This window comes from Niabella digestorum, assembly GCF_036409055.1.
In the GTDB taxonomy this organism is placed as follows: Bacteria; Bacteroidota; Bacteroidia; order Chitinophagales; family Chitinophagaceae; genus Niabella; species Niabella composti.
Genome location: NZ_JAZGLY010000007.1, coordinates 1 through 115,343 on the forward strand (window position 1 = coordinate 1; position 115,343 = coordinate 115,343).

The following is a 115,343-nucleotide window of genomic DNA, read 5'->3' on the forward strand; positions in this document are numbered from 1 at the left end:
ATTAAAGAAAAAATGCTCAGAAAAGTGCATGCTGTAACAAAAAATGGCTTTCTGATTAAAGTCGCTTTATTTGTTATCGCATATACTTTTGAGAAATTAACATAACTGGCAACTTAAATTAATTAATTTTTCGTTTGAGGTTACGATTCTGAACTCAACTCGTCTAGATAGAGCATCATTTACAATCTTATTACTATCAAGATGTACATAATTCTTTTCATCATTTAAAGCTCGTGAGTATGAAAATCCAATTGATGTGAATAAGAAGTCCATTCTGCTTTTATCTTTATCACTTGCCTTTTTGTATACAGGTTGTTCTCTTAAATATTTTAATACAGAAGCAGCCCTTTTTGATGATAAATCCAAATTGTATAGATAACTATCTCCACCATTTATTGGCGGTTTTGTATCAGCATGCCCTTCAATTCTTATTTCTTTTATGTAGTCGAAATATGTTGTGTCTGAAGTCAAAACTTCCCAGTATTTAGGGATAAAATGTGCTAATATTTTTTTAAAGGCGGGAGTTAGTTTGTCATCATTCGTCTCAAACAAGTTGTCTGAGGTAAGTGAATTAAACCTTATTGTTCCATCAGGGCCAAGTTCAATCTCATGTCTTTTAATCTCATCATCAAATACTGCTTGAAGTTTATTGTAAATTTCATCTTGAACGAACGTATGTTCAATAACCTGCATAATATAGTTAATGGCAATAAACATAAATATTACCATTAAAGCAGACATCATATCTGAAATAGAAATCCAATTAGAGTCGTCAGTTTTTCTTCTAAGCATAATATTTTATTATATATTGTTTAGACGATTCTCTAAATCTTCAATATACTTTACAAATAAGGAATCAATGCTACTTAAAACTTGATTTACCTTATTAATTTCCAGACCTTGGAATGTTTCAACCTTTTCAACAATTACTCTTACAGAATCTTGCAAATCAGATATTGACTCATTCCATTCAGAAACTTTATCATATGTAACTTTTATTGAATCACCAATTTCGTTCATATTTGTAGTTAGATCTCTAAAGTTTTCTGTTATTCTCTTTAATTCGGAAATAGCTTTTTGAACATCTTTGAGAATTCGTGAAAGATTTCCATCCTCATTAAAAGCAGAATTAAATTCGTCTATAACTTTTTGGAGTTTACTTGATTGACCTGAAATTTCGTCAAGTTTTGAAACCCAAACTATAGTAGTATCAGCGAATTTTTGATGCTCTGAAACAAGACTTTTATAAGCAGTTTTTAATGCCTGAACATCTTCTTTATGTTCTCTTTGCCAATTTGATAGTTCATTAATTGTTCGTGTAAGTTCTTCAAAATTGCTTTGAACTAGGTCTTCAATAAATATCTGAAGCACTTCATTGAAATTGGTTATTACTTCACGAAATGCTTCACCAATAGCCTTATTCGAAATTGCATTCTTGAGCTCTTCAAAATTTTGATTCAGATTTCTCAGTTCAATAAGTTCTGGGCTTTCGGGTTCGGCTATGTATTTCCTGCTAATGAATCCCTTAATAATCTTCGAAAAGATAAGTGATAGGGATATTCCAACTATGGAGGTAAACATTGCCGACTTAAGACCATCGAGCAATAATTTAATGCTGCTTTTAATGTGATCGGGTGTGGTGTCGAAGTTTAAAAGTCCATAGGCTATTCCAGTAAAAGTTCCCAAAAGTCCTAGTGTAACGAAGACATTGGGGATAGACTCTATAATATAAAAATTGGAAATGTATTGTCGGATTGGTTTTATAAATACACTAAGGATTGCATAAATTGTCCAAAAGCCTATAAGCCACTAAGGTAGTTGCTTTAAAAAAATTCAATTGTTTCCGGTCTTATTATTTGTTCCATTTATTCTGTTTTTATCTCTTTTAACATTGGCTATAACGATTTCGGGCTATGTGTTCGGGCGGGTTTAGGAACGCAAAACTTTCAATACACCACAAATATTCATACGAAGTAGCATGTTTAATTAACAACTAAATCTATCCTTGTACCAAATATCTGGTTTGCTGTAGGCTTTTTATTTTTTCAAATGTGGTTTGTAATGTCAAGGTGTGCAAACTGAAACAAGCCGTTTAATTGTTTTTTCCCATGTTTCTTTTCGCATATCTTTAGTAATGTACTGATTTTACACGTTTGCCATAGTAAGTTAAGTATATGTCCAACATGTCCTTTTGATAATAACATATCGTTTTCGCGTCTAATATCTGATTTCAGGTTGACGTTTCTATAATAATCTCACTTTCTGTACGCTTTGCACTAACAATCTAGGCGATTAAATAACCAAATAGTTAATGTCACAAGCAGTAATAAAATCAGAAATTGAAAATCCATGATTTACTTATACTTTATAGCTACAGCTGTCATTCCGTACTCTTCAGTCACCACATAATTTAAAGTACCTATAGGAATTCCAACACCTAAAGTTCCTGCTTTACCCATTATAATAATTCCATCTGAGCCAATTTCACGCGCTTTTTTAGTTATCTGTTCTAAATTCCATTTATCATTTGTGACTCCGCAAGTTATTTGTGCAAATGCTACATATTCTTGTGTCGGTTTATTAGTCATATAGACGTCAATTTTCGCGTCTTCACTTTTTGATGGGTATGAGTCACCAAATAGAATAATATTCGCCTTTGCCATTAGAAAGCCTGTGCTGGCACAACCTGATATGACAGATATTAAAATCAACAAGTAAAATATGAATACACATCTTTTCATGTTTTATTGTCGAGGAGTTGATTGGGGCCTTCTGAGTGCCGTATTTTTAACTAACGCAAAATTTGATTATATAATAAGTTATATTCAAATATAAAATATTTTTTATAAAATTTCACCAAGTTAAATTACTTATACACAACCTTTTACACAGTAAATTCACATATGTGGTGGGTAGTACCATTCAGCTCGCCTATCGTCGTGAATGAAATACGCCAGCGAGGGAGAGCTTTTTGGGAGCAGCTAGGAGGGAGGTAGTTTTGGTATTATTTAGCTTAATTAAAGTGTTGGCGCTGGGGTATCATCCAGCTGCTCGGCCAAACCGATGAGAAGTCCCTCGACTCCCCGGATATAACAGAGCTTATAAATATTCTCGTAATTCACCACTTCCCCCACCAATTCAGCGCCTTGTTTTTGCAGTCGCTCTAGTAATTCGTCCAGATGGTCTACCCTAAACATGACACGGAGATAACCCAGGGCGTTTACCGGTGCTGTTCTATGGTCTTCGATGATTCCCGGAGTGTGAAATTGCGAGAGCTCCAGCCGACTGTGTCCATCCGGGGTCACCATCATGGCTACTTCTACCGATTGATCGCCCAGCCCGGTGACTTTTCCTGCCCAAGCACCCGATACCATTGCCCTGCCTTCGAGGGTAAGCCCCAATTCCGTGAAAAATGAAACGGCATTATCTAGGGATTGCACCACAATGCCCATATTGTTCATCTCTACTATTTTGCTTTTTGCCATGATTGTGTTTTTATGGTTTGCGTGTTTGATTGGATGTACTTCTGGCGCCTATTTACGAACCTCTTGTCTAATGCAAGGGTATTCAAGAAAGGATTTTGCCGATGAGATAGCATTGTGTAACGATCAAGCGCATTAGGAATAGGAGGCGTAGCATAATACCTAATAACCGCAATCGCACTGTTTTCCTTTCGGTAACACCCAGTTGAAGGTAGTTTTAATTTTTCAAATAGAGTGGGTGCCAATATATCCTATTTTCCTATCCTTCATACAGGTTTTACCGATATTGTATTTTTGGTACACTTATCTATTATGGACAATAGCATGAGTGGAATTATTAGATAACGCTATATAATGGAAGATGGAGTTTCGAAATCCTTTGTGCTAAAAAACGAAAACGAGGCTCTGTAGGTGAGTAGGGGGGCCTACTGGTACTATTTCCACTTGTTGCTTTATTGGGTTTTCAGCTTATCCTTAAAAGCCGCTCTAAATTTGTCTACCTTAGGCCTAATCACAATTTTGCAATAAGGGTTCTTGTCTTCGTTGTTATTGAAATAGGACTGATGGTAGTCTTCGGCGGGATAAAAATGCCTGAAAGCTTTGATTTCGGTAACGATGGGCTTGTCAAAAGCGCCGCTTTTATCCAAGGCTTCTTTATAATATTCAGCCTTTTTTCTTTGCTCTTCGTTGTGATAGTAAATACCACTACGGTACTGTGTTCCTACATCATTACCCTGACGGTTGAGTGTGGTGGGATCGTGTGTTTTCCAAAAAATTTCAAGCAGCTCGTCGTACGAGATTACGGTAGGATCATACACAATTTGCAAAGCTTCTGCAAAACCGGTAGTGCCGGTGCATACTTCTTCATAGGTGGGTTGTTTATCGATATGGCCATCGGTATAGCCGCTGGTCACTTTTTCTACACCTTTTACATCCTGAAATATAGCTTCTGTACACCAAAAACAACCATTGGCAAATGTGGCGATCTCCGTTTTCTTTTCCATTTTTGAATTTTTAGTTTGAGGCCCTGTAAATACAGGCATTGGTTTGGGGTGTTTTTGTTGCCCACAGGCCGTAAAAGTACACCACAATAATAACAATGCTGGAAACAGGAAGCGGTTCATACTGTCAATTTATAAAAAAAACAATCAGTATGAAAAAAATGTTCGATGGTCGGCGAAGATATTCAGGCCCTGGATTTGCTGCCATCCGCGTATTAAACTGTAATTTTGCCCGCTTTAGAAAGTGAGTATATGAAGTTATATCCCGAATCGGCTTCGGTACAATTGGAGTTTGATAAAGTGAAGGCTCTTTTGGTGGCCCATTGTCAATGTCAATATGCCATCGAAAAGGCGCAGCAGTTGCGTATTCATACCCATAAGAAGTTTGTGGATGCAGACTTAAGACAGAGCCATGAGTTCAAGCAGCTAATTCTAAACAGGATTTATTTTCCGAACGATTATGTTTTAAACCTCCATAAAGAGCTTAAATTATTATCCATCAGTGGCTCTGTACTCCAAGGGGAGGATTTGCTCAATATCCGCAAGTTGGCGGAAAGTATTGAAAAAATCTTCCGCTGGTTTAACGAAGAGCGCAGAGTGGCCTATTCCGGCCTATGGGAGATTGTGCAGGGAACTTATTATGAAAAAGCCATTATAGCACTGATTGATGAGGTGATTGATGAACAGGGGAATGTAAAAGATTCGGCTTCTGATGCGCTAAGAGACATTCGTCAGTCGCTGTACAAAAAGCGTAATGAGCTGCGTAAGATATTTGACCGCATTATTTCCAGGCTTTCCAAGCAGGGCTATCTGGCCGAAATTGAAGAAAGCTTTATGAACGGCCGTAGGGTAGTGGCCGTATTTTCGGAGTACAAGCGCGTGGTGAAAGGCATTTTTCATGGTGAGAGCGATAGTCGTAAAACCGCATTTATCGAGCCCGAAGAAACCATGCCGCTAAATAATGAAATCGGCGACCTGGAAAATCAGGAAAGAAAAGAAGTGTACCGTATTTTAAGGCAGCTTACTGCGCGGCTATCGCAATATGCGGCCTTACTGCATACCTATCATGCGATAGTGGGTGAATATGATTTCATCAGGGCTAAGGCTAAGTTTGCCATAGATATCAACGGTGAGTATCCCGTGGTGCACGATAAAGCGTTGGTGCATCTGGTACAGGCCTATCATCCTTTATTGTATCTGTACAATAAAAAGAGTGGTAAACCCACAGTCCCCGTTACGGTAACGTTGAAGGAAGACCAACGTATTTTGGTAATTAGTGGACCCAACGCCGGAGGAAAAACCGTAACCATGAAAACCATTGGGCTCTTGCAGATGATGCTGCAAAGCGGCTTATTAGTGCCGGTGCATCCCTCCAGCGAGTTTGGCATTTTCAAACAACTGATGATCCACATTGGGGATACGCAAAGTCTGGAATTTGAGCTGAGTACCTACAGCAGCCATCTGCTGCATATGAAATATTTTATGGAGCATGCCAATGGCAAAACTCTGTTCTTCATTGATGAGTTGGGAAGTGGTAGTGATCCGCATCTGGGTGGAGCTTTTGCCGAGGTGATCTTATTGGAGATGCTGAAGAAACACTCATTTGGTGTAGTAACCACTCACTACCTCAATCTGAAAGTAATGGCGGGTAAAACCGCAGGTATTATGAATGGTGCGATGGCTTTTGATGAGCAAAACCTGCAACCCATGTATCAGCTAATCATCGGAAAACCGGGAAGCTCCTATACCTTTTCCATAGCCGAGCGCATCGGCCTGGATAAGCGGCTGATTGATAAAGCCAGAGCGTTGGTAGATAAGGATCATTATAGGCTGGATAAGCTGCTCAACCGCACCGAGCAAGATTTGCGCGATATTGCACAGAAAGATAAGGAACTGCAGCGACTGATAAAGGAAAATGAACGGCTGCAGAAAGAAATGCAGCAAGTGATGGATAAAGAACGCCATCGTCAGCAACTGGCTGTTTTGCGCGAGCAAAATAAAATCACTCAGGAGCGCATCACCTATCTGAAAGATATGGAGCGTAAGCTTAAGCAGATTACCATCGAATGGAAAAAGGAAGAGGATAAAGAAAAAGTGATGAAACAGATGGCAGCCCTGCTATTCAACCGCAATACTACTAAGACGGTAACCAAAATGCAGAAGAAAATAGAAAGCAAGTACACCGAAGTAGGCGGAGAAATTAAGGTGGGTGATCTGGTAAAGATGCGGAAAAATCATCAGGTAGGTGAGGTGTTGGAAATAAAAAGTAAACGGGCTGTTGTAAAAATAGGATTGCTGCCAATGCAGGTAGAATTGCAAGACCTTGTAGTGGTGAAGGAAAATACACCCGCCAAAGCGGATTAACATTAAATCATTTGCATATGAAAAAGAACTCCAGAAGACAATTTATTAAAAGCGCTGCAATAGCAGCAATAGCGCCCTCTGTACTAACTGTCGATCAACCGAAGCAAATACTACATCAGGTATTCTTTTGGTTGAAGAATCCGGAATCTGAGGCCGATAAACAAGCCCTGCTTAAAGGTCTCAGAACTTTAAAAGCCATTCCTCAGATAAAAAAACTAATCATAGGCACACCGGCAGCCACAGAAAAAAGACCTGTTATAGATAGCAGTTATGATATTTGTCTGCTTGAATATCTTTCAAGTGTGGAGGATGAAAAAGCCTATCAGGTGCACCCCATACATAAGGCATTTGTAGAGCAATGCAGCCATCTGTGGAAAAAAGTACAGATATACGATGTGGAAGTAATGGAATAGTTTCTGTGCTCATTCCTCGCAGATAAATGATTAATGCCTGTCTGGCTTTTCGGCGTTACGGCGGTCGGTAACGATACAATATACCTCTCCGTCGATAATCTCCTCGTGCCATTCCCATTCGTCGAGATTCACCCTCATATCTCTTTCCGACGATAGATAAGTGATAGCGTTTCCCGTAAAGCACACCGGTATCTGCAGAAAAAGCTGAGGATGTGGTGGTTCTATGTTGTGTGTATTTTCTGGGTAGTGGCGTTTCATGGTAATCATGTTTTTAGTTTTAAAATAACTTCTTATCCTAATCGGTTAACAGGGCGGAGGTGGCAATAGGTCGTGTTATGAAGCGAGCGTACAGTGTTAGGATTTGATTCAGCTGGAGTAGTAGACCACCAGTATTAAATTTACATCAAAAACAAGGGGATTCCAAATTGTTTTTGTTAAAGCAGATGAAGCTTTTCTCCTTACAGGTATAAAGTGCTTTATGGCAATATCTTGTATGCATAAAAAAAACCGGAGTTGAAAACTCCGGTTTTTATGTTAAAGATGTTTTGTTACTTATTCTTAAGTGGTTTGTGCTTTAGGAGCATGGATATCTACCTGCGGTTTCGACTTTTTGATGCCACCTTTTAGGTCAATCAATACCGGAGCCGCAACGAAAACAGTTGAGTAGATACCGGTAAGCACACCAATCAACATCGCAAAAGCAAAACCTCTGGTAACCTCACCACCGAAAATAAACAGAATTAAAATAGTGAGGAATACAGTGAGTGTAGTCATGATAGTTCTGCTCAGTGTTTCATTGATGGCTTTGTTTATCAGCTGTTTCTGATCCATGGAAGGATACAACTTCATATCTTCACGAATACGATCGAAGACCACCACGGTATCGTTCATGGAGAAACCAAGTACAGTCAGGATAGCCGCAATAAAGTGCTGGTCGATTTCTAGCGGGAATGGTACAAATTTTCTCGCATAGGAGAAGACTATAAGTACCATTAACGCATCGTGTATCAAAGCGAAAATAGTTCCTAATGAGAATCTCCAATCGCGGAAACGTAAGAAGATGTATATAAAGATTACAAAGATTGCCAGCAGCGTTGCCTTAATCGCACCTTTCTTCAAGTCGTCAGAAATAGTAGGCAACACTTTCTTGGTTTCTCTTTTATAAATCTGATCGAACTGCTGATAAGTAGTATTTTCAGGCAGATATTTTTTCAGACCTTCGTAAAGTTTGTATTCCACCACAGAGTCAGCATATTGCGTTCTCGGGTCGCGAATCATGTAGGCGGTAGTGATATCCAGTGTGCTAGCATCACCTACAGTTTTGATAATCGGATTTTCATCTTCGAAGGTTGCTTTGAGATCTGCTCTTACAGCTTCTACATCTACTTTTTTACCAAAAGCAATTTTGTAGCTACGTCCACCATCGAATTCCACACCATAATCAAATCCATTGAAAATAGTACCGATAGCCAACAGGGCAATAATAGCTGATATGACATAAGCTTTTTTACGGAACTCAATGAATTTGAAGTTGGATTTCTTCTCAATGGCGGTACTGATTTTGGTAAAGTACTGCAGATGTCTATTCTTATTAGTAAACCAGTCGGTTACCCAGCGGCTTACCAGAATACCGCAGAATAATGAAAGGAACAGACCCAAAATTTGAGTAGTGGCAAAGCCTTTTACCGGACCTAATCCGAAGTAGTAAAGGATAAAGGCGGTAAGCATGGTGGTGATGTGGCCATCCAATACTGGAGCTAAAGAACGGTGATAACCTTGATTAATCGCCGGTATATAAGCTTTACCTTTTCTTAGTTCTTCCTTAATTCTTTCGTAGATAAGTACGTTGGTATCTACCGCCATACCTATAGTGAGTACCAAACCCGCAATACCGGGAGCAGTGAGGGTAGCACCCAGTCCGGCCAGTACACCTACGGTAAACAGCAGGTTTAGAATCAACGCAATATTAGCTACCCAACCACCTGTGTTATAGTAAATGATCATCAAAGTGAAGATCACGATAAATGAAATAATGAAGGAGGTCATACCACCCTTCAGTGCTGCAGCACCCAGGGTAGGACCCACGGTAGTATCGGAAACGATTTTTGCTGGAGCCGGTAGTTTTCCGATTTTAAGAATATTGGCCAGGTCGCTTGCTTCCTCTGTAGTAAAGCTTCCTGAAATGCTGGATCTACCGCCCTCGATAGGTTCATTTACGTTGGGTGCAGAATAAACAATGTTATCTACCACAATGGCGATGGGGCGTCCTACATTGGCGCGAGTCATATCAGCCCAAATTCTGGCACCTACCGGATTCATATCGAGTGTAACATGTGTTCTACCAGCCTGGTCAAAGTCGTAACGGGCATTGGTTACCATTTCTCCACCCAGACGAGCAGATTCACGGCCATAGGTTTTAATGGCATGTAACTGAACAAAAGGAGATTTTTTCTCCGGAATACCAAACATCCATACTAGGTCGGCAGGGAAATGATTTTTTACTACAGGCGATTCCAATATTGCGCGTACTTCGGCAGTATCTTTAATCATTACCAGACCCACTCCGTTAATTCTCCCTTGCGCTGCTGCCGAGAAATCAATCCAACCGCTCAAATACTTTTTAGCTTCTTCTTCCTGATTCGCTTCGGGCGTAGTGGAAGTGTTGCCTTGCTGAGCCAGTTGTTTTAATTGATCCTGCAAGTTGCCGCTATCGCTTGGAGCAGCTGCTGTACCGTCAGCAGGAGCTGCGGCTGTAGCAGTAGAATCATTTTGCTGGGATGTAGCAGGTTTATTTTCATTGTTATATGCAAAGAAAGCATCGTTAGCGCTGCTGATGCTAGCTGCAATTTCGTTTAGGGTATATACTTCCCAGAACTGCAAGTTGGCACTTGCCTGCAGATTTTTACGCACTCGCTCTTTATCCTGAACACCCGGCAACTCTACAGAAATGATTTGCTTGTCCGGATCAGGGTTAATGCTGGGCTGTGCTACACCAAACTTATCAATACGTGTGGTAATCAAACGGGCTGTATTGTCAAACGCTACCTTAGCTTGCTCATTCAAGAAGCTGATTACCTTGCTGTCGCTGTCGGTAACTTTTATCTCACTATTGTTAGCGTTGGCAAACAATTCGGCAAGGCGTGCGTTAGGAACTAATTTCTTGTATTCTTCTACAAACAGGGTTACGAAATTAGCATCGCTATTACCTTTACGAGCTTCAGCATTAGAAAGGGCTTTTAGGAAATTGGGATCTTTGCTGTTGTTGGCAAGCGTCTTCAGCACTCCGCTCATTTCCACTTCCATGGTAATGCTCATACCTCCCTGCAAATCCAGCCCTAGGTTTAACTCTTCGCTTTTAGCCTTTTGATAGCTGATAGGGCCTGTAAAACCGTAAGTAAGCGTTACATCTTTGGTACTGTCTTTCAGACGGGCTAATCTAGCCTCATAAGCCTGACTAAGAAACTCACGGTAAATTTCTTGGGAATCCCTATTGTTAGGATATTTTGCCTCAGGGGTAGGGAAGTTTTTGTCTACAAATGTACGTGCTTGTTTCTCAAGTTTTTTCTCGTGATTGCGCACCAGCCAGGTAAATGACAACTGGTACAACGAATAAATGATAAGCAGAATCGTAAAAAAACGAACCAGGCCTTTAAGTTGCATATGAGTTTACTGTTTTATTTTTCGCTTAGTTTCGTAAAAGTACTTTGGCAAGTTATCCGCCAAAAACCTTATCCTGTTTTTTCAAAGGCTGCAAAGATAAGGTTTCGCATCAATTAAAATTTATAAGTTAATAAAATAAGATTATTAAAAAAATAAGGGAAAATATAAAATCCTTTTCAACATTTTATCATTTAAATTATCTTTTATCTCGATCAACCATTACCTTTGCGTGATTTTTTATAATTAGTAAAGAAAATATATTCTAACAATGCAATTATCATCTCTTTTACAACGCTTTTCCGAGCCTGAAACATTGAAGATGGCTAAGCTGGGCCGTGAATTAAGGGCCAAAGGCATAGATGTAATCGATCTGAGTTTGGGTGAACCCGATTTTGACACCCCCGATCACATTAAACAGGCCGCTATTCAAGCGATTAACGACAACTGGAGCCACTATACCCCCGTTGCCGGATTTCTGGACCTGCGCGAAGCCGTATGTACTAAGTTAAAGAGAGATAACCAATTGGATTATAAACCTGAACAAATTATCGTTTCTACCGGTGCCAAACAAAGCCTGGCAAACGCAATTTTGGCTTTGGTAGATGAGGGCGACGAGGTGATTATTCCTACTCCTTACTGGGTAACCTACTCCGAATTGGTAAAAATTGCCCGCGGAAAAGTGGTGGAAATCAGAACCTCTTTGGAAAAAGGCTTTAAAACAACCGCAGAAGAGGTAGAAGCCGCTATTACCCCTAGGACGAAAATGTTCCTGTTTTCATCGCCTTGTAATCCTTCGGGTGCCGTTTACACCAAAGAGGAGCTGGCGACGTTGGTAGAAGTATTTAAAAAACATCCTAATATTATCATCGTGTCGGATGAGATTTACGAATACATTAATTATGTAGGTCCGCACGAAAGCATTGCTCAGTTTGAAGAAATCAAAGATCGTGTGGTAATAGTAAACGGACTGAGTAAAGGATTTGCCATGACTGGATGGCGTATCGGCTACACCGCTTCTACAGTGGAGATTGCCAAAGCGATGGAGAAAATTCAGGGACAGATTACAAGCGGTACTTGCTCTATTGCCCAAAAAGCTGGTGTGGTGGCGCTGACAGCCGATTTAAAGCCTACCCAAGAAATGACAGCCGAATTCACCCGCAGAAAAAATCGCGTACTGGAGCTGATTAGCGAAATCCCGGGAGTGAAATGTTCTAATCCCGACGGAGCGTTCTATATTTTCCCCGATATGAGTGCCTTCTACGGCAAATCTGATGGTGAAACATTGATTTCTGATTCGGCAGATTTGTGCATGTATTTGCTGAACACCGCTCATGTATCATCTGTAATGGGTGCTGCTTTCGGTGAGCCCAAATGTGTGCGCTTCTCCTTTGCAAATAGCCTAGCCAATATAGAGAAAGGATGGAGCCGCATCAAAGAAGCTTTAAGTAAGCTGAAATAATATTATTTATAAAGATATAGTTCATTAAAGCCCTGGCAACAGGGCTTTTTTATTGAGAACTGCTGCAAATTGATTAAAGTCAAGAGAATTTGAATATATTTGTGCAGAGGCTGTCGGGTACGCAGCTCTTAAAAAAATCAAAATATATCAATGAGGTATTCATTTTTGTCTAAGTTATTACCTCTATTCCTTTTGCTCTCAATTTGTTTGTCAGGCTTCTCTTTTGCGCAGAAGGCACCTAACTATCCGGTATTGTCCATGCCTGATAGTAAGGAAAAGGTCGATTCCATATTGAACATTGTAGAGAACAATAGATACGATGTCAATCGTCAGATACTTTATAACGAAGCCTTTCGACTAGTAGAAAAGTTCAATTACAAAAGTGCAGAGCCTTTGCTCTATAATTCGTACGGCGTTTTCAAAAGAGATATGTCGCAGTACGACGATGCTATCCATTATCACAAAATAGCACTGGATCTTGCCAAATCTCATAACAACGTCAAGGAAGAAATTAAAGCCTATAACAATTTGGGAGTAGCCTATCGTCGTGTGGACGATTATAATATGGCACTCGATTATCTCACCAAAGCCTGGATGCTGGCCGAGAAAATGGGCGATAATTATAGCGTGACGATTGCGCTGAACAGTATTGGAAATATCCATGTGGTTCGGGAAGATTATCGCGCAGCCATTTACTATTTCAAACTGTGCATGCCCATTGCCGCCCGTGAAAACAATAAGCGCGGCCTGGCTATTAATTTGCAAAATATGGGTGAGTGTTATGAGCGGATGGGGATGATGGACTCCGCCAAGATTTATTATAAAAGGGCATTGGGATTTAATATCATTCGCAATGATGATAAGGGTATTGCTATTTGCTATAATAGTCTGGGTAATATTCTGATTCGGGAAGGGCAGATTGATAGAGGCTTAAAACTACTGAAAAAAGCACTCGACATCAATATCAAACTAGGTGATCAACTTTTTATTGCCAATAGCTATTCTAATCTGGGCAAAGCGTACTTTCTGAAAAAAGATTATCAAATGGCCCAGCAAATGTTCGATACCAGCCTGAACATTGCCAATACCATCCGCTCTGTAGTGGAAGCTAAGAACGCGTATGAGGGGCTTACTAAAACTGCTGCTGCAAGAGAAGACTGGAAAGCTGCATTTGAATACGGCTCCTTGTTTAAAGAGTTGTCCGATAGCATACTCTTAAAAAACAATCAATCGTTGCGCAATAAAGAATTTGCTTACCACCAGGAAAAAGTGGAAATGGCTCAAAAAGTGGATAGGAATAAGAATATTATCATGGTAGGTAGTCTTATTCTGTTCCTGTTGCTATTAATTACCGGGGTCTTATATTATTTGCGCCTCCGACTATTGGAAAGAAACCGCTCGCTGCAAAGAGAGCTGGAAATACGTGCGCAGATAGCATCCGACCTGCACGATGATATGGGCTCATCACTCAGTAGTATTCATATCTTCAGTGAATTGTTGCGTAAAAGCGGAGCGGGTTCGCACGACCTACTATCAAAAATTGAAGCTAATGCAAAAGACACACTCGAAGCTTTGGACGATATCATCTGGCTGGTAAAACCGAGTAATGACAAGTTCAGCAATTTGAGCACGCATATTAGCGAGTTTGCCATCCCATTGTTTGAATCGAAGAATATCAATTTCGAAATAGAATTTCCGGAGAATATTGCAGACATTCCTATTCCAATGGAAACCCGCCGAAATATTTTCCTAATCATTAAAGAATCGGTAAACAACCTGGTGAAGTATTCAGAATGCACAGAGGCTTCTATTAAAGCTTGGATCGATAATAATATACTTCGTTTTGTGGTGAAGGATAATGGCAAAGGCTTCAATCCCAATCAAGAAACTAACCGCAACGGCATCAAAAACCTAAGAGCACGTGCTAAACAAATTAATGCAGATATTGATATCAACTCAACACCAGGAAGAGGTACTGAGATTATACTTACCATTAATGCCAAAGATTTTATAAATGTCAATGCAGCATCCTAATCTTTCTACACAATAATAATATCAGGATGAATACTTTTGAGATGTTCAACAAATTCTTTTTGCAGCTTGGGAGAGATGATAACGCAGCCATCATCTCCATATTCAATTATCAACCTATCTACGGAAAATCCCGGCCCGCTTAAAAGGTTACTTCTTTTTCGTGTTATTCTTTTGATACTCTCAATATCTATCTCCTCATAAAACAAAAACCCACTTTTGATAATCAGGCGATGTTCAAAAACCGTATAATGAGTGGTGCGAAATATATACAATACTACTGCGGTAAACACTAGAGTAATAATAACCAATGCCACACTTTTTTCGAGAGCGGCAAATACCAGTAAACAAATCAGCACTACGGTAAACAGCAGTTTGATAATTAGACTGGTTTTTGTTTTATAAACTATCATAGCGTATCATTTATTTAAAAATCGCTTAGCGTTTCTCTTACAGCATGCACATAATGTCCCCCAAATAAGATGGCATGCACCAGTAGAGGATATAATTGGGTATAGGCTACTCTTTTTCGCCAGTTAGGTTCTAGCGGATAATACTCATGATAAGCCTCATAAAATGCTCGCGGAAATCCGCCAAAGAGCAGCGTCATTCCCAAATCCATTTCTCTGTGGCCATAATACACGGCGGGATCATAAATAGCGGCGTACCCATCAGCAGTCACACAATAATTACCACTCCACAAATCTCCATGCAATAGCGCAGGGGCCTCTTCGGGGAAGATCTCGGATAAACGTTCACAAAATCGTTCGGCCTTTTTTACATCAGCCCCGGAAAAAGCCTCCTGATCTGCTAGTATTTTTACCAGTGGCAAAATTCGACATTGCGCATAAAAAGTATTCCATGAAGCCTGCTGCGTATTTACTTGTGGTAAACTACCGATATAATTATCGGTTTCAAAGCCGAAATAAGGCTGTTGTAGTTGGTGCATGGCTGCCAGATTACGGCCAAAATGCAGGGCAAAATCTTTCCTAGGCTGACCCTGTTCTATCCACTCCAGAATCAAATACTGATCGGCATCCGACACCCCGTGTGCAATAACCCGGGGTACGGTAAATTGACTGTTATTTCTAAGTGCTTGCAATCCTTGAGCTTCCTTTGCAAACATTTCAGGGTATTTACGCGCATGGTTTATTTTCATAAAGTATTTGCCTGTTTGCGTATATACACAATAGGCATCGTTAATATCGCCTCCATGCACAGATTGCAGCTGCGATACGTCCAATTTTTGAGTTTCAAAAATCTTCCTAAAATTGTCTGATAATGTTGTTTTACCGAAAACCATATACCGTTTACCGTTTTTATAACTTTCTTTAAGCAAAAATGCGACCGTTTCGCCTATCTTGGAGGTTACAATACGCACATATGTGTATTAAAAGTAGAACTCAAAAGTACTTTGGATCATATATTTATGTAACTTAAGGAGGAATGGAAAACGCAAATATCAACGGATATATTTTAAAATACAAGCTGGGCGAGGGAGGAATGGCCGAAGTATGGTATGCCGAAAACATATTACAGAAGCCTGCAGCTGTAAAGGTGTTGTTGAAAAAATTTTGTGAAGAAAAGGAGATCGTTGCGCGTTTTGAGAATGAGGCCAAGCTGATGGTGAGATTGGACCATCCCCATATCCGGACGATAATGGATTATGGTATTCTCGGAGAAAGACCTTGTATGGTAATGGAATACCTGGAGGGTAAGGACGTAGCGCAACGACTCAAAGATGGAGAACGATTTTCCAATCAGCAATTGATAGAGTGGTGGAACGATTTGGTAGATGCTCTGCAATATACGCACCGCAAACATGTGATTCACCGGGATATTAAGCCTTCGAATTTATTTGTTACAGAAGAAGGAAAAATCAAATTGCTCGATTTCGGTGTGGCTAAAATCAAAGATAACATCACGGTAACACAAACGGGGTCGAGAATGGGTACCCTCATGTACATGAGCCCTGAACAGGTGTATGATGTTAAAAATCTAACCCCTAAAACCGATATTTATTCTTTAGCTGTTAGCTTTTATCAAATGGTGACTGGCCGGCCACCTTATCCGCATGAGAATGTTTCCGATTTTGAGATTCAGGAAAGTATTGTCAGAAAAAATATAGATACGGCCGTTTTGCCAGAGCCTTGGCGTAGTTTATTACCGGATTATTTTCACAAAAATCCAGAAGAAAGAAAAGAGCTTCGAAAAATTGGTAATGTAGCTGGTGGGGATGAGACTATTGTAATCAATCCATCACATAATAAGGAGCAATATGTAGTACCGCCTGTAGCGCCGTCTCCATATACCTATATTAGGCGCAAGAAAAGAAGATCTTCTATAGTAACATTTTTGCTGGTTACGTTTATTGTGGCACTGGTAATCTTTGCATTGAATAAACTGGTAATCTTTGCATTGAATAAAGATATAATTACCGCCTATTTCAATGCGTTCAACTCACAGGCTAAAAATGAAACTCAAATAGAAACCGATAAGAAAAAGAATATTCCTAAAACTCCAGTCATTATTCCCGAAGAACAGCCTGTCGATACCTACAATGATTTAAACGACACGATTATTTCTCAGGAAGAAGATGGTAGGGTAGATGAGATTATTATCAGTGTAGATCCTATTCAGAAAGAACAGGCTATTAAAAACATGATTGAAAATTATTACCGCAGTAGGAGTGATTGTGACAATTTATCTCGCTTTTTCGACACTGAGGTAAAACAGTATTATAGTAAATCCAATGTTTCTATTAGCGAAATACAAAAAGAATGCGCCTCCTATCACGGCAAATGGCGGTTTACAGAAGCCGTGATTGATGATGCATCCTATGTATTCACGCATCACCCTCAACAGCAAAAAGTGTATGTAGATTTTAATATGTTGTATCGCATTAAGCAACGAGAAGAAGATGAGTGGATATTGTATAATATCGATGTATCCTTGGTGGTGGGGGAGAACAATAAAATAGAAAGAATTGTAGAACGTCGCATTGAGAAACTTTCATAAAGCAAGTACTATATGCTTAACAAGATTAAAAAATGGCTTTTTCCTGATGACGAAGAGTCTGAAATAAGGCTTACCAATCAGGCGCTGGTAGATCAGGTTGTAGCTTCTTTTAAGGAAACCATAGAACGAGAGTCTTTTAATAGGCGCATGATGTACGACTGTAGTTATTTGATTTTGATGCGCCCTGAGGATTATCGTCATGCAGAACTGCGTCTAGCAGGCATTACCGAAGGCATACTGGATGAGTTTTATGCATACATCAATCAAATGAAAAGTCAGTATCCTCGTTGCGAACCTTTGGCCAACTACTGGGATTTTCAGTACTGTCCGGCCGAAAAGGGTATTGATAACACTGAAATAGAACCGGGCACCGTACAGGTGATTAGTGCGCCTACTGCTGAAAAGTCCTGGACAGAGCTTTCTGCCGAGCAGATTAAAGTATCGGTAAGTACTAAACACTCCAAATACTCTAAATACGATCTTAATCCGAATACGTTTGCCAACATCGATATTCTCGCCAAAGGACATTTCAGAGTTAAGTTCAACAGAGAATTAATTTCTGCAGAACCGGCACCTACTATCAGCAATAATACTTCTCAATCCCTTAAAAAAGAGCGGTTGGCCACCATACAGTTTGTGCTTAATAAGCAGCGTTATAGTTTCCCCATGCGGGAGAAAATATTAAAAGTTACAAAAGCTATTGAGGGACTTACCACAACACCTACGTTGCTTTGTATTAACGAACCAACGGGTAGCTTACAGAAGGAACATTTTATGATTAAATACGAAGAAAGCGCTAGGCTATTTTATATTGCGCTTTTTGCAGATGCTTTTGTGAATGAGCAAAAGTTAGAATTAAGCCGTATCGGCGAAAACCCCGTATGGCATCCTTTAAAAAGCGAATCCTCTATTGTGTGTGGTATTTTTCAGCTAGATTTTAAAGCTGAGGTATAAAAGGTGATTGTTTGAAACGCTATCTATAAAAATATGATTTCATTATTGTTGATAGCATTTATTGTTTTAGTTTTTTATCTGCAAACAAAAAATAGAAAATGAGCAGCACTATTGTTTCGCATCTACAAACGGATATCGGCCGCAGACGTGAGCAGAACGAAGACAACTTTGTATGGCTAAGACATCTGTGGGGAAAGCCCTCTACCTTGTTAATAGGCGTAATTGATGGTGTGGGTGGATATGAAGGTGGAGAAGTAGCCGCTGCCATTGCGAAAAATACTATCGAGAGTTATCTGCAGCAACTTAGTTTCGGGGCACCGCTTCAGTTATTGAAAGAAGCCGTAATCAATGCAAATAATAATATCTATCAGAAACGCCAGTCAGGCGAATTGCCGCGTATGAGTTGTGTACTTACCGTGGCTATTCTGGATGCAGAAAAGGAAATGATGTATGTAGCACATGTAGGTGATACACGCGGTTATATCTTCCGCAAAGGCGAGCTCATCAAATTCACAAAGGATCATTCTATCGTTGGATTCAAAGAAGACAATGGCTATATCACGGAAGAAGAGGCTATGCAGCATCCACAACGTAATGAAATCAGCAAAATGCTAGGGGAGCAACTGCTGGATGCCAATGATAGTGAGGGTTATCTGGATGTATTTGAACATAGCTTTTTTCCCAACGATATTGTACTCTTATGCAGTGATGGTCTTACGGACCTAGTAACCCGAAAAGGCATTAGTGATATATTATCCGCTAACGCTGCAGATCTAGTGCACTGCGCTCAATTGCTGATTGACAAAGCGAATGAGTTGGGCGGCAAGGATAATATTACCGTAGGACTAGCTACTTACGAGGTAAAAGCTACTGGCAAAAAGAAAACATATAAAAGAACGATCGAGGTTCCAATATCAACAGAAGATATAGAACCTACTGTTACCGATGTTCAACCTAAGCGTAAAAAAAAAGAGTGGTGGTGGTTACTCCCGGTAGTATTCCTAGTGGGATTCCTGGCAAACTGGACAGGAACAAGAAACCTGCTGTTCCCCGGCGCAAACGTAAAGCATGATACGATTTACGTAAAAGACACATTATCTACAGCAGATAGTTTACTTTTCAATGATACACTCATACAGGCCACAGATACTATATTTCGAGAGCGTTCTTCACAAAATTTATTAGATAACTAAGATGCCTAGCAAAAAGCATACAGCGTTTTATTCAAGAAGCACCGAGCGCTTATTACTGGGAGTCGTTACCCTGATTCTCTCGGTAATGGCACTTTCCTATTATTCCAACATCAAAGGTGCATTGAAAGAAGCTACTGATGGATATGCAGATGGTTCTGTAATTCATTTATCTTACCCGATAAATGAAGAGAAGCTTAAAAAAGCATTACTCAAGGGAGGATATTTTTCGGATGAACGTTATGTGAATTTTATCAACAAACAATTAAAACATAAAATAGACGAGCGAGGAGCTCTCCCCAACTTGGGTGCATTAAATAAAAATCCTTATCTGGTATCGGCGATAGCTTTTGCTCAAACCGGAACCGAGGAAGGAAAATTACGGTTCCTTAATTCCATCGCTCATCTGGGAGTGGATTCGGCTTTGTATTATAGCGAACTAAATAACCCTACACCATACCCTACAGAAGTAGCCATTAGCAATGAACAGGGAGTAAGTATTTCCGGCCATGTGTCACTTACTGGTGTTGATACAGTAAGCCATAAAGGTATTTTAGTAAAGCTGGAGCGTATTTATCCTCAAGTATATTTCGACACGTTGTCCTATCAGTCCCCCATACAAACAGTGTTTTATGCCCGTACGGATGAAAAAGGAAATTATAAATTTACGCATTTAGATCCCACCGGCAACTATAGTGTAATAGCCATAAAACCCGGATTTGAGTTTGGACCATCACAAGGAACCGCATCCATTAAAAAAGACCGTATTTATAATTTCACTGGCAAGCATCATACAATGCGGCTACTGGATCGTGTAGCATACAAGCAGATTAAGGAAGACAAAATCTTTACTGTACGTACCCCTGAGACATTTAAAAAACAATTCTTCAGCTATTTGGCTTTATTCGTAGCAGCTTTTTGGGTGTTGCATGTAGTACTATACTTGCGTAAATATCGTAGCGATGAGTTTATATTACCTTTAATAAAATTTATATTAGGAATTGGCATTATTGTACTGTACAGCATTCAGGATCCATTAAGAGACGAGATGCACGGCTCTGGAATGGCTGCCTGTGCAGCAGCGGTGCTGTTGTTTTTTGCGGTGCTAGCTATTTTTATAAAAAACAACCCCTTCAATCGTTTTTATCATTCCCGCTGGTTCGACCCCTTGCATTATCTATATGCTTCGTTAGGCAAAGAATATGCGACTTTAAAAGCTCCGCGTGGGTATACTTGGCTATTTGCTGCCATCGGACTCATGCTGCTCTTACTTATATTCGGAACCGGACCTGAAGGAAGTGGTGTAAAAGTAAACTTGTTTGGACTTCAGGTGACTGAGCTTTCGAAGTATTTAATGGTGATCTTTTTTGCGGCTTACTTTACAGCGAACGAAGGCTATTTCAAAAACATCCCCGACAATCGATGGCTGACAAAGCATAACCTACTCATGTTTGCCTTGTTCCTTTTCCTGCTCCTTATTTATGCGGTATTAGGAGATCTGGGACCGGCCATTGTACTTTGTCTTACCTTTTTGTTTTTTTACGCATTTGCCAAAGGAGAATTTGCGTACCTCATCGCTGCAGTTTGTGGCTTCGGAATAGTATTATGGATAGCGGCAAGATTCTTTAATACAGATAACATTAATGTATTGCCTTGGATTGCACTGGCAGCATGCGTCGGAACCTTTTTATATGCCTATCGTAAGAAAAAGCATGAGTCTATTTTCTTCGTTACGTTAATCATGGCTTCGTTTATACTACTGGCCACACTACCATTTCATTTTACACAGCGGCTGGCAGACCGTAATAGCATGTTTGCTAATATTTGGGAAAATGAACTGGTAGGGGGCGATCAGGTAGCACACGGTGTTTGGGCGTTAAACTCTGGTGGATTTTTAGGGCAGGGATTGGGTAAAGGTTTTTCCAATGTAATGCCTGCCTATCATACCGACATGATTCTGCAGAGCATAGGAGAGGAGTTGGGTATTGTAGCGCTTATAGCTATTTTTATTGCGTTCGGATTATTGGTATACCGTTGTATCCTTGCTGCACGTCGAACAGGTAAACCCTTTATGTTTTATGTAATGGCTGGAATAGCCATTGCAACTATGTTACAATTGATCATCATCACAGCAGGCACGTTGGGGCTACTACCACTTACGGGAATATCTGTACCTTTCCTAAGTAAAGGCAATGCGGGGCTGATGGTTACTCTAATTGCTTTTTTGGGTGTGCTCATCATGTCGCACGAAAGAGGGGATAAGCTGGAAATGGAGTACGTTAAGAAGCATTTTGATAATGTAAATGCTTACGCCGTGCTCACCTTCTTCACTACCATGCTGATTTTCATCGGAACACTAATTTGGTATCAAATCAAGTCCGATACCTATATCACCAAACCCGCGCTGGTGCTTAACAAGCAGGGTAGTTGGCAGTTTAGCTACAATCCCCGCATCGGCATTATGTTACGCGAAATTAAGCCCGGTAATATTTATGATAAAAACGGTGTACTGTTAGCAACATCCGACAAAGAACAGCTTCGAAAGCATAAGCAAAAATTATTCATCGCAGGAGCTGATCCTACATGGTATCAGCAACAATTGAACCGTAATCAAAAAAGGTATTATCCTTTCGGTGCAGACTTACTATTTTGGTTGGGCGATTATAACAAAGAAATTGCACGTGAGGAAAGCGCGGGTTATGCAGCTGAGTTTCGTCATTTTACAGCTTTACGCGGATTTGAGGTAACCTATACTACAATAAAGAAAACATCGTATCGCTATAAGGAGAACAAGTTCTTGGAACCTACAGTGAAGGAAAGTGAGCTGGCATTGTATGATTATCGGGCGCTAGCCTCATTTATCAAAGCTGGTAAAAACAGCAAATTGGTAGATATCCAAAATAAAAAAGAAAAAGACATATGGTTATCATTAGACGTAACCCTTAATCACGCGATTAATCAAATTATTCAAAGTCAGGCCCCTTTCAAAAATTTCAGAACATCTGTTATAGCATTGAACGCAAAAACAGGCGACGTACTGGCTTCGGCCATAAATCCAGCGCCTTCTTACAAGGATTTGAAGTTAATCGGGGCCATTGATGCAGAAGATTATAGAAATATTTATAAACAGATTTTTAATGACCGTAAAGTTGTTCCACAGGACTTAGGAATTACGTATACATCCCGTCCCGGCTCGGTGGTGAAAATTATTGACGCCTATGCAGCCATCAATCAATATGGATTAAATGCTGTAAACTTCAGCTTTTTTGTGTATCCTTCTGAAGTCATCCGCTCCAATGAGCCTTCTAATGAAAACGTAGACATGCGTAAGGCCATCGTGAAGTCGAGCAATGTTTATTTTATTAAATTAATTAATGAAAAAAAACTGGAAGCCTCTTTGTTTAATATGTATGATTTGCTGGGTATGAATATTCATAATCGGGGAGGATTTAATTTCAAACGTCCCGCAGATTATGACAGCGAAAAATATTTTAAAGAATGGAATGCTTTTACAAGCATTGGTAAGAATATTTATAATACCCAAAACAAGCATCTAATCAATACCCGAAAAAGGCTGCACTCTCATTACTCAGACCTAGCATGGGGGCAAGGAGAGTTGATGGCTACCCCATTGCATATCGCAAAGATGACTGCAGCCATAGCAAATAAAGATTCGTTACAACCTGCGCGTTTTCTTTATAAGGCCTGGAATCAACCCATGACTAAAGACCCCGCTATTAGTATTACAAAGCATAAAGGGGCTTATACTTATATTTCATCATTTATGAAAGAGCAATCAGCGGCAACAGCTAGTCTAACGGGTTTGGATGTTAGGGGTAAGACAGGTAGTCCGGAGCGAGATAAAATTATTAATCAAAATGGCAAAACCGTGCGAAAGCGGGTAACCGATGCATGGTACACCTTCTATGTACCGTCTCCGAAGCTAGGAGCACCTATTGCTTTTGCAATACGAATTGAAGAAATAGGTAATTCGGAACACGCCAAAGAGCTGGCCGTGCATATTTTGAAAAGATTAAAAAATGCAGGATACCTTTAATAGGATGCATTAATTCTTAAATTCTAGAACAATGACCAATTGGTTTAAAAAGAAATTTCAGCAATTATCTAATATGCTCAATGGCAATGATGATTTTGTCGATAGTGGGGAAGGGGCACCACCTCATGAAGCTCCTTTGGAGAACATCGAAGAGCTTAAAGAAATTGCTATGGGCGCCATCGTAAACAGCATAAAAATGCTGGGGCATAGCAATGTAAAAATATCTAGTATTATCTTTCATTCAGCCTTTGCCGATAATGCTATTGAAAACATAAGCCTTCAGGCTTTAATTCAAGATGCTGAATTCACCAATCATATTAAGCGTGCTTTTAAGGCTAGAGGTATACAATACGCAGAAGACCTACATATAAAATTAATTGCTCAATCGGCTCATGTCAATCAGGTAACAAAAATCACCAAGGGACTAGGCGTAGAAGTATTGACACCTACCGAGGTGATGAAGCATATCAAAGCTCGGATTGTGGCCACAGAAGGTATCACTTGGGAGCCCGAATACATTCTCGAGCCAACGGGAAAAACTTACCTGATCGGTAGATGTAAAGATCCGAAAATAGAGAATGGCCCCAAAATCCACAATGATATTGCCTTTATCGGTATTGAAGAAGTAGATGAAGAAAAGTATAAAATCAATAGTTATGTAAGTCGCTCACACGCCAGTATCACTTTTGATCAAGAAGAAGGGGCGTACAAGCTGTATCGCTCACGTTTTTTGAACAACCCTTCTCATAAAATTAAAGTATACAACACTTCTTTGAATGATTTTTCAGGAGTGAGTGTGAACCATCCTGCTGTACCTCATGTACTGCGGGACGGTGATTCGATTTGTTTCAATGATAAGGTAGTACTGGAATTTCATTTAATCAATCAGTAAGGATTATGCGTGAACTGGTTTCTTCATACGATATACTTAAGGTATTGGGCCATGGCGGTTTTTCAGCCGTATTTAAAGCCCGTAGAAAGACCGATCAAAAGATTGTGGCATTAAAACAATTGGATATTACCATAGAAAACGAATCTCAGAAAGAGTATAAAGATTTTAAGGAGGAAGTGGATATCCTGAAAAAGTTGGATCATCCCAACATTGTGAAGGTATATGGTGAGTACATCCTCGATCATAAGCCTTCACTGGAGATGGAATATATCGAAGGGGAAACACTTGAAACACTTTTAAAACAAGAAAAATATTTCTCTATCGATGAAACGCTGAGCATTATTGAGCAGATTGCCGATGCATTAAACTATTGCCATCATTATTATCTGCGGGGTGATGCAAAGCATACGGACTCTGTTATTCTCAAGCGAAATGTTGTTATCCATAACGACATCAATCCTAAAAATATTCTTCGCACCACTAACGCTGATGGAAGCTATCGCTATGTACTCATCGATTTTGGGCTTTCATTTACCGACCCGGACGCTGTACGACATAGTAAAAAAGAGGAAGGAATGGCCGAATATAAGGCTCCTGAAAAATGGACAGGAGCTATCGTAGATACACCTTCCGATATCTACAGCTTTGGAATTGTTATTTATGAATTGCTGACAGGATCTGTTCCTTTTCCGGTAAAGGATTACAAGCAATATCGGGATATGCTATTACTGGAGGAAAAGCATAAAACAGCCGCCATCCCCGATATCTGTGAACAACGCATGCACGCGATTCGCGAAAAAGAAGGAATGGATGCTGATACAACCGTAGAGTGTGATATTCCCGAATGGCTCGAGTTATTGGTACAAAAATGTTTGGAAAAAAATCCACAAAACCGCTTTAAAACGGGACGCGAGTTAAGTAAGTTTTATTACGATGCTTTGGAAGGCAATATAGAGATTCCAAAGACACCTAAATCGATTGAACCGGTTATTGATATAGACCCCGACGCGCCGAGTCCTACGCCACTATCTCAGGCTTATCTGGAAGTAGTGCCCAATTTTCTCACAGGCGCACAACATTATTTTATTGAAAAAGAGTTAACCACTATCGGTCGCTGGCACGATAGTGCTGTCACACCCCTTGCTGATTTCGCCATTAAAACAGCTGATAAGTTTATTTCAAAAAATCATTGTCAAATTATACGCGAGCGCAATAATGCATCGGGAACTGATATTTACTATCTAACAGATACAGTGCCCAGCAAGAACGGAACATTTTATAATACCGATAAAAATACCAGTAGACTGGAACCTCATAACCGGGTAGTACTAAAGGAAGGTGATTTTTTCTGGATTGGCAATACGCAAATAATTTTTCACACAGGAAGAGAATAGTTGGCAATATTATTTGTTCTTATTATAAATAGGGAGCGCTATTAAGCTGAGGGCACCGAAAATCAGCACCGCACCGGTTTGTAAAAACCACAAAATCCAACCTAAGGCTAGTCCCATACCGTTATTCAGTTGATAAAGCAACATGGTTTTTTGTACCAAAAAAGCATACGCACCTATACCTCCAGGCGTAGCAATCATACCCAGACTCCCCGCACATAAGACGGTGATAGCTTCTTTCCATCCAAACCCACTGGTTTCCTGAAGCATCAAAAAGCCTGTATATACACAAAGTGTATATAACGACCACAACGCAATGGTTAACAATACAAAGGTCCAAGGCCTTTTTAGATTTTTAATAGTGATAAATCCCTGCCAGACGTGCAGTCCTATCTTCTTCGTAGCATTTAATAAATCCTTGAGGCTCCTTTTGGTCATCCGCATCCAAATGCCTCCCACTATCAGTAGCACAATCAGTCCACCTATAAAATACCATAATATACTACCGGATTCCTGTTTTTCGGCCGACCCGGCAAAAAATGTCTGTATGATACTATCATAAAGATGTGGTTGAGATATCATTGCTAAACCTAACAAAATCAGAAGGCTGATAGCATCAACCATGCGTTCTAAAATTACAGTGCCCAATAATTTATCAAACGGGATTTTTTCATAGCGGGTGAGGGTGCTGCATCGTAGTACTTCACCCAGTCGGGGTACGGCTTGATTGGCTAAATATCCCACCATCACCGCAAAGAACGTATTGGCTCGAGAAGGGGTATATCCCATAGGCTCCATCAGCAGTCGCCAACGCAAGGCTCGAACCCAGTGGCTAAGTATAAGCACAGTGAGGCCAGGAAAGATGTACCCATAATTACCTTTCTGTAGAGATTGGGTAATTTCTTGTCTATCAGAGGCAGTCAAATCTTTTAATGACCACCATATCAAAAAAATACCTAACCCGAGAAAAAGACAGTATTGCAGAATAGTCTTAAGTCGCTTCGTCATTAATGATGGGGTTATAATCGGTTACCGGGCTTGGGAAAAATGACTGTGGGCTTATGCTTTTTGGCTTCTTCGAAATCCATCATCGCATAGGAAATGATCACCACAATATCGCCGACCATACCTTTTCGGGCAGCAGGTCCATTTAGGCAAATAGCGCCACTGCCACGTTTCCCTTTAATCACATAGGTTTCGAGGCGCTCACCATTATTGATATTAACCACTTGTACTTTCTCATTTTCAATAATACCAGCAGCATCCATCAAATCCTCGTCGATGGTGATACTCCCCATATAATCCAAGTTAGCTTCAGTAAGGGTAACGCGATGAATCTTGGATTTTAAAACTTCTATTTGCATAGCTGCGCAAAGGTAATTATTTGAGTTATTAACTAGTCTATTATAACGATTCTTGAAGCAAATTGTTTTAACGAGCTGTTAGGAACTAGTATTTCTCTACATGAAAGTTTGTCGTAAATTCGCATAGCATCTAGCAAGATTTGTTTACAAGTTTTTAATTATGAAGAAGTATCTATTGTCGGTAGGGTTTGTTTTGGTATCGATGTTGGCGATAGCCCAGAGCGGAAAACTAGTGGCTGAAAAATCGGGTAAAGGGGCCGTAATTATTCATGAAGTACAACCTAAAGAGGGGCTTTATTCCTTAAGTCGCATCTACGGCGTAAAAGTATCGGAAATTGCCGCAGCCAATGGTTTTGATGTAAATAAAAGCTTGGCAATAGGTCAAAAGGTGAAAATTCCGCTTACTGCGAATAATCTTTCTCAGAAAAAAGGGAAAACCCCGGTTTATTATACCATTTCAGATGGAGAAAATTTAACTAGTATTAGCAATCGTTTTAATAAAGTTCCTATCAAAGAGTTAAAAAGCTGGAACAAACTGAGAAGTGATGTGGCGCCTAAAGGCAAAGAAATTATTGTAGGATATTTTACAGGAAATGTTCCTGCAGGAGGTAAGCAGCAAAGTGATACAGAAACCGCTAAATCATCTAAATCCAATCCTACACAGGTGGCTGTGATAACCGGTACTAATATTAACATCCGTAAAGGGCCTTCTACCGATCAGCCGGTTGTGGGTACTGCACAGAAAGATGATAGAGTAACCGTTCTCAAAAGAGTGAATGATGAATGGACTTCCATTCGTACGGGTGATGGCGTGGAAGGATATATCGCTTCACAATTTTTGCAGCTCGAAAACGACAAAGAAACGGCTAAAACCACTGTTCAGAAAACAGCCGCTATCAAAACAGCCAAAATTGTAGGTTCTAGTGTAAATGTGCGAAAAGGACCTGCAAGAGATCAGGAAGTATTGACCGTGGCTAATGAAGGAGAATCCGTGGAAATACTTAAAGAAATTGATAAAGACTGGACCTGGATACGTACCAAGGATGGTGTAGAAGGATTTATGGCTTCTCAGTTTCTGAAACCTGAAGCCGCTCCTAAAGGAGCTATTGCCAAGACCGAGACGAAAAAATCCGCCCCAGTTAAAACAGGGAAAGTTTACGGTACCAATGTAAATATTCGTAAGGGCCCCTCAACCAGTCAGGAAGTAGTGGCTATCGCACAAGAAAATGATGAGATTGAAATCCTTAAAGAGGTTAATAAAGAATGGACCTCCATTCGCACTAAAGATGGCATAGAAGGATATATCGCCTCACAATTCTTGAAGCCCAGAGAAACTCAGCCCGAACCTCAGAAAGTAGAGCAAAAGGCCAAAGCTTATGCTACCAATATCAATGTACGTAAAGGGCCATCCACTAGCCAAGATGTTATTGGCCTAGTGAGAGCAGATGAAGAGGTTGTTTACGTACGTAAGGTGGATGATGAATGGTCAGAAATCAGAATGACCGACGGTACTCATGGATTTGTGGCAACTCGTTTTCTTTCTTTCGATGGTCAACCTTCTGCAGCTGCCATAGAAGCGGAAGAATTGGCTAAAGCTCAGGAAGCACAGGAGAGAGCATTGGCGGCAGCGCAAACCAAAGAAGAGGTGAAAGAAAGCGTGCAGGAAGTAGCGGCTAGCGCTTTACGGGTTGTAGATGAGACCGGTTATTTCAAGGAAGATTTTGAAAAATACAAAAATCCAAATTTGATATCGGAACAATTAGTTGCCTCCGGAATTTTTAAAACCGACAGAGGCTGGAGCGATGGTAAATATTATCTGCTCATGGATAATGCGGCTCCCGGTACTGTGGTGAAGCTCATCAATCCGGAGAATAATAAGTTTGTATATGCAAAAGTGCTGGGGAAGATGAAGGGAGTACAATACAGCGAAGGATATGATATTCGGATTAGTGAAGCGGCAGCTAGTAAATTAGGAACGGGAAATATGGATAAATTCAATGTTAGAGTAGCTTATTAGAGTGTTATAACAAGCACACGACGCTGAATTATAAAACATATTAAATTTCAATTAGGGGCTATATAATAGCCCCTAATTTATTTATTAAAACGATATCCTCTCAGAAAATCTTCTACCTTCATTCTTTTCTTACCTTCTAGCTGTATTTCCAACAATTCTAGGAATCCATCGGCACATATCAAGTGTAGATAATTTTTGCCATCGGTATGAAAAGTGCCGGGCTCCTTATCATGTGGTGCGACTTGCTTGGCACATTTATACACTTTTAATTTTTTATTATCCAATAGGGTAAATGCTCCGGGATAAGGTGATAATCCTCGCACAAGATTATATACTTCTGTTACGGTTTTTCGAGCATCAATCACGCAGGTTTCGGTAAAAATTTTAGGAGCATGGTGCAATAGAGTTCCTTGAGGGACATCCTGAGGTTTTTCTTCCAAAATGCCATCTGCCAGCCCTTTCACGGTTTTCACCAACAATGCTGCACCTATATGCATCATTCTGTCATGAACGGTACCGGCGGTATCTTCTTCGCTAATAGGGAAACGCTCCTGCAATAGAATATTTCCGGTATCAATTTCATGCTTTAATTTAAAAGTAGTAACACCGGTTTCTTTTTCTCCGTTGATAATAGCCCAGTTTATAGGAGCGGCTCCCCGATATTGCGGTAGTAAAGAACCATGAAGGTTAATCGTACCCATAGGGGGCATATTCCATACTACTTCGGGAAGCATTCTGAAGGCCACACAAATCTGTAAATCAGCCTGCAGGCTCTTTAATGTATCTAAAAACTCAGGAGCTTTCAGTTTTTCAGGCTGTAAAACTGTTAAATTATTTTGTAACGCATATTTTTTTACGGCACTTTGCTGCAATTCCATGCCTCTGCCGGCAGGCTTATCCGGTGCGGTAACAACCGCTACAATATTGCATCCCTCTTTAACCAAGGCATCCAGACTTGCTACAGCAAACTCCGGCGTACCCATAAATACAATTCTAAGCTTTGTTAAATTACTACTGCTCATGGGTGCGAATATCGCATGGTTTTTTGATAATAACGCATAAAAACACTTACCTTCGATATATAAAACAAGCACACTGTGAGCATTTCTCATTGCTCATACGTTGATAGCTATGGTTTGCGGCCTTGTAAGCACAGTGCAGCAATCCTCCATATCAGTAAACTATAAACAGAATATAATGCAACAAGTTAAAAAAGGTGATAGAGTTCGCGTTCACTATCACGGAAAATTAGCAACAGGAGAAACATTTGACAGTTCACATGGCCGCGACCCACTGGAATTTGAAGTAGGTAGTGGAATGGTGATTAAAGGTTTTGATGATGGTGTTACCGGAATGACCGTAGGAGAGAAGAAAACTATAAATATACCCGTAGAAGATGCATATGGCCACAGAAATGATCAAATGATCATTGACATGCCTATAGACCGTTTCCCAGAAGACATGCAATTAGAAGTAGGCATGCCCTTAATCATGAGCGATTCTACCGGACAGCAATTTCAAGTTGTAGTGACCGAAATTAAAGAAGAATCAGTAACTATCGATGCCAATCATCCGCTCGCAGGAAAGGATTTGATATTTGATATTGAATTGGTAGAGATCGTCGGTGGCAATCCGTTGATTATTACTCCTTAATTAGTTTTAAATATTATTTTACACAACCCCGGATTATCGTAAGACATTCGGGGTTTTCGTGTTATTTGTGATAGTGAAGTACTAGTTTTGCAGCTAGCACAATAAAATTGTACTAGAATGATTAGTGATTATGTATTTACCGTAGCCGATCGCTTTTTGAAGTATGTAACTATTGATACCCAAAGCGACCCTAATTCGGATACCTTTCCGTCTACAGAAAAACAAAAAGATTTGGGTCGTCTGCTTGTGGAAGAATTGCAGCAGATGGGAGTCGCCGACGCACATTTGGATGCATACGGATATGTGTATGCCACCATCCCTGCTAATACAGAGAAGAAAGTACCGGTACTTTGTTTCTGCAGTCATATGGACACATCATCAGACTGCTCGGGTACAGGCGTAAAACCTATTGTACATCGGCATTATGATGGCAGCGATATTGTATTGCCCGATGATCCCACCCAGGTTATCTCTATCAAACAACATCCCTACCTAAAAGAAAAAATTGGAGAAGATATTATTACAGCATCGGGAACTACTTTATTAGGTGCCGATGACAAAGCCGGCGTGGCTATTATAATGGATTTAGCCCACTTTCTTATGACACATCCTGATGTGAAACATGGTGCCATTAAAATCTTGTTTACTCCAGATGAAGAAATCGGAAGGGGCGTGGATAAAGTAGATATGAAAAAACTCGGTGCCGATTTCGGCTACACACTAGACGGCGGCACCCGCGGTAGTTATACCGATGAAACGTTTAGCGCTAATGCTGTGATCGTTACTTTTCACGGAATAAGTGCCCACCCAGGATTAGCTAAAGGTAAAATGGTCAATTCTATGAAGGTGGCCGGAACTTTTCTGGATCTGCTGCCCAAAGACAGCTTTAGTCCGGAAACTACGGAAGACCGTGAAGGATTTGTGCATCCCGTACAAATTGAAGGAACCGTAGAAAAAACGACCGTGCAATTTATTATCCGTGATTTTGAAACAGAGCAGCTCAAAATGCATGAAAAGCGTTTGGAAGAATTTGCTAAACAAGCTGTAGGCAGATACGAAGGCGCATCATACACTTTCGAAAGTAGAGAGCAATATCGTAATATGAAGGATGTTCTAAAAAACTATCCACAGGTTACGGAATATGTAAAAGAGGCCATGAAGCGAAGCGATGTCACCTTTCACCAAGAAAGTGCACGCGGAGGCACGGATGGCTCTCGTCTTTCCTATATGGGATTACCTTGTCCCGATATTTTCACTGGTGAGATGGCATTTCATAGTAAGCAAGAGTATGTGAGCATTCAAGACATGCAGAAATCCGTAGAAGTGCTGGTAAATCTGGTACAGATATGGGAAGAGAATAGTTAAATTTGATTTACGTACCCATAGTATTTCGATTTTAGGATGCAAGTACATGCAATTGTACCAATAGCATTTGATTATTGGCGGTTCGTTTTTATTGCTTAAATTTATAAAAACTGATGTCATATGGATCTTCTTAATTATTGGTGGCTCGTTGTATTGCTCATTATTATATTTAGTGGTTTATACACCGTAAATCAGGGATATATTGCAGTAATTACCATGTTCGGGCGTTACCAACGTATTGCCCGTCCGGGACTCCGTTTTAAAATCCCGTTTATTGAGCAGGTATTTAAAAAAGTTTCGATACAAAACCGATCAGTAGAGCTGGAGTTTCAGGCGGTAACACAAGACCAAGCTAACGTGTATTTTAAAACCATGCTGCTCTTTGCGGTACAGGATGAGATGGAGGAAACTATTAAGCGCGTGGCTTTTAAATTTATTAGCGACAGAGACTTGATGCAGGCTCTTATCAAAACCATCGAAGGTAATGTACGTGCCTTTGTAGCTACTAAAAAACAGGCAGAAGTACTTGGCTTACGTCGCGAAATAGTGCAATATGTAAAAGATGAAATTGACCACACATTGGGTGACTGGGGCTTTCATTTGCAAGATCTGCAGATCAACGATATTACATTTGATAAAATGATCCTCGACTCGATGAGTAAAGTAGTGGCTAGTAATAACCTCAAGGCTGCTGCAGAAAATGAAGGCCAGGCATTATTAATCACTAAAACAAAAGCTGCAGAAGCCGAAGGTAACGCCATTAAAATTAGTGCAGAGGCCGAACGTGAAGCAGCACGATTGCGCGGCCAGGGTATTGCTTTATTTAGAGAAGAAGTGGCAAAAGGTATGTCCTCTGCTGCTGAAGAATTGAGACAGGCTAATCTGGATACCAATTTTATTCTTTTCAGTATGTGGATTGAGGCCATTAAAAACTTTGCAGAGTATGGTAATGGCAATGTGATTTTCCTTGATGGTAGTACTGACGGCATGGAAAAAACCCTGAAACAATTTCAAGGAATGATGATGCGCGGGGCAGGAGGGGACAGCGATGCCAAAGCGCCTAAACATTCATAAGTACTCTCTACAAGACTAAACTTATAAAAAGCGTAACTATTATGTTACGCTTTTTTACTGCCTACAGTTATTTTCGAGAATTGCGCATGGCTTTTAATTTTTTAATATCCTTATTTTTTAAAAATTGCTGATATTCTTTCGATTCCACCGGATACAACGCTATCCTGCCTTTTTCATCGCAATGTATACCAAAGCCATATCGCTTGGTGAGGGGCGAGGCTCTTAAACAAGCCTGACCTTTTGAGAAAAATATTTCCCGCGCTTTCTTCCATTCCGATTGAGGGATATCGTTTTTCGTAACATATACTTGAAAAAGCACATCATCCGAAGTATACTTGTAAGGATGTTTGGTGATGAGCTCATATTGTAACAGTGCAACAGTTTTTTGTTCGCCTTTCTGCTTAGGTACCTCAGCAATCAACGCCGGACAATCTTCCGCTACTTCAATGAAAGTATTAATATAGTTTGTGGTATGCTGTTTCATACGAAAATCTTTAGGGTGTGTCCATCTAGGCTGCGCTCAACAAATTTATTTAAAAGTATAATGAACATTTATACGTGGACCTACTCAGATAAGTAGTATCGTAATCATGCCCATACACTATTCATTAAAGTTTTGGTAAATAGCCCTTTCCAATCTCTGATTACGCTTGAAAAACAGTACCTTCAATAAACAATCAATATTGTTAATCAAATAAAATAATACCTATGAGCACCGAAAATTTAAACAATCAGGAAGCTATAAATAAGATACAAGAAATAATAGATAAAACCGACATTGGAATGATGTGTACCTTTGGAGAGGGGAAGGATTATCCGCATGTCGTGCCTATGAGTAGACAGGAGATCGATGAAGCAGGCAATATTTGGTTTCTTTTTTCTTCAGAAAGTGAAACACACCAAAATCTACAACAGAATGACAAAATCAGTTTGCTATATGCACATGTGGGTGATTATGCGTTTTTAAGTATGAATGGCAACGCAGTTATTTCAAGGGATCAGGCAAGAATTGATAAATACTGGAATAAGATGATGGAGAGCTGGTTTGAGAAAGGTAAAGAGGATCCCCGTATTCGTGTACTACAGGTAATTCCTGCTGAAGCACATTACTGGGATACACAATCGAATAAACTGGTCACTATTTTCAAAATGGCGGCTTCTGCGATTTCCGGAAAGCCAATGGATATTGGCAGGGAAGGAGCATTGAATTTGTAACTTATTTTTCTCACATGGACTTAAAATCATATGAGCCGTTCTGGCTTATCAAAAACGGACTACCTGCTTCATACCCTTCATTAAAGCATAACGCAACATGCGACGTGCTAGTCGTGGGCGGAGGTATTACGGGTAGCCTTATAGCACATCAGTGTATACAGGATGGTTACGATACTATCCTGATTGATAAAAGAGAAATTGCGAATGGAAGTTCTTCGGCTACTACTTCTATGCTGCAATACGAAATTGATACCCCTTTGTATAAACTTATCGATATGATAGGGGAGAAAGGCGCTGTAGCCAGTTATGAAGCCTGTTACCGCGCCATCGATCAGCTGCATGATATTACACACCGAATTAAATCTCAGGCAGGGTTCCGCAAAAAAGATTCTCTATACTTTGCATCCTATAAAAAAGATGTATCATGGCTGCAAAAAGAATTAGAAGCTCGCAGGAAAGCCGGTTTTGATGTGCAATGGCTGGATGCGAATAGTATCTTAAAAGAGTTTGACTTACACCATACACACGGTGGTATTCTTTCTGCACAAGGCGCCAGTGTGGATGCCTTTATGCTGGTACACGAACTGCTCCAATATAATGTCAAAAAAGGCTTAACGGTGTATGATAAAACTCAATTGCAATCTGTTAATTATGGTAAACGTACGCATGAAGCAAGGTTGCATACCGGCGCTATTATAAAATGTAAGCGTATAATCTACTGCGTGGGGTATGAGAGTGCTCATATGATTCGAGAAAAGTTTGTCAACCTTATCAGCACTTTTGCTATTGTATCGGAAGTGGTCCCTGATGAAACGAGAGATTATAAAGACATCCTTATCTGGAATACCTCTAAGCCCTATGCTTACATCCGTACCACAGATGACAGACGGTTTTTAATAGGGGGAGAAGATGAACAATTTAGAAATCCTGATAAAAGAGATGCACTTATTAATGCTAAAGAGAAAAAGCTATTACGCACTTTTGAGAAACTTTTTCCCAACATTCCGTTTGACGTAGATTTTGCCTGGGCGGGAACCTTTGGCGAGACTAAAGATGGATTACCCTATATCGGCACACATAAGAATTTTAAAGACTCTTATTTCGTATTAGGATTTGGCGGTAACGGTATTACATTTTCCTTAACCGGTATGGAAATGGTATCCGCATGGTTAAAAGGGAAAAAACATGAGCTAACGCCTTACTTCGCATTTGGTCGCTAAGCTGTTATTCAATGCGTGGATAACTGGTAAAGGCATGCTTAGGTTCAAAATGATTCCATATAATGTGGGCGAGTTTGCGGGTTAGCGTTTCCGCTTCATTATCGTACGTCCAGCTTTGGTCTTTATTATTTTTTGTCAGAATACAGAAAACAAAATCTCCGCTAGGGGCGTTTACTAACACCACTTCGCCACGTGCAGCATTCACCGAACCTGTTTTAGAAATAGTATTCACAGTAGGGGGGAACTGTGATAAAGAGCGCTCGTTGTAATACTGGTTTTTAAGATATCGATACATTTTATCCGAATACTGAGGACTAATGACTTTCCCCTGACGAATTAACGTAAACAGCTTCGACATCTCGCGGGGTGTAGTTTGCCCCCATCCATACACCTTCCATATTGCTTCACGACCTGGCGTACGGGAATTCACTTTTGTATTAGGTAAATTCAATTTATCCATTAAAGCATTAATCGTTGCACCACCGCCGGCTAGTTCCTGTAGCCAGATAGAAGTAACATTATCACTATAGGTCAGCATCAGCGAGATCATGGTAGATAAATCGGTTTTCGCACTGTCTTTATAAAACTGCATCAGACCGGAGCCGCCATAGGCACGCTTGGCATCATAAATATATTCCTGCGAAAGCTTTAACTCGTTCTGAGCGATCTTTTGAAATACTCCTACCAGAATGGGTACTTTTACAATACTGGCAGTAGGGAAGATTGTATCTGCATTAACTGTAACGTATTTATTTTTCTTGAGATGTTGTATGTAAATACCAATATCACCCTGAAATCCGCTGATGGCAGTTTCAATAAGGGCTTTAAGCTTTTTATCTTCTTTCTGAGCTTGTCCTATAGTATACAGACAGCAAAAGGCAATTAGTAGGAAGGATTTTTTCATAGTAAAAATTTGAGACAAAATTAACCGATTGCCCATAAGCTCCCTTAGAAAAATTAAATTGCTCTCTGGCTTTAGTTAATAATCTTACCTTCCATTTTAGCCAATCTTTCCTTCCATTTTGTAATCTCCTCCAAAGGCAGACGTGGCCAGTCTTTCACCTCGCCTACGATTTTCAGCGGGTGTGCACTACGATAAGAACGAGTAGGATTGCCGGGAAATTTTTTATCAGTTACATTGGGGTCGTTTTCAAAACTTCCTGTAGGCTCTACAATATATACGCGCTCAGGCGTATCGCCTTTTGCCAACGCGGCAGCTAATCCCGCGCCCGGGATCAGTGCCGTAAAATAAATGTGGTTCATCACCAGATCATCCTGATAATTAGATACTCCTCCTGGTACCAATAAATCACCGAGTTGTAAATCGGCTCTAGTGCCATGATAAAAGGGCCCCTTATCCGGAATGTTTTTTCCGGCAAGTTCAGCTTGCTGTCGGTATTGGATTTCTTTTTCGGCATCATCCAATTTGCCATAGCAATCAGCTATCATTGTATAGAGAGAGGGCAATGCACTTTGCACCGACAGATTGTTTACTTTTAATCCATGCTCAAGTGAAAGCCTTAGCCACTGCAATGCAGAGGAAGGGGAGGGTTGTACTTTTCCCATAAAGAATGCAGCAATGAATTTTTCGAAGTCATGACTGGCTTCGTCCCAGGCACGTTTATAAATTTCTGTGGCTTCTAAAATATTTCCTAGCTCTAGCTTATCGGTTCCGGCTGTACAGAGGCGAATAATAGGGTTATGCGGGTTAAATTCCATAGGTCTTATTTTTATTTTTCGTTTAGAGATTCGATCTTTCGGTTCATGATGGCTAGGGATTTCGTAAAATAAGTTTGTAACCATGCTCGCTGCTGCTCATCAAGGCTCATAAACAATCGATCTGTTTCTTTTCTGAAGTCTTCATAAAGCGGGAGTATGAGTGCCTTGATTTTTTCAATGTCCGGGACGATAATTACTTTACGTCGATCCAACGGATCGTTTTGTCTTTTTACCAGTTTTTTTCTTTCAAAACGATCGATAACATTGGTGACAGCACCCGTGGTGAGTCCCGTAAGGGAAGCAAATTCTCCTGCCGTCATAGCGCCTTTTTGTAGTAAAAATCCCAAATACTTATGTTCTGTTCCAGACATACCTGCCTTTCGCCCGATAGCTTCGTGCATTTGTAACAAAGTGTAGGAATACTGTTGGTGTAGTTTACGGAGGGAGGTAATTTCTTTATTGCTCATTATTATCTTTATAATTAAGAATATTAATTGTAAAGATAAATAATATATGCAATTTCTAATAAATTTTATAGTATCACTTTCGAAATAACTATAGAGAAATGCTGATTACGATGTTCAAGCATTTTGCCTATTGACGGTTCAATAAATACGCACCAATTGTTATCAAATTCATCACTTTTAAAACCTCTAACAGTACATACCACATATGTAAGTTTGATTGGGGAATATCTAGGTTTTGTAAGTGCAAATCGATGCGTGCATTCAGTTCTGGTAGTAGATAGAAAGTTTGAACTATTAAAATGGATAATAAAATTACACTACAGTAAGATAGCTTAGCTTTTAGTAGCTGCTTATCCCGTAACCAACAAACGCTAATGACAAAAGCCAATGTCCATTCCACTTTATTCAAGGCTCTAAATACAAGCTGTCCAATACTTAATCCTATAGGTAATGTCACCCCCTGTGCACGAAATTTTAGCCAGGCTTCCATAAAACTTATAGCACATACAAACCCCATCCAGATAAAGATACATGCTATTATTACAGATCGAGCGTAGGTATGTTTCCTATTCATATCAATGGTCTTGCAGCACTATTATTGTTGTAGTACTCAATTTTTGTAATAAACATGGCAGCCATTTTATCAGCGCGCCATTTGGCCTCATTTGCTTTTTCACCGTTAAAAAGCTCATTGACGGTTTCGTGCCATAGGTTTAACCAAATAGCGAAATGGGTGCGGTCGATAGGCAGCTGTGCATGAGGAGGGAAAGGACTGCCAAAATAAGTATGCTCTCCCAGCAATACAGTTTGCCAGAAGCGATACATTTTTTGCAAATGCTCTGGCCAGCGACCCTCAATCACCTGATTGAATATAGGGCCAATGGTAGCATCATTTCTTACTTTTCCGTAAAAAGTATCTACGAGCGACCGAATATCTTCTATTGAACGAATATCATTTTTCATTATTGCGAATTTTATTGTTTCAAAAAGGCCTGATTGTTTTCTAATGCATGTACAAATGTGCTAACTGTAGCCGATTCTAGCATTTTTGTAAGCTTGTTGCGTACTTGTTTAAACTCATTATGCAGAGGGCAGGGGTGGCTTTCGGAACATTGTCTTAAACCCAAAGCACAACCGTGAAATAATTTTTCGCCATCAATGGCTTTTACAATATCGGCAAGTGAATGGTGAAGCGCATTATCGTCGAGGTAAAAACCTCCATTAGGCCCTTTTGCAGATTGTATCAGTCCTTTACGCACCAATTCTTGCAAAATTTTAGCTATAAAATGCTCGGGAGCATCTATGTTGATGGCAATTTCCTTTACACCGGTTTTGGTTCCCGCATAAGTTTGCTGCGCAATAAAAATCACCGCACGAATGGCATATTCACAGGATTTGGTAAACATGAATCAGTATTATTAGTGCAAAGATAGCCAAATAATTAAATAAAGGATATTTTTGTCCTTTATTTTAAAATTGCATTGCAAGTATTTTTTGCATGGTCTAAAGCCCACGATGGCTTTGCCAGGTTTAAGCAATACACGCGCATTTAGTATCACATTTAATAAGGCTACTTATGGAAGTAACACTTTTTAAACCATCTGTAATATTCAATGAAATGTCACCATCCTTATTAATTATCGTGAAAATTGATCTAAGCGAATTGAAAATTTTTATTCTGTCATTCCTTATTATAGCTGCTATTATATTTTTAATAAGGCAAGTCATCAGAAAAATGGTATGATAGAACTGAAAATTGAATTACCAAGAATTAATAAGTAGCAATGCCCAACAGACTTACGCAACTATTTCCAGTTTTTCATATAATTTATATTATGTTAAATAGATGTTTGTAAAATAAAACCACCCTTTTGTGGGTGGCTTATATTGCAATAAGATGCTTATTTCAATTTGCTGAACAGATCATCCCATTTCTTCTCCTGTGCGGCAAATTTATCGCGATCGGCACCCTTGGCATCTTCTATTTTATAAGAATAATATTCTGCCAAATTACCGGCAATAACACGATAGCTACGTTTTTGATTGGCATCCAATTGAGGCATTTTTCCATATAATTCAGCTGCCTTTTCATAACTATCTTTTGCTAAGTCGTATACTTCGTTGTACGCTTTTTTAGCATCTGCATATTTTTGCTTATCCTGAGCAGTTGCTTTGGAGCCTTTCTTAGTTACTTCAGTCTCTGCAGCAATCATTGCTTCTCTGAATTTTTCAGATTTGAGCAGATAGTGATCTCCCATCAACAGATAAGGTTGTACTTCCTCAGGCTTCAAGCTAGCTGCTTTTTTCAAGGCATTAATCATTTTAGTTTCCAGCTCGTCATAGTTGTCCGGGCGCACGGCTCCTTCTTTACGAGAGTCGATGGTATCGTATATAATTTCAGCGAGCGCTAGATTTGCTCTATAATCATCCGGATTGGATGCTATATGCTTTTCGAGACTGGCGAGACGCTCGTTGAAATCGGAAGAGCTACCTAATGCAAAGTCAAGCATGGAGTAAGTAAAGAACTCGCTATCAGGATATAACTCCTTACCTAAAGCTTTATATTTTTCAAAATTCTCACTGTCATTTTTGCTAGCATAATATCTCATCAATCCCTGGTATACGCTTTCATAGCTGGTACCATTGTATTCTTTAATTTTAGCTTCAGAAAGACGCAGATAATATTTTGCAGCATCTTCCGGGCGCTTGATATTTTCTGCCAATAAGCCGGCGTAATACAGCGCTGCTGTATCCATTTTCTTATCTATAATTTTTTTGCTTATCAGCAAATCTGAATACTCTACGGTATTTTTTAGTTTATCGTAAGCATCTTCGTACTTCTTATCATTAATGTCGGCTACTCCAGCATTGAAATAAGCTGCATACAAATTATAAGGCGTATTGCGATATATTGGATCTTCCAACAATTTCATTTCAGCATCCAGCTCCTTATACTTTTTCAGAGCCTCGTCCGCTGCATTTCTGTTAGTTACAGATTCAGCTGCTTTGCTTTCATCTACTGCCAGTGCTGAGAAAATCGCGGCTTTGATTAGGTATCCTTCGGGTTTGGTAAAGAACTTTTCATTAGCAGAATTTTTGTCATATAGTTCTTTTGCTTTAGCATATTGCCCCAAAGCAAGCATGCCTTTAATATCATCATATTTCTGTGCAAACACGCCCACCGTTGAGCAAGCTGCAAATGCTAATAGGATAATTTTTTTCATTTTATTCCTTTTTATTTTCTAAAGCATAATTATATTATAAATTATATCTATTCTGTAGTATTGTTCGGTGCATTTTCTTCGGGATCTGCCGATAATTCTGAATTATCAGATACTCCGTTTTCCGATGTGGGAGTTGTTTCGGCATTTTCCTCGTTATGCTCCTCTTCATCAATACCGCCTTCATCTATTTTCGTGATAGCTGCAATTTCATCTCCTTCATCCACTCTTATGAGTTTTACTCCTTGGGTGGCGCGACCGAGTTCGCTAATATCCTGCACCGGCATTCTAATGGTTATACCACTTTTACATGTAATAAAGAGATCTTCGTTTTCAGTCACATCTAATAGTCCCACCAATGCACCTGTTTTCTCTGTAATATTAAGCGTTTTTACGCCCTTGCCTCCACGATTAGTAAAGCGATATTCGTCAATGGCGGTACGTTTTCCATATCCCTTTTCGCTAACAACCAGTACGGTAGTATTTTTTTCTTCGTTTTTACTTACACAAATCATGCCTATTACTTCATCATGCTCGTCATCTACTTCAATACCCATCACTCCTATGGCTCCCCTACCGGTAGCCCGTACTTTTTCTTCAGAGAAACGAATAGCCCTACCGCTTTTAACGGCCATCATCACATCGCAATTACCATCTGTAAGTTTAGCTTCCAGCAATTGATCGCCCTCCACAATAGTGATGGCATTTACGCCTGTTTGGCGCGGACGGCTAAAGTCTGAAAGACTGGTTTTCTTTACAATACCCTTCTTTGTACAAAGTAAAATGTTATGTGATTTTACAAAGTCTTGGTCTTTCAAGTCCTTGACATCGATAATAGCTCGAATTTTATCATCCGGAGGTAGCTGCATCAAATTTTGAATGGCACGGCCCCTTCCAGCCTTTTCACCCTCTGGAATTTCATATACATTGAGCCAGTAGCATCTACCTTTTTCGGTAAAGAATAATAAGGTATGGTGAGTAGATGCAATGAATAGATGTTCGATGTAATCTTCTTCCCTGATAGTTCCTCCTCTTACGCCACGACCACCTCGGCGTTGTGCACGATACTCATCGGCAGGTGTTCTTTTAATGTATCCCAGATGAGATATTGTTATTACAACATCTTCATTTTTAATCAAATCTTTAATACTAACTTCATCATTAAGATAGGTAATCTCTGTACGACGCTCATCTCCATATTTTTCTTTTATTTCTAAAAGTTCCTTCTTGATAATATCATAGCGCATACCCTCGTTAGAAAGCACTTCATTGAGATGGGCAATTAATTTTACCAAATCGTCGTACTCTGCTTTGATCTTATCGCGCTCCATTCCGGTAAGACGTTGTAAGCGCAATTCCAGAATGGCTTTTGCCTGAACTTCATCGATACCCCAACCCGCATTTATCAGATTCTCTTTTGCTATTTCAGGGGTTGCAGAATTTCGTATCAGCTGGATAACTTCATCGAGATGATCTAATGCAATCAAATAACCTTGTAAAATGTGGGCACGTTTTTCGGCTTCGCGAAGCTCGAACTTAGTACGACGTACCACTACTTCGTGCCTGAACTCGATGAATTCAGCAATCATTTCCTTAAGGTTTAACACCTTAGGACGACCTTTTACAATAGCTACGTTGTTGATACCGAAAGAAGTCTGTAGTTCGGTATTTTTATACAACTGATTGATAACCACGTTAGCAATTGCATCGCGTTTGAGGTCGATAACGATACGGGTACCTTCTTTATTATTCGATTCGTTATTAACATGAGCAATACCCTCGATAATCTTGTTATTGACAAGCTCCCCGATGCGATTGGTAAGCGAATCGCGATTAACCTGATAGGGTACCTCGGAAATAATGATTTGTTCCCTACCACTGGGCTTTGTTTCTACACGCACGCGGCCTCTTACCACCACTCTTCCCCTACCGGTATGCATGGCAGCCCTCACTCCTTCCATACCGTAGATAATGCCACCAGTAGGAAAGTCGGGCGCCTTCACGTGCTGCATGAGTTCGTCAACCGTAATATCTTTATTATCAACATATGCCACACATCCATCTATAACTTCACTTAAGTTGTGAGGCATAATATTGGTAGCCATACCCACGGCAATACCACTAGCCCCATTGATTAAGAGCTGCGGTATTCTGGTAGGCAGTATGGTGGGCTCCTTTTCCGAATCGTCGAAATTGAGCTGGAAATCAACAGTATCTTTTTCGATATCGTCGAGCATATGCTCGGCCAATTTTTCCAGTCGGGCCTCCGTATAACGCATCGCCGCTGGTCCATCACCGTCTTGGTTACCGAAGTTACCCTGTCCGTCGACAAGCGTATAACGCATACTCCAGTCCTGCGCCATACGAACCATAGCATCGTATACAGACGAGTCGCCATGTGGATGGTATTTACCCAGCACTTCCCCTACCACACGTGCAGATTTCTTATAGGCCTTGTTATGTTGCAGGCCTAATTCGTTCATGGCGTATAATATGCGGCGATGTACAGGTTTTAAACCATCTCGGGCATCGGGTAAGGCACGACCTACAATTACGCTCATCGAATAATCGATGTAGGCCGATTTCATTTGCTCTTCTATATTAACGGGTATAATACGGCTGGTTTCTTGTTCCTGTGGCTCCTGATTCTCTTCCATCTAAGATATTCTTTTCTGATAGTTTAAAGATGATTATACTGTTTGTAAACGATCGTTGTGATCTTCGCAAATTTAATCTTTTATGACTGAATTGTGCTATATAAAAGCCCGATTTTTGGCCCTTTTTATACACCAGAAATCAACGAGCAAAAAGCTTGTTTTTTATAGCCCAAAGGCGTCTTTTTAAAACAAAAATACCTGCCGTTGCGGGCAGGTATTTGTAGTTTCGATCAGAGACCGACACGGTCAATAAAAGGCGTTTATTTCAAATTGAAGGCTTTTTTTACTTTACTCACATAGTCTAGTTTCTCCCAGGTAAACAATTCTACTTTTTTGATGACTTTTTTGCCATCGGGAGACACAAAGGTTTTTTCCACTACTTCATTTTTACGTCCCATATGACCATAAGCTGCAGTTTCGCTATAAATAGGATTGCGCAGCTTCAGTCTTTTTTCGATGAAGTATGGGCGCATATCAAAAAGGGTCTCTACAATTCTACTGATTTGACCATCGGTAAGAGCTACTTTAGCCGTACCATAAGTGTTTACGTTAATGCTGGTGGGCTTCGCTACTCCAATGGCATAAGATACCTGAACAAGTACTTCATCGCACAATCCGGCTGCCACTAGGTTTTTAGCGATATGACGTGTAGCATAAGCAGCACTTCTGTCAACCTTGCTAGGATCTTTACCACTAAAAGCACCACCTCCGTGGGCGCCTTTACCGCCATAGGTATCTACGATGATTTTACGACCTGTTAAGCCGGTATCGCCATGAGGTCCGCCAATTACAAACTTACCGGTAGGATTGATATAATACTTGATCTGATCATTGAATAACTTACGATATTTTGGATATTTTTTGATTACCCGAGGAATAAGAATTGTTTTCATATCCTCGCTAATCTTAGCCAGCATCTTCGCTTCGGTATCGAATTCATCGTGCTGTGTCGAGATTACGATAGTATCAATTCTGATCGGTCTATTGTTATCATCGTATTCTAACGTCACCTGACTTTTTGAATCGGGACGCAGATACTTAATTTGTTTATTCTCTCTGCGCAAAGCAGCCAGCTCAATGAGTAATGTATGTGCCAAATCCAAGGCAAGAGGCATGTAGTTCTCTGTTTCATTGGTGGCATAACCGAACATCATCCCTTGATCCCCGGCTCCTTGTTCTTCTTTATTTTTTCTATCAACCCCTTGATTAATATCGGGCGATTGTTCATGAATAGCCGATAAAACACCGCAAGAGTTGGCATCGAACATATACTCGCTCTTCGTATAGCCGATTTTGCTGATCACTCTACGAGCAATGTCCTGCACATCCAAGTAAGCTTTGGACTTTACTTCGCCGGCAAGTACTACCTGTCCGGTAGTTACCAACGTTTCGCAAGCCACTTTAGACTGTGGGTCAAACGCCAGAAAATTATCTATCAGTGCGTCTGATATTTGATCGGCCACTTTATCCGGATGGCCTTCAGAAACACTCTCCGAGGTAAATAAGTAAGGCATTGAATATTGAATTAATGAAGTCTAGTAAATTAATCGGGTGCAAATATAACATCTGCACCCGTGTGTATGAAATTTGTTCTGAGAATTATAATTTGGAGTAGACGATTCGCATCTTCATTTTCTGAGTGGGGTGATTGCCTCCGCCCAAACGTACACGACCTTTTGCAGGGGCATCAGTGGTTTGTACAATCACCTTGGTATCTCCACCATCGGGATTTCCGTTCTTTACCACTAGGTCGTAAGTAGTGTACAGACGCAAATCGCTGGGTTGAATTATACCTTTTACTACGTTTTGAACATAACGAGTGAGATTAAACCTCCACTGTCTTACTCGGGTGCTTAATGGATCGAGCGTATAGAAAGGATAAGCACCTAGGGATATATAACCAGCTGTACCAATAGTAAAGTAGGTACCTACCATATCCGCTACAGATAGGTAGACGTTCTCTACCGAGTAAGGAATAGTCTTATATTTTATAGCGGAGGTATCATAGGTGTCCATAAACAACATCGGCGGTGGCGAAAACATAGTATCACTCACATCATATATCTGCTCCATCTGTAACTCAGCCAAGTGTACTATGCGATTGCTAAGTGAAGGAAGTGCGGGTATCTTCACTACCGCATAGGTTCCGGGAGTGTTCTGAATATACACAATAGGGTCGGGTACATTATCATTAGCCACCGGTAATAACTCGCTGGAGCTGTAATCTCTAGCGATATAATTAGCCGTTGCAAGTCGTTTGGATGATGTGAATATAAAATATCCTACAGCAGTATCAATATCTCCGGGAGTGCTGGGATTTTCATAGCGATAATACACTGTTACACGTGTAGCAGTGTCGTCTAGATAAAATCCCATTAATCCGTTGCCGGAGGTTCCTACTGCCGGCTTCAGTGCTAGCCCCGCTACTTTGGTGAGAAATGCCGAATCTGTAGAAAATGCATCGTTTACACCCGTTGTATCATAATCCAGTAATCGCTGTCCAAACTCATCATTAAGTCTAATACGCAACTGATTGGCTACAATAACGGTGTCCTTACCGTTACGGATATCTAGAATAGAGTCATTCAAGGTTTGTGGTACAATCTGCCTACTACCCAAAAAACCTGCAGTCGATACAGGCTGTTCTCGTATTGAATATGCAGAGTCTCTATTCAGACCACTATATTTAAAATTATCAGTTCCCGAAATTTCAAAAACATTTATGGTTTGTGGAATGGTAGTATCGCCGTATGTTTCAATATATCGCACAGATAAGACGATAGAGTCAATATAACGTTTTCCCATAACACCTTTTAAAGTACTCTTACCACTTGCGGGTGCAATCTGGAAAAACATCTGAGCTTCGGTTTTACCGAAAATGGGATCATTCATCACGCCGAGAAACTGCTCATCAGTAAGAATGGATCGGGCCGAATCATCGGCGAAAGTGAAAATTTTATTATAGGTCTCGACCTCAATGGTAGTATCAAAAGTATGTATATTGTCAACCGGAGGAATAAGATCCAATCCCAATTCCGTTGGGAGGTTGATTTTATTACAAGAGAGCAAAGTGGCGATCAATGTTCCACAAAAAATTCCCAGTACCGGAAGAAAATACCTTTTCACTTGCAAATATTTGAAGCTAAGATAGGGTTAGTAATTTAAATATTATTCAGCAAGATCGTGATACAGTTGTAAATACTCTGTTAAATCGGAATCTTCCTTAAACTGGAGGGTTTTTTTGCCTCTTACTTTTGTAAACTCGGCCAACAACTTTTTATCCACATTGGCAGCTCCAAAAGTAATCGCATCGGCATAGGTAGCTCCTCCCCTCATCAATGCTACATTTGTACCATCCTTAAAGGGCTCTAGATCTTTTTCTTTTATAGAAGAATGAATAAGCGCTTTGGGGATAAAGCCTTTACCCAGTTTTTCTTTAAAAGTAGTTTCGCCAATAGTGTAAACAATTTTACTATGTGCAAAAACCGGTTCCTTTTTATAAGCTGTTTTTAAATATGCAGGAATCAAACCTGTCATCCATCCGCTACAGTGAATTACATCGGGGCTCCATCCGAATTTTTTCACCGTTTCCAGTGCACCCTTACAGTAGAACACTACCCTCAAATCGTTATCGGAAAACCATTTGTCATTTTCATCATGGAAAAGCGTTTTCCTTTTAAACAACTCCTCATTTTCCAAAAAATACACTTGCAAACGGGCGCTCGGTAATGAAGCCACTTTTATTTGAAGCGGTAAATCATCATTATCTACCGTAACATTTATACCAGACAAACGCACTACTTCATGCAAACGATGCCGGCGCTCGTTAATAACTCCAAATCGAGGCATAATGCAACGCACTTCAAATCCGTTATCATTAGCCTTTATCGCGAGCTTATTAACGATTTCAGAGAATTCTGTCAACTCTAAATATGGCGACATTTCATTGGCTATAAATAAAATTCTTTTCTTTGTTGACATCGTTTATGTAATTTTTAAAGTTTGCAAAGTTACTGATTTATGAGCAAATTGCCTTAAATAAGATTATGCATTAAAAAATATTATAATGAAAGTATGTCATAAAGTAGCTGACATTCAGAAATATATATCGTATAGCAGGAAGGAAGGGAAAAGCATCGGATTTGTTCCAACTATGGGCGCTTTGCATGAAGGACACCTCTCTTTATTAAGAGCATGTAATACTCATTCAGATATAAGTGTAGTAAGCATATTCGTAAATCCTACACAATTTAATGATAAGAATGATCTGGAAAAATATCCTAAAACAATAGAGAATGATCTATTGGCATTGCTGAATGAACAATGTGCTGTATTGTTTTACCCGGATGTGGAAGAGATATATCCATCAGGGACACAGCTACAACAAACTTATGATTTGGGCGTATTAGAAACACTGTTTGAAGGCCATTACCGTCCCGGACATTTTCAGGGGGTATGTCAGGTTGTTGATAGACTTTTTTCGATTATACACCCTAATAAAGTCTTTTTCGGACAAAAAGATTATCAGCAATGCATGGTGATAAAAAAGCTTATAGCCCTTCAGCCAGCATTCAGCAATATCGAGATGCATATAGTTCCTACCGTACGGGAGCAGAGCGGGCTGGCAATGAGTAGTCGTAATTTGAGACTTTCAGAAGACGAAAAAGCGTTGGCTACAACAATTTATCAATCCTTATTGTTTATAAAGCAAAGTATAAAGCCAGGAGGCACCGATATACTCACATCACGTGCTAAAGAACAACTGGAACAAAAAGGATTTAAGGTAGATTACGTAGCCGTGGCACATGCGATCACACTTGAACCTGTACATCACTGGGATGGCAAGATTCCTCTAGTAGCACTGATTGCAGCTTATTTAGGTAATGTAAGGCTCATTGATAACATGATATTATCCTAATTTTATCTTTTTAAATAGACAATGGTCGCATTAGGAAAGCTGGTATAATTAAAATATTTTTGAGTCCCAAAATATAAATCGATGAATACGGTTAAATTAAAAAGAGTTAATGGCGAATACGGGTTTGATATCATAAATGAGAATGGCACGGTGGTAAAAACCGATACCAATCCTCAGATGGGGGGACAGGAATATGGAGCACGCCCCATGCATCTTTTACTAAATGCGCTGGCCGCATGTGCTAGTATTGATGTTATTAGTATTTTAAAAAAACAAAGACAAACCATCACCAATTATGAAGTAACTGTAAACGGTGAGCGCGAACCTAATGTAGAGCCTTCTTTATGGAAGAACATTGAAATGATATTTGAGATAACCGGTGATGTTGATGAAGATAAAGCAAAACGCGCGGTGGAAATATCGCTTAACAAATACTGTTCTGTAGCGATTACCTTAACCAAAGCCGGCGCCGATATCAAGACACAAGTTATCGTACACAAAGCGTAGTATTGCTACAACACGCTTAGGTATGTTGTGGTATTTATTGTGGATTCTTAAAACTTACAATCACGTTGGACAATACGAGAAAACTCCATCCGTCTACAATTGCTGTACGTACGCAGACGGAGCGTACTAACCAAATGGAACACTCTACACCCGTTTTTTTAACCAGTAGTTTTGCATTTGAATCAGCCGAAGCCATGCGCGCGGCCTTTGCGGACGAGACGGATGATAATATCTATAGCCGCTACAGTAATCCCACAGTAGATGAATTTGCACATAAAATTGCTTTACTGGAAAAATGCGAAGCTGGTTTTGCCACTGCAAGCGGTATGGCGGCCATATTTAGTTCCTTCATGGCTTTGCTGAAGACGGGTGATCATCTTTTATGCTGCCGATCGATGTTTGGTGGTACCAATACAGTAGTAACCAAATTTTTACCTCGCTTTGGAATTGAATATACCCTGGTAGGCGCTGCCGATATCGACAATTGGGAAGCGCATATTAAGCCTAACACCAAAATGTTGTTTTTGGAAACGCCTACCAACCCTCAATTAGAGATCATAGATCTTAAAAAAGCGGGAGCCATTGCCCAAAAGCATGGACTTATTTTTAATGTAGATAATTGTTTTGCTACTCCATTTTTGCAAACTCCTGCAGATTTCGGTGCTGATCTGGTAATACACTCTGCTACTAAATGGATTGACGGACAAGGACGTGTATTAGGAGGTGCAGTAGCAGGTCGCAAGGAATTGGTACATGACATTTATCTGTTTTGTCGTAATTCGGGGCCGGCACTATCCCCATTTAATGCATGGGTATTATCAAAAAGTCTGGAGACTTTAGGCGTAAGAATTCAGCGGCATTCGGAGAATGCCCTAACCGTCGCCAAGCACTTTGAAAACCACCCAAGGCTGGAATGGCTGAAATATCCATTCCTCCCCTCCCACCCCCAGTACGACATTGCCCAAAAACAAATGCTGGCGGGAGGAGGTATTGTATGTTTTGAAATAAAAGGAGGTTTGGAAAGTGGCCGTCGTTTTATGGACAATCTTCAAATCTTATCTTTGACTCCTAATTTGGGAGATAGTCGCAGTATAGCATCACATCCGGCAAGCACCACACACTCCAAGCTTTCGGAAGAAGAAAGGCAGAAAGTAGGTATCACTCCCGGACTAATACGTATTTCAGTAGGGCTGGAACATGTGGATGATATCATCTATGACATTGAGCAAGCATTGGAGAAAGCATAAATAATGTAATTGCAATTTTCAATAAAGAGGCTGCCCTCAAAGCGGCCTTTTTTATTTCTACCCAATCAAGACATTTGCCTTATCCAAAGCGCATCGGAATAAATAAGGCTAGGGATATACTATGAAAATAAAATGCTCTACTTTAAAAAATTTAAAGCCTACACCTCTGGGTACAACTCATTTCGATAGGGAATGGATGATTGTGCACCCCATCGAGTGACGGATATTGCCGCCGCCTGACAGGCAAAGGCTACTGCAGTCGGTAGGTCTTTTTGTTCTGACAATGCTACTGCTAATGCGCCGTTAAAAACATCTCCTGCAGCTGTAGTATCTACAGCCTTTACCTTCGCTACAGGCATTTCAGTAAAAAGATGATTAGAGTCTAAGATTAAAGCCCCTTGCTCGCCCATTGTAATAACAATATTTTTCACACCCTTCTTTTGTATTATCAAAGCGGCCTCTCTGGCCGTAGTCATATCCTTTACTTCAATACCTGATAAATGTGTAGCTTCTGTTGCATTAGGTGTAATTATATCCACATACTTTAATATTGTACTACTTAATGTTCTCGCAGGAGCAGGATTCAGTATTACTATAATATTTTTTTCTGATGCCTTTTGAACCGCATGTTGTACGGTATCAAGTGGAATCTCTAGTTGCAACAACATTATTCCGATATTCAAATCTTCAAAAATCACATCAGCTATATCCTCCGGTTTCAGATGAGCGTTAGCTCCTGATGCTACAACAATGCTGTTTTCGCCTTTTTCATCCACTGTAATCAATGCGACTCCGGAAGAATGGTGATTATCTGATAGCATGTATGCTGTATAAATACCTTCCTTTTGAAACAATTCCAGAGATTGTTTTCCGAAAATATCATTCCCTATCTTAGATACAAAAACTGCATTTCCACCTAAACGAGCTACCGTAACAGCCTGATTAGCTCCCTTACCTCCGGAATTCATAAAAAAGGTACCTCCTAGTATAGTTTCACCGGGTACAGGGATTCGGGGGGCTTTAATAACCATGTCGATATTGGTAGAACCGATAATAATAATGCTTTGCTTTTTCATAAATATTCAGCACACGCGCAATAGAAAGGTATTTGTAGCTTTGTATTGCGATGTTGTTTTTCAAATTTAATAATAGTCACCTGAGTTTTGTACACTGATACCCCTACAAGAGATAGTTAAGATAATGAAGAGAAGCATTACTTTGCACTAATAATCATCTTTATTTAAGTTCAATTGCCATGGATCAAAGATTTACGCTTAATAAAAATGAATCTTTCTTGAAAATGATCATACAGTGTCAGCAAGAGCAGCAGCCCGCATCCATTCTGTATGATGATAAGGGGATTACCAGAGCACAAGGATATGTTACGGATGTTTTTATGGATAGAAATCCGATTGCATTCCGGTTGGATAACGAATTAGAAATTGAACTCCATACTGTGGTTGCTTTAAATGGAGTTTTTGCTGATAATTATACAGAGTGTTAGCGCATACAAGCAAAAAGAAGATATACTTATAACATGAAAATCGCACTTTGGTCTGTAGGAAAAGCGCACGAGGCTTATGTAAAAGCAGGTATAGAAGATTTTTCAAAAAGAATCAATAACTATTTTAAAACCGAATGGGAGATCATTGCGCCTCCTAAAAATGCGGCTAAGCTGGCAGCAGATGTACTTAAGAAAAGCGAAAGTGAGCTAATACTCTCCAAATTGCAAAAAGAGGATTTCCTTGTAGCGCTGGATGAAAGAGGCACGCAGCTTACTTCGGAAGGACTTGCAACACAAATACAGCGCTGCGCTAACATGGCAAGTAAAAGGATGGTTTTTTTGATAGGTGGGGCATATGGTTTGGATGAATCTGTATTGCAGCGTGCCAATTTTCAATGGAGCTTATCCAAGCTCGTTTTCCCACATCAACTCGTAAGGCTGATTCTCGCTGAGCAGATTTATAGGGCATGCACTATCCTAAACCATGAAAAATACCATCACCAGTAAAAAGACAGTTGACTTAATTTATCGATATAGTTTAGTTTAAAATATTCCACTCTTTAGGTGCTTTGAAGGTATTTCTTCCGGCATCATATGGTGGAACTTTTACCGCACTCACAATATCGTCATACACCTTTACCGCATTTAATAGTTGCTGATACTTTTCGGGATGCTGAGCACGTATATTATTTTTTTCCAGAGGATCCTTTACAATATTGAATAGCACATCTTCGCTATTTTTCATTTTATTATTACCGGCATTGGCTTTGACTAACTTCCAGTCATCTACAATAATACTTCCATGCCCCAGATAGAACTCTCTGGATATTTTCTTTTTCTGAGTTAACGCAGGTAGTATATTCACTCCATCCAGAGGCTTTACAGTTTTTTCCTTGACACCCGCCACTGCACACAATGTAGGCAAAATATCCACATACCCACAAAGTTGATCACTTACCCATCCACCTTTCAATCCTTGGGGCCATTTAATAACGGCGGGGACACGTACACCTCCTTCCCATTCCTGAAATTTCTTTCCTTTTAAGGGGCCACTACTACCACCCAAGTTGGTTTCCGGCCCATTATCACTATGAAAAATGACTAGAGTATTGTTCTCTATTCCTTCTTCCTTTAACGTTTTAAGTATCTGCCCTATTCCTCTATCCATACAGGTAACCATTGCCGCATAGGTTTGCCAGCGGGTATTACCCCTTCCCTGCTCTTTTTTACCATTAGCCTCTCCAAATGTAGGTTTATTAGGATCATAGCCGTATAAACGCAAATCTTCTTCTTTAGCCTGCAGTGGTCCATGCGGTGCGTTGTAAGCAACGTAAAGAAAGAAAGGACCATCCTTTTTATATTGCTTTATACATTTTGCGGCTTCCTCACTGATAAGGTCTGTAGAGTATCCTTTATCATAACTGGTGTTCCAATCGTTATGCCAATCTAGCTCCCCCTCCCGCTCATGCGTAAAATAATCTATTGCTCCATTATAATGTCCGTAGAAATGTGTAAAACCTCTGTTTAAGGGCAAGTATTTTCGTTCATAGTGCCCTAAATGCCATTTCCCTATTGCGGCTCTGTTTTTATATCCTGCGGTAGCGAGTAACTGCGGTAAAAACTGCTCAGAGGTATCTATGCCAAACTGAATCCAGGGAGCAATTACATTATCTCGCAGTCCATATCTATCTGGATATCGGCCCGTCATTAATCCTGCACGTGTGGGCGAACAAATAGGGCTTACATAAAATCTGTCTAAAACGATCCCATCCTTTGCCAGTTGATCGATGTTGGGTGTTTGTATTTTACTACCATGAAAACCCACATCGCCCCAGCCCATATCATCTGCTATAATTAAAATTATATTAGGCTTTGATGTATTTTGAGAAAATAGCAATACACTTTTAAATAGCAAGCAATAAATTAGTATATATATACTATTCATTTAAGTAGAATTGAAAGTTAATCAGTTGCAAATAACTCACTCACTTGTTCTGCATGGCCGTTTTTATACTTTTCAAGGAACTCACTAGGAGTTAATTTAAACTGCTGTATAAAGCAGCGAGAGAAATAGGATGGGGAATTAAACCCTGTTCTATATCCTACTTCAGAAATATTATACTCACCGGAGATCAAAAGCTTTGCCGCTGTTCTTAAGCGAAGAAGTCTTATAAACTCATTAGGGACATGACCGGTTATTGCCTTAAGCTTTTTGTGCAATGTGGAGCGGCTCATGGCCAATTCGCGACTCAGTTCCTCCACAGAAAGTCGATAATCATCAATTCGCGACTCAACAATTTGAGTAATAGATTCGATGAATTTCTTGTCGTGGGTATTGGTTGCAATAGTACCAATATCTACCAATGGCTGCTGGTTAAATTTCTCTTTCAATTTGTTTCGTATTTCCAATTGATTTTTAACAAGAGCTGTAAGGTGTTTCCATTTGAAAGGTTTTACGACATATGCATCAGCGCCACTTTCTATTCCTTCTAACTCTGCGTCGCTATTACCTTTTGCCGTTAGCAGAATTACTGGTATATGACTGTAATCAATATTATTTTTAATCTTCCTACAGAGCTCAATACCATCCATCTCAGGCATCATTACATCAGAGACAATAAGTTCTACTGGTTGTGACTCTAAAATTTTTAATGCCTCTTTACCATTTATAGCACACAAAGCGTTATACCCTTCTCCGCGAATATTAGTAGAAATAAAATCCAACATATTCACATCATCTTCCACAATCAAAATTCTTGGTAAGCTGCTTTCCACTTCAGCTTCCTCGTGATCCTGATTATTAATTGGCGCCACTACAGGCTTTTGTTCAAAAGGTATAGTAACCGTAAATACTGTGGGGCCGCCTTGGCGGCTGCTAACATTGATCGCGCCTTGATGTTTTTCAACGAGCGCTTTAGCAAGCGATAATCCGATACCGGCTCCGCCTATATTTTTAATCTTATGATCGGGAGATGATACTTTGAAGAATGGCGTAAATACCTGACTCAAATCACCTTCCGGAATTCCTACCCCATCGTCTTTAACAGATATAGCCACTACTTTTACTGAATTTTCATCAACCTCGGGCAAACTGATTCTGATTTCTACATTGGACTGAGCAAACTTGAATGCATTAATAAACAGATTGCTGAAAATCTTTTGCAGTGCTTCGGTATCTGCGTCCATATAAAGCTGATTCACTTCTGTAGACATATGAAATTTCAATCCCTTCTGCTGGGCAGTAGGAGAAAATCTCGAATACAGAGAATGTATATAAGAAACCAGCTCAATGCGCTCCTTTTTTATAGTATAGATATCGCTTTCAATCCGCCTAAAGTCTAGCAGTTGATTCACCAATGTAAGCAGTCTGTCCGTATTCTGTTCCATTACCGTCAACTGCTTGAGTGTTTCTGGATTATTTTCCGTAGTCAATAATTTTTCCAATGGCGCCATGATAAGTGAAAGCGGGGTTCGAATTTCATGTGCCATGGTAGTAAAGAAATCTATTTTTTGTTGGTAAAACTCATGCTCCTTTTGAGCTTTCATACGCTCCAACTTAATCGCATTCTTAGCCTGCTCTCTCCGTCTATAATAATTCTTCAATAACCAAATACTGCTAGCGATTAGAATTACATAAAGTATATATGCAAATGTTGTTCGATAAAAAGGTGGCTTAATAACAATCTTCACATCAGCGGTCGACTTACTCCAGTTTCCGTACACATCGGTAGCTTTCACTTTAAAAGTATAAGATCCTGGAGGAAGATTAGTGTACGTGGCAATGCGTTGCGTACCTACTTCATTCCAGTTCGCATCAAATCCTTCCATCTTATAAGCGTACTTAATGCGATCGGGATCTTTATAGCTTAAGGCGGCATAACCAAAACTCAATACAGATTGCTTATAATTAAGTTTTATGGTAGTTGCATAACTGGGTGCTACATTTAGTGGAGCATTCTCTTTATTAAAAGCAACTTCTTCATTAAAAAGCCTAAAACTGGTAAGAACGGGAACAATATCGTTTTGGTCTGGAAACAGTGTGATTTGCTCGGGGTAAAAAGTAGTGAGACCATTGATACTGCCCATCAGCATTTTACCATTAGAAGCCTTATAGTAAGCATTGTAATTGTATAAGCGATTATTAAAATTAATAGCATTAGTGAAAGACAGTACAACAAAAGGATTTTCTGAAAATTTTAGAATCCCATCATTAGTGGATAACCAAATATTACCTGCATTATCGTTTAAAATACCGAATACAATTGTTGGTATTCCGTTGCGACCCAAAAAGCTGGTAACTTTCTGGGTAAATATGTTCAGTTTGTTCAGTCCACCTCCATCAGTTCCTATCCAAATATTTCCTCTTCCATCGTCATGTAGTGCAATCACACGATTAGAACTAAGTCCCGAGTTGTGTGTCGCATATTGTACCCACTCATCAGTACCGGCCTTTCTGCAAATAACACCGCTTTCAAAAGTGGCGATCCACAAATTACCTAATGCATCTTCATAAATTTTATAAATACAGTTGTTGGGTAGATCCATGGCCGTCACCCTGATAAACGCGTCCCTTTCCTTATCATAAATATTTACACCTTTAACAGTTCCAATCCATATATTTCCTTTTCTATCTTCAGTAATACTGTATACACTATTACTGCTCAAGGATGTGGGATCGGAGGCATTGTGCAGATAATGTTTGATCTTACCGGTTTTGAGGTTGATAACATTTAGTCCCCCACTAAAAGTGCCCACCCAAAGATTTCCTTCTTTATCTTTATATAAAGCGTGAATGTTGTTATATGACAGCTTTTCGTGTTGAGGAGAGAATGGATATTTTTTGAATTTACCGGTATGCGAATCAAAATAATTTAACCCCCCGTTTTCGGTTCCTACCCAAAAATACCCGGGCATATCTTCTAAAAAGCAGCTTACCGCTTTTCCTGATAAAGCGTCGGATGCTCCGGTATGATAATAGTAATTAAAACCCGGACTGTCTTTGGCAAAATAGTTCACCCCTCCAAAGTAAGTACCTACCCATATACCTCCATCTTTGTCAGGATATATATAATAAATCGCATTATCACTAATACTATAGGGGTCATTGATATTATTAGTATAAGCTGTAAATTTCTGCTGTTCTAGATCTAGTACATTCAAGCCTTTTTCGGTACCTATATACAATTTATTTTTATCGGGTTGATAAATAGCCCGGATAATATTGTCACTTATAGCATCTGCACCGCCACTTTTGTATATTTTAAATTTGTTTTCCTTTTTTGACCAACAATTCAGTCCTCCGGAGAGGGTGCCAATCCACATATTCCCTTCCAGATCTTTATAAAGGGTAAGAATAAAATTGCTGCTGATTTGCTGATCCGAATTTCCAGCTTTGATATGACGGATAGTTCCTGTAACTGGATTTAGTACATCCACCCCTTCTCCAAAAGTACCAATCCAAATATTTCCATCATCATCCAGTTCCAATTTGCGAATTTGATTATGGGAGATGGAGGGCTCCCTGTCGCGCTTGCGATAATTATAGAAACGATTTTTCGCAATATCATACTTATATAATCCTGTGCTTCGAGTACCAATCCATACATATCCCCTATCATCTTTAAGTATCGAAAAAACCAGATCACTGCCCAATGCTTTTACTTTGGTAAAACTTTCCTTTACCAAATCCATAATATACAAGCCATCTGCCGTACCTACCCAAAAACGTGTACTATCATATTTGCAAATAGCATGAATGAAACTATTACCTGAGGGAGTGGAGAGGTCTGCGTGCGCTTGATATATCTTGAATGTATGCCCGTCAAACCGGTTTAAACCGTTCTTAGTACCAAACCACATATATCCCTGATCATCCTGTATAATGTTCCATACCGTATTTGAGGACATTCCATTGTTTACAGTATAGTTTCTAAACAATACCTGCTGGGCAACAACAATATTACATGCTGCCATGAAAAACATGGCAAACGATATAGCTACATTTCTTGATATATTCAACAGTCCTTTCAATGCTAATGCTAGGTTTTTTTGCGGTTATTTTTACGCACAGCGTGTATATTCGGCTCTTCTGCATTAACCTCTTGTTTCCACTTTTCCATAGTAGACAAAAGTTCTTGTACTATTTGCGGATGAGAATCTGCAATATTATTTTCTTCTGATGGATCCTTGGCTATGTTATAAAGCTCCACACGCTTGCTTGCATAAAAATACAGCAATTTATAATTCCCCTTTCTCACGGCAGTACACATGCGGGGCACCCAATTTCCGGTTTCTGAAACATAATGCCAGAAGAGAGGTGTATCTCTTTCCCATTTTTTGCCTTTGAATACGTCTAATATACTTCTTCCATCGAGAATATTTCCTTCTTTATTCTTCTGACCAGCCATTTCCAGAAAAGTAGGATAGAAATCAATACCACAAACAACAGCGTCGGAAACACTGTTTTTCTTAATTACAGAAGGCCATCTGGTAATAAGGCTTTCTCTAATACCCCCTTCATAAAGCCATGATTTACCCAAACGTAAACCGGCGTTGTTTGCAAAGCTCGGTACGCCACCATTGTCGGAAAAGAAAACAACCAATGTATTCTCATCCAGTCCCAATCTTTTTAATGCTGCTAAAACTTTACCAACCCCAGTATCAATACTTTCTATCATTGCAGCCAGATAAGGATTGTCCTTATGCTGTCCCTCATGACGTGTGTTCTCAGGATCATCATAAATTTTAGCCGCAGCTCCCGCACCATATTTGGCATCAAATTTCTTCCTATACTTTTTTACTAAATGATCTGGTGCATCGAGTACGGTATGTACCGCATATAAAGAAACATATAAAAAGAAAGGCACTGATTTATTTCGTTCGATGAAATTCACAGCATCACTAAACTGCCGGTCTGTTAAATACTCTCCTTCGGCTCCCGTGGTATAAGTACTGATTTTATCATAAGGATAGAAATAATCGCCATCAGCAATGTACTTGGTTTCAGAACCAATAACTTCGTCAAAACCATGTTGCTTCGCATTGCCGATAGGATTACTGAATTTTGTATCTAAATGCCATTTTCCTATAATTCCTGTACGATATCCGGCATCTGATAGGGCTTCATTAAGTGTATAGTATTTTGCAGGGTCTAGATAGCGAGGCGCTTCATTACCCAAAAAATCTGTAATACGCACCCGTGCGGGATATTGACCTGTAATGAAACCCGCTCTTGCCGGAGAACAAATTGGGGCTGCAGAATAAGCTTGAGTAAAACGCATACCTTCTTTAGCCATCCTGTCTAGGTTAGGTGTTTCATTAAAAGTATTTCCGTAGCATCCAAGCTCGCCATATCCCAAATCATCAGCTAGAATAAATATTATATTGGGTTTTTTCTGAGCTGTCGTAAAAAGAACGCTTAATAATCCTAACGTCAATAAACAGAATCGCAAAAATTTCATCTATATCAGGTTTTATGTAATTAGAAAATTTAAACTTCAATACAAAACATATCCTCCGACAAATCGCTTATTTTTTGAAAAGACCATTTTTAAGACTTGGATCTATTTTCTTAAAATTCAACCCGAGGATATCACTGATAACAGAAGATATATTTACAAGATGTATCTCTTCAATTGAAGTACGATTTTTGAATGATGGGCCAAAACCGATAAATCCAGTACGCAGTTCCTTCATGCGTGGATCGTGACCATGTGAGCCAGTTACATTCTTTTTTACTTTTATAAAATCACCTTCAGTGTTACCATTAAAAGCAGAAGTGTTATTGGCACTTACAGCCAGGGCTACTTCAGGATTCACTCCCATACTATCCAATTCTTTACGATCGATAATACGGAAGTATGCCTTTTCAGAAGCAGGTACACTATTGAGAAGTTCTTTAACCTTTTGTACCGTTTCCTGATCATTAGGGTCTTTCAGATATAAAAATGCAGAACCGCCGGTACTATGAAAACGTGCTTTCCAGTCTTTGTTTGTGATAATGCCGGCTTTATACAAAAGTGTATTAGGAGCAATAGTATTACGTGCCGAAACAAATCCATGATCACCTGTAATAATAATATCTGTTTTCTCCTTAATACCGGCTTGTTCATAAGCCAATAGCACCATATTCAACATACTGTCGATGATGCTTAGTGCCTGTTGAACCTTCGGATTATTTCTACCATTTTGATGCTGTGCATGATCCAGACCCACAAAATGCACTGCCATCAAATTGGGTTTATATTGTTTTACAATATAAGCGCTCATCTTACCTATTGTAAAATCAATACTATCCTGCGAAAAGCTTTTGGCTGATAATAAACCTGTTGAAGCCTGTATATTGTCAAGCAGGTTTTTAGGTGTAACAAGAGGACGGGTAATTGTTAACTGATCCGTTTTCTCATCATTATCAGCTCTGCGCACGGGGAAGTTATAATTAATAGGAGCACCCACAGTTACCGGCCACATTACCGCCCCGGATGTTAAGCCTGCAGCCTTAACCGCATCCCATAGAGTTTCAACTTTTATATAAGATTCATTCCAATACCAAGCTCCTTTTTTACCCTGATAAGGGGCATTATAATAAATACCATGCTGAGCTGGATGTACACCTGTAATAATGGAAGTATGCGAAGGATAAGTGACAGAAGGGAAAACGGTCACGGCTCCTTTGGCGTGCACCCCACTTGCTTTCAACTTCTTTAATGTGGGAGCATTCCACTTTTCTTGCAAATAGAAATCCGGACGAAACCCGTCAATACTTACCAGCAACACATGCCTGTCCTTTTGTGCAACACTCACAAGAGATGTAAATAATAAAAACAATAATAATCTATAACGCATAGCTTTCTATTTAGTAATGGGAATGAGTTCTATATCATCTATCCAAATCTTAGAACCTGATTGAGTGTTTCCGAAATAAAAGGCAAGACGATAATTACCTTCCTTATCAGCAGCAGCAGACTTAAAAGAATGAGTATTTATTTTCTTCTCTGTATTAATTTCGGCATCGATAATTCTATCCCTACCATCCGCAACATTTTCTAAGCGCACCAAAAATGAGGCATCCTTCTCTGCTACAGTTTTAAATTTTATCGCAAAGCGTTCTCCTTTTTTAACAGGGAATGGCCAGGCCAACATGATAGCTGCAGGACGAGGACCGGGCTTATCTACATTTATTAAAGCGGATTTTCCTGATATTTTACCACTTTCATCGATATTGATTGTCGCCTTCGCTTCATTAGCCACCCTTACCGTCCATCCTCCTAAGTTATCATCGAAATTCCCGTTAATGAAACGCCTATATGCACGCATTCTGACATTATACTCTCTCGTATCAAGCGGAAATGCGCCTATACTTTCTGCCCATCGTCTCCAATCAGTATACATTTCCTTTACACGATCAGGATAACGGGAACTTAAATCGTTCATTTCGATAGGATCCCTTTCCATATCATACAGTTGTAGAGCAGTCTCATTAAATGTATTACCCTCTTCGGTTTTGGCTACAAGTTTCCATTTTCCATCTCTAACCGCAATATTGGCTTCATGTTCCCAATATATTCTACCTCGATGATTAGAACTTCCCGAAAAATGCGGCACCAAGCTTTTACCTTGCAAGGGGACAATTCTATTGCCTTTATAGGTTGTGGGATATGTGGCCTTAGCTACATCAATACAGGTAGCCATAATATCTGTAATATGGCCGTACTCTTTAACATAGCTATTTTTCAATTCAGCTTTAATACCTTTAGGCCAGTGAACAATTAATGGGGTAGCAATACCGCCTTCGTGTGTAAAATGTTTATACTCTTTATAGGGAGTACTGCTCACATTTGCCCAGTTGATACGATAACTCTCAAATGTTTCCGCTGTGCCATCAACAGCTTTACTCTTACCACTGCTAATATACTCAGCACATGCACCATTATCACTTAGAAATAGAATCAGTGTATTATCGAGTTGATTATGCTCTTTTAAAGTTTTGACAATACGCCCTACTCCCTGGTCCATGATATCTACTTGTGCTGCATAGATGGCCATACGCATACTCATCTCTTTTTTCTCTTCCTCACTAAGGGTATTCCAAGCGGGGATGCGTTCATCTCGAGGGCTTAACTTAGCATTAGCATCAAATAATCCCATTTGCTTTTGTCGTGCAAATCGTTCTTCTCTAATAACATCCCAGCCTTTCATGTAAATGTTCTTATACTTCTCAATAATAGATGCAGGAGCATGCAAAGGCCAATGTGGAGCAGTATAGGCTACATACATAAAAAACGGCTTATCCGGCTGAGCAGCGAAATGTTCCTCAATATATTTTACACTGGTATCACTGATAGCATCGGTAAGGTAAAAATTATCAGGAGCATTGTAGCGGGTATTGTTGCTATAGATAACAGGAGTGTAATAATTAGCACCTCCGGGTACTATTCCAAAATATCTTTCAAATCCACGTTGGATAGGCCAATTATCAATAATATAACCATCAATCTTTCTTTCATTAGTAAGGTGCCACTTGCCTGACATATAAGTATTATAGCCAGCTGGCCTCAACACTTCTGCAATAGTAACGCATTCGTTATTGAGATTGCCCTGATATGCCGGAGTTGTTTTTAAATCCGCAGCTGCCATCCATCCCATGCCAGCCTGATGCGGATACAATCCTGTCATTAGAGACGCCCTTGTAGGACAACAACGGGCTCCGTTGTAAAACTGCTTATACCGCAATCCTTCTTTAGCTAACTGATCAACATTGGGGGTTTGTATTTCCCCTCCATAACACCCAATATCCGAGAAGCCCATATCATCCACCAAAATCAGAATAATATTGGGTTTTTGCTGCGCCAGCGTTACAGAAAACGAGGTTAAAAAAATCAGCAGTATAAGAAGTTTGTTATACATATCTTGTTAGAGTATTTAGTATCCTTAAGGTTTAACTGGATGGAAAATTTTATTTTTATCTACTCAAAGACGAGTACACATCACAACTAAATAGGGATGTATCTAACCTTTCTTGCTTTTAAGTTTTTCTCATAATGCAGAAAGGCAGAACATCCCTATTACATACACTTATTAATTATTTATCAATTACGCGATTCTCAATCCCAGACTATCGAGTAATGAAATGGTGAATTACCATATCGATAAAGCCTTTTGACCTTTCGCAAACGCATCAGTAAAGCGATAACTAATATACACCTCGTTAGCACCCATACGCTTGTTATTGATTTTTTCTGAATGCAACTCACGTGTATAACCCAGCGCCAGCTTTTTGATACGCACACCTGCATTCAATAAAGTTCCAATATCTTGTCTGTAGCCACCTCCTATCCAAAAAGTATTTAGAAAAACAGTTTTCAGATGGCCTTCAGCAATACCCTTGCGAACATTATCATAGAGATAGTTGGCGTTAGCCACAAGACCGAATTTATCGGAAAAAGCATAACGATATCCGCCATGAATAGAATGACGCAGTGCATAGTAATCTTCGTAATAAGACGTATTACCACTTTCAGATTTTACTAAATCACTGGCAGAATACCCCACGTAGAAATTCTCCGAAGACAATCCCACACCTAAGTTTAACCCATATTTGGTAAGTTTATTATTCCTTTTTAAAGCATCAAATGCAGGGTCGTTAGGATCACCCGGTAATAAATCTGATATATCCGTTTTCAGATTATCATAGCTAATTCCCAAACCCGCTTTAAGATTTAATGTAGACGTGATAGCAGCTGATGCACTATAGGAAAGGTTCACACCTATATTTTGGGTATTCCCGTAATCGTCTTTAAGCGCAGCCAATCCGATGCTGTGTTGAACTTTGCTATCTGCAGAAGCCCCCAAATCTACTAAGCGCACATCTCCTGATAAAAAGAAAGTCTGAGGAGCTTTATCAAATGTAGTGATCTGATTTCTATAAAAAGCCTGCACCGAACTTCCATCATTTCCGGTTAAAGCGGGATTCAAATATTGCTTGAACTGCGGAAAATTTGCAATAGTTATTCTATTTTGAGCTTTGCCTACAAAAGCAGTAGTTATTATAAGAATAAGCAAAGAATATTTTTTCATTCGTTTATCTTTTAAATTTTAAAGGATTGAGGAAAGTAGCTTATTGTAAAAAATAAGCTACTTGATAACAGTTACTGTACCTCTCTCTTCCAATAACAGATCAGGAACTTTAATGATGTAGAAATAAGAACCCGGAATTACTTTACCGTCTTTATTCTTGCCATCCCATCCTACTGTAGGATCGGTAGAATAGAACAATCTGCGACCATCTCTATCCAGCACTTCTACAGAACTACGAGTATAGCACTGCAAATCAGGAATAAGCCAGGTATCATTAATACCATCACCATTAGGCGAGAATGTATTTATGATATTGATATTTTCGCGAAGCTTCACTTTTGTAGTAGTAAAAAGAAACTCCGAATTAACAGTACCACTACCGGCGATAAGATCTCCTCTTACTTCATACTCACCCAAACGATATTGATTATACTTGGTTATCTCTGACCAACGAACTTCTGCCATTTGTTTTTCTCCATCCTCAAGTGTAACCTCTACAGTCTTAGGTAGAGGCAATAATCTGAAAATGGTTTTAATAGGAGCAGATACTTCTGGTACAGGGGTTATGGCAGTAATCTTCCTCAGAGGGATAACAGGCTCTTCGGCTATAAGTATATTGTCAATATCAATTGTACCCACAAAATTAGCATTGTTGGAAATTTTAAACTGGCGGAGTCCGGCCAATTCTGGTGTTAAAGCTGGTACGTCATCCAGCATAAGCTTAGCATTACCTTCCTGGTCAACAACCCACACATCGGCAGCATCATCCAGAACGGAGCCTATGGTTTCTCCATCTGGTGCTAAATAACCTGCAGGTCTTCCGCTATTATTAATAAACCATATAATTTTATGCTTACCCTCAAGTGGATCACTGCTAATATTCCCTGAAGGGGCACGCCCTCTGATGACAAATGCACCGGTTGTAGCTACCGGACTGATGTATATAGCCGAGTGTACAGTTGTATTACCTGGATCTGCCGGAGCTGTACCACTCATACCCATTCCTACTGAGAAAAGGAATCCGTTCGAAACGTTTGTCCCCGGTGTATTATCGGATATCTCGATATCCATTTCAAATCTAAGGAAACCGCCCACTCCAGTGGGGTTAAATGGTGTGGTTGTTTTTGAGGCTGAAGCTCTGTTTGTACCTGAGCCACCCACTTTTACAATTTGCAGGGTATTATTCAGTGTATTGAGCGTAGCGTTTCCATTAAAACTAAGTCCGTCAAATTGATTAGTACCAGTTCCTATATAGTCCCGATAATCTGTAGACGAGTTAAAATCCTGCTGGAAATATATTTGAGCGGAATTGGTAGGTGTAGGACCTGTATCTGATTTTTTGCCCGGTGCGGGGACATCTATATCAGCAGCCTCTTTTATATCGGCTGTACATGCGGAAAACGCCGCTATAAATATGAGTATTGCAGATTTCAAATAATATTTTGCTGTCATAAAATTCAGTTTTTTGGTTCTTTAAACAAATTCTATTAATTACCCCATCCCGTATTTTGACTTCCAAAATTTTTATTCAATATCAACTCACTTGTAGGAATCGGGAATAACAAGAATTTAGGAACACTCACATTTAAAGCATACACGTGTACACCGTGTCTTGGAGTCCATGTTTTAGTGGTGTTATTATAAGATGGATAATTGCTGGTAAATGTAGAATATGTCGGATATCCTGACAACTTATTATTTAATCTGTGCAGAAATTGATATTCATACATTGTTACGTTATTGCCCAAAGGACTCGGCATACGCACTAAGTCGAACCAGCGTTGGCCCTCTCCTACCAGTTCCAAACCACGATCATCAAAAATCTTCATCCTGAAGTTTTCCTTAGTTCCTGCTGTTGCAGGGGTCAAATCTGCTGGCACGCTTCTAGGAGTTCCGTTAGCTGTTCTCGCACGCTGCCTTACTCTGTTAAATGCAGCTAATGCTTCACTTGTAGGACCGTACAATTCATTTAAAGCTTCAGCTTTAATATAATACACTTCTGCTAATCTGATGATGAAAAAGTCATTACCATGGTTACGTTGATCCTTACCGGTTGGATCTATATACTTGCGACATAAAGGAGTAGCAATTGTATAGTTTCCAGCACCAGCCGGTACTACTGCGGGATAAATGTAATAGGTTCTACTTTGAGGACCCGTTGCCTGTACCCATAGACCACTTTCGTATCGATAATCAAATTCTACACTATCTGCATCTACATAATCTCCGGAGCGATAATAATCGGCAAACCAGTGCATAATTCTATAAGTACCATCCCCGTTCTGGTTATTGCCGTTTGCAGAAACAAAATGCGTATTAGGTGCATTAAAGCGGAGCGCATATTCAGATCCTGCAGCCGGCTGTGCACGGTTGGTGGGGTCTGTCTGGAAACGAATACCAAAGATTACCTCATTGTAAGCCAGGGTTTCTTTTCCTATATCAAAGAGGTCGGCATAATTATCCAACAATACATATTCGTTGCTATTAATTACAGAATCCGCATAAACCACTGCATTTGTAAAATATTCGGTAGCATCTTGTCCTTTTTGCAATAACTGATCACCGTATGTAAGGTAAGCCTGTGCCAACATCGCTTGTGCAGCCCCCTTGCTGGCGCGTCCTAATTCTGCAATAGGAATAGCACTTTTTACCGGAAGCAATTCCGAGGCTTTTTTGAAATCACTAAATATCTGCTCATAAGTTTGCGCGAGGGAGGCTCTTGGCAGATAAAAATCACTATCTACTCTTGTAGGAGTAATTCTCAATGGTACTCCACCGTACAAGCGCACCAAATAATAATAACAGAATGCCCGGATAAAGTAAGCTTCTCCATAAGCTCTATTTCTAAAGCTTTCGCTCAACTTAGGCATGTTATCTAATACATCTATCAGCTCATTGGCATTAACAATAGTTAGATACAAACCATTCCACATGGAAGCCGTGTTGGCGGGTGTGAACAGCCTTTGCGCATATGGTCCATACTCTGATCCAGAGTTTGAGAAAAAGTCATCAGCGCATGCTGTAAGCATAATATGCCCTTGAAATTTAAACATTCCAGGATCGTTAAATCGAGCATACATACCTACAATTAATGCGGTAATGTCACCCTCTGTGGTGATAGTACCTGGAGTGGGTCTATCATATATAGTTTCATCCAAACTACAAGACTGTATAAACAACGTTATCAGTATCGGAGATAAGTATTTTAAGAATCTTTTTTTCATCTGTATAATTTTTTATAGAGATCAGATGGATTAAATCAGTTTTTTGTATTTACCTTTTTCGCTTATCAATCGTTAGAAAATCAATTTCAACGATGCGGAGAAAGAACGAGGTTGTCCTAATGTTCCTAAATCTATACCGTTATTAATCGAGCTAAATCCAAACGAGTTGATATTAGGATCGTAACCGGTGTATTTAGTGATTGTAAACAGGTTGGTTCCTGTAACAGACACTTTCAAATCTCCCAGTTTCAATCTTTGAGGTAAAGAGAAGGTGTAACCCAAACTTACAGTTTGTAATCTCAGGAAAGATGCATCTTCTACCATCCAATCTGGGAAGCGTTGTTGCAAACGAACCGAATTTGCAGTAAGAGCAGGATATTTATTGCTGGTACCCTCTCCATACCAACGACCTTCATATGCATCACGCATCATATTATGGGTAGTATTACCATGACCGGAACCCACCATCCATCTATTCAAATTGAGTAACTGAGCACCATGGCTTCCGAAGAAAACAACAGCTGCAGAAAATTTTCCGATGCTTAAATCACTAGTCAAACCGTAAGTAAAGTCGGGCATGGCATCACCTATCACTGTTTTATCAGCATCTGTAATCTGGCCATCACCATTAATGTCAACATATTTCACCATACCAGGCTTTATGCTTGATTTAGCGTTATCGTTAGCCAGTGCTGGGTCATTATCAATTTCAGCCTGGTTCTGATAAATACCATTAGTTTTATATCCATAGAAGGAAGAAAGTGCATATCCCGGAATAGCAGCCGTTACTGGTTGACCTAATACGAGACTACCTGCAGCAAAGAATGTTCTTCCGTAGATAATATTTGATTCTCCCATATGGATAATCTTACTCTTTATAGGCGAAATGTTACCGCTTATATTGAGAGATTTTTTAGCCTTAGAGAAAACGTTATAACTTACTTCCACATCCAAGCCCTTGTTAGACACTTTACCTACATTGGTGTAATAGCTAGAGATACCGGAAGAAATAGGTACGCCAAGATCAATCAACAGACCTGTAGTTATTTTGCTATATGCGTCTACTGTAATATTCAGACGGTCTTTAAGCAGCCCTAAATCAAATCCCGCATTATACTGAACTGTTTTCTCCCAGCTTAGATCAGGGTTGTTAAATCGAGAAAATACGTAGCCGGTTTCAATGTTAGTTCCTATCGGATAGAAGTTCAGACCGTATGATGCCTGTGAACCACCAATAGCAATATTGTCGTTACCCGAAACACCAACACTTCCCCGTAATTTGAAGGATGAAACAGGGGAATGCCCTTTAATATGTGTTTTAAAGAACTTCTCATTGGTAGCATTCCAGGCCACACCCAGAGATGGATATAAAATCCATTTATGTCCGGGAGCTAATCTACTGGAACCATCATAACGTCCTGTAGCCATGATAGAATATCTTCTATCATATGTATAGTTTACACGACCGATAAACGAAGCCAAGGCCCTGGTACGGTAAGTATTAGAAAATCTACCAGGATAACCGGCCGCCCCCATGTTCCAGTAATGAAGTGTGTTGGACGGGAAATCCATATTAATCACACTTGAGGATCTATTATACCATTGCTGCCAAGAAAAACCTCCCACAGCATTAATGGAGTGCTTACGCTTAATTACCTGTCTATAAGTAAGAAGATGATCTAACACATAATTATAGTTGCTATTATCACCCTCTGAAGCATACCCATCCGGTGCTGTATCTCCTAACCATGTGCCGGTAGGATAATATATGTGACGACGGGTAGTTACTTCATTCACACCAGCTCTAAACTGGTAAGTAAGGAAAGGCGTAATCTTATACTCAGCAGTAAAGTTTGATATGAAGGTTCTTATATTGGAATGATCCTTTGCATAAGTAATAAGGCTTAAAGGATTGTTTTGGATAGATACGTCTACGTCGGCTGTACCATCTTCTTCATTAATGGTGTATGGTACTTGCAATGGGTTAAATGCTATAGCACCCATTACTGTAGAACCACTAAGAATACCCGTCCAGTTTGACTGAGATCCGAATTTTCTATAAGCGTAGGAAGCAAAGGTCCTTAATCCAATTTTCAGCCTATCAGTCACATGACGATCGTAGTTCAAACGAATGCTCCCACGCTGAAGTCCTGCATTCTTGATGATACTCTTCATATCAGCATAGTTTGCAGACAGCAGATAATTCCATTTGTTTCTTTCATTACCTGTAACAGAAACATGATAGTCCTGAGATAAGGCTTTACGATAAACCATCTCTTGCCAATCGGTATTCGGCATTTTGGCAACCGAATCTAACTGAGCTTGGTTATAAACCGGATTACCGCCATCATTCACAGCTGCCTCATTTCTGAAAAGCATATACTCGTAGCTGTTCAGCATGGGGATTTTTTTGGGCAGCATACTCAGGTCGAAACGAGAAGTAACAGTAACCCGATCTTTTACCCCTCTACCGGATTTAGTGGTAATCAATACTACACCATTTGCACCCCGTGAACCATAAATAGCAGTGGAAGATGCATCTTTTAAAATTTCTATGGATTCGATATCGTTAGGATTCAATGCGGCCAGAGGGTCAGCAGGCGGAGCATCAGCAGTACCGTCCAGTCCGGTACCGGCATATGCCGCACTAAAGGAAGATTCAATGGGTTGACCATCAATAACAATTAAGGGTTGATTGCTACCGGTCACAGAGGTCATACCTCTGATGTTAAATGAGATGGCTGCTCCGGGCTCCCCGGTGTTCAACACGATATTTACACCAGATACCCTACCTTGCAATGCCTCAACAAAGTTATTTACCTTATTTTCATCTACGTCCTTAAGACGTACAGATGAAATAGAACCGGTCACATCACTTTTGTTCAAAGTACCATAACCTACTGCCACTACTTCCTCCAGTTCTGCAGCAGAAGGCACTAATAAAACGTCAATGCGATTTCTATTGGAAATTGCAATTTCTTGGGATGTATAGCCAATATGGCTCACGATCAAAACGTCGCGGGGCGAAGCCGTAATAGTGTACTCCCCTTTGCTATTGGTGGTGGTAGCACCAGCTTTCCCCTTTATCTGAATACTGGCACCAGATAAGGGGCTCTCATTAGCAATGTCCTTGACAGTACCCGAAACCCTAAAGTTTTGAGCATATGCACTGTCTATGACAAAACTAAATAGAAGACAATAAACTAGACAGATAGTTTTGTAACAAGCATTCATTAGCATAAATGTTAATAGTTAAACAAACAAAGCAATCAAAAGAGATAATACGAGGCAAGCCTATCATACTATCATTGAGCATCGAATTTAGCACACACTCCCACCTGCAGCTATAATAATTGTGTTGTTTTTTATAAATTTTGTACTACACGATAAGTTCGTCATACATTTATATACAATCACATGCGAAATCTCCCCATGCTCAATCCCTCCCAACTGCTCCGTACTTATTATTACCAAATTCTAGCTATATAAATGATAATACCCACTCATACTTTCAAAAATTTTCATTTCCCTTCTCGATAACTCTCCTATTACATTTTTCAATAATTGATAAACATATTTAATAATACTGTCTACAATTATTATATAATATATAGTGTGTTTAGAAGTATCTTTAGGCTATGATGATCCAACGTTTTATACTAAGCATTTTGCTTGTCGTATTCAACCTCAACATTACGATTGCCCAAAAAAGCAACAAACCTAACATAATTTACATTCTCGCAGATGATTTAGGTTATAGCGAACTAGAGTGTTACGGCAATAAGTTCAACGAAACACCTTTTTTGAATCAAATGGCTGCCGAAGGGATGTTATTTACTCGATTTTACGCCTCGGCACCGGTATGTTCACCCTACAGAGCTGCCTTAATGACAGGACAATATCCTGCCAGAGTAGGCATTACGGATTATCTTCGGCCTAATTCTCAAAAGCATCTGCAGCATGCACACATTACCTTAGCAGAAATGCTGAAAGCAGAAGGATACAAAACCGGTATCGTGGGTAAATGGCATTTGTCTGGTTATAAACTACACGGCGCTCCAGAATCTTCTCCTAACGAACATGGGTTTGATGAAGTAATTGTAAGTGAGAACCGCGGTATTGCCGAAGGCACTTATTTTCATCCTTATCACTTCAATACAGATATTCAAAAAAAATTAAATACAGAACATGAGTATCTTACCGACAGACAGAATGTGGAAGCCATAGAATTTATCGAAAGAAATAAGCATCAGCCCTTTTTTCTTTTCTTAAGTCATTACGCGGTGCATACAACTGTTCATGGCAAGCCCGAAATTGTAGCACACTTTAAAAATAAAGAAGAAGCCGGCACCAGTGCGCCAACACCTAAAAATCCCGACGATGATCCCTACAAGAAATATCCATCAGGCTCCAAAGCCCAGCAAAACAATCCCCATCTAGCAGCACAACTCTATTCTATAGATGAAGGGGTGGGTATGATTATGAAAAAACTGAAAGAAATAGGGCTAGATAAGAATACTATAGTCATTTTCACCAGTGATAACGGAGGCGAAACAACCATTACCACCAATGCACCTTTGCGCGGCGGGAAAAGTATGTTGTACGAAGGCGGCGTTACAGTTCCGTTTATAATATGGGGGCCTGGAGTTAAAAAAGGAGCTGTTTGCGAACAGCCAATAGTCAATTTCGACATTTATCCTACGCTAAAGGAGTTAACTCGCGCAAAAAACAATACGCAATTATTAGATGGTGTGTCATTTGCCCCTATATTGAAGGATCCGAAAGCTGCCTTACCGAAAAGAAATTTTTATTGGCATTATCCTCTTAATGAACCTCATTTTCTGGGTGGCCGTTCCGCAGGAAGTATTATTTCCGGCAAATGGAAACTGATAGAATTTTTCGATAATCAGACCTACGAGTTATACAATCTCGAGGAAGACCGCAGCGAAACAACGGATCTGGCATCCCAATATCCACAAATAGTAGAACAACTAAAAAAAGACCTAGTTGCTTGGCGCAAAAATGTGGGCGCAACCATGTAAGTTTGCCAGGTTAACGATTGCAATATTCTTCGAAAACGAATCTAATTATGCATAAAGTATTATTATCACTAATTTCTTGCATGATGCTGATGCATCTATCTTGTCAGAACCCCGATGCGCAACCGACCAAAACTTATACCAATCCGCTGAACGTAAAGTTTGGCGATCCATTTGTATTACGTGCATCGGACGGTAAATATTATATGTATGGAACAGGAGGTGGTGCTAAAAAAGGATTTGCCGCATATTCATCTGAAGATTTGATAGACTGGAAATATGAAGGTCAAGTGTATTATGGCAATAACGAAAACGGCTGGGGCGTTGGCGATTATTGGGCTCCCGAAGTATATGAACGTAACGGCAAATTCTACATGTTTTACAGCGCTCAGTGGAAAGAGAATCCTAACAATGAAAAAGAAAACTTCAAAATCGGTGTAGCGGTAGCAGACAAACCTACCGGACCATTTATTGATATGCAGAATCGGCCGATTTTTGACCCCGGATATCCCATTATTGACGCGAATGTGCTTTTCAACGATGATGGGAAAGTATATCTATATTACTCCAGATGCTGCTATAAACATCCTGTTGAAAGTGAAATTGCCGACTGGGCGCGTAAAAAAGGATGGTTTAAAGAAATTGAGGAAAGCTGGGTATACGGCATAGAGATGAAACCCGATTTTAGTGGCGTAATTGGAGAACCTGTATTACTCTTACGTCCACCTGTAAAAATGGACGACAAGCAAGCAGAATGGGAAAGCCGCTCAGTTACCTCCAATGAGGTAAACCGTCGTTGGACAGAAGGCTCTTTTATCTTCAAACATGGAGATACTTATTATATGATGTACTCCGCTAATTTCTTTGGAGGACAGAATTACGCAGTAGGTTACGCCACATCTAAACATCCTCTGGGACCGTTTACTAAGGCAGCCAATAATCCAATACTTCAAAAGAATACCGCATCAGGTGGTATCGTTACTGGGACAGGGCATAACAGTGTAACTTACTCACCTGACGGCAAAACAATGTTGTGTGTGTATCATGGCCGCACTAATAAGACAGGCGATGAACGCGTAGTGTTTATTGATAAAATGCGCATCACCGAAGACGGACTTCTTATTGTTGATGGTCCTACAACCGATCCACAACAGGTGCCATAGCATTAAGGCTTTGCTTCAAAAATCTCTTTCGAACGTTCTCGTATGATTTTTAGAAGCAAAGCGTAAGCGCCTTCTGGCATATTGCCATGATCGTAACCGTCGAGCTCATACAATTTTGTTCGTGTATGGCCGGCAAGTTGCATCATACGATGCCAGTAGGCGTTTTCTTCATATCGACCCAACAACTCTAATTCTCTATCTCCTGTGATTAGAGCTATCGGTGGAGCATCTTTTCTTACATAATATAACGGAGCCATGGAATCAATTAAAGGTTGTAAAGCATCCACTCCCCGCTCCTGCCTGATGGTGAAATGTGTAATAGCTTGCCCGCTAAAAGGAATAAGTGCTGCTATACGATTGGCATCAATATTGTATTTGCTTAAATAAGCTTTATTCATCGTAACCATCGAAGCCAGATAGCCCCCGGCAGAATGTCCACTAAGAAAAATCAGCTTATCGCTTCCACCATAACGATGAATATTCTGAAACACCCAAGCCACAGCTGCTGCAGCATCCTCAATATATGCCGGAGCTTTAACATGAGGCGACAATCTATATTCTACTGTTGCAATCGCATATCCTTTATTTTTCAAAGGCTCGGGTAGATCTCGCCGTCCTCCTGTAATACCGCCACCATGAAACCATACAATAGTGGCAAAATCTTTCTTTCCCTCCGGATAATATAAATCTAGCACACACATGGTGTCTTTATACGGATCATTACTGTAAAATGTAGCCGGATAATATTTAATGCTTTTGACAGTCTTATAGTGAGTTTGCGCCAATATTATTTGGCATGTGAACGACAGCAACAAAAAAAACACTACTTTTTTCATAATAGGTTAAAGTTATGAAAAAGTAGTGTTCAGTTGTCCCTAGTATAATTGTGCTATGATTTTCTATTCCATTGATATAGTGAAAAATCAAAAGGAACTTTCTGTGTTGCCTTATTGGCTACTACAGCAATTCGGTTATGGCCTGGTTTTAATAGATGCGTAAATTGGGAAAGATTGATATCGTCATAATGACGCTTAATTCTCACTTCATCCTCACTCCATACTAGTACACCATTAATATAAACTGTTACATTTCCCGAAGCATACAACTTCAAACCCAGTCCCTCAGGAACTTTTTTCAAGTCCACATTTTGATAGGCAAATACATTGCCGTCCTTTTTCAGTTCCACAGGCTGTTTGCTTTGTTGAAAGTTGGTTGAAGAAGTAGTCAACCAGTCTGTCGAAGTTGCATTATAAGAATAGAATAACAATGGACGATCGGTTTCACTACGCTGATTGATAAAAGTGATTACGCCGTCATCGGGCTGGTCATACATAGGAGCATGCAAACGTCTTAATAAGTTTTCCTCTATTTTAATCACTTTTCTATCGTATGTCATCAGACCATTCACCTCGCCTTCTACATCTGTAGTTTGGGTATAAATGGCTGCGGCCAAACCACGTTTTACCATCAAAGCAAGATTATGCATCAGCTCTGTGTATTCTCTTACAAGCACAGAATCCTGAGTATAGGTTTTGTATCCCCAGTTTCTTTTATTGGGATCCCAGATATGTCCTTTAATTACAAGTCCCAAGCCTCCAAACTCTCCTAATACCATAGCGCGATTCTTGTTTTGCTCTACTATTCCCATACCGGGTCCAGGATACTGGTGTACATCTAGCACATCTCCTACGCCACGATCTGTCCATCCGCTGGGAGAATTTACAATTCGGGTAGGATCATACTGTTTGGTCCATTCAGTTATCCGCTTAGTATCGTATTGTCCCCAGCCTTCATTAAACGGCACCCACATTACAATAGACGGGAAGAATCGCAAGTGATCCATTATAGCCTTCCATTCTTTTTCAAACTGAATTGCAGACTCTTTTGGACGTGCCCAGTCTTCTTTATCCTCATGTTTTACATGAGATGGGTGATCGGGCCATTTAAAGCCAGATGGCATATCTTGCCACAACAATACACCAATTGAATCAGCCTGATAATAATAGCGCGAAGGCTCTACCTTTATATGCTTGCGAATGGTATTAAAGCCCATTTCCTTCAACTTGATAATGTCGAACATCATCGCCTCTTCCGAAGGTGGGGTGAGTAAACCGTCAGGCCACCATCCTTGGTCCAAAGTTCCAAAATGGAAAACTGGTTTATTATTTAAAGCTAGACGTAAATATCCATTCGCATCCCTTACCATACTCACCTTACGCATGGCAAAATAGGTTTTGAATGCATCCAACACTTTATTTGCCTGCTTCACCGTGACACTCGTTTGGTACAAATGAGGCGTTTCAGGTGTCCATAATTGGGCCTGCGAAATTGGCAACTCTAGCGCACTGGCATAAGCAACAGTAGTATCTTTTATAACCCTACCGTTACTTTTAATGACAAAATGCAATTGATGCGATGGGTTCAGATTTTCTCCCTTGATATGAAACTTTACTGTTCCTTTATCAATATCAGGAACAGGATATAAATTACTTATATGCGATTTGGAAACAGGTTCCAGCCATACAGACTGCCAGATACCTGAAACTGCCGTATACCATATCCCTTTAGGGTCCAGTACCTGCTTACCACGTGCTTGGAAATCGGTATCGGTAGGATCCCATACGGCAACAACGAGTTTTTGCTGCCCTGAAGGCTTAAGATAAGGTGTAATATTAAATGAAAAAGGATCCGAGCCTCCTTTATGCGAACCGACCAGCTTGTCGTTTACCCATACTCTAGCTTCCCAGTCAACAGCATCAAAATGTAATAAAATATCCTTTCCCTTCCAGTTGTCGGGAATAGTGAAACTGCGATTATACCACAGCTCCTGATCGGGTAGTAAGGGTTTTCCTACTCCTGATAAGGCAGATTCAATACCAAATGGAACCAAGATCTTACCATCGTAACTGGTAGGTTGAACACTTCCCTTGTTTTTTATACTATAATTCCAAAGGCCGTTCAGATTTTTCCATTCTTTTCGCTCTAATTGAGGTCGAGGGTACTGTTGCCATACATTTTGCGGATTTACTGCTTGTCCCCAGGTGGTAATAAGTCGGGTGTGGGCAGGTTGATAAGCTTGTGCAAATACTAAACTACTAACAAATATCCCTAGGCAAGTAAACGTTTTATACATTCAATACAATTTATTATAGGCAAAATAATACTGCCCCTGTGCATATTCATGTCAATTTTGTATTGATTCGTGTAAAAAATGTATATACCGAGCTTATTCTGATACAAAAATGATAATAGCCTGATAAAGAATCTGTTTAGATTTTATCAGGCTACATTTATTGCATTTTAATATAAAAATTTTAAAAACTATCAGTTCTCAAACTGAAAACTACCACTAGAAAGACTGAATACAGCAAAACCCTTTTTGTACTCAAGAAGTGTTACGCCCTCAACTTGGGAAGCAGGGATACCATTTTCCTTTATGCTGCTAGGATCATTGGTAGGAATTTTTATTATAGCGTTAGTATTGGCAGGAATTTCGATATGCCATTTTATTTTTTCTTTTTCCAGTTGCCAAGAACTCCTGATAAGTCCATAGGCAGATTTGTAGGAAGCTCGTACATATTCCAGCCCTGGTATAAACAAAGGTTGCATCTCTATTTGTTTAAACGCAGGACGAGCCGCTTTGACCCCAGCGACGTTTTCAAATAACCAAATTAATAAGTCCCCTAGTAGCATCACATGGTTTTGTGAGTTCATTTGGGGGCTGGCCGTATTACCATTCCATAATTCCCATATGGTAGTGGCTCCATTGGCAATCATATAACCCCAACTAGGGTAAGTGGTATTGGTTGCCAGCGTTAAGGCTGCATCCGCGCGACCATAATGGGTTAATCCCCGCATCAGCCATTGCGTACCGATAACCCCCGTACTGATATGCATCTGGTCCGCTTCCATTTTCTTAATAATCCGATCAAAAACGCATGCTTTTTTATCCGATGGCACTAAACCGAAATATAGAGGAAGCAAATTGGCTGTTATGGTTCCATTATCGTAATTACAGCTTTGCGCATTAAAAAACTTATTATTAAAAGCCTCTAATACTTTTTTACTTTCCTGCTCATACATTTCAATATCTTTAATATTTTCGGAGAGGGCAGCAAAAGATTTCATTAATTGTAAAAAATGGTAGTAATAGGCTGTTGCAATAAGGTGGCCGTTAGTGGTACGCGTACTATCTTGTGACCGTATTATGGTTAAATCCTCTGGTGGAACACACCAATCACCGTATTTATCTTTAGTAAGAATATAATTTTTAAGATACTTACGCTTCATGTAGGTGAGCCACTTTTTCATGAAAGGATAGTGTGCTGTAATTACCCCTTTATTGCCATACTGGCGGTACAGCATATCAGCTACTAGCAAATATACTCCGGGCCAAGTCATATTATCAGAATAGTAATTCCAATAAGCCGGAGCCACATCCGGTATCGCCCCTTCCTCTGTCTGAGACTCTCTAATATCGTCGAGCCACTTTACATAAAGGGCCTGATTATCGAATAAAAAGCTTTCTCCATAAGCACCCTGTGCTCGATCGCCCAACCAAGGTTGGCGTTCATTACGTTGGGGACAATCCACCGGCATACCTTTATAGTTGGAAGCAATACCCCACCAGCTATTTCTGATAATTTTATTAATCGTTTCGGATGAAGTTTCCAGATTACCGGTATCATTCATGTCATCATAAATAACATGTCCCTCAAAATCGGATAACTTCGGAATTCCGGGCCAACCGGAGATTTCCACATAGCGGAAACCATGATACACAAACCGAGGATGCCAAACCTCTATCCCCTCGCCCTTTAGAGTATAAATATCCGTAACCCTTGCATCTCTTAAATTAGCTACATATAACTCTCCATCCGACTGTAGGCTTTCAGAAAAACGAAGTTTTACCTTATCACCGCGCTTTCCTTTTACCCTTATTTGTAACCAGCCTGCAAAGTTTTGTCCCATATCGAGTATATAAATACCCTCCCTTAGTTTGTTTAATTTAACAGGCGCAATACGCTTCATGATTTTCATAAAAGGATTGGGTTGCGGTATTATATTACCTTGGGGAGCAGATACCAGTTGTGGTTGTAACCATTCTTTATCATTATACCCCACCTTAGTCCAGTCTCCCAGCTCTTTAGTGGCATCATATTCTTCCCCATCATACTCATTATTGGTACGTATAGGGCCATCGGCTGTAAACTTCCAGCTTTTATCGGATAGCACCTGGGTAGTGGTACCATCCTCATAGATAATGTCTAGTTGCAATAAAAATTTAGGAAAGCCAAAATTGTTAATCTTTTGGGGCTTGTATTGTTGCCGCATGGTGAAGAAACGTCCATTGCCTAAAATTACTCCAATGGCATTAGTGCCTGAAGTAATATGCGCTGTAACATCAAAAGTATTACTGAACACAGATTTTCGATAATCCGTAGGTGCGGGTGCTAAAACTTGTTCTCCTATTTTATTTCCATTAATGTAAAGCTCGTATAACCCTAGACCAACAATATTAACAAAAGCCTTTTTGATTTTTTTGGACGAGGTGAACTCTTTTCTGAAATATCGAGCTGATAGTCTTGACCACTGTGAAATGCTATCCCAAGGGAAAGCATTATCATACCCAATCCATTGAGCCTTCCATTGTGATGATTGTAATAATCCGATAGTAAAATATGCGGGGGCACTCCACGCTTCGCCTTTATTGGTAATAGAACGTACTCGCCAATAGTAATAACGATTCGATGCTAAAGGCCTGCCTTGATAACGAATAAATAGGGTTTCATCGCTTAACACTTCACCGGAGTCCCATATATCACCGATGTTTTTTTCGGCTCTCTCTTTTGATGAAGAAACGATAATTTGATAGGCCTGCTGCTTCACATTCCTCGATTTAGAATATAATTGCCAGCTAAAATTGGGTGTGGCTGTGGCAACACCTATCGGGTTCTTTAGTTGCTCACATCGCATATGCTGAACAGTTACCTGTGCAGCTGTTGTAACCGTCAGACATAAGCACCATATTAATATCCGAATCTTCATCATATTGTTACTTCATATTGAAGTTAAACCATAATACAATTCGCAACGCCCTAGATGGATCCTTTTCGTAATCGTAATAAATATTATCCAATCCCATTGGTCCGGTGGTTTCTCGAGTTTGTGTGCGGGAGCCAATAGAAGGGATCGCATTCATGAATGAAATATCACCATCAGGGAACCATGGTTCATAATTGTGCCATTGATCCGTCTTCCAACGTGCACGGTATAAACGGAGGAATAAATCCTCAGTTTCTGTTGCTACCATAAAGCGTTGGTTTCTGGTATGAAAAATACCATAATAAAAATTTGCATAATAGCCTTTAAACTCTGGGTACACCCAGCTTTCACCTGTTTCAGTATCGTTATACACTTTTTCCCAAAGATTTATTGTTCCACCCTTTAGTCTGTTTTTCCACACCCGGTATGGCCCTTTGCCAAGATATGTTACGGAACGTATTTCACTTTCGGGAAGATCAAAATTGACTCCCAGCATTTTTGTATGCAACGAATCGGGGAAATAATTTACTGTCAGCTGTACCCATCCATTCTTATGTATTACCCATTCCAGCGTATTGAAACTTTGCTTTTTATCGTATGTCGATTTTATCACCAGATTTTTATCTTCATCATAATGATATTGTATACCTGAAAAATTGGTTACACCTTCCTGGACAATGGGGCCGTTCGATAAAGGAACCTGACCTTTATCATTACGCACCTGCAACAATAAACCTTTTGCCTTATCAAACAATAACTCTAATGCGCCCACACTTACTTTATACGCATTCGATGTTTCTGTCAACACAACATCATAAACACCCTCTTTATTTGGCAACAGCTCCCGAATCTTTTGCTGAGGGGTACGAATAGGAAAGCTCCAAGTAAAAAGCTCTCTTTGATACAAATCTTTTACCGTGATATATAATACATCGTACGAGAACCAATCATCAGGTAAGGGCACCTGAATAAATCCCTTGTGACCTGGTAATATATCAGGGGCAGCAATGGTTCCTTGTTTTTCTAAATTACCCGTATGGGCAAATCGTTGCAACTTCCATGAATAAGAACAAGTGTTTGCATTAAGAAAGTGATATCGATTTTCAATGTAAAACTTTCCGTCGAAATTCTCGGTAATCTCTCTTCGCTCAAAAAATATTGGACTCCACACTTCCTTAATGGTATAAAAGCTCCCTTCCTTTTCATGATGAGGCCCCAAAATTCCATCAGCGCCTCTGTGTTTGTCCGTATCGATGGAATCGTTAAGATCTCTTCGCACTACTCCTTGATCTGCAAAATCCCATAGAAATCCTCCCGCACTGAGAGGATTATGCCACATCTTATGCCAGTAATCCTCCAGACCAGCCCCATGCCCACCATCAAACCATCCATGCAAGAATTCGGTTGGCATTACAATTTCGCGACCATTATCGTAATTACCCACACCATAATTGTACTGACGATAATGTTGTGTTTCGATACCATTATGCAATTGCCAAGGATAAATCACGACTCTTCGCTGTAAGTCGTATAACTCAAAATACTGATCGAGCTCAGGATTGCTTCCTCCTTCATTTCCATTGGCCCATAGTACTACAGAAGGATGGTTACGATCATGCTCCACCATTTCCTTTACTAGTTGCTTTCCTGTATGTGTATCATAATGACCATGCCATCCCGCTAGTTCGTCAATAACATATAATCCTAACGAATCACACACATCCAAAAAATGCCCATCTGGCGGGTAATGAGCCATGCGCACAGCATTCATATTCATTTCTTTCATCAGCAATACATCCTCTACGCTGTTAGTATAGCTTGTCGTCCTTCCACTTTCGGGTCGAAATGAATGGCGGTTTACACCTTTGAATTTTATTTTAACGCCATTAATATAAATACCATCCCTTCTCCTTACTTCAATCGTTCTGAAACCAAATTTTTGAGTAACCTCATGCATCAATTTTCCATTCTGATAAATGCGATACTTAGCAAGATATAAATATGGCGTTTCCGATGTCCATAAATGAGGCTGATTTATTTGCGTAATGATGGTATGAGATACTTCCTGATGTTTAGAGATGATATCTTTCTTATACGCATGCACCTTTTGATGCTGTGCATCATAAAAGTCTATTTCCACACGATCAATAAGCGGGGCATTAAATGTAGTATGAAAGCTTCCATCGGCCTTGGCATCGATAGCAATATTACTGATATGTATAGATGGCAATACCTCCAACCATACGGGCCGGAATATTCCTCCGAATATCCAATAATCGGCTTCACGCTCTGCTGCATTTACTGATTTATTAGAAGAGTGCTTATCTACCTTTACCTCCAGTAGATTCTCTTTACCATATTTCAACAGCTTAGATATATCGTACTTAAACGCATAAAAAGCCCCTTGATGTTTAAGCCCGGCCAATTTACCATTAATTTTCACTTCTGCATCCGTCATTACACCTTCAAAAACGATATTCACTATTTTCCCCTTCCAAGATGTCGGCACGTTAAATGTTCTTTTATATAAGCCACTTTCCTTACCACGCACACTGTCTTTAGCAAATCCATAATCATATTTTCCAAACCCCTGTAATTCCCAGCATGACGGCACTCCTATTGTAGTCCACTTGCCCGAGTTCATACCGGCAGTGCAATAAAAATCCCACTCTACCATATCATCGCTACCTCTTCCGGAGAGATATACTTTCTCCGTTTGCTGGGCCAACATTACACTTGCCCATAACAACAACAACACGGTATTAATACTTTTTAGAAAGTATTCCCACTTGGTCATATTAAATTCACCACGAAACTTCATATGGCTATCTGCATGCTATGTTTTACAATCGCGCTTCAAGTTTTCTGATTCTCCTAGAGCTGGCTATTTTTCGACCATTCACCCATACGCTTAAACCTTTACCTTGATGATATTTTTCTCCGGTTTTATCCCAAATGATGGTCAACGTTTTACCATGATATAAAATATTATCAAGACAAAACCAATCCCATTTATGCTCAGGTATCAGCGGATTGATTTCAACGATATTATCAGCTCGCGGACGCAAGCCCATTAACCCTGTAATCACTAAATCATTAAATGTAGAATGATTATAATAACGACCTCGGGCATCATGGGTAAGCCACATTCCCGTTTTTTCGTCCATGTATTCTCCTATATAGGGTTTTCCGTTACGATATTGTGAACGGGCGTATTTTTTCAATTGAGTAAAATAGTCATTCTTTGTTACAGGTACATTTTTATAATTATTTAGAAGATTGGCCATTGCCGTCAATGTTTGAGCTGTCGCAAAAGGCCATATTGCTCCATCCCATTCGCACTTACAACATCCATGACTACGAAATTGCGGATGACTTCTGTCTGCTGTGGTAATACCCATAGGCGCATTAAAATGATGTGTATCCATCAGCTTTCTCCAAGCAATGTTATAGCGCCTATCCGGCAAGTTAAAATACCAAGGGGTAAACCCAATAGCTTCCATTACATTAGCTAAAGTGTCTCCGTGCTCCTTACGTACTTCAAAAAAACCTGAGTGAGGATTCCACAGCTTTTGCTGCAAAAGCGTCTTAATGCTATCAGCTTTCTTCTGATACAAATCAGCTGTTGAAGTTGCTCCCAGAAGTACAGCCATCTTCGAAATAGCAACAGCATTCCCATACATATAACTATTGATAGAAGGGCGCAGGTTCTTCTCTCTTCGTCCTCCACTAATGCTTTCTTCCATGGCATCGCGAACATCATATTGCCAAAACAATCCATTAGGTAGTTTTCGATCCAATTCCCACCCGGCATAATCTGCGATCCAATCTTGGAAATATTCTTTTAAAAAGGCAGTATCTCTATTAACGAGGTAACGATTATATACAGCATCCATATTCCAACTGCTGTAAGCTCTCAATCGTTTTAAAGGTTTCCCATCATCACCGCGATACCATATACGAAGATAATCATCCAAGTACTGCTGATTATGAAGCCAACGAGCCTCATAAATATGGTGCCCCAAAGCACTGCTAATGAGATTATACTTATCTGCATAGGAACGTTGTACTAAAAATTCGGTAAAAACAAATCCCTGCTCTGTTGCTTTAATATGCTTACGCAATGTCCACCAACGGAAATAAAATATTTCTTCAAATTCTTTTTGAGGACAGTTGAATAACGGTATATTTTGTTGCATCCATTGCCAGGAAGCTTTATTAGGTATAGCTTGTACAATAGGCTCATCCTCCATAGCATTGAAATAATCTATATAATGTTTGTAATCTTCATGCTTTAATATATAGGGTCGAGATATTTGCGCTTGTGAAATAAAAGTCGCAAACAATATAACAAGTGCTATGAGGGATCTAAAAATCATCATAATCTATAATTTCTCCGCTTTAAAATAAGATATACGGTATACTGCATTTTTATCTTTCTCCCCAGCATTCGGCATATCATACATTTGATCGGTGGGAGTATCTGCATCGGGGAATCTTCTTACGCCACCGGTTCTGAAGGTCACATGATGTACCTTATGTATAGGGGCAAACAATACATTACGTACCGGTTTCCCATTGTTAATGGTAACAGTATACATGCGAGTGGCAGTGTTAAGCTCAATAATGAAATTATACTGCTGTCCGGGTTCATATTTGCTTAAGGTACGATTGCGATAACCCGCCTTTGTAATAATATTTCCCGTAGCATCAAAACTAATGCGAATGCAAGGTGTATTTTTAGCATCCTGTATTTCGATATCCAGTTGGCCATTTAAATGCTGTTGAGGGGTAATATCGAATGCTATTCTTATGTTTTCTGACATAGGTACCATCCGCTCTGCCTTGGCGTAGTCAAAAGGATCATAATCCTGCAATGTGAGCCACTTGCGGCCTTTTATTTTAGAAATCGAAACAGGTGCCCATATGGGACTATAAATATTCCATAATAGCAATTCTTCTTGATCAGATAGTTCATTAAATTCCTCATACACATTTTCTTCAACATAGCTTTTTACCGGCGTGGGGATCTTGGCTACCCAAATATCTTCCTTATTCATACTATAAGTTACCCACACATTTCCATCAGGAGGAGCTCCATTCATCTCTTGAATACCACGAACATATTGAGGCCCGTAGGACTTATAGTTACCACCATAACGCATGCGTGTGATTTCTCCGTTTACCAGTAAAAGATTTTTAAAATTTAACCCGTCATCACTTACTGATAAGGCTAACGGCCACCTAAACTCCGAAGGATTATAAATTGTAATATATTTTCCATCTCCTGTTTTTTGCCCCCATATTTTTGCATTAGCATTTACAAAACCGGGCGCACGCAAAGGCATGTACTGCCAACTTTTGCCTTCATCGACAGAAATACTTGTCAGAGCATTTTTCCAAAAACCAACGACCCTTCCATCCTTCAAATGATAATAACTGAAAGCTTTATACTCGCGTTTTAACGGAATCAAAGGATCATTACGATCCGCTTCCTCAACCCACTGCTGCATCTGTAGAGGCTGCGATAACAATTCATCGCATGCTGCTATAAAGGATTTGTCCTTTGACTTTTTATAAAAAGGGAATTTTGTATTTTTTTCATTGAATCCATGATTATACCGAATAAAATAAACCGGCCCGAAACTTCCATCGGGTCTAATTTCCCTGACTACCCGCCCAATACCGTTACCGTCATTGGGGTCATCCTTACTATATAAAGCAATCCCATAATACCCCAGTGCCAATAATTTATTATTCTTAGCCACATAAAATCCCATCCGCTGATGCATCACTGCATATGCATTTTGAGCCACAACGGTATCATGATCCTTCTTATAGCCATCAGGAATTTGATAAGTAGGGAAAAGCGTTACAGGAGCACTCCAATTATAACCATCTTTCGAAGTAACTAAATAGGTAGCTCCAGGTGCTATATGCTCTCCAACAGGATTACTCAGAAAATGTAAATAAAATGTATTGTTCCAATAGCATATCATTGGCTGATGGTTATAAGTCCAGTTCATCCCACCTGCCCAGCTCGGATGCTCCCGATTCGCACGAAATACCTGAATATTATGTACTCCCACCGCAGGCGTTAGTTGCCCATGGTGATAATCCACATTGGACAAGGTACTACCTGTATATCGTGCAGTATCAAACTGCGCCGAACAAGTAAATACTAATACAATCAAACATAATGTCAGACACCACTTCATCACTTATCTTCAGTTTTTAGTTTTTTCAATAGCTGCTTTACGATCTTACGCTTTACAGGTACTATTGTACCATGTTTATGACCTTTAGGAATAGTTATACGATCATTAATATCTGTAAAATGAACAAAGTCCTTTGTTGCAACTGCTTCGTACGTTTTTTTACGGTAAGCATCAAAATATATCAGCCATTGGTCCTTAACCTTTACTACAGATGGGCCTTCGGTAAAGCTTTCGGTAAACGGAGCTGAAATATTTTTCCAAGGTCCTGTAGGCTTATCGCTGAATGCTACTTTAAGATTACGTTCGGGACGGGTGTTATCTTTTAATACAAGAACATAGTCATTTACTGCTTTTTTCACAATCACCGCATCAATTACACTAAACTTAGGATCCAAAAATAGCTTCGTAGGACTAAAATATTCGAAGTCCTTTGTTTCCACTATATACATACGGTGATTATTACTATCCTCCTCTACCCCACGTTCAAATCGGCCAGGGATAGTACTCGCCCAAATAATTTTATAATTTTTAGCATCCTCATCGTAAAATAATTCCGGAGCCCACACATTCACAGTTGAAGGCTCGTGCTCCATTACCGGAATCATCTTTTGTTTAGTCCAATTAATAAGATTTTTAGAGCTTGAATATCCAAAACCTTTATCACCTCGCCAGCTAGTCGTCCACACCAGATGGAAAGTACCGTCTGGCCCCTGTACCATCGAAGGATCGCGCATAACCCGTTGATTCCCTATTTCTGGAGCCAGAAACACATGATTAAAATCTTTCCACTTATAACCGTCATAGCTATACAACATACGCAAGCCAGCATCTGCCGGTTCATGAAATGATGTAAACAAATAAGCTTTATGAGAGCAGGATACCAGAACTGCAGCTAAAACTAATATTAGAATCGTTTTCTTCAAGGCAATACCATTTTAGTGACAGATTATTTTTTCAAGATAAGCACCCAATCATTACCGTTTTCAGGATTTCCTGGCGGATCAAAAGCTATTATTTCTGCTCTGGGGAAAGTTGCAACATTTGTCTGCGTGCCATCCTTAGGACTATACCAGAGTGCTTTGGAAGGAACAAAACCCAATTTGGTAATATTCACTTTAAAGTTTCTGCCTGTATACGTATACACGAGGGCGTAGTTCTTCCCTTTTGTTGCCAAAATATAATCATATCTTGTATGATCATTATCGACGATAATTTCCTGGGCAGGCTTCCTATCAAAGTAATCATATGACAACATCAAGGATTTAAGATAACGCATTTGCAACGCGCCAGGAGCCGTGATAGTCTCCTTCCAACTACCTGTCACGCCAAAATTGGCTCCTGCATCACCTGGCTGATGAAATTGCATTATCGCGTTCTCGCCATAAGTAAAGCCTGCACCGCCTGCAAAAACACTCCAGTATGCATATCTTCTCACTTCATGTGCCGACCATCGAGGTTGCGTGGAATCGTGTAGGCCGTATGGAATGTTCTCATACGATGGCTCCCCATCCAGAATTGGCTTAGCAGGTTGTAATTGATAGCCATCTACCACATATCTCCAGTTGTCTTCACCGTAACGATGTTTCTCGCGACTACTGGTATCTTGCGCATAGGTTCGATGTCCACTCTGAAACATGTTAAAGTCTAACCATTGCTCATGATGAAACCAGTCGGCCGAAGAATAGCGTCCTCTGGGATGATAAGTCATCAAGTGTTCCGGATCATAGCGCTTGATGGTGGATCCGATAACCTGCCACACGTCGGTCTTTATAGAACCTTCAATATCTCCGCCGTTCAACCAAATAATATTGGCATATTTTTTATAACGATTAGCTAAAAACATTGCATATTGCTCAGCTTTGTCTGCAGTAACACTTTCGTCTTTGGCCGCCGATCCCCAAATAGGTACCAACGCTATATATATTCCTCTTTTCGCAGCTTCCTCAATGATAAAATCCACATGATCCCAATAATCATACGCTTCTTTATCATTCACATCATTACCCGGAGTAACTATGGGTTTACTGATATCACCATCTTTTAAAGCGCTATGTCCGTAAACATTCTTAGCCGACAATGTATGTAACACCATTACCTGTATTACATTAAAGCCTTGCTCCTTTCTGGTATCCAAATAATAAAGTGACTCTTCTCTACTACATTTAGTAAAAAACAGCCAGCCTGTATCGCCCAACCAGAAAAAAGGCTTTCCATCGGCAGTTTGAAAAAAACGTTTATTAGCGGAGATTTTCAGTTTAGACATCTGTTGTCCGCAAACCCTATCAGATACGAAAAGAGCAATAGAGAGCAGGAGCATACAGCAAAATCTTTTAAAAGCAAGCACAAAACCAGAACATGGTATTCCACAAAGCATCATAAAATCATTATTATAATTAAACATGCCGAAGAACAATCGTTGCACCATCTATGACAATCAACTACCGAATAATGCACTTAAAATTAGCACGCATGGCCGATAGCATCAACTTAAAATAATTTTTTCCATCAATATGAAAATTTATTCCATCATTGTAATATCTATGCCAACCTTCTGCTAAGAGATTAAAAAATGATGCGATTCCCATATTCTGAGAATCGCATCATTCGATATTATCGTAACTAGTATCCTGTATTTTGTCCGAACTCGTCTGCGTTCAGTATAGCATCGAGGAACATCTGAGGAATTGGTCGCAACACATGGAAGGGTTGTATGAGTGGAATATCCTTATTATAAGCTTTTACATAATCATACAATTTTCCTGTTCTCTTTAAATCAAACCATCTCAAATGCTCGCCGCAGAGTTCTCTTGCTTTTTCTTCTAGCAGGAAATCTAAGTTCAGTTGCGCTTCAGTAATCATCATATCATTTTCCTTACCGGGTAATGCCGCTCTACGCCTAATTACGTTTATCAGTTCAACTGCCTTAGCTTTAGATCCACCCGTCATCATCAATTCAGATTCGGCGGCAATAAAGTACATTTCTGCCAAGCGCATTGTAATTACATCTTTAGTGCCGAAATTAGAATTAGGGGCTGGCAGGTTAGGATCATTAAACTTTGTTAAAGCAGGAAAGCAAATATTAAATCTTGGATTGGTGGACACTTGATCGCCATCATAGGTATCATCAATATCCACTACAGCGTAAGGCTTATTTCTTTTATCCGCAATTTTTTTCTTTGTATACAAAAGAGCTAAATCTCCAGCATTAAGCGTTGTTCCAACCATGCTAGATGGTTTTTCAAACGCAGCGAGATCATCTGCGGTCCATGAATAGCTGGGACGATTTAAATAATACTCCTCTCTAAACCACGCCTTATATCTTCCATCAATATCTTCGTTGTATAACTCCAATAAATGACGTGTAGGCATGAGGCACATGCTGCCCGAACGAGCATTATTATCATTTCCATAAAATAAGTCTTGCACCATTCCAGCTCGGTCAGAGTATTTAGCCTTATACCACATATGTAACCTATTGGGATTGTTGGGCTGAGGATTCAATGAAGATACAGTAGAGTGTGTTACTACAAACATTGCTTCCGTATTGGTCTTATTATTTTGAGGAGCGAATACTGCATCTGGGGTGCTGTACAAAGAAACTTTTAATGCAGCCTGATTATTTATTACGTACATAGCCGCATCACGCGCCATCTGATAATATTGGTCTTTTTCTGCCTGATTGGTAGCATAGGCAACTCTAGTTAATGCTAAACGTGCTTTTAAACCATAAGCAGCCTTCAAAGTAGCCCGCCCAATATCTGTAGCCGGATAAGGATCTACAGGAAGATTAGCAATTGCTTCATCACAATCTTGTAACATTAAATCATAAAAGGCAGTAATGGGGCTTCTATAAGCTGTTAATACAGCAGTCTTCGTTTCTTGTGTTCTCAGATCCACACCTCCAAAAAATTCCACAATATGCCAGTAAGTATAGGCTCTCAAAAAATGCAACTCGCCTTTGCGGGAACGCTTCTCATCTGGCGACTTGTAAGGTACACCATCAATACGCTCAATGCCAGCATTGCAGTAGTTGATAATTTCATATAAACGATTCCAGGTATTTCTAATCTGGCCTGTACTGGCCGTAAGTTCTTCATATTTGGTCATCTGCCTTCCATATCCACTATTGGCGATATTAATCCAGATGTCGGTACCACCTTCTGTCAACATTACTATATCCTCTCTTCCGTAAAACTGACCACCATAGTTAACATACGCAGAATTCACCAATGCATTCATACCTTCTTCAACAGCAAAAACTACATCTGCAGTTGTACCGCCAGGATTATATTCCTTAAGGCTACAGGAGAAGAGTAAAGTCATGCCACATACTAATGTGGATTTCACTCTTATCAAGTTTATAATATTTTTCATACTCATATTTTTAATGTTTTTATAGCCATGTGAAATAGCACTAACTCTTCTGGTTGAACATATTTTCTTACTCTATTTCACAGTACATTATTATTAGAATTAAGTATCACGCATTTGCTATTTTATAATTTCATCTTTAGAAGCTGAAGTTTAATCCGAAGACAAACTGACGCTGTAAAGGCGACTTAGCCGATCCTCCTCTTTCCGGATCGTAATCCTTCACTAAATGGCTTCTGGCGATGGTATAAAGGTTATTAGCCGAAGCATATACTCTTAGATCAGACATTCCCCACTTATTTAATAATGCACGTGGGAAGCTGTACCCTAAGGATACTGTTTTCAATTTCACATAAGAAGCATCTACATAATTCAATGCCTGATAACCTCTGTAGTTATAGAAGTTGGTGAGGTCTGGTCTTGGGAAATCATTTGATGGATTTTCCGGTGTCCAGTAGTTTAAATAAGCCGGATGATTACCTCTTCCTTGTGGATCATATGAAGCTGTAAAATCATACGCCATCATATGGCCCCAGCGGCTGATAATGTAAACGGTAAGGTCAAAGTTTTTATATTTAAATGTATTGTTCAAACCGCCGGTCCATTTGGGAGACGTAGTACCGATGTATTGCACATCGTTTACCTCATCGATAATATAATCACCATTCAAATCTGCTAATTTTATATCACCTGGCTTAAAAGGTTGCGTTTTGGCTGCATCTTTAAAATATTTAGCAGCCTCTTCCGCCTCATCCAATTGCCATATACCTAAGCGCTTAAATGTATAGAAAGAATTAAGTGGTCTACCAATGAGCAGCGACTCTGTCTCCCGAGTTACAGCTCCAATGATATCTCTACCGTCAATCAGATTCACAATCTTTTCCTTATTCATTGCAAAGGTTAGATTGGTGGTCCAGGTGAAGTTTTTATTCTTAATGTTTACACTATTCAAGCTAAGCTCCAAACCACGGTTATTAGTAGCACCTATATTCTGGTAAATTTTAAATGGTGTATTATTACCACTTCCTAATGATGTAGGCAATGTACGGGGCAGCAAAATATCGGTGGTCTTTGTATTATAAAAATCTAAGCTACCATACAATCTGTTATCAAAAAAGCCAAAATCAAGACCGATGTTAGTAGATGCTGATTTTTCCCAACCTAGATCCACATTTCCTAAAAACTCACTATATACATAATAGGTATATCCCCTGTCCTGGAATGCTGAATTGCTCAATGCATTCAGATATGATTGCGTACCGTATTCGCTAATACCAGAATTACCGGTCATACCCCAGCTGATGCGCAATTTTAATTCGTTAAGATTCTTGGAGGCACTAAACCAACCTTCGTCAATGATACGCCAAGCAAAAGCCGCAGAAGGGAATGCTGCCCATTTATGACCTTCGGCCAATCTGGATGCTCCATCCCATCTATTAGATAAGGTAAGCAAGTATTTACCCAGATAGCTGTAATTTAATCTAGCAGCATATGAGAAGGTCTGGCTTTGTACATACCCGGAGCGAATTACATAAGAGCTTTTTGCGTTTGCAGATAGGTTGTGCCAAAGTTGACTGGGAATTAATTGTCCAGAACCCTCGCTGTATGAGCTTCTGAATTTAGACTGTGTCCAAGATGTCAGTGCAGTAAGTGTGAAAGCATGATCATTAATACTCTTGCTATAATTAACAATATTATCCCATGTAATAAATGATTTTTCAGTAGCAGCAATCGACGCTAGTGCATCATTGTATAATCCTGCTCGGTTTATGGAATTTTGGCTTTCAAAATCCATATTTCTTCTGAAATTAAGATTGGCGCCGAAATTGGATCTGAAAGACAAGCCAGGAAGCGGTTTAATTTCGGCATAGCCGTTGGTCCAAATGTTTGTAGTCAACCGCTGATGCTTAGCAACATATTCATCTGCCTCATCAGCTAATGGACTTACCTTTCCTGATGTACCCAGAGGCCAAAGCACCACTTGACCGTTCTCATCGTATACTTGGCCTAAAGGCTCATTGGTAGCCGCACGCCACAACACGTTATCCGCTCTTGTGAAACCATTATAATGTGTAAGATTTAAGGAGACTCCGGTCTTGAAAACATTCGAAAAGCTATGATCCACTGTAGTTCTTACATTATACTTGTTAAGAATATCATCCTTTAAAGAACCTTTTTCTCTGTAATAACCGGCAGATAAAAGACCTGTGGTTTTATTAGTTCCACCCGATACTGTAATTTGATGATTTTGTACAGTGCCAGTATGTAGCACTTCTTTTACCCAATCCACCCATTGATTATTCTGAATCGCCGCCCATTCGCTGGGTGTAAACAGCGTTTGATCATCCTCGGGTGAAGACCATTGTCCTGCAGTTTTGGCTGCTTCTCTTCTCAACTGAATATAGTCCTCGCCCATTCGCATTTTGGGATATTGAGCCCATCCGTTCAAACCCGTGTATCCGTTATAAGAGATTTTTGTTTTTCCGGCTTTTCCTCTTTTGGTAGTAATGATAATTACGCCATTTGCCCCCTGCGAACCGTATATAGCTGTGGAAGAAGCATCCTTCATTACTTCAATAGATTCAATTTCTTGAGGTGGAATATCCGATACGCTCCCCCCCTGAATACCGTCAATAATTACCAAAGGATTATTAGCAATTAAATTACCATACTCATCTCTTGCCGTAGATAAAGATCTTTTTCCTCTGATGTTCATAGTTACACCGGATGTAGCACTACCAGAGTTACGGGTAATATCCAACCCTGGCACCTGTCCCTGTATAGCTTCCATAGCATTATGTGCAGGAGAGCGAACAATGTCGTCTGCTTTTACCGACGATACGGCTCCTGTAAGATCTCTTTTACGCACACTACCATATCCAATTACTACTACTTCATCCAATCGCTGATCTGCAGCAATTAATATAATTTCAAGCTCGTCTTGTGCGTCCACTACAACCGTTTGCTCAACATATCCCACACGTGAAAAGATGAGCGTATCGCCTACATTGGCGTTAATGGAAAACTGTCCGGACTCATCCGTTATAGTTCCTACCTGCTCTCCACGCACAGTCACCGATACACGGGATAGCGGCTGTCCGTTCTGATCACGCACCACGCCTTTGATCAGCTTGAAGGGATTACTAACATAATCGGCATTTAAGGAAAGTACCACCCGATGGTCATTAATAATATTCCAGGTTATACCGGTGCCATCAAATACTTTGCTCAAAATAGCATTCAACGAGGCGTTCTGAGCAGAGATGTATACTTTCTTGGATAAAGGGAGCAGATTATTGCTGTAATAAAACGAATAAGGCGATTGTTTCTCAATCTGAGTGAACAGATTGGCTAAAGTCGTCTCCTGTGCCTTTAGATTTATTACATACTGTCCATAATTTTTGGCAGATACATGTACCGCCAAAAGCAGCATAATGCACATCAATTTCATAACAAGCAACGTTTTTCGGAAGTCATCACAACCCGAAGCAAGTAATTTTTGCATAATTTTGATTGGTTTTAATTTTAAAAATCGCATTAAACATTGTTTTAGTGCACCATCAAGAGGGGAATGTTGCCGCATTCTCCTCTATTTTTACAAGTATCCATCAATTTTCTTCATATGCTTTTTTTAAGTGAATGAATTATTTTATGATCAGCTCCTTCCCGTTCCATTCATAATTTATCGGATTGGACATATTTAGTATTTTCAAAATCTGCTCAAGATTGTCATTTTTAAAAGAACCTGTATATCTCTGTTCTGCTCTTTGGGAGGAAATAATCTTTACCGTTATACCGAAGGAGCGCTCCAGTTCTTTAGCAATTTTGTATAATGGTTCATCAAAAAATACCAATTTGTTATCCATCCAAGCTATTTCCGCTATTTCGGAGCTCTGCTGATTAATTTTGGAGATTAAAACTTTAAAATCCCCCTCTTTGCTACGCTTATACTTCGCTGGCGCATTCTCCTCCACAATAGACACTTTCTGAGAGGGTTCCAACTGTAGCTTATCCTTTGGTCTATTGTTTAGATACATTTCTATTTTCCCTTGCAACAAAGTAGCTTCCCAGATATCATTTTCATAATTTTTTATATTGAAACGCGTTCCTATCACTTTTATTGTGGCTTTGGATGTACGCACTATAAATGGTTTTATCGAATCCTGAGCTACATCAAAATAGGCTTCACCTACCAATGACACTTCACGATTTTTTTTATTAAAATCAGCTCCATATTGGAGATAACTGTTTGTGTTTAAATATACCGTTGTCCCATCCGGAAGCGTTAGTTTTGACTTGGAAGAAGATTTTTTTTCAACATCACTCATCAAACCGATAGTCCCTACTAACTCATTCCCATTTAAGAGATAAAAAGTAGTGGCTGCGATTATCAATATCAATAAAACGGCAGCAACTCTCCATGATTTAAGATTCCATATACGGCGTTTTTGAGCGACGAGATCAGTTTCTTCAAGCCAGGTAGCTACAACTTTCGGATCATCCTCTGCATACATCATTTTTACAAATTGTGCAGCATATGCTTGATCCGTAAGATCCTTGCTCAAAGCATCATTTATCCTCGGATAATCTTGCAGGCTATCGTGCAATCGCTTGAAATCGGGTCGCAAAGCTAGTAAGCTTTCAAGCTCACGCAACTCGTCCAATGTTGCATTTTCCGATAGCTTTTTGGCAAGCAACTCATATATTCTTTCTTGCTTACTACTCTCCATAGAACAGCATCTACTTATTAAGACAAGAATTTTGATGCTTACCGTGAAAAGAATTATTTATCTATGTTCTGATATTTATCCAAAGCATGCTTTATTTTCTTTAAAGCATGACGCATATGTGTTTCGATGGTATTCTGAGAAATTTGCATCACTTCGCTTACCTGATTATAGGTAAGGCCATATTCTTTAACGAGACGGAAAACAAGCTGACGTTTTGCGGGTAATTTGTTTATGGCACTTCGGATAATTTGATGCAATTCGGCATAGATATACTCCGATTCTGGCGAAGGGTACAGCTTAGCTGTTTCCTCAATAAAATTAGTACTCTTACTGTATTTGTGAGCAGCACTTTTCAGATAATTAATACAAGCGTTCTTAACAGATTTGAAAAGATACAACTTCAAATCCTTTACTAGGGTAAGCTTATCTCTAATGGCCCAAATCTTCAAGAAAACATCAGACACAATTTCCTCTGCAACCTCAGCATTTCCCAATAAATTATAAGCAAAGCGTCTTAGAAGCGGATAAAAATGATAGAATAGTTTTTTATATGCCGCTTCATCAGATGTTTTGCTAATACTGTTTCGCAGATTTAATATGTATTGTTCGTTTAGCAAGATGAGTCGCTTATCACTCGCTATTTAAAATAATTTTAAATAAGGGCTTCCTATTATTTCTTTGACAACCACACGATCAAAGGTTTTTTAGGTATAATGACAGGATGAGTTCTACCTGCAGTTATCTGTTTAGGGGCCGATATCACCTTACCTGTATGTACATCTACAAATCTTAACGAGAAGCTTCCTTTAAAGGCAGATAAATCTAGGGCAAGTTCTTTTGCAGACTCTATATAAAGAATTATGTCGTTTTCACCTGCCAAAGCATATTTTCCATAAGCATCGGTAGGCTTCATATCAATAGCTGCTTTTAAGAAATTCTTGTCCGTCTCGCGTGGTAATGCGGGTAAAGAACCTCCGGCCATAAACACTGCCCATCCTAATTTATCATACCCATCAGCCGAAAACGTCACTACTTTATCAGGGAATTTGTCTTTATACTCCCGAACGGCTCGATAAGCCTGATCAAAATTTGCTGCTTTAGGCTTTAATAATCTCGCCCATTGACGGGGTGCTAGGCTTTTACCTCCTTCTGGAGCATACAAAGAACCATCTGGCTGATAGTGCCAGTATTTGATATCAATGACATCAATTAAAGAACGATATTTTAAATCATTCAATATTGCGTCTTGAACATCTTTGGTGGCACTTAATCCAATAATTTGTTTTTGTTGATTTCTTTTTTCCCAAGCTGCAATGACATTTAGCCAAAACTGAGTAAAATGTAGGGGGCCTGTATATTCTTCACTCAGCAGTTGTATTACCGCCTTATTGTTGCGGAAATTATCAAGACACTTCCATATGTATTGTTGATGCAGCTGTCGACGTACATAGTGTGTTGTGTCATAAAATTGTTCAGCATAAAAAATACGCTTATCACCAGCATAATTTACTGGTTCTACAAAGCCCGTATTATTAATGTTATTAGCAGTACGCCAAGGAAAGTCGGCATAGTGAGCTCCAGCTTCTATAATATTGTGTTGAAAGTAATGATGATGTATCAGTAACAAATCATTTTTTTCGGCTAAGGAAGCAAACTGCTGCATACGAGCCCAATACCATTCATTATATTTTGTCAAGTCGTATTTACTCAATCCATCCCAGGCTGTATCTCTACCACTCCTTGCAAAAGGCAACTCATAAAAAGGTGGCCATACATCTCCATTCATCCGTCTGATACGTTCGTGATCATCTCGTCTTCTATCATACCAAAGTCCATAATGCTGATTCAAGGCCACCACATTGTTCGCTTTCATCGAGTCAATCACTGCATTTAAATCATCTGTAAGTCCAGGTCCTACCCTTCCTGGCACAAAGCGTGTAATAGCAGGTTTTCTACGAGCCTGTTCTAATGCTTTCCCTTCAATACCGCCAGACCACCAAGGGATATTCTGAACTTTGCCCGTTAAAATATTCCCAGATTTTTGGCTTACCAACCAACCATTTTTGACAATAACGCCAGCTCCCGCAATGCTATTATTTTCTGTTTTTCTTTGAGGCGATATGATAATAGCATTTTTATGCTCAGTGTTAATAGGATTGCGTTGGGAGGCCGTTGCAATCCAGTCTAGTAGTCGCACCCTCGGTTGTGAAGCCGCCTCTGTGAGCTGTGAAGCCGCCTCTACGGTTGGACTAGTGGATGCCTCTGTACTAATGTGTAATATTGCAGCCTGTCTACTCACATCTTTATTAAGACGCTGTGCCAACTGAGCATAAAAAAAACTTCTAGGTTTTAAATGATTATTAGATTCGGTCCAAAAACCCTTTCCTGCGAATTCGCTCCATGATCCATATGACCAGTTTTGAGCCGTAGGTGGACGATCGCATTCAATCAATGATGCACTGCAATTCCATAAAAAACAATTGGCAGCACTCCATCCGGCCCCATGTCCATCTTGACCTCTATTACCAAATCGTATTGCATTGCCATCAATTTCAACAATATCAAATAAAACACCAGATGCCCATCTACCAATTGTACCGCTAAAACTATATGGCCTTTCAGCAACACATTGCACAAAAGCGTTTGGCCCAGCAGCAGTATAGCCTACACTAAAATCATGATAACCGTTGGCTGAGTAACATCGTTGAAATAATGTTTGCTGCCCGCGTGTAAAAAAAGTATTGCGTCGTTGTCCACCAATTTCTGATATTGGCTCTATAGCAATACAATCCTCAATCGTCACTCTTCGCACGGTTTCATTAATATACACCGCAGATCCTGCAAAATGCTTAAATGTAACCTGCCTTACCCATGCATCTTCAACATTATCTAGAGTTATCGCCATCCATCGATGATTCTCATCTTTCGGATTCGCTTTATCGAAATCTGATAGCAGCAATAAATTTTCTATACCAATATTCTGGATTCGTCCGGGCCATGCATATTTTGTTAGTAATCCACCGCCATATTTTTTATCCAGTGAAGTAGTGAGAGGAACATCAATTGTAACTTTATTTTCCTCAAGTGCCACAATTTTCCGATCGAAACGAATATCTACATCTCCGGGTTTCCAACCTAAGGCAGAAATGCCTCCTCCAAAACTCTCGGTACCCAATTCATCAATCCACTCCTTTACCGAAGGCCGCTTAATAAATACCTGATCACCTACTTTAAAATCCGAAGCGTTATTCACCAAAAAAGAAGTAGCGCCCACTGGAACATACTCATCTATTATCGTCGTTTGATTTTGGATACTAATATCCTCTTTGCCAAACACTCTAATTAACCCATCTCTGTCAATTCCTTTTCCCAAAAGACTAGTTTGCCCCTGGCCTCTGAGGACAATTCCAGATTGATGAATATGTAACTGTCCCATCACTTCATATACACCATTGGATAACAGCACTGCTCCTCGAAAACCATTCTGATCTAGAGGAAGACTAGCCACTTTATCAATAGCAGCCTGAATGGTTGCTGTAGCATCTCCTTGTACCAAAGGTACCAGCACCTTTACTGGAACCATCGGAATTTCCTGTTCGGAAGCTTTATATCCACAATAAGAATAATCAGGTACTCTGTCTCCTGTAGTTGGATCGGGGTTATAAACTAATTTTCCTTCAACAATTTCAACAGGCAAAAGAGGTTTAGGACTTTGAGCGGGCAGGCTATTAACAATCAGTAATAGAATAATTGCAGGCAGATAATAATAGTAGAACTTATTGTTATTCTGTCTGAGAATATATGCGTTAATCAGATTTGTAATATAGTCCATTAAACAACTCACGCAATCAATAAATCTGTGATTAATGATAAGAGCTAATATAATGAAAGAAAGTGAGGTCGATACGACCTCACTCATGAGTTACATCTTCTTTAAAGGAACTACAGTATTGATATCCACAAGGCTATTCAAATACTCTTCGATGTTAGTATATCCGGAACCAGATTTTGAATATTGAGAGGCATCGCTAGGATCATTCGGGTTAAGCCCCATCTTTTTCTCATACGCATCGGGCATCCCATCGTTGTCTGAGTCCTTATACGGAGTTCCCTTATATTCAGGATATCCACCCACTTGAGAAGGATCTGTAATAATCCCTATCTTGTAGGAATCGATAGGCAAACGGCGATGCTTAAACTGTGTCTCTGGCAACTTCACATTAGGGAGTGCTGTTGCCTTACCCTCTCTAACTTCCTTTACTATGCGTGCATCGACTGGATCACGTTTAGGTAAAGTAGCCCCAACATTATTGAGTACAAAATCCATTGCATCTTTAGCACTCACTATTGTAAGTTCAGGCATAATGAGTGGACTCTTTTGTCGCATATAAGCTTCATGCTCTCCTACGCCATCCAGATTTTCGACCTGCACACCTCCTGCCCAGTTATCAGCTGTTATATGCGGATATCCTTCCATTATGTTACCATCTACATACGCTCTACCATACACTTTGTAGGGCAACTTGCTACGCCCACTTTCTGGTTTTAGTATACGATGACCTACCGGAGAGTTTTTAGGTGTAGCAGGTCCAGGCTTAAAGTAGTTATTTATAATATTATATTGTGCCCGATAATCTCCCCCATCAATAGAACGGTGTACCCAGTTGTAGATAACATTATTCACGAAATTAAAAACACCGTTCCAGCCAATAGAAGGATTACGTCCCGTATTATTAGCCCAAAGATTACGCATAAAACTACAGTTTTCTCCGCCCAACGTAGAACCAAAAGAATGATTCCAAGTATCTAATGCCTCAGCAAAAATGGAATTCTGGATAGTCACATTTACAGTACCTAATTTTTCTTCCTGTTTTCCGGTACTATCATTGTACATGTGCCGGTATATACTCATATTTTCATCCAAGCCCCATGTGGCAGACACATGATCAATCATAATATTCCCCACAGGATTGCCACCAATAGCATCATCCCTGCGACCTACCCATGTTTCACCTCTCCGAAAACGCATATAACGGATAATGACATCATGTGTATTAATCCACACCGATTCGCCTGCAATACATACTCCATCACCAGGAGCTGACTGTCCGAAAATAGATATATAAGGAGCACGTATAATTACCGGTGTCTTCAATCGAATAATTCCAGAAACATTAAACACTACAATACGCGCACCTCCCTGTTCACACGCCCAACGAAAGCTTCCCGGCCCGTCGTCATTGAGGTTGGTCACCACTAACACTTTGCCTCCGCGGCCTCCCATGGTATATTTACCTCCACCTTCAGCACCCGGGAAAGCGGGTATTGACGCCTTTGGCAAATCATCCACTCTTGAAGCCCAGGGAACATAAGGACGCCCCTCTGTAGCTTCTTTTTTTACAATGGGATAAGCAATGGCCCACATGGAATCGGAATGACGCCTGGCCTCTTCCATAAGCCGATCTGCTTTCTCCTGATCTTCTTTAGAAACAGCCGGATACTGAGCTTTGCTTACATTACTCAAACCTAAACTTGCAATACCTAATACAATAAAATAACGCATCATAATTTTTAAAATTCAGTTTACACTTTATCAAGCATTCTCAGCGTTGGCTTATTCTATATGGACATAAAGAACTGTTATTGTCGATAATTAAAAGTTCCCGGCGCACCATTATAATCATTCCAACCAATAGTTTGCTCTAACCACGGATTTACCGATAAAGCATTAGCATTTAATCCGGAAATATAATAGTTCTGTCTAAAATTAATATAGAGAGGATTGTTAGAGGCATCTCTATCCATTGGTTGATCGGTTCCCTCAATTTTAATATAATTGTCAACAAAGTCTTTCAAATTGTTCAGCTGGGTTGCAAAATCAGGAGCATCCGGATCAACAAAAATTCCGGTACGTGCAGCCAATAATGGATCTCCGGCATCGGGTGCTACTGTTTTGTACTGCCATAATCTTCCTGTTCTTGCAGAACCATTTATGGGATTAATACCCAGCTTCTGGCAGGTGTTGTTTCCAGCAGCGGGGTCATCATTGTACAACATCCAGCGTTGTGCATCCCAAAACCTTTTACCTTCGTAAGCCAGCTCCACTCTGCGTTCATACAATACAGCCTCGATAGCCTGATATTTTGTGGTAAGCGTACCTATACCATAATTATTAGCCGCCGGAATTCCTACCCGCTGTCTAATTTTTCCTAAATAGACAATCGCATTATTAATATCACCCTTCGCTGCATAACATTCTGCAATATTCAGTAAAAGCTCTGCGTAGCGATATTCAAATATATCAGTACCGGAGTAAGCGAGACCCGCTGCGGTACTTGCCCCCTCGGGATTTGACATTTTGCGTACTACTGCCGGACTACTTACCTGATTTCCGTCGCTATAGGCTGTACGATTACCGCTATAAGCCCATCTATACAACCACACAACGTCATTAGGCGATTCTTTAGTTCCCCATTTCATGCCAGAGAACGCGAAGGTTCTATAAAAACGTGGATCTCTATTTAAAAAGAAATAAGTAGAATCATAACCATTTGCAGCAGTAGGGCGAGCGCCATTTGCCAACGGAAAGAGATCCAGCATTTCTTTCGGTGCAGAAATACCGCCTGCTCCGGTTTGCTTGGATACGCGAATAGAGCGTTCCCAACCGTTATTCTCCACTCCCGAAGAAGCGGTAGAACTGCTTAGTAAACGAACGATAATGGCTTCCTTGTTGAAAGCATTATCATTTTTATACCACATTTCCGACCATTCCTTTCCATTAGAGCCATACAGCCCATAGCCAGCAGAAGTTAATGCAGCCTCTGCAGCCAAACCTGCATCTAACGCCTTTTGCCAGCGTTCATTACCGGGATTATCCCAATCTGGATTAAATAAAGGGCTCGCAAAAGTGAGCAATACTCTACTTTTCATTGCAAGTGCTGCAGCAGAAGTAAAACGTCCGTAATCACTATCGGGCCATCTTGCAGGCAATAAGGCAGCTGCTGAATCAAAATCCGCAATGATTTGTGCTACCACTTCCGCTGGTTTAGCACGTGGCAATTTTATGGAAGGATCATCAGCCGATGCTGTTTGCACAGTAGTAACAATAGGCACACCTCCGTAGATGCGTAACAAATCAAAGTACTGCAAGCCCCTCAGGAAATACATTTGTCCTTTAGCTTTTGCCTTAAAGTCAGCTGAGAGATTTTGCCCGCGCTCCTCAATTTTTTGTAATAAAAAGTTTGCTGTACGAATACGTGTATAAGGAACATTGGTAGCATTTGCGCCCAGTGCGGAACCATAATACCCGTCTGCCTGATTAGCTTCTACTAATGTTTTCTGTGGATGAATATAATCCGTTACCGTACCTCCTATTTCTTCAGTCGACCTACTTCTGGTATCATTATATAACCCCACGACTGTAAGTATGGGAGATTTGTAACCTGAAAAATAATCATAGTACAGCTTGTTGATATACCATCCTGTCTGCACTTCGTTTTCAAATATTCTTTCATCATAGGTATCAAAACTCCTCATATCCTCCAAAAAATCCTGCTTACAACCTACTGCGGTAATAGCTGCAATGCATACGGTGGTAAAAAGTTTTATCTTTTTCATACTATATAGTAATGTAAAAATTATCAAATATTGTTATTAAAAAGTGGCGTTAATTCCCAATGACCATGTACGCAATGTAGGATAAGGCACTTTAGGATCATCATACATATTGCGATACTTGTCAGGATAAGGATTGTAAAAGTCCCAAAGGTTAAATCCTGCTAGATTAAATCTCAATGAGCTCATCCTTACTTTTGATGCAATTGATTTAGGAACCGTATAGCCTATAACCAAACTACGCATAAAACTTCTGAAGGTTGAAATTTGCCAGAAATCTGAAGGAGCGCCATTCTGATCATAATAAGCCAGATTGGGCCATTTACCATTAGGGTTATCCACTGGGTCAAACATATCATTCAAGTATGAAGCATGAGACCAAATAATATTTGTAGAGCCGGTACCTTGTTTGATATAATCGATTCTTCTATAGCCACCCCATGAGGTAGCAATTTGAGTAGTTAATGAAATAGACTTCCATGACAGTCCGATATTGGTAACTAGTCCATAAGATCTTCTGCTTCCCAGTGGAACGAAGTCCTGCCCATCTTTTTCAATTCTTCCGTTAGGTCCTGCAATAGTTTCTGTAGCGGCATCCAAAGGCCCTGCAATATCCTGATAAGCCAACATACCTTTTTTAATTAAAGACTTATCCGTAATACCCAGATAGGAAGGTGTAGTTCCGGCGGCATTTGCTAAATCTGTGAGATACTGCCAATAAGCGTCAATATCTGCATCGGTACGCAGCAAACCGTCGCCTCCTTCATTTCCTTTCCAGGTCAGGAATCCGTATGTAGGACGTATAGTTGAATAACCTTCTCTATTGCCGTATTGAGAAGGATAGTTAAAGGCTACAGGAAGCCATTTGGTGATTTTATTATCACCGGTACCAAAGTTCAAGCCGATCGAATATTCAAACTCTCCTACTCTATCTTTCCATGTAGCACTGATTTCAGAACCCCAAGATTTCACCGCACCGAAGTTTTGCTCGGCAAAACCACCACCAACCGAGATAGGAACTCCTACTTGATTAGCTAATGTCATCAGCATATCGTAGTTGTGATCCCAGTATCTGTCATAAGTAATGGTTAAACGACTATTCAATACAGATACATCAACACCAATGTTTTTCTTGATGGTTTCATCCCAAGTCATATTGGGGTTGGGCTCGGCATTAGGAGTTAAAGCTGCTACTAACGTACCCCCACCATTTTTTCCAAAGCCCATACCTTTATCAGCTGCATAAGTATATGTCTGCATCCATCTCCATGCCTTTACATTATCCTTACCCGTTTTACCTATAGAACCACGAATTTTCAAAAAGTTTACCCAGGGTACATTTTCTTCAAACCATTTTTCTTTCGACACTACCCAACCGGCAGATACCCCTGGGAAGAAACCCCAATAGTTCGCTGGAGCAAACTTGGTAGAAGCATCGGATCTGAATACAAACTGCATCAGATATTTACCATCATAGTCATAGTTCACTCTTCCCAAATAAGCAAGCGTACCACCTTCAGACTTATACACGTATGTGTTGGAAGGGTTCAATGTTCCTGCAGAAGGTGAAGAACCATTAAATCCGCCCGGAACAGGTTGATCATAAATTACAAATTTCTTTTGCCAGTTTTGAATGCCTTTCTCCACCGAAGCCATTGCAGAAACATTGTGCTTACCAAATCTTCTGTCATAATTGATAAAGAAATTGGACTGTTGTACTTTTCCTATTTCATCTGCAAAACGAACAGTAGATCTATTATTATTCATTGCCACATTCCAAGTTGTAGAATCGGAATATAAATGGTATCCCATGGCATTCGTGTTGGTTGCCGCTGCCAGACGGATTCCCAACATTGCCTGTTCATTATTATTGGTAAAATAATTAATACCATAAGTGGCTTTCAAAGACAATCCTTTAATAAAAGGAACATCATATTGTAATGAAAATACGGTACTGTAAGCCTGATTATCATCAGCAGTATAAGATCCACTATTAAGCAGTGCAAAATAGTTCCATCCTGAAATATTATTTTGTCCCGAAGGGTTGGTTTGCACTCTATGTGGCCCTAATGCAGGTGAAACATATTCTCTAACTCCATTCACAGTATACTCCCACGGAATGTACTTGGGCATATGCAATAACACCGCATAGTCCGTCTGTTCCGACCCTGAAGTATAAGAGCCTTCATTGATTGAAATCTTAGTAAATGATTTCTCTACTTGTGAGTTGTTGGCAGCAAGTGTAGCAGAAAGTTTTAAGTTATTTGCCACTTTAACGTCAGTTCCCGCACGGAAAGACCATTTATTATAATCCTGAGTACCCAGATTGGGCTTTTGCGTGTAATATGCTGCACTCGCAAAATATGTTGCACGTTCAGCGCCCCCACTCACATTTAAGGAGTGTTGCATGGCACCACCAGGTTTCCATGCCTCACGCAACCAGTCGTAGTTTAGCGACTTCATGGCCTCTAGTTCTCTTTCATCGAAAAATGAACTGTTCGAGCCACCGGAGGCGCGGAAAAATCTGTTTGAAAAAATTCCATGCTCATAAGCAGACATTGTCTTTCCAAAACTTACAGCATCATTAAACTCAAATTTCCCAGAATAAGCAATTTTAGGTGCACCAATTTGACCTTTCTTGGTTTTAACAATAATAGCACCTTGCGAAGCACGAGAGCCATAAATGGCTGCAGCAGCATCCTTTAATACGGTAATGCTTTCCACTTCGTTAGGGTCCAAAGTATTAAACTGATTTAACGTGGGAAGCCCGGTGTTGGGATCTATCTGAATGACATCATCAATAATCACCAACGGCAGCTGACTGCTTCCATCTTTACTAAAACCAAAGACTTGACGGATGCTGAGTGTAGCATTTTCTCCAGGTCTTTGACTACCACCAGTTACACTCAACCCCGGTATTTGGCCTTTCAAAGCTTCTGCAATACTGCTTACAGGCAGATCTACAATTTTATCCATGTCTACAGTAGCCACAGCACCTGTAAGATCACTTCTGCGTTGCGAGCCATAACCGATAACAACTACTTCATCCATGTTGCTTTTCAAACTAGTCATTCGCAATCGAATAGGCTGATCCAAATTATCAACTCGAGTTTCACCGAACTGATATCCTACGTGTGAATACTGCAGCACTGCACCTCCAATAGGAAGATTCATTGTAAACTCTCCTTTAGAGTTGGAAACTGCACTTTGGGGTCCATTTTTTACCTTAATAGTAACGCCAGGAATAGGAGCATTTGTAGAATCATCTACAACCATTCCTGTAACAGTTCTGGTCTGTGCTTCTGTATTTACATATACACAAGCGAAAAGCACAAAGAAACAAGCAATTTTTAAGAGGCGCTTAAAATACATATGGTCTTATCGTTTTAATATTTATGCTAGTTTAAATTTTGCTGTTTTACTCTTTCCTGCCAGTCTTTACTTTCTTTATTCATATCATACCCTCTTGCAGACAGAAAATTATTAATCCTACCTTTATACTTTCCAAACCACTCATGTTTTTCTTTGCTAGAACCTGCGGCCATAGCATGCTCTCGAGCCTCTACTAAAGCCGCATAAATATATTCGCGTTCTTCTTCCGTGAGCCTAGGAATCATTTCTAGATATCCCTTATAGGTAATGGGTAATACGTTATAAGTCATCCCATTTTTTATTTGTTCTATCTGCTCCGGACTAACTTCTGTGGAAAGTGCTGCAACAAACTGTTTATTAATTAAAGCACGCTCCTGTTCAAACAGTGTGGTAATGCGTGTTTTTTCTATTTCAGCTTCATTTTTATCTGCAATATTAGTTTTGATAGCAGTTAGGGCATTAACTTTTCTCTCATCAATTTCTTTAATAGCAACATATTCCTTTGCAATTAGTTCTTTTACTTTATAAAATTTAGTGGAGTCGGTTATATTAAGAGCGGCCGCAATTTTACCTGCACGTTCATTCGCTATACTCCAATATTCATCACTCGTAACTGACTGTGCATTAGCAATCGTTACTATAAAACACCAAATGTGAATCGCTAAAACTTTTTTCATTTTGAATGGCATAGCGCGATCGTTACATAATAAAGCATAAAATTAGACCGCTTGTATACCTTAAGCAATGCAAGGTTTAACTATGAAAATGGAAAATTTTACTATTCAGCGCAAACGTTTGCGAAAATTCTATAATAATTTATTTTATCAATATGATATTTTATATGCTACTTTATCCGAATAGTCGCAAAAGCAGGGATAAGTCCAGCAGAAGTAATTTTAATATTAGCCACCCCAGGACGCAATCCTTTGATAATCGCCAATGCCATACCTTTATAAGCGTGATGCACTGCATCTCTCATGGAATTTAAATCTGAAGGATTCCCATTATCCATAGCCTCTACTTTCGCTGCTCCTTCGACCTTCACGCTAATTAAATGCGCTGCATCGGGAACTAAATTGCCCTCTTTATCTAATACGCGAATCGTGATAAAAGATAGCTCGTTATTTTTACTATCAATTATAGAATTCTCAATTGTAGCTTCGAGCTTATAGGGTGTTCCTGCTGTCCGGATAGTTTTTTCCAACACTTTCTTTCCTTCATGATCGTAGGATACAGCTTTTAATTCTCCTGGCTCGAATGGAACTCTCCACATCACATGAAACACTGAATCGGATTTGGATTTGCGTCCTAATGATTTTCCATTTAAAAACAACTCAACAGTTTCCGCTTGATTATAATACGCTTTTACATCAACCAATTGCCCGAGCTCCCAATTCCAGTGGGGATAAACATGTAACACGGGTTGACTAGTCCATTCGCTCTGATACATATAGTATACGTCCTTAGGTAAACCTGCTAAATCCACAATTCCATAATAAGAGCTTCGTGCAGGATAAGGATATGGCACGGGTTCTCCCAAAAAATCAAATCCACTCCATACGAATAATCCTGATAAATAATCATGCTTTTTGATGATGCGCCATGTTTGCTCATGGCTGGATCCCCAATATGCAGTCACATTGTCGTAAGCAGACACCGTATAATCAGGATTGCCATTTTCAATATACTTAAACTCCGAGCTCGGTGGCCAAAATCTTAATGAATCTGAAGGCATATCATAATGACCTCGACTGGCCAAACCCGAAACAACTTCGGAAGCAATAAATTTTTCACCGGGATAATTTTTAGGAAAATCTTCATAAGATTCAATATGATAATTGAAACCTAACACATCCAAAGCTTTTGACTGATATATCATATTTTTATCCGGCCTATTTTCGCTTAAAGCACAAGTTACTGGTCTTGTTGTATCTAATGCCTTAACAATATCTACCAGTTTCTTGGTTAATGTAATCCCTGTGGAATCGAACTGTTCTCTAATTTCATTACCGATACTCCACATGAATACACTAGGATGATTTCTATCGCGCTTCACCATGTGTTCTAAATCCCGCTGATGCCATTCATTAAAAAATCTGAAATAATCATATTTGTTTTTCTTTTTTGCCCACATATCAAAAGCCTCATCCATAACTAGAAATCCCATTTCATCACATAAATCCAGATATTTCGCCGCCGGAGGATTGTGCGAAATACGAATCGCATTTACTCCCATCTCTTTCAGAATACGTAACTGCCTTCTTGCTGCCGACTCATTAAAAGCTGCACCTAAAGCACCCAGGTCATGGTGCATACATACGCCCAAAATCTTTGTCGGGTTACCATTCAGGTAAAATCCTTTATTAGCGTCAAAATGAAAATAACGTATACCAAACCTGCTTTCCCATTGGTCTAATAACTTTTTCCCCTGATATAACTTAAAAACAGCTTTATACAAATAGGGATGCTGAGGTGACCATAATTGCGGATTTTGAAGCTTGCCTCTAAACAAAAACGTACTATCGTTTTTGCCTCTAGCCTCCGGAAAGATTGTTGCCACTAATTTGTTGGTACTATCATACACTTCCCATTTAGCGAAAATATTATTTGAAAGTTTGGCATTTTGAACTGCTGCTTCCGCAAAAAGCTGCACTTCATTATTTTTTCTTTCAGAATTATGTAGGAAGATACCCCATTTAGCAAAAGCTACCTTATTAGTAATTACTAAGTGTACATCTCTATAGATGCCGGAACCACTATACCATCGTGAATTAGGCTGTTCTGAGTTATCTACGCGCACAGCGATAACATTATTTCCAGGTAGCAGATAGGGGGTCAATTCATAATAGAACGCTGTATAGCCATAAGGCCATTTGCCCAAATAATGACCATTGATCCATACCTCACTATTCATATAAATCCCATCAAACTCTACATACACTTTAGTGTTTTCCTTTTCTATAGGTAAGCTAAAGCTTTTACGATACCATGCAATGCCACCCGGTAAAGCCCCTCCAGCATTGCCCGCAGGGTGAATAACATCAAAACTCCCCTCAATACTCCAATCATGGGGAAGTGCTAGTTTTCTCCAATTGTTATCATTATACGATGGGAGTTTATATATCGCACTATCATGTAAAATGAACTTCCAGTCTTTGTTAAAATTGATAACCTGCCTAGGAGCTTGCCCTTTTCCTTGTAGCATTATGAAAATAAAAATCAATATCAATATAATCTTATTCATTTCTAATCTATAATAGGTTTTATATACAAATAATCTAAACTTTAAAAATGCAAGCCACTTTTTCCTTTATCTACAGAGGTTGCAACAGCAATACCTCTATTATCATCTTCATCCACAGCACAATAAAAATGGTAAACCACACCTTTATGTTTCAACACAAAAGATTTATGTGCAAATTTTTTATCATAATGCTCAGACGAGTTTATTAAATCCTCTCCGTCCCAGTCGGTCCAATGAATAAGATCATAAGAACAGGCAAAACGATTAAAAGCATCCCGTTCTCTACCCTTCCAAAAAGCACCAAAGTAAAACATAACCCACACATCGTCTATCTTCTGAATTTACGGATCACCAGTTATACCTCTGGAATGATGTACTATAGGATCCTTCAAATAGCGCTTCCATGTTATCATATCACTAGAAACAGCCATGCCTATTCGCTCATACCAACGCGTTGCTTTGTTATTAGGCAATGAGTCCCCCACTGCATTATAATACATTACAAATGGATAGCCGGTGTGTTTCTTTTTATCCTTTATAACATAACTCTTAAATAATTTATTACGATTCTCCCACCATCTTACATCATTGTCCGATGATGACAATACTGGCCTTTCAGAAAGCTCCCATGTAACAGGCTTTACAGGTTTTAGAGTAGTAGATGCCACTCCTATTGAAAGTGGTTCCGGCTCATATCCCTCTGAAGCACCTCCAAAATAAGACATCCAGTAGCGCTTACTATATTTTTGCAATTTATAGTTACCTCCCCATTTCGTATTCACCAATGCATTATATCCGGCTTTTTGAACGGCATCCCATCCATTCTGGGTAAACGCCAGCTGAACACCTAAAGTTTTCCAGTGCAATAAATCTTTACTAGAGGCCAACCATGTTTCATACCCTTTCCCATCAAATACGATATAACTCATATACCATGTTTTGCCGAAGCGGTAAATTGTAGGACAATCTACCTTTTTCCCCTTTTGAGGGGGCAATACTACAAGACCGTATTTGTATGGAGTTTTTACCTCCTCGTAAATCTTCTGCATCACCTCTTTGGGTACAGACTGTGCTCTTAGAGTCCCTACAACACATTGTAGTAGCAGGTATAGTATCAACTGGTATTTCATCCACGTAAACGCTTTTTAGCCGAAACAATAAACTTATATTCCCCCGATCCTACTTTTACAGGTTTCTTTTTATATTCTTCAGGGAAAAAGATGGTTGCAGTAGTATTTGACGGGATTGATACTTCTAGACTAAAACGTTCTTTATCTTTTTTCCACGCTACTGCAATTATGCCCTGAATGGATCTATAATGGGCTTTTGCTTCCTTAATATCACCCACAGGCTGAGGTCGGATTTCAATAGTCCGAAATGCAACAGAACCTTCCACCTGCCGGATACCACAAAGTCCGGAATACAACCACTCCATTAAATGTCCCAGCATGAAATGATTGTTAGATACGAAGGGATATGCTTGCCAAGATTCCGTTAACGCTGTGGCGCCATGTGTTATCTGATAGCCATACCCCGGTACGTCACTACGATTATTCATTCTATAAATAACATCATTGCGACCATACTTTTCCAACACTCTCAAAACATATCGATAACCAATATCTCCAGCAGTCAATGCAAAACCTCGCTGCTCAATATCAGTAATCAGATTATGTAAAACATCTTGCTGATAACGTTCCTCTACTAATCCCATATACAGGGCCATAGCATTAGCAGTCTGACTACCGGTCGCGTATTGTTTTGTTGTTTGATTAAAGAACTTTTTATTGAATGCTACTTTTACTTCTGCAGCCAAGTTTCTATATCGGGTAGCATCCGCAACTTTACCAAGCAATGTAGCAGTTTTTTCGAGGATCGTGATATCGTAATAATAGATTGCCGTAGCCGTAATTCCCTGTGGTGTTAATTGAGCAACTCCCGGTCGATTGGGTCCTATATCGAACCAGTCTCCTAAACCATGTGATAATATATGATCAGATGATTTGTTTTGCAGATAAGCCACATATTTTTTCATCATGTCATAGGCTTCTGCCAATGTTTTTTTATCACCAAACCATAAGTAATGATACCAAGGTAAAATCACTGCTGCGCTACCCCACTCGGGCGACTCATCAAATGGTGGAGTGAATCGCGTATACTCTGGTGCTATTTCTGGAATTTTACCGTCGGGATATTGTGCGTACATCATATCCCGAATAACTTTCCTATTCAACGCAGCAATATCAAAATTATACTGAACAGAACTACCCATTAAATGCGTTTGTTCTAACCATCCTAGCTTTTCACGATGAGGGCAATCTGTATACACACTTACCATATTGCTTTTGATGGCCCATAGAATTAATGCGTGTGTTTTATTAAACAACTCATTAGAACAACTAAAGTGGCTTATTAGTGGGGCCGCATTTCGAATATGCAGTCCTCTTATATCTTTAATTAGCGGCGCACCTTCTTTCAATGTAATGCCATCAGGGACAGCGTTCTCGACCTGTAAATAGCGAAATCCGTAATAAGTAAAACGAGGTTGCCATTGTTCTTGTCCATCTCCCTTCAACACATAAGTATATACATGTAGTCCACCACTGCCCTTTTGATTAACAGAACCATCATCATTCAAGAGTTCGGCAGGAATTATCCTCACGGTATCACCTTTTCTCCCGGATACTGTAATAGATGGTATACCCGAAAAATTTTGTCCTAAATCAAAGACCCATACATGTTGTTTCAATTGTCTTCTCGAAACAGGAGTAAATTGTTCGAATACTTTCAAGGGTTCCGATAGCTGGGCATGAAGCATAGAAGGCCCATCTGTTTCTACAGCATTCTTCCATGAAGCATCCTTAAAATTGGCTTCATTCCATTTCGGCTGTTCTAGATTAGCATCATAATCCTCTCCTCCATAAATGCTGGAAAAATATATGGGTGAAGCACTAGTTTTCCAAGTACTGTCAGTAACAATAGCTTCACTGGATCCATCTGCATACTCAATGAAAAACTTTGCAATCAATTTGGGATAACCATATGCCCCAGTCATTTTTCTATAACGCTCTCCCGGTATATAGTAAAACCCATTTCCCAGCCAAACACCTATGGCATTCTCACCCTTTCTTATTTGATTTGTAACATCAAATGTTACGTACTGTGCATGCTTCGAATACTGTGTCCATCCCGGATCCAAGAAATGGTCGCCTGTTTTATTTCCATTGACATACATTTCAAACTGCCCTAATCCACAAATAAATGCTGTAGCGGATTTTACAGTCTTTTTAATTGTAATCGTTTTTCGAAACAAGGGTAGTACATTAGGCCTCTTACCCCATTCTTTTTTTCCGTTACCATGCACTAGAGGCAGAAAAATGTTGCTATCGGGCAGTATATCGTAGGCAATCCAGTGAGCATTATCCCAATCGTTTTTATCCAATAATCCCATTTGCCAATAAGCAGTTTTGCTGTATGAAGAGGAGCGTCCATTCTTGTCCCATATCATGACACGCCAGTAATACTTTTTTGCAGACTGCAAAGGACTTCCCTCATAATAAACCTGACCCTGCGGATTAGTAGATACTTTCTTAGAATCCCAAATATTACCCACACCTTTAGCGATTAATGAAGGGTCGTCGCTTACAATAATGCGATAGGCCGATTGCAAAACATTTTTACTTTCAGACTTTATTTCCCATGTTAATATGGGCTGAGATTCGTCTATACCCAAAGGATTTATGCGATAGTTGCAGCGCAAATTGACAGCCTCTATGGGCTGTGCCCCTAATTCTGTAGCTATACTAATGCCAATAATAAATAATGCGAACCACCTTCTCATTGAGATATAATATTAATCAAGATTACAACTGTTGTAGTGCTGCACTAAACTTATACACACCACCTTTTACAGTGTTGACTGCAACTTCCTTACCCTGATAACGTAATTTTAATGGCATTCCGGCTTTCGAGTGCACTATTACATATTGCAATTGTCCGCTTTTCCAATTTATCTCTACTTCAAAACCTCCTCGGGCCAATAATCCTTTAACCCAACCATTACTAAGAGCTGCAGGTAAGGCTGGTAATACTTCTAAAAAACCTGCGTGACTTTGCAAGAGCATTTCTCCTAAGCCGGCAGCACCGCCAAAATTTCCATCAATCTGAAAAGGAGGATGTGCATCAAAAAGATTAGGATAACTTCCAGCACCACCCTTAACGGGGCTCAACAGCATCTGAATTAGTTTATATGCTCGTTCAGCATCTTTGAATCTTGCCCATAAATTGATTTTCCACGCCAGACTCCATCCTGTTGCTTCATCTCCTCGATAAACAAGCGATTGTCTTGCTGCTTTCATCAGTTCGGGTGTCTGTTCCCAATTGATTTCACTTCCGGGATATACAGCCCATAAATGAGAGAGGTGTCTGTGCTTATTGGTAGTGTCATCCACATCCTCCATCCATTCCTGCAACTGACCGTAACGCCCTATCTTATTCGGAAAAATACTGTCTACTTTATTTTTGAGCGTGTCTCTAAATTCATCATCCTTTTTCAAAATCTCACTTGCTTTTATCACTGATTGAAACAGATTTCTGATTAGTTGATGATCCATGGTGGGGCCAGCAACCAGCCCTCCGTGTTCAGGAGAATTAGACGGAGCACTTATTAAATAACCTGTTTTGGGGTCTTTAATCAAAAATGCATTGAAAAACTGCGCTGCACTTTTCATTATCGGATATGCCGTTTGCTCCAAAAACTTTTTATCCAACGTATACAGATAATGCTGCCATAAATGATCACATAACCACGCAGCTCCACCAACCCATATACCATGATTAGCGGCATTGATTGGAGCAGTACCTCTCCATAAATCTGTATTATGATGCAATACCCATCCCGGAGCATTATAATATTGCTTGGCCGTCTCCGTACCCGTTACTGCAAGTTCTTTGATCATTTCAAATAAAGGTTGCTGCATGGGCGACAAATTCAATAAATCGGCAGGCCAATAATTCATCTCCAAATTTATATTGGTAGTATACTTGCTCCCCCAGGGCGGTGATAATAAATCATTCCATATGCCTTGAAGATTGGCCGGTCGGGTCCTAGGCCTTGAACTACTAATCAACAAATAACGACCATATTGAACATACAAAGCCAGAAAAGATGGATCATCATTATGCACGAATGCTGCCAATCGCAGATCTGTGGGCTTCTGCTGCTGACGCAGACGCTGCGCCTCATTACCTAATGCAATGAAGAAAGTATTGAAATATTGCTGATATTCTGCAATATGAGCCTTTCTAATATCTGAAAATGTGGATTGCTGTACTTTATCAATTATCGATCTGCAGATGCTATCTGGTTGTCCGGACACATCATTATAAGATACAAAATTAGTTGCTGCAGTGAGATAAAGCGTTGCAGTATTAGCATTGGATATAACAACCTTTTCATTACACACATCTATCCTGCCACCATCAGTTTGCACCATTAAATAGCTTACACCATATAATGCGCCATGCTTTACTGATACAGTAAGTGCTACAGTATTAGCATTAATCTTTTGTAATGAATATTTTTTATGAGGGCTTGATAAACCTGCGGCAAAACTTATGGCTGCATTTTTGTTTGCACTTAAATGTACTACCAAGGTTTGCGAAGGTGCACTTGCAAAATATTCACGCTTGTAATGGACACCATTATAATCATACTGAGTGGTAGCAATAGCATTGCTTAAATCAAGAGACCGCTTATAATTACTAACCGCAGCGATATTTATATCAAAATCCAAGTTTAAATCGCCAAAGGGCTGATAAGAAGCCTGATATTGTCCTACTGGAGGGGGATCATCATCTTGAATATAATATTTCCACTCGCCGTTTAAAGAAAGTTTTTCTGAAACAATACTTCCTTTAGGATATAATCCGATATGTTGTGTGGTATCTTTATATCCAAGTATTCCACCTTTACCGGAGAAATTGAGTACTAAAATTGCGATGCTATTTTTCCCTTTTTTTAAAAGCGATGCCGGAATCTCGTAACGGCGCGCTTGTGTATTATATTGCGAACCAACAAGCGCTCCATTAATATAGGTAAAATCATATTCACTAACTCTGTTTAAATCGAGTATCAAATTTTTCCCTTCCCACTCCTTAGGTAATTGAAAATAATAACGAAACCATAC

At 39.7% G+C, this 115,343-nt stretch carries 79 protein-coding genes (1 of these 79 running past the window's edge); 23 read left to right on the plus strand and 56 right to left on the minus strand.

The window, feature by feature from the left end; genetic code table 11:
- Nucleotides 1-96: 96 nt before the first annotated feature.
- From V2H41_RS11360 to msrA, 5 genes are all read right to left on the minus strand, one after another.
- Entirely contained in the window at nucleotides 97-792 is a 696-nt protein-coding gene (locus V2H41_RS11360; protein WP_330975275.1) for an OmpA/MotB family protein, read from the minus strand.
- A gap of 9 nt (nucleotides 793-801) precedes the next feature.
- Entirely contained in the window at nucleotides 802-1,803 is a 1,002-nt protein-coding gene (locus V2H41_RS11365) for a MotA/TolQ/ExbB proton channel family protein (protein ID WP_419784741.1), read from the minus strand.
- Between the two features lie 551 nt (nucleotides 1,804-2,354).
- A complete protein-coding gene (locus V2H41_RS11370) occupies nucleotides 2,355-2,741 on the minus strand; it encodes a hypothetical protein (protein WP_330975277.1) in 387 nt (128 codons plus the stop codon).
- Nucleotides 2,742-3,017: 276 nt separating this feature from the next.
- Nucleotides 3,018-3,485 carry a VOC family protein gene (locus tag V2H41_RS11375; protein WP_330975278.1) on the minus strand — a complete coding sequence of 156 codons (468 nt, stop codon included), beginning with the start codon at nucleotides 3,483-3,485 and terminating at the stop codon, nucleotides 3,018-3,020.
- A 449-nt stretch (nucleotides 3,486-3,934) separates the two neighbouring features.
- Nucleotides 3,935-4,486, minus strand: a complete 552-nt coding sequence (msrA, locus tag V2H41_RS11380) for a peptide-methionine (S)-S-oxide reductase MsrA (RefSeq protein WP_330975279.1) — start codon at nucleotides 4,484-4,486, stop codon at nucleotides 3,935-3,937.
- A 249-nt stretch (nucleotides 4,487-4,735) separates the two neighbouring features.
- Here msrA and V2H41_RS11385 point away from each other — a divergent pair, with 249 nt between their 5' ends.
- Together V2H41_RS11385 and V2H41_RS11390 are read left to right on the plus strand one after the other, a co-directional pair.
- Nucleotides 4,736-6,847 carry an endonuclease MutS2 gene (locus tag V2H41_RS11385; protein ID WP_330975280.1) on the plus strand — a complete coding sequence of 704 codons (2,112 nt, stop codon included), beginning with the start codon at nucleotides 4,736-4,738 and terminating at the stop codon, nucleotides 6,845-6,847.
- Between the two features lie 17 nt (nucleotides 6,848-6,864).
- Nucleotides 6,865-7,260, plus strand: coding sequence for a Dabb family protein (locus V2H41_RS11390; protein WP_330975281.1), 396 nt, complete (start codon nucleotides 6,865-6,867; stop codon nucleotides 7,258-7,260).
- 30 nt (nucleotides 7,261-7,290) lie between these two features.
- Here the strand turns inward: V2H41_RS11390 and V2H41_RS11395 are convergent, their stop codons facing one another.
- Nucleotides 7,291-7,527 (minus strand): hypothetical protein, encoded by a 237-nt coding sequence (locus V2H41_RS11395; RefSeq protein WP_330975282.1) that lies wholly within the window; start codon nucleotides 7,525-7,527, stop codon nucleotides 7,291-7,293.
- A gap of 291 nt (nucleotides 7,528-7,818) precedes the next feature.
- A complete protein-coding gene (secDF, locus tag V2H41_RS11400; RefSeq protein WP_330975283.1) occupies nucleotides 7,819-10,920 on the minus strand; it encodes a protein translocase subunit SecDF in 3,102 nt (1,033 codons plus the stop codon).
- A 268-nt stretch (nucleotides 10,921-11,188) separates the two neighbouring features.
- Here secDF and V2H41_RS11405 point away from each other — a divergent pair, with 268 nt between their 5' ends.
- Both V2H41_RS11405 and V2H41_RS11410 read left to right on the plus strand, forming a co-directional pair.
- Entirely contained in the window at nucleotides 11,189-12,379 is a 1,191-nt protein-coding gene (locus tag V2H41_RS11405) for a pyridoxal phosphate-dependent aminotransferase (protein WP_330975284.1), read from the plus strand.
- 150 nt (nucleotides 12,380-12,529) lie between these two features.
- Nucleotides 12,530-14,413: a tetratricopeptide repeat-containing sensor histidine kinase gene (locus tag V2H41_RS11410; protein ID WP_330975285.1), complete on the plus strand. Its 1,884-nt coding sequence runs from the start codon at nucleotides 12,530-12,532 to the stop codon at nucleotides 14,411-14,413.
- Nucleotides 14,414-14,418: 5 nt separating this feature from the next.
- Here V2H41_RS11410 and V2H41_RS11415 read toward each other — a convergent pair whose 3' ends face one another.
- Both V2H41_RS11415 and V2H41_RS11420 read right to left on the minus strand, forming a co-directional pair.
- On the minus strand, nucleotides 14,419-14,823 hold the full coding sequence (locus tag V2H41_RS11415; RefSeq protein WP_330975286.1) for a PH domain-containing protein: 405 nt from the start codon (nucleotides 14,821-14,823) through the stop codon (nucleotides 14,419-14,421).
- Between the two features lie 14 nt (nucleotides 14,824-14,837).
- Nucleotides 14,838-15,791, minus strand: coding sequence for a fructosamine kinase family protein (locus V2H41_RS11420; RefSeq protein ID WP_330975287.1), 954 nt, complete (start codon nucleotides 15,789-15,791; stop codon nucleotides 14,838-14,840).
- Between the two features lie 65 nt (nucleotides 15,792-15,856).
- Between V2H41_RS11420 and V2H41_RS11425 the strand changes: the two genes are divergently transcribed.
- The 6 genes from V2H41_RS11425 (at nucleotide 15,857) to V2H41_RS11450 (ending at nucleotide 25,915) form a co-directional block, all read left to right on the plus strand.
- Entirely contained in the window at nucleotides 15,857-17,428 is a 1,572-nt protein-coding gene (locus V2H41_RS11425) for a serine/threonine-protein kinase (RefSeq protein WP_330975288.1), read from the plus strand.
- A gap of 12 nt (nucleotides 17,429-17,440) precedes the next feature.
- On the plus strand, nucleotides 17,441-18,382 hold the full coding sequence (locus V2H41_RS11430) for a hypothetical protein (RefSeq protein ID WP_330975289.1): 942 nt from the start codon (nucleotides 17,441-17,443) through the stop codon (nucleotides 18,380-18,382).
- 98 nt (nucleotides 18,383-18,480) lie between these two features.
- Nucleotides 18,481-19,575: a PP2C family protein-serine/threonine phosphatase gene (locus tag V2H41_RS11435; RefSeq protein WP_330975290.1), complete on the plus strand. Its 1,095-nt coding sequence runs from the start codon at nucleotides 18,481-18,483 to the stop codon at nucleotides 19,573-19,575.
- A gap of 1 nt (nucleotide 19,576) precedes the next feature.
- The gene (locus V2H41_RS11440) at nucleotides 19,577-23,629 is read left to right on the plus strand and encodes an FtsW/RodA/SpoVE family cell cycle protein (protein WP_330975291.1); all 4,053 of its coding nucleotides are present in this window, start codon (nucleotides 19,577-19,579) and stop codon (nucleotides 23,627-23,629) included.
- A 31-nt stretch (nucleotides 23,630-23,660) separates the two neighbouring features.
- Complete coding sequence (locus V2H41_RS11445) at nucleotides 23,661-24,521, plus strand: FHA domain-containing protein (protein ID WP_330975292.1); 861 nt, start codon at nucleotides 23,661-23,663, stop codon at nucleotides 24,519-24,521.
- A gap of 5 nt (nucleotides 24,522-24,526) precedes the next feature.
- A complete protein-coding gene (locus tag V2H41_RS11450) occupies nucleotides 24,527-25,915 on the plus strand; it encodes an FHA domain-containing serine/threonine-protein kinase (RefSeq protein ID WP_330975293.1) in 1,389 nt (462 codons plus the stop codon).
- Between the two features lie 9 nt (nucleotides 25,916-25,924).
- Here V2H41_RS11450 and V2H41_RS11455 read toward each other — a convergent pair whose 3' ends face one another.
- Complete coding sequence (locus V2H41_RS11455; RefSeq protein WP_330975294.1) at nucleotides 25,925-26,920, minus strand: lysylphosphatidylglycerol synthase transmembrane domain-containing protein; 996 nt, start codon at nucleotides 26,918-26,920, stop codon at nucleotides 25,925-25,927.
- An 11-nt stretch (nucleotides 26,921-26,931) separates the two neighbouring features.
- Nucleotides 26,932-27,276, minus strand: coding sequence for an aspartate 1-decarboxylase (gene panD / locus V2H41_RS11460; RefSeq protein WP_330975295.1), 345 nt, complete (start codon nucleotides 27,274-27,276; stop codon nucleotides 26,932-26,934).
- A gap of 160 nt (nucleotides 27,277-27,436) precedes the next feature.
- Here panD and V2H41_RS11465 point away from each other — a divergent pair, with 160 nt between their 5' ends.
- Nucleotides 27,437-29,293: an SH3 domain-containing protein gene (locus V2H41_RS11465; protein ID WP_330975296.1), complete on the plus strand. Its 1,857-nt coding sequence runs from the start codon at nucleotides 27,437-27,439 to the stop codon at nucleotides 29,291-29,293.
- A gap of 77 nt (nucleotides 29,294-29,370) precedes the next feature.
- Here the strand turns inward: V2H41_RS11465 and fmt are convergent, their stop codons facing one another.
- Nucleotides 29,371-30,315, minus strand: coding sequence for a methionyl-tRNA formyltransferase (fmt, locus tag V2H41_RS11470; protein ID WP_330975297.1), 945 nt, complete (start codon nucleotides 30,313-30,315; stop codon nucleotides 29,371-29,373).
- Between the two features lie 175 nt (nucleotides 30,316-30,490).
- On the opposite strand from fmt, the gene V2H41_RS11475 reads away from it, so the two are divergent.
- The 3 genes from V2H41_RS11475 (at nucleotide 30,491) to V2H41_RS11485 (ending at nucleotide 33,385) form a co-directional block, all read left to right on the plus strand.
- Complete coding sequence (locus V2H41_RS11475) at nucleotides 30,491-30,946, plus strand: FKBP-type peptidyl-prolyl cis-trans isomerase (protein ID WP_330975298.1); 456 nt, start codon at nucleotides 30,491-30,493, stop codon at nucleotides 30,944-30,946.
- A gap of 117 nt (nucleotides 30,947-31,063) precedes the next feature.
- The gene (gene pepT / locus V2H41_RS11480) at nucleotides 31,064-32,311 is read left to right on the plus strand and encodes a peptidase T (RefSeq protein WP_330975299.1); all 1,248 of its coding nucleotides are present in this window, start codon (nucleotides 31,064-31,066) and stop codon (nucleotides 32,309-32,311) included.
- Nucleotides 32,312-32,431: 120 nt separating this feature from the next.
- On the plus strand, nucleotides 32,432-33,385 hold the full coding sequence (locus tag V2H41_RS11485; protein WP_330975300.1) for an SPFH domain-containing protein: 954 nt from the start codon (nucleotides 32,432-32,434) through the stop codon (nucleotides 33,383-33,385).
- A gap of 67 nt (nucleotides 33,386-33,452) precedes the next feature.
- Here V2H41_RS11485 and V2H41_RS11490 read toward each other — a convergent pair whose 3' ends face one another.
- Nucleotides 33,453-33,869, minus strand: coding sequence for a DUF6157 family protein (locus V2H41_RS11490; protein WP_330975301.1), 417 nt, complete (start codon nucleotides 33,867-33,869; stop codon nucleotides 33,453-33,455).
- 224 nt (nucleotides 33,870-34,093) lie between these two features.
- Here V2H41_RS11490 and V2H41_RS11495 point away from each other — a divergent pair, with 224 nt between their 5' ends.
- Together V2H41_RS11495 and V2H41_RS11500 are read left to right on the plus strand one after the other, a co-directional pair.
- Nucleotides 34,094-34,600 (plus strand): pyridoxamine 5'-phosphate oxidase family protein, encoded by a 507-nt coding sequence (locus tag V2H41_RS11495; protein ID WP_330975302.1) that lies wholly within the window; start codon nucleotides 34,094-34,096, stop codon nucleotides 34,598-34,600.
- 14 nt (nucleotides 34,601-34,614) lie between these two features.
- Entirely contained in the window at nucleotides 34,615-35,820 is a 1,206-nt protein-coding gene (locus V2H41_RS11500) for an NAD(P)/FAD-dependent oxidoreductase (protein WP_330975303.1), read from the plus strand.
- Nucleotides 35,821-35,824: 4 nt separating this feature from the next.
- Here V2H41_RS11500 and V2H41_RS11505 read toward each other — a convergent pair whose 3' ends face one another.
- The 11 genes from V2H41_RS11505 to V2H41_RS11555 all read right to left on the minus strand — a co-directional run bounded on the left by V2H41_RS11505 (nucleotide 35,825) and on the right by V2H41_RS11555 (nucleotide 47,865).
- Nucleotides 35,825-36,724 (minus strand): serine hydrolase, encoded by a 900-nt coding sequence (locus tag V2H41_RS11505; protein ID WP_330975304.1) that lies wholly within the window; start codon nucleotides 36,722-36,724, stop codon nucleotides 35,825-35,827.
- A 71-nt stretch (nucleotides 36,725-36,795) separates the two neighbouring features.
- A complete protein-coding gene (gene arr / locus V2H41_RS13980) occupies nucleotides 36,796-37,224 on the minus strand; it encodes an NAD(+)--rifampin ADP-ribosyltransferase (protein WP_409966818.1) in 429 nt (142 codons plus the stop codon).
- A gap of 326 nt (nucleotides 37,225-37,550) precedes the next feature.
- Nucleotides 37,551-38,006, minus strand: coding sequence for a MarR family winged helix-turn-helix transcriptional regulator (locus V2H41_RS11515; protein ID WP_330975306.1), 456 nt, complete (start codon nucleotides 38,004-38,006; stop codon nucleotides 37,551-37,553).
- A 127-nt stretch (nucleotides 38,007-38,133) separates the two neighbouring features.
- Nucleotides 38,134-38,496, minus strand: coding sequence for a hypothetical protein (locus V2H41_RS11520; RefSeq protein WP_330975307.1), 363 nt, complete (start codon nucleotides 38,494-38,496; stop codon nucleotides 38,134-38,136).
- Nucleotides 38,497-38,576: 80 nt separating this feature from the next.
- Nucleotides 38,577-38,969: a group III truncated hemoglobin gene (locus tag V2H41_RS11525; protein ID WP_330975308.1), complete on the minus strand. Its 393-nt coding sequence runs from the start codon at nucleotides 38,967-38,969 to the stop codon at nucleotides 38,577-38,579.
- Between the two features lie 11 nt (nucleotides 38,970-38,980).
- The gene (locus V2H41_RS11530) at nucleotides 38,981-39,412 is read right to left on the minus strand and encodes an RrF2 family transcriptional regulator (protein WP_330975309.1); all 432 of its coding nucleotides are present in this window, start codon (nucleotides 39,410-39,412) and stop codon (nucleotides 38,981-38,983) included.
- A 495-nt stretch (nucleotides 39,413-39,907) separates the two neighbouring features.
- Entirely contained in the window at nucleotides 39,908-41,230 is a 1,323-nt protein-coding gene (locus V2H41_RS11535) for a hypothetical protein (RefSeq protein ID WP_330975310.1), read from the minus strand.
- A gap of 47 nt (nucleotides 41,231-41,277) precedes the next feature.
- A complete protein-coding gene (gyrA, locus tag V2H41_RS11540) occupies nucleotides 41,278-43,884 on the minus strand; it encodes a DNA gyrase subunit A (RefSeq protein WP_330975311.1) in 2,607 nt (868 codons plus the stop codon).
- 260 nt (nucleotides 43,885-44,144) lie between these two features.
- Nucleotides 44,145-45,398, minus strand: a complete 1,254-nt coding sequence (gene metK / locus V2H41_RS11545) for a methionine adenosyltransferase (RefSeq protein WP_330975312.1) — start codon at nucleotides 45,396-45,398, stop codon at nucleotides 44,145-44,147.
- 85 nt (nucleotides 45,399-45,483) lie between these two features.
- Nucleotides 45,484-47,010, minus strand: coding sequence for a DUF4270 family protein (locus V2H41_RS11550; protein WP_330975313.1), 1,527 nt, complete (start codon nucleotides 47,008-47,010; stop codon nucleotides 45,484-45,486).
- Nucleotides 47,011-47,052: 42 nt separating this feature from the next.
- Complete coding sequence (locus V2H41_RS11555) at nucleotides 47,053-47,865, minus strand: glycogen/starch synthase (protein ID WP_330975314.1); 813 nt, start codon at nucleotides 47,863-47,865, stop codon at nucleotides 47,053-47,055.
- Between the two features lie 85 nt (nucleotides 47,866-47,950).
- Between V2H41_RS11555 and panC the strand changes: the two genes are divergently transcribed.
- From panC to V2H41_RS11570, 3 genes are all read left to right on the plus strand, one after another.
- Nucleotides 47,951-48,802 carry a pantoate--beta-alanine ligase gene (gene panC, locus V2H41_RS11560; protein ID WP_330975315.1) on the plus strand — a complete coding sequence of 284 codons (852 nt, stop codon included), beginning with the start codon at nucleotides 47,951-47,953 and terminating at the stop codon, nucleotides 48,800-48,802.
- Between the two features lie 81 nt (nucleotides 48,803-48,883).
- Nucleotides 48,884-49,309, plus strand: coding sequence for an OsmC family protein (locus V2H41_RS11565; protein ID WP_330975316.1), 426 nt, complete (start codon nucleotides 48,884-48,886; stop codon nucleotides 49,307-49,309).
- Between the two features lie 65 nt (nucleotides 49,310-49,374).
- Nucleotides 49,375-50,556 (plus strand): trans-sulfuration enzyme family protein, encoded by a 1,182-nt coding sequence (locus V2H41_RS11570; protein WP_330975317.1) that lies wholly within the window; start codon nucleotides 49,375-49,377, stop codon nucleotides 50,554-50,556.
- A 158-nt stretch (nucleotides 50,557-50,714) separates the two neighbouring features.
- On the opposite strand, the gene rbsK is transcribed toward V2H41_RS11570, so the two are convergent.
- Nucleotides 50,715-51,632, minus strand: coding sequence for a ribokinase (rbsK, locus tag V2H41_RS11575; protein WP_330975318.1), 918 nt, complete (start codon nucleotides 51,630-51,632; stop codon nucleotides 50,715-50,717).
- A gap of 179 nt (nucleotides 51,633-51,811) precedes the next feature.
- On the opposite strand from rbsK, the gene V2H41_RS11580 reads away from it, so the two are divergent.
- Nucleotides 51,812-52,060, plus strand: coding sequence for a hypothetical protein (locus V2H41_RS11580; RefSeq protein WP_330975319.1), 249 nt, complete (start codon nucleotides 51,812-51,814; stop codon nucleotides 52,058-52,060).
- A gap of 33 nt (nucleotides 52,061-52,093) precedes the next feature.
- Nucleotides 52,094-52,567, plus strand: a complete 474-nt coding sequence (locus tag V2H41_RS11585) for a 23S rRNA (pseudouridine(1915)-N(3))-methyltransferase RlmH (RefSeq protein WP_330975320.1) — start codon at nucleotides 52,094-52,096, stop codon at nucleotides 52,565-52,567.
- 31 nt (nucleotides 52,568-52,598) lie between these two features.
- Here the strand turns inward: V2H41_RS11585 and V2H41_RS11590 are convergent, their stop codons facing one another.
- From V2H41_RS11590 to V2H41_RS11630, 9 genes are all read right to left on the minus strand, one after another.
- Nucleotides 52,599-54,005: an arylsulfatase B gene (locus V2H41_RS11590; RefSeq protein WP_330975321.1), complete on the minus strand. Its 1,407-nt coding sequence runs from the start codon at nucleotides 54,003-54,005 to the stop codon at nucleotides 52,599-52,601.
- Between the two features lie 17 nt (nucleotides 54,006-54,022).
- A complete protein-coding gene (locus V2H41_RS11595; protein WP_330975322.1) occupies nucleotides 54,023-58,090 on the minus strand; it encodes a hybrid sensor histidine kinase/response regulator transcription factor in 4,068 nt (1,355 codons plus the stop codon).
- Between the two features lie 8 nt (nucleotides 58,091-58,098).
- Nucleotides 58,099-59,520 (minus strand): sulfatase, encoded by a 1,422-nt coding sequence (locus tag V2H41_RS11600; RefSeq protein WP_330975323.1) that lies wholly within the window; start codon nucleotides 59,518-59,520, stop codon nucleotides 58,099-58,101.
- Between the two features lie 67 nt (nucleotides 59,521-59,587).
- Nucleotides 59,588-60,904, minus strand: a complete 1,317-nt coding sequence (locus tag V2H41_RS11605; protein WP_330975324.1) for an alkaline phosphatase family protein — start codon at nucleotides 60,902-60,904, stop codon at nucleotides 59,588-59,590.
- Nucleotides 60,905-60,910: 6 nt separating this feature from the next.
- The gene (locus tag V2H41_RS11610) at nucleotides 60,911-62,965 is read right to left on the minus strand and encodes an arylsulfatase (RefSeq protein WP_330975325.1); all 2,055 of its coding nucleotides are present in this window, start codon (nucleotides 62,963-62,965) and stop codon (nucleotides 60,911-60,913) included.
- Nucleotides 62,966-63,196: 231 nt separating this feature from the next.
- Entirely contained in the window at nucleotides 63,197-64,135 is a 939-nt protein-coding gene (locus tag V2H41_RS11615) for a PorP/SprF family type IX secretion system membrane protein (protein WP_330975326.1), read from the minus strand.
- Nucleotides 64,136-64,192: 57 nt separating this feature from the next.
- Entirely contained in the window at nucleotides 64,193-65,587 is a 1,395-nt protein-coding gene (locus V2H41_RS11620) for a T9SS type B sorting domain-containing protein (RefSeq protein WP_330975327.1), read from the minus strand.
- A 35-nt stretch (nucleotides 65,588-65,622) separates the two neighbouring features.
- Nucleotides 65,623-67,359, minus strand: coding sequence for a RagB/SusD family nutrient uptake outer membrane protein (locus tag V2H41_RS11625; protein WP_330975328.1), 1,737 nt, complete (start codon nucleotides 67,357-67,359; stop codon nucleotides 65,623-65,625).
- A gap of 72 nt (nucleotides 67,360-67,431) precedes the next feature.
- On the minus strand, nucleotides 67,432-70,593 hold the full coding sequence (locus tag V2H41_RS11630) for a SusC/RagA family TonB-linked outer membrane protein (protein ID WP_330975329.1): 3,162 nt from the start codon (nucleotides 70,591-70,593) through the stop codon (nucleotides 67,432-67,434).
- 434 nt (nucleotides 70,594-71,027) lie between these two features.
- Here V2H41_RS11630 and V2H41_RS11635 point away from each other — a divergent pair, with 434 nt between their 5' ends.
- The gene (locus tag V2H41_RS11635; protein WP_330975330.1) at nucleotides 71,028-72,401 is read left to right on the plus strand and encodes a sulfatase; all 1,374 of its coding nucleotides are present in this window, start codon (nucleotides 71,028-71,030) and stop codon (nucleotides 72,399-72,401) included.
- Between the two features lie 47 nt (nucleotides 72,402-72,448).
- Nucleotides 72,449-73,561, plus strand: a complete 1,113-nt coding sequence (locus V2H41_RS11640; protein ID WP_330975331.1) for a glycoside hydrolase family 43 protein — start codon at nucleotides 72,449-72,451, stop codon at nucleotides 73,559-73,561.
- 2 nt (nucleotides 73,562-73,563) lie between these two features.
- Here the strand turns inward: V2H41_RS11640 and V2H41_RS11645 are convergent, their stop codons facing one another.
- The 22 genes from V2H41_RS11645 to V2H41_RS11750 all read right to left on the minus strand — a co-directional run.
- On the minus strand, nucleotides 73,564-74,262 hold the full coding sequence (locus V2H41_RS11645) for an alpha/beta hydrolase (protein ID WP_330975405.1): 699 nt from the start codon (nucleotides 74,260-74,262) through the stop codon (nucleotides 73,564-73,566).
- A gap of 188 nt (nucleotides 74,263-74,450) precedes the next feature.
- Nucleotides 74,451-76,694 (minus strand): glycoside hydrolase family 2 protein, encoded by a 2,244-nt coding sequence (locus V2H41_RS11650; RefSeq protein ID WP_330975332.1) that lies wholly within the window; start codon nucleotides 76,692-76,694, stop codon nucleotides 74,451-74,453.
- 191 nt (nucleotides 76,695-76,885) lie between these two features.
- A complete protein-coding gene (locus V2H41_RS11655) occupies nucleotides 76,886-79,612 on the minus strand; it encodes an alpha-L-rhamnosidase (protein WP_330975333.1) in 2,727 nt (908 codons plus the stop codon).
- 4 nt (nucleotides 79,613-79,616) lie between these two features.
- Nucleotides 79,617-82,427 carry a glycoside hydrolase family 2 TIM barrel-domain containing protein gene (locus tag V2H41_RS11660; protein WP_330975334.1) on the minus strand — a complete coding sequence of 937 codons (2,811 nt, stop codon included), beginning with the start codon at nucleotides 82,425-82,427 and terminating at the stop codon, nucleotides 79,617-79,619.
- A 22-nt stretch (nucleotides 82,428-82,449) separates the two neighbouring features.
- On the minus strand, nucleotides 82,450-83,988 hold the full coding sequence (locus V2H41_RS11665) for an MGH1-like glycoside hydrolase domain-containing protein (RefSeq protein ID WP_330975335.1): 1,539 nt from the start codon (nucleotides 83,986-83,988) through the stop codon (nucleotides 82,450-82,452).
- A 3-nt stretch (nucleotides 83,989-83,991) separates the two neighbouring features.
- Nucleotides 83,992-85,824 carry a six-hairpin glycosidase gene (locus V2H41_RS11670; protein ID WP_330975336.1) on the minus strand — a complete coding sequence of 611 codons (1,833 nt, stop codon included), beginning with the start codon at nucleotides 85,822-85,824 and terminating at the stop codon, nucleotides 83,992-83,994.
- Nucleotides 85,824-86,747 (minus strand): glycoside hydrolase family 43 protein, encoded by a 924-nt coding sequence (locus V2H41_RS11675; protein WP_330975337.1) that lies wholly within the window; start codon nucleotides 86,745-86,747, stop codon nucleotides 85,824-85,826. The genes V2H41_RS11670 and V2H41_RS11675 overlap by 1 nt, the downstream gene beginning before the upstream one ends.
- A gap of 23 nt (nucleotides 86,748-86,770) precedes the next feature.
- Entirely contained in the window at nucleotides 86,771-88,141 is a 1,371-nt protein-coding gene (locus V2H41_RS11680) for a glycoside hydrolase family 140 protein (RefSeq protein WP_330975338.1), read from the minus strand.
- A gap of 302 nt (nucleotides 88,142-88,443) precedes the next feature.
- Nucleotides 88,444-90,198, minus strand: coding sequence for a RagB/SusD family nutrient uptake outer membrane protein (locus V2H41_RS11685; protein ID WP_330975339.1), 1,755 nt, complete (start codon nucleotides 90,196-90,198; stop codon nucleotides 88,444-88,446).
- A 136-nt stretch (nucleotides 90,199-90,334) separates the two neighbouring features.
- The gene (locus V2H41_RS11690) at nucleotides 90,335-93,700 is read right to left on the minus strand and encodes a SusC/RagA family TonB-linked outer membrane protein (RefSeq protein WP_330975340.1); all 3,366 of its coding nucleotides are present in this window, start codon (nucleotides 93,698-93,700) and stop codon (nucleotides 90,335-90,337) included.
- A 139-nt stretch (nucleotides 93,701-93,839) separates the two neighbouring features.
- Complete coding sequence (locus V2H41_RS11695; RefSeq protein WP_330975341.1) at nucleotides 93,840-94,925, minus strand: FecR family protein; 1,086 nt, start codon at nucleotides 94,923-94,925, stop codon at nucleotides 93,840-93,842.
- Nucleotides 94,926-94,978: 53 nt separating this feature from the next.
- Complete coding sequence (locus V2H41_RS11700; protein WP_330975342.1) at nucleotides 94,979-95,542, minus strand: RNA polymerase sigma factor; 564 nt, start codon at nucleotides 95,540-95,542, stop codon at nucleotides 94,979-94,981.
- A 53-nt stretch (nucleotides 95,543-95,595) separates the two neighbouring features.
- The gene (locus V2H41_RS11705) at nucleotides 95,596-98,757 is read right to left on the minus strand and encodes a DUF6298 domain-containing protein (RefSeq protein ID WP_330975343.1); all 3,162 of its coding nucleotides are present in this window, start codon (nucleotides 98,755-98,757) and stop codon (nucleotides 95,596-95,598) included.
- A gap of 90 nt (nucleotides 98,758-98,847) precedes the next feature.
- Complete coding sequence (locus tag V2H41_RS11710; protein ID WP_330975344.1) at nucleotides 98,848-100,491, minus strand: polysaccharide lyase; 1,644 nt, start codon at nucleotides 100,489-100,491, stop codon at nucleotides 98,848-98,850.
- A gap of 74 nt (nucleotides 100,492-100,565) precedes the next feature.
- The gene (locus V2H41_RS11715) at nucleotides 100,566-102,542 is read right to left on the minus strand and encodes a RagB/SusD family nutrient uptake outer membrane protein (protein WP_330975345.1); all 1,977 of its coding nucleotides are present in this window, start codon (nucleotides 102,540-102,542) and stop codon (nucleotides 100,566-100,568) included.
- A gap of 36 nt (nucleotides 102,543-102,578) precedes the next feature.
- On the minus strand, nucleotides 102,579-105,911 hold the full coding sequence (locus tag V2H41_RS11720) for a SusC/RagA family TonB-linked outer membrane protein (RefSeq protein WP_330975346.1): 3,333 nt from the start codon (nucleotides 105,909-105,911) through the stop codon (nucleotides 102,579-102,581).
- Nucleotides 105,912-105,937: 26 nt separating this feature from the next.
- Complete coding sequence (locus tag V2H41_RS11725; RefSeq protein WP_330975347.1) at nucleotides 105,938-106,588, minus strand: DUF3826 domain-containing protein; 651 nt, start codon at nucleotides 106,586-106,588, stop codon at nucleotides 105,938-105,940.
- A 167-nt stretch (nucleotides 106,589-106,755) separates the two neighbouring features.
- Nucleotides 106,756-109,155 carry a glycoside hydrolase family 2 TIM barrel-domain containing protein gene (locus V2H41_RS11730; RefSeq protein WP_330975348.1) on the minus strand — a complete coding sequence of 800 codons (2,400 nt, stop codon included), beginning with the start codon at nucleotides 109,153-109,155 and terminating at the stop codon, nucleotides 106,756-106,758.
- A gap of 41 nt (nucleotides 109,156-109,196) precedes the next feature.
- Entirely contained in the window at nucleotides 109,197-109,469 is a 273-nt protein-coding gene (locus V2H41_RS11735) for a hypothetical protein (protein ID WP_330975349.1), read from the minus strand.
- Between the two features lie 27 nt (nucleotides 109,470-109,496).
- Nucleotides 109,497-110,285: a glycoside hydrolase family protein gene (locus V2H41_RS11740; RefSeq protein WP_330975350.1), complete on the minus strand. Its 789-nt coding sequence runs from the start codon at nucleotides 110,283-110,285 to the stop codon at nucleotides 109,497-109,499.
- The gene (locus V2H41_RS11745; protein ID WP_330975351.1) at nucleotides 110,282-112,996 is read right to left on the minus strand and encodes a family 78 glycoside hydrolase catalytic domain; all 2,715 of its coding nucleotides are present in this window, start codon (nucleotides 112,994-112,996) and stop codon (nucleotides 110,282-110,284) included. Before V2H41_RS11745 ends, V2H41_RS11740 begins: the two co-directional genes overlap by 4 nt.
- A gap of 22 nt (nucleotides 112,997-113,018) precedes the next feature.
- Nucleotides 113,019-115,343, minus strand: the 3' portion of a protein-coding gene (locus V2H41_RS11750) for a glycoside hydrolase family 95 protein (RefSeq protein ID WP_330975352.1). 498 nt of this gene lie beyond the right edge of the window; the window shows 2,325 of its 2,823 coding nt (coding positions 499-2,823); its start codon lies off the right edge, out of view; it ends in the stop codon at nucleotides 113,019-113,021.

Excerpts from the sequence above, each read along its gene's own strand:
- V2H41_RS11360 (WP_330975275.1), bottom strand. The coding sequence starts at position 792 with ATGCTTAGAAGAAAAACTGACGACTCTAATTGGATTTCTATTTCAGAT.
- V2H41_RS11370 (WP_330975277.1), bottom strand. The coding sequence starts at position 2,741 with ATGAAAAGATGTGTATTCATATTTTACTTGTTGATTTTAATATCTGTC.
- V2H41_RS11375 (WP_330975278.1), bottom strand. The coding sequence starts at position 3,485 with ATGGCAAAAAGCAAAATAGTAGAGATGAACAATATGGGCATTGTGGTG.
- msrA (WP_330975279.1), bottom strand. The coding sequence starts at position 4,486 with ATGGAAAAGAAAACGGAGATCGCCACATTTGCCAATGGTTGTTTTTGG.
- V2H41_RS11385 (WP_330975280.1), top strand. The coding sequence starts at position 4,736 with ATGAAGTTATATCCCGAATCGGCTTCGGTACAATTGGAGTTTGATAAA.
- V2H41_RS11390 (WP_330975281.1), top strand. The coding sequence starts at position 6,865 with ATGAAAAAGAACTCCAGAAGACAATTTATTAAAAGCGCTGCAATAGCA.
- V2H41_RS11395 (WP_330975282.1), bottom strand. The coding sequence starts at position 7,527 with ATGATTACCATGAAACGCCACTACCCAGAAAATACACACAACATAGAA.
- secDF (WP_330975283.1), bottom strand. The coding sequence starts at position 10,920 with ATGCAACTTAAAGGCCTGGTTCGTTTTTTTACGATTCTGCTTATCATT.
- V2H41_RS11405 (WP_330975284.1), top strand. The coding sequence starts at position 11,189 with ATGCAATTATCATCTCTTTTACAACGCTTTTCCGAGCCTGAAACATTG.
- V2H41_RS11410 (WP_330975285.1), top strand. The coding sequence starts at position 12,530 with ATGAGGTATTCATTTTTGTCTAAGTTATTACCTCTATTCCTTTTGCTC.
- V2H41_RS11415 (WP_330975286.1), bottom strand. The coding sequence starts at position 14,823 with ATGATAGTTTATAAAACAAAAACCAGTCTAATTATCAAACTGCTGTTT.
- V2H41_RS11425 (WP_330975288.1), top strand. The coding sequence starts at position 15,857 with ATGGAAAACGCAAATATCAACGGATATATTTTAAAATACAAGCTGGGC.
- V2H41_RS11430 (WP_330975289.1), top strand. The coding sequence starts at position 17,441 with ATGCTTAACAAGATTAAAAAATGGCTTTTTCCTGATGACGAAGAGTCT.
- V2H41_RS11435 (WP_330975290.1), top strand. The coding sequence starts at position 18,481 with ATGAGCAGCACTATTGTTTCGCATCTACAAACGGATATCGGCCGCAGA.
- V2H41_RS11440 (WP_330975291.1), top strand. The coding sequence starts at position 19,577 with ATGCCTAGCAAAAAGCATACAGCGTTTTATTCAAGAAGCACCGAGCGC.
- V2H41_RS11445 (WP_330975292.1), top strand. The coding sequence starts at position 23,661 with ATGACCAATTGGTTTAAAAAGAAATTTCAGCAATTATCTAATATGCTC.
- V2H41_RS11450 (WP_330975293.1), top strand. The coding sequence starts at position 24,527 with ATGCGTGAACTGGTTTCTTCATACGATATACTTAAGGTATTGGGCCAT.
- V2H41_RS11455 (WP_330975294.1), bottom strand. The coding sequence starts at position 26,920 with ATGACGAAGCGACTTAAGACTATTCTGCAATACTGTCTTTTTCTCGGG.
- panD (WP_330975295.1), bottom strand. The coding sequence starts at position 27,276 with ATGCAAATAGAAGTTTTAAAATCCAAGATTCATCGCGTTACCCTTACT.
- V2H41_RS11465 (WP_330975296.1), top strand. The coding sequence starts at position 27,437 with ATGAAGAAGTATCTATTGTCGGTAGGGTTTGTTTTGGTATCGATGTTG.
- fmt (WP_330975297.1), bottom strand. The coding sequence starts at position 30,315 with ATGAGCAGTAGTAATTTAACAAAGCTTAGAATTGTATTTATGGGTACG.
- V2H41_RS11475 (WP_330975298.1), top strand. The coding sequence starts at position 30,491 with ATGCAACAAGTTAAAAAAGGTGATAGAGTTCGCGTTCACTATCACGGA.
- pepT (WP_330975299.1), top strand. The coding sequence starts at position 31,064 with ATGATTAGTGATTATGTATTTACCGTAGCCGATCGCTTTTTGAAGTAT.
- V2H41_RS11485 (WP_330975300.1), top strand. The coding sequence starts at position 32,432 with ATGGATCTTCTTAATTATTGGTGGCTCGTTGTATTGCTCATTATTATA.
- V2H41_RS11490 (WP_330975301.1), bottom strand. The coding sequence starts at position 33,869 with ATGAAACAGCATACCACAAACTATATTAATACTTTCATTGAAGTAGCG.
- V2H41_RS11495 (WP_330975302.1), top strand. The coding sequence starts at position 34,094 with ATGAGCACCGAAAATTTAAACAATCAGGAAGCTATAAATAAGATACAA.
- V2H41_RS11500 (WP_330975303.1), top strand. The coding sequence starts at position 34,615 with ATGGACTTAAAATCATATGAGCCGTTCTGGCTTATCAAAAACGGACTA.
- V2H41_RS11505 (WP_330975304.1), bottom strand. The coding sequence starts at position 36,724 with ATGAAAAAATCCTTCCTACTAATTGCCTTTTGCTGTCTGTATACTATA.
- V2H41_RS11515 (WP_330975306.1), bottom strand. The coding sequence starts at position 38,006 with ATGAGCAATAAAGAAATTACCTCCCTCCGTAAACTACACCAACAGTAT.
- V2H41_RS11520 (WP_330975307.1), bottom strand. The coding sequence starts at position 38,496 with ATGGAAGCCTGGCTAAAATTTCGTGCACAGGGGGTGACATTACCTATA.
- V2H41_RS11525 (WP_330975308.1), bottom strand. The coding sequence starts at position 38,969 with ATGAAAAATGATATTCGTTCAATAGAAGATATTCGGTCGCTCGTAGAT.
- V2H41_RS11530 (WP_330975309.1), bottom strand. The coding sequence starts at position 39,412 with ATGTTTACCAAATCCTGTGAATATGCCATTCGTGCGGTGATTTTTATT.
- V2H41_RS11535 (WP_330975310.1), bottom strand. The coding sequence starts at position 41,230 with ATGAAAAAAATTATCCTATTAGCATTTGCAGCTTGCTCAACGGTGGGC.
- gyrA (WP_330975311.1), bottom strand. The coding sequence starts at position 43,884 with ATGGAAGAGAATCAGGAGCCACAGGAACAAGAAACCAGCCGTATTATA.
- metK (WP_330975312.1), bottom strand. The coding sequence starts at position 45,398 with ATGCCTTACTTATTTACCTCGGAGAGTGTTTCTGAAGGCCATCCGGAT.
- V2H41_RS11555 (WP_330975314.1), bottom strand. The coding sequence starts at position 47,865 with ATGTCAACAAAGAAAAGAATTTTATTTATAGCCAATGAAATGTCGCCA.
- panC (WP_330975315.1), top strand. The coding sequence starts at position 47,951 with ATGAAAGTATGTCATAAAGTAGCTGACATTCAGAAATATATATCGTAT.
- V2H41_RS11565 (WP_330975316.1), top strand. The coding sequence starts at position 48,884 with ATGAATACGGTTAAATTAAAAAGAGTTAATGGCGAATACGGGTTTGAT.
- rbsK (WP_330975318.1), bottom strand. The coding sequence starts at position 51,632 with ATGAAAAAGCAAAGCATTATTATTATCGGTTCTACCAATATCGACATG.
- V2H41_RS11580 (WP_330975319.1), top strand. The coding sequence starts at position 51,812 with ATGGATCAAAGATTTACGCTTAATAAAAATGAATCTTTCTTGAAAATG.
- V2H41_RS11585 (WP_330975320.1), top strand. The coding sequence starts at position 52,094 with ATGAAAATCGCACTTTGGTCTGTAGGAAAAGCGCACGAGGCTTATGTA.
- V2H41_RS11590 (WP_330975321.1), bottom strand. The coding sequence starts at position 54,005 with ATGAATAGTATATATATACTAATTTATTGCTTGCTATTTAAAAGTGTA.
- V2H41_RS11600 (WP_330975323.1), bottom strand. The coding sequence starts at position 59,520 with ATGAAATTTTTGCGATTCTGTTTATTGACGTTAGGATTATTAAGCGTT.
- V2H41_RS11605 (WP_330975324.1), bottom strand. The coding sequence starts at position 60,904 with ATGCGTTATAGATTATTATTGTTTTTATTATTTACATCTCTTGTGAGT.
- V2H41_RS11610 (WP_330975325.1), bottom strand. The coding sequence starts at position 62,965 with ATGTATAACAAACTTCTTATACTGCTGATTTTTTTAACCTCGTTTTCT.
- V2H41_RS11615 (WP_330975326.1), bottom strand. The coding sequence starts at position 64,135 with ATGAAAAAATATTCTTTGCTTATTCTTATAATAACTACTGCTTTTGTA.
- V2H41_RS11620 (WP_330975327.1), bottom strand. The coding sequence starts at position 65,587 with ATGACAGCAAAATATTATTTGAAATCTGCAATACTCATATTTATAGCG.
- V2H41_RS11625 (WP_330975328.1), bottom strand. The coding sequence starts at position 67,359 with ATGAAAAAAAGATTCTTAAAATACTTATCTCCGATACTGATAACGTTG.
- V2H41_RS11630 (WP_330975329.1), bottom strand. The coding sequence starts at position 70,593 with ATGAATGCTTGTTACAAAACTATCTGTCTAGTTTATTGTCTTCTATTT.
- V2H41_RS11640 (WP_330975331.1), top strand. The coding sequence starts at position 72,449 with ATGCATAAAGTATTATTATCACTAATTTCTTGCATGATGCTGATGCAT.
- V2H41_RS11645 (WP_330975405.1), bottom strand. The coding sequence starts at position 74,262 with ATGTGTGTGCTAGATTTATATTATCCGGAGGGAAAGAAAGATTTTGCC.
- V2H41_RS11650 (WP_330975332.1), bottom strand. The coding sequence starts at position 76,694 with ATGTATAAAACGTTTACTTGCCTAGGGATATTTGTTAGTAGTTTAGTA.
- V2H41_RS11655 (WP_330975333.1), bottom strand. The coding sequence starts at position 79,612 with ATGATGAAGATTCGGATATTAATATGGTGCTTATGTCTGACGGTTACA.
- V2H41_RS11660 (WP_330975334.1), bottom strand. The coding sequence starts at position 82,427 with ATGAAGTTTCGTGGTGAATTTAATATGACCAAGTGGGAATACTTTCTA.
- V2H41_RS11665 (WP_330975335.1), bottom strand. The coding sequence starts at position 83,988 with ATGATGATTTTTAGATCCCTCATAGCACTTGTTATATTGTTTGCGACT.
- V2H41_RS11670 (WP_330975336.1), bottom strand. The coding sequence starts at position 85,824 with ATGAAGTGGTGTCTGACATTATGTTTGATTGTATTAGTATTTACTTGT.
- V2H41_RS11680 (WP_330975338.1), bottom strand. The coding sequence starts at position 88,141 with ATGCTCCTGCTCTCTATTGCTCTTTTCGTATCTGATAGGGTTTGCGGA.
- V2H41_RS11685 (WP_330975339.1), bottom strand. The coding sequence starts at position 90,198 with ATGAAAAATATTATAAACTTGATAAGAGTGAAATCCACATTAGTATGT.
- V2H41_RS11690 (WP_330975340.1), bottom strand. The coding sequence starts at position 93,700 with ATGCAAAAATTACTTGCTTCGGGTTGTGATGACTTCCGAAAAACGTTG.
- V2H41_RS11695 (WP_330975341.1), bottom strand. The coding sequence starts at position 94,925 with ATGGAGAGTAGTAAGCAAGAAAGAATATATGAGTTGCTTGCCAAAAAG.
- V2H41_RS11705 (WP_330975343.1), bottom strand. The coding sequence starts at position 98,757 with ATGGACTATATTACAAATCTGATTAACGCATATATTCTCAGACAGAAT.
- V2H41_RS11710 (WP_330975344.1), bottom strand. The coding sequence starts at position 100,491 with ATGATGCGTTATTTTATTGTATTAGGTATTGCAAGTTTAGGTTTGAGT.
- V2H41_RS11715 (WP_330975345.1), bottom strand. The coding sequence starts at position 102,542 with ATGAAAAAGATAAAACTTTTTACCACCGTATGCATTGCAGCTATTACC.
- V2H41_RS11720 (WP_330975346.1), bottom strand. The coding sequence starts at position 105,911 with ATGTATTTTAAGCGCCTCTTAAAAATTGCTTGTTTCTTTGTGCTTTTC.
- V2H41_RS11725 (WP_330975347.1), bottom strand. The coding sequence starts at position 106,588 with ATGAAAAAAGTTTTAGCGATTCACATTTGGTGTTTTATAGTAACGATT.
- V2H41_RS11730 (WP_330975348.1), bottom strand. The coding sequence starts at position 109,155 with ATGAATAAGATTATATTGATATTGATTTTTATTTTCATAATGCTACAA.
- V2H41_RS11735 (WP_330975349.1), bottom strand. The coding sequence starts at position 109,469 with ATGTTTTACTTTGGTGCTTTTTGGAAGGGTAGAGAACGGGATGCTTTT.
- V2H41_RS11740 (WP_330975350.1), bottom strand. The coding sequence starts at position 110,285 with ATGAAATACCAGTTGATACTATACCTGCTACTACAATGTGTTGTAGGG.
- V2H41_RS11745 (WP_330975351.1), bottom strand. The coding sequence starts at position 112,996 with ATGAGAAGGTGGTTCGCATTATTTATTATTGGCATTAGTATAGCTACA.